Genomic DNA, 109,175 nt, shown 5'->3' with positions numbered 1-109,175 from the left:
CTGAATATCGCGACAAAACAAAAACCTGGAGCGATATGCCAAAAAGTGTGCAGCGGTTTTTGGCTGAATATCGCGACAAAACAAAAACCTGGAGCGATATGCCAAAAAGTGTGCAGCGGTTTTTGGCTGAATATCGCGACAAAACAAAAACCTGGAGCATGATGACGGTTCGACTTAAACGCATCATGCTCTAGGCTGGCGTCAGGCGATCCCAGCCAGGCCATAGGCCGCGAAGGCCGGGCGCTGGCTGAGGCGCGCGTGATAGGCCGCGACCGCCGGCAGGTCCGGCTTGGAAAACGGCGTGGCCAGCCAGCGCGTCACCGACAGGCCGACCGCGATATCGGCCAGCGAAAACGCTTCGCCGGCCATATGGGCGCGCGTGGCCAGGTGCCCGTCCAGCACCTGCATCAGCTGCGTCCAGCGCGCGATCGAACGGTCGATCATCAGCGGAATCCTATGCGCCTCGGAGCCCCGCGCCAGCGCCAGGAAGGCGTAGCTCCAGGCCGGATTGAGGTCCGAGGCCTGCCAGTCGAGCCACTGGTCGACGCGGGCGCGCGCCACGGGGGCATTTGGATAGAACGCTTCGCCGCCATGCGCGTTGGCGAGATAGCGCAGGATAGTGTTCGATTCCCAGAGCACGACATCGCCGTCGATGATCACCGGAATCTGGGCGTTGGGATTGAGCGCCAGAAATGCAGGGTCTTGGACGTCGGCGAAGCCCGTGCCCCAATCCTCTCGGATGTAGGCGAGACCCAGCTCGTCGCACGCCCACAGCACCTTGCGGACATTGATCGAGCTTAGCCGGCCGAGGATTTTCACGGTCATGGCGTGACGCCCGCCACCACTATGACGCCGACAAAGGCGCAGGTGGCGATGATCCACAGATTGATAACCAGAAGCGCCAGGGCGGTCAGGCGGTGCCAGCCGCCGATCAGCACCGTGGCGGCGATCCCTGACAGCGCCATCGCCGCCGTCAGCCCGGCAAAGACCCAGAAGACGATTGCGCCGAGGTCGAACCGGGCCAGCCTGTCATTGTAGCCGAAGGCGGTGGTGATCACCCATATGGCCACCCAGAAGGCAGGCAGGGCGGCGAGGAGCCCTCTGGCGATCCGTGCGCGCGGGGTCCATTCGGCGCGGCGGATGACGGCGACGGGCAGGGCGGCCAGCGTCAATGGCATCAGCAGCGCGAGCCACAACGGCGCGCCACCGGCGCTGAACAGGTGTTTAAAAGCCTGGCCGAAGTTCTGGGATACGCCGCTTACGAGTGTGTCCATCTGCCCCTCCGCGCGCCACCTTAGACGCGTCGCCGGCATCCGGCAATGACCGGACGGCCGGTAAGAGGTTTGCGGTACCCGGATAACGGAGGATGGCGGCGGGCCTGAATCCGTGGTATTGTCGACGCGTCCGAAGTGGGACGACAGCGGTTTGCGTGCCGGGTGGTTGCGGCCGTTACCGATGCCGGCCACACTTATGACGCGGTTATTCTTGATACTGCTGCCCTGTACCGACGCATGAGGAGGACGCGATGTCGGGCCCCCACCATATCCTGCTCGTCGAGGACAATACCGGCGACGCCATCCTGTTCAAGCGCGCGCTCAAGCGGGCCAATGAGGATATCGCCGTCACCGTGGCGCCGTCCGCCGAAGCCGCCTTGCGGATACTGGACGAAGGGCCGGGGCCGGCCGCCTTCAGCCTGGCGGTGTGCGACATCAACCTGCCGGGTATTTCCGGCATCGAGCTGCTGCGGCGGATCCGGTCGGACGACGGCACGCGCAGCCTGCCCGTGCTGATGCTGTCCAGTTCCCGCAACGAGGACGAGATCGCGCGCTGTTACGACGCCTTTGCCAGCGGCTATATCGCCAAGCCGCTGAGCGGCGAGGGGTATGACCGGATGGCCAGCTGTTTCACCAGCTGCTGGCTGGAGATGATGGAATTGCCGGACGCGGACGCCGTGGCGCGCAACCGGTCGGTTGGCGTGCCGTTGTCGTAAGGTGCGAGTGGCCAGGAAGGCCCCGCCCACCAATTGCTCCGCAATTGGTCCCCCCTCCCCATAAATGGGGAGGGCGAAGAATTTATGGCACCACCAATTGGTAAAGATAGAAAAGGGCTGATCTGTCTACCCTCTCGCCCTCCCCATTTATGGGGAGGGGGGACCGCCGAAGGCGGTGGGCGGGGCCAGACGAGATTGGCCACGCGCCGAGGCCGTGGGACGTTTAAAAGCTACCCCGCATAGGTCCCATGGCCGGAGATGACCTTGTCGCCCTGGAAGGTCAGGACCTCGGCGACGTGCCGGCCGGCCTGGTTGACATAGTGGATGACCACCGTGTCGACGCCCGAAAACACTGTCTCTATACGGAAATGCAGGTCCGGGACCATTTTCAGCCCCTCGGTCCAGTAGGCGCGGATCGCCGGCTTGCCGCTGAATACGCCCGGACTGTCCGGCCAGATGCGCCGGGCGAACGGCGAGGTGAAGGTCGCGTCGTCGTGAAAATGCGCCAGGACCGCTTCGATATCGCGGGCATTCCACGCCGCGCACCAGCTTTCGGCAAAGGTTTTGGGATCGATCGTCAGCACGGTTGTTCCACGTTTCGTCACAGGTCATGTGCAGGTTACCAGAGGCCGGGATCGGGCGGAAGGTCGCGAAAACGTCCTTCCCGTCGTCGCAGGCACGTCATGATTGCGTTGTAACTTGACACAAGGCCCCGCTCGTCTGACAGTTGAACAAGGTTGATATCGCGTTAATGGCGTTGCTTAAGTAACGGTGCGCGAATCCGGGCAAGTTTTACCGGCCGCCGCCGCGCGCCTGGCACTGTCTTTGCAAACAAGCGTTTCATTCGATTCATTTACATAACCCGCAGGGGGATTCCTCATGGCTGTCATTACTGGAACCAATTCGCCCGAAAAGCTCACCGGTACGGCTGACGCCGACCAGATCTCCGGCCTGGACGGCAAGGACGAAATCCTGGCTGGCGCCGGTGACGACACGATCACCGGGGGGCTGGGCAACGACGTCATCAATGGCGGCGATGGCACTGACACGGCCGTCTATGCCGGCAATGTCTGGGAATACACCGTCATCCAGGACTGGCTTGGCAACTACTACGTCTCGACGGGTGATCCCGGCCTGATCGTCGGCACCGGCCTCGACCCCAATGTCGGCGAAGGCACCGACCGCCTGACCGGCGTCGAAAAGGTCAGCTTCAACGGCGTCGTCTACAATGTCGACGACCTGGTCCAGGCCTCCAAGCAGGTCGGCAAGGCGACGGATGATTATATCGTCGCGCCGACGCGCTTCTCCGAAAGCGTGCTGATCGGTAATGGCGGCAACGATACCCTTTACGGCCAGGACGGCGTCAAGGACACCCTCTACGGCGGCGAAGGCAACGACCTTCTGGTCGGCGGCGCGGACTCGGACGTCATGGATGGCGGTGCGGGCGCCGACACCATGTGGGGTGGCGAGGGCGTCAACACCTTCTACGTCGACAATGCCGGCGACGTCGTCATCGATACCGGCGCGGCCCCGATCGACAACATCCACAACAAGAAGTCGGACCTGATCTATGCGACCGTCTCGTACGACGCGGTCACCAATATCGAAGTGCTCGACTTCATCGGCAGCGCCAATGTCAACAGCAACGGCAATGCTGAAGCCAATACTATCAAGGGCAATATCGGCAACAATGCCATCAATGGCTGGGACGGTGACGACACCCTGCGCGGCCGCGAAGGCGACGACACCATTACCGGTGGCGACGGCGACGACTATATCGAAGGCAATGAAGGCAATGACAGCCTGGAAGGCGGCGTCGGCAATGACGACCTCTACGCCGGCTCGGGCACCGATACCCTGACCGGCGGTACCGGCGACGACGAATATTTCGGCATATCCGCGGGCGACGTCATTGTCGAACAGGCCTTCGGTGGCGTCGACACCGTCTGGGCCACCGGCAGCTACGACCTGGGCGTCAACATCGAAAACGCCTTCGTCAACGGCTCGAGCCACGGCACCGCGGTCGCCAACAGCATCACCGACCATTCCGGCACCGGCACCTTGTGGGGCATGGACGGCGCCGACTGGCTGACCGGCCACGGAACGCTTTATGGCGGCAACGGCGATGACCGCCTGATCGGCGGCAGCTACATGGAAGGCGGCTCGGGCCGCGATACCTATATCGTCTATACCGGCGCGGAAGTGATCGTTGAAACCTCGGTGGTCGATCGCGATACGGTCAAGTCCTATGTCGACTATACGCTGGGCACCAACCTCGAGGACCTGGCGCTGCTGGATCCGACTGACGGTTCGCCGGCCCTGAACCTGAACGGCACGGGCAACGCACTGCGCAACGAACTGATCGGCAATGCCGGCAACAACGTCCTATCGGGCCTTGATGGTTCGGACATCCTGTACGGCCGCGTCGGCGATGACCTGCTGCTGGGCGGCACGCGATGGGATACGCTGGATGGCGGCGACGGCAACGACACCCTGGACGGCGGCGAGGCCAATGACCAGATGACGGGTGGCCTGGGCGACGACACCTATATCGTCGACGACATCGGCGACCGCGTCTATGAGTTCGCGGGCTTCGGCACCGACACGGTGAAGTCGTCGATCTCGTATGCCCTGACGCCGGATGTCGAAAACCTGCTGCTGACGCACGGCGCCATCTCGGGCACCGGCAACGGCCTCAGCAATTCCATCGAAGGCACCAGCGGCAACAACATCCTGTCCGGCGGTCTCGGCAATGACAGCCTCTATGGCTGGGAAGGCAATGACAGCCTGGATGGCGGCGCGGACCACGACCGTCTGTCGGGCGGCAATGGCTCGGATACGCTGACCGGCGGCTCGGGCAATGACGTGCTGGGCGGCGGCGCGGGTGCCGACGATTTCATCTTCTCGTCCGTTTCCGTCAATGGCCACGACCACGTTGTCGACTTCGTCCACGCCGTTGACCGCCTGGTCTTCTCGGGCAGCGACTACGGCTTCGCTTCAGGCCATGTGCTGACGGCTTCGGAGTTCACCGAAGGCTCGGCCGCGGTGGGTTCAGGCGCGCAGTTCGTCTGGGACGCTGTCGCCGGCAAGCTGTGGTGGGACGCGGACGGCAATGGCGCCGGCGCGGCCTTCGAGCTGGCCCTGATCAGCAATGGCGCGACCGTGACCAAGGACGACCTCTACTTCGCGTAACATCTGCGAAACCTAAAGCCCCGCTACCGCCCAGCAAGACGCGGTAGCGGGGTTTTTGTTTCCGCACCGAAAACACTTATCCGACATTTCATATTACCTGGGGGACCATCATGGCCATCATTACCGGCACCAACGCTCACGAAAAGCTGTACGGCACGAGCGATGCCGACCAGATTAACGGGCTCGACGGCAAGGACGAAATCTTCGCCGGCGCCGGCAACGACTCGATCACGGGCGGACTTTTCAACGACGTCATTGACGGCGGCGACGGGATCGACACGGTCTATTATTCGGGTAATCGCAGCAGCTATTTCGTTACCCAGGATTTTCAGGGCAATTTTTACGTCTCAACCCGCAATACCAACAACACCGGCGTAGATTTTGGCGAAGGTACGGACCGTCTGGTTGGTGTCGAGAAGGTTAGCTTCAACGGTGTTGTCTACGATATTGCTTCGCTTGTGCAGGCTTCACGGCAGTACGGCGAAGCGACCGACGACCTGATCGTCGCATCCGGTGTCTTCGGTGAGAGCACACTGCTGGGGCTCGATGGCAATGACACGCTGATCGGAACGGACAAGGATTGGCTTTATGGCGGCAATGGCAACGACAGCTTGGTGAGTGGCGGTGGCCGCGTGCTGGATGGCGGTGCGGGCGCTGACTATATGCAGGGCGGCGAAGGCGAAAACGTCTACTACGTCGATAATGCCGCTGACGTCGTGGTTGAAACAGGCACTGGTCCGCAGTGGACCCATAACAGCAATCGCTGGGATACGGTTGTCAGCACCGTGTCCTATGTTCTGCCGACAGGCGTCGAGGTCCTCGACCTGATCGGCACGGAGGATCTTCAGGGCTGGGGTTCCGGCCTGCTCAAAGGCAATGACGGCAACAACCGCCTCGAGGGGTTTGGCGGTGACGACACGATGCGCGGCCGCGACGGCAATGATACACTGGTTGGCGGGGACGGTAACGACTTCCTTGACGGCCAGAATGGCAATGATCAGCTTGAAGGCGGTGACGGTGACGACAGTCTTTATGGCGGTTCGGGTGTTGCGCCGCAGCACGGCGGGACGGGCGTCGAAACCCTGCTAGGCGGGGCGGGCAACGACTGGATGGAAGGCGGGGCTGGCAATGACCTGCTTGACGGCGGCACGGGCTCCGACACCATTTACGGCGGGGCGGGCAGCGATACGCTAATCGGCGGCGCGGGGGACGACGAATATTTCGTCGCTAGTGGCGCGACGATCGTCGAAGAGGCTGGCGGCGGTTATGATACCGTGCACGTCAACGGGAGCTATGATCTGGCCGACCATGTTGAACGCGCCTATGTGAACGGGTCGGCTCGGGGAAATGCGACGAACAACTACATTTCCGGCGGTACGCTGAACGGCACCCTGTGGGGGTTCGACGGCAATGATTACCTGAAGGGCGCCGGGACGCTTGACGGTGGTGCAGGCGATGACAAGCTGGAAGGTGGCGCCTACATGGCCGGTGGCGCTGGCAACGATACCTATATCATCACCAGGGCCGGGCAGACGGTTGCCGAGGCGGCGGATGAAGGCAAGGACCGCGTCGAGACCCGCGTCAGTTTTACCCTGGGTGCCAATCTCGAAGACCTGGTCCTGCTGAATAACGGCACTGTGCCGGGGGCGAACAATATCGACGGCACCGGCAGCGCCCGAGACAACACGATGCAGGGCAATGCCGGCCACAACCGGCTGTCGGGCCTCGACGGCAATGATGCCCTTTTCGGCGACGGCGGCAACGATACGCTGGATGGCGGCGCAGGCGTGGACAGCCTGGGCGGCGCTTCCGGCAATGATGTGCTGAACGGCGGCGACGGCACCGATACCCTGTACGGGCATGATGGGGCCGATACGCTGTCCGGCGATGACGGCAACGACAAATTGGAAGGCGATACGGGCAATGACGCGTTAAGCGGCGGCTCAGGCGATGACACCCTGAATGGCGGCGATGGGACGGATGCCCTGGCCGGTGGCGCGGGTGCTGACCGGCTAAATGGCGGCGCGGGTGTGGATACCCTGGCGGGTGGCGACGGCAACGATATCCTTGACGGCAGTTCAGGCGACGACCGTCTCGGTGGGGACGATGGCCACGACCGCATCGAAGGCGGGACGGGAAACGACACCGTTAGCGGCGGCGAGGGCTCCGACACGGTAACGGGTGGAGATGGCAACGATCTGATCAGCGGCGATGGGCGTTGGGATGACCTCTACGGCAATGGCGGTGATGACTCGCTCGACGGCGGCAGCGACAACGACCGGATGTGGGGTGGTGCCGGCAATGACACCTATGTCGTCGATCATGCCGGCGACCGGGTTTATGAAAATCCTGGCGAAGGCACCGACACCGTAAAGTCGTCGATCTCGTATGCCCTGACGCCGGATGTCGAAAACCTGCTGCTGACGCACGGCGCCATCTCGGGCACCGGCAACGGCCTCAGCAATTCCATCGAAGGCACCAGCGGCAACAACATCCTGTCCGGCGGTCTCGGCAATGACAGCCTCTATGGCTGGGAAGGCAATGACAGCCTGGATGGCGGAGCGGACCACGACCGCCTGTCGGGCGGCAACGGGTCGGATACGCTGACCGGTGGTTCGGGCAATGACGTGCTGGGCGGCGGCGCGGGTGCGGACGACTTCATCTTCTCGTCCGTTTCCGTCAATGGCCACGACCACGTTGTCGACTTCGTCCACGCCGTCGACCGCCTGGTCTTCTCGGGCAGCGACTACGGCTTCGCTTCGGGCCATGTGCTGACGGCTTCGGAGTTCACCGAAGGCTCGGCCGCCGTGGGTTCAGGCGCGCAGTTCGTCTGGGACGCTGTCGCCGGCAAGCTGTGGTGGGACGCGGACGGCAATGGCGCCGGCGCGGCCTTCGAGCTGGCCCTGATCAGCAATGGCGCGACCGTGACCAAGGACGACCTGTATTTCGTTTAAGCGACGAACGACACACAGCAGTGACGCCGCCGGATGCCTTCCGGCGGCGCTTTTTGTTTGCGGTAAGCGATACCCACAGTCAGCGCGCACCCACAGGGTGAATTCAGGGTGCATCGCACCCAAAGACCGGCTATGAGTCAGGGTTAACGCAGGCCGCGTCGTTTACGGGGGGCACCATGGCCGATACACACGTCATCATTAAGCCGGACTTCCAGGTCAATACCGTGACGCTGGGCAGCCAGTACAACCCCAGTGTCGCAGGCCTGGCCGATGGCGGATTTGTTGTGGTCTGGGGAAGTCCGGACGCCCAGGACTATTCCGGGAGAGACCGGGACGGTATCAGGGTGCAGCTGTTCAACGCCGCCGGTGCGAAGATCGGCGGCGAATTCGTCGCCAACACCCAGACGACCGGCGTGCAGTTCGCGCCGACGGTCACGGCGCTCGGCAGCGGCTTTGCCGTTGCCTGGCAGGACAATGACGGCGCCAACGCCATCAAGGTGCAGATCTTCGACGCCTCGGGCCATCTGGTCGGCGCCGAGCGCACGGTGAACACCACAACCGCCGGCAAGCAGACGGACGCGACGATCTCCGCCCTCGAGGACGGCGGCTTCTTTGTCACCTGGGTACATCCGCTGGGAACCGGACTGGGGAATGCGGCTATGGGTCAGCGTTTCGACGCCGCCGGCGAGAAGGTTGGCACGGAAGTCACCTTCGGCGCGACCGTGGGCCATGACCGCGCCGATCCTTCGGTGAGCGGGCTGGAAGACGGTGGCTACGTCGTCACCTGGACAGACCTGACCGAGAAGGCCATCCGGGCGCAGGTCTTCGATGTAACGGGCACGGCATTGGGGGCGGAGTTCATTGTCAACACCGCCGTCATGCGCGCGCAGAAGGAACCGGAAGTCAGGGCCCTGAGCACCGGAGGCTTCGTCATTGCCTGGACCGAGGCGAACGAGATCCACGCCCAGCGGTTCGACGCGGCCGGCGCGCGGGTTGGCGCGGAAATCCTGGTCGGTCCGCCGACGGGCTATGGCCAGTCCGATCCGGCGATCGCGGCGACGGACGATGGCGGGTTCATCATTACCTGGACGAAGGTGTACCGCGTACAGAACGAAGACGGCGTGTATTCGTCCTACACCAGCAGCGCGATCCGCCATTATGATGTGTCAGGCACGGTTTTCGACAGCGGCCTTCCTTACGAAGGCACGGGCGGCACCTTCTACCAGTTGAACGACGGTGCGATCGCGCCCCTGGCGGATGGCGGCTACGTCGTCGTGCGGACCAACCTGCCGTTTCTGTACAACGAAGGGTTCGAGGACACCAAGGGCTCCAGCGTCCGGGCCTATGTCGTCGCGGCCCTGGGCACGGACGGTCCGTCCGAGGGCAATGACAGCCTGTCTGGAACAGCTGGCAACGATGCGATCGACGGCCTGGGCGGGATGGATATCATTACCGGCCTGGCGGGCGACGACAGCCTCGACGGCGGCGCGGGCAGCGACAATCTTTCGGGCGGAAGCGGCAACGATACGCTGAATGGCGGGGATGACCCGGACGTCCTGAATGGCGGTGACGGCGCCGATATCCTGGATGGGAATGCGGGCACCGACACACTTTCCGGCGAAGCTGGTAACGATACGCTGTACGGCGATGAGGGATATGACAGCATGGCTGGCGGCGAGGGCGACGACGTCCTGCGGGGCGTCGGGGGCAAGCTGCAGGGTGGCGCGGGTAGTGATGCGCTTTACACCACGCCCGGCCGGGGCGGCTCTTCCTATGGCGGCGACGGCGATGACTACATCCAGGGGGGGGCGTCGTCCATTTGGGGCGGGGAAGGCAACGACACCATAGTGGCCTATGCGGGGGGATTTGATTTTGTCTATGGCGAAGGCGGCGACGACGTCATCTCGACGGATATCGCCCGCCTGACCGTCAATCTGGGCGCTGGCCGCGACGTGCTGTCGGTCCGGCCGGAATTCCCGCTCTCTTCCGGCGGATCGCTGGCCGTCGAGGATTTCAACACGGCGGAGGACATTCTGAACCTCGGCGCCCTCATCGCCGGCATGACCAATTATGACGGCAGCGGGCCGTTTTCGACAGGGCACCTGACCTGGGTGACCCAGGGCTCGGACGCCTTCCTCTATGCCGACATGGACGGGCGTGGCGGAACGTTCGGCTACAAGGCCGTCGTGTGGCTGAAGAACATCGGACTGTCCAACGCGCGGGTCTCGTACAACCTGGCGACGGCCGACGGCGACGCGCGGATCGGCACGGCGGGGAACGACAGCCTGGATGGCCTGGGTGGCGATGACTGGCTGAGGGGCCTGGCCGGAGACGACACGCTTGCGGGCGGTGAAGGCAATGACAGTCTCGACGGCGGTGAGGACAGTGACGGCCTGGATGGCGGAGCGGGCGATGACGCGCTGCTGGGCCGCAGGGGCATGGATACGCTGGTGGGCGGGGACGGCCTGGATACGCTGGACGGCGGCGACGGCGACGATATCGTGAGCGGTGGCGACGGCAATGACAGCATCGCGGGCGGCGAAGGCCACGACAGCCTGCTGGGTGGCGCCGGTGACGACACGCTCGAAGGCGGGACGGGCAGCAATACGGTCCGGGGCGGCGAGGGCAACGACTGGATCGATGGCAATGACGGCGTCAACAGCGTCCTGGACGGCGGCGACGGTAATGACGCGCTGCTGAGCGGCGACAGCAGTGACAGCCTGACCGGCGGCGCGGGCAATGACATCTTGCTGGGCCGGGGAGGGAATGATATACTGCAGGGCGGTACCGGTATCGACCGGCTGGAAGGCGAAGAAGGCAACGACGTCCTGCAGGTCGACGATGCCTTCCAGGCGGGCGAAATCTATGACGGCGGCAACGGCAGCGATACGCTCGGCGGCTATGGTGACCTCAGCGCCGCGACAATAAGTGGCATCGAACAGATCGACATGCGCGCCGGCGGCTACGACCTGAAAGCCACCGTCCAGCAACTGAACGCGGTCACGACGTTTACCTATGGCGGTGTTCCCGGCGCGGGCGGCGATGGCAGCACGATCAGCCTGTCCAATATCGGCGCGGTCGATTTTTCAGGCAGGATCGGCAGCGCCATCACGGTGCGCGCCTCCAACCTCAGTAACGGCAATCAGATCATCGCCACCCAGTGGAACGACACCCTGATCGGCGGTGCGGGCAGTGACCGCCTGACCGGTGGAGCGGGCGACGATCGCTATATCGTAGGCGTCGGCGCGGGCCGCAGCGACACCATCGTCTCCGGCTCGACGGGCGCGGACAATGACGTGCTGGAAATCACCGGCGTGACCATGGCCGAGGTCCGCATGGTGCGCATGGGCGACGACCTGTACATCCGTTACGGCGCGGCGGCGGACAGCGTACGGCTGATCCAACACTTTGCCAATGACGGCACGGCGCAGGTGAAGACGCTGGAGATCGGTGGCGTCAGCTATGACCTGAGCCATGGACTGACCTTTGGCGGCACTTCGGCGGCCGACTCCCTGCGCGGCGGCGAATTCAACGACACCATCACCGGCCATGGCGATGCCGACACCCTGATCGGCCTTGGCGGCGACGATGTGCTGAAGGGCGGCGTCGGCAATGACTGGCTGGAGGGCGGCGCAGGCAATGACCGCTATCAGTTCGCCATCGGCGACGGCCAGGACACCGTTCAGACGCCGGCCGCGGGTGACGCCGATGTCATCGAATTCACGACCCGGACGCTGGTGATCGAAGGCGTGCGGTTCGAACGCAGCGGGGACGATCTGGTCATCGGCGTCGGCCCGGGAACGGATTCTATCCGCCTGGTCAACCACTATGGGGCGGAAGGCAAGGTTGCGGCGATCATCGTCGGCGGCGTTACCTACAGCCTGTCGGCCAGCCTGGCGATCGACGGCACGGCGGGCGCGGATACCCTCACAGGCCTGATCATGGATGACACGCTTTCGGGGCTGGCCGGAGCAGACAGTCTGAGCGGCGGACTGGGCAATGACAGCCTTCTGGGCGGCGAGCGCTGGGATACGCTCAGAGGCGGCGAGGGCGACGATACGCTCGATGGCGGGCTGGACAACGACCAGATGTACGGTGGCAAGGGCAACGACACCTACTACGTCGACAATACCGGCGACCGGACCTATGAGCTGGTCGGCGAAGGCAACGACAGTGTCATTTCGACCATCAACTGGTCGCTGTCGGCCGATCTCGATAACCTGACCCTGACGGGCGCGGCCACGACCGGCGCGGGCAACGGCCTTAGCAACCGGATCGTCGGCAACGCACTGGCCAATACGCTGTCGGGCGGGGCCAGCGCAGACACGCTTGACGGTGCGGCGGGCGCGGACAGCCTCGATGGCGGTATAGGCGATGACTATCTGCTGGGTGGCGCGCGCTGGGACACGCTGATCGGCGGCGACGGCAATGACCGGCTGGACGGAGGGGCGGACAATGACCAGATGTTCGGCGGCCTGGGTGACGATTACTACTATGTCGACTACGCCGGCGATCGCGTAAACGAGAATACTGCCGTCAATGAGGGCTATGACATCGTCGCGGCGACGGTGACATGGAACATGTCGGCCAATGTCGAAATGGTCATGTTTACGGGTTCGGCGAACGCTTCGAGCATCGGCAACAGCCTGCATAACGTCATGTACGGAAACACCGGCGACAATACGCTGTCGGGCGGCAGCGGCCACGACACCATCAATGGCGGCGACGGCAATGACAGCATCGACGGCGGCACCGAAAGCGACCTTGTCGAAGGCGGCGCGGGCAGTGACACCCTCCTCGGCGGCCAGCGCTGGGATACGCTGAACGGTGGTGACGGCGACGACGTGCTGGACGGCGGCACCGAGAATGACCGCATGTCAGGCGGAACAGGCAACGACACCTACTATATCGACCACATAGGCGACCGCGCCATCGAAGTCGCGGGCGAGGGCATCGACATCGCCTACACGTCCATCGACTGGGCCATGGCGACGGAAGTCGAAAATCTCATCCTGACAGGGACGGCGCTTGCCGGCACCGGCAATGGACTGAGCAACCGGATCACGGGCAATGCCGGCGCCAATCTCCTTAGCGGCGGCAACGGCAATGACACCCTGACAGGCGGGCAGGGCGATGACAGCCTGACCGGCGGCACGGGACGTGACGATTTCGTCTTCTCGTTGGGCACCCTCAATGGCGCCGACCGGATCACGGACTTCATCCACGGCATCGACCGCCTGGTGTTTTCGGGCGCGGACTACGGCTTCGCGGCGGGCCACAGGCTCACGGCGGCGCAGTTCACGGCGGGGAGCATGGCCGTGGGACCTGGCGCGCAGTTCGTCTGGGACGCGGCGACGGGGCATCTCTACTGGGACGCGGACGGCAACGGCGCGGGCGCGGCGGTCGACCTGGCCGGCTTCGACGGCGCGCCGGGGCTCACCCGGGACGACCTGTTCTTCATTTAGAGCATGTCCTCACGGGCCTGAAGGTTGAGATCAGTCCAGCGCCTGGTAGATCAGCGTCCTGAGTTTGCCGTGGTCGTCTATGTCGCCCGCCGGCAGCAACTGGGTCATGTAGACGACCGTCAGGCCTTCGGCGGGATCGACCCAATAGGTCGAGTGGTAGGCGCCGCCCCAGGCGAACTCGCCTTTCGAACCGGGCTCGCCGGCCTTGCCGACATCCTCGCGGATGCTGAAGCCAAGGCCGAAGCCCTTGCCCGGCTCATAGGGAATGTTGAGGTGGTTGCTGGTCATCAGTTCCACCGACTTGCGGCTCAGATAGCGCCGGCCATCGAGTTCGCCGCCCCCGCGCAGCATTTCCAGGAACCGGGCGTAGTCGGGGGCGGTCGACAACAGCCCCGCGCCGCCGGAAAAGGCCAGGCGCGGTCCGTCCAGGTAATGACCCTGGCCCGAGGCCGGTGCGGGTTTAACGCCGCCTTCGCCTGCGGCATAGACCGTCGCCAGACGCCCGGCCTTGTCGCGCGGCAGGTAGAAAGAGGTGTCCTTCATGCCGAGCGGCCGGATCAACCGTTCGGAAAGAAAGGCGTCCAGCGTCTTGCCGCTGACCTTTTCGACGATGACGCCCAGGATGTCAGTGCTGTAGCCATAGACGAACTGCTCGCCCGGCTGCGCCGCCATGGGCAGGCTGCCCATGCGCGCGACGACGGCGGAGACGGGTTCGTTTCGGTCGGCGAAGTACCAGCCGGTGATGCCGGCGTCCTTCCACGCCTTTTCGCCCGGTCCCCAGCCATAGGAAATACCGGAGGTGTGGGTCAGCAGGTCGCGGATGGTGATCGGGCGCTTGGCGGGCGCCACGCTGTACCCCCCATCAGCGGTGGTGACGGCAACGGTCGTTTTGGTCCATTCGGGCAGGTACTTGCCGACAGGATCGCTTAAGAGCAGCTTGCCGTCCTCGCTGAGCATCATGATCGCGACGCTGGTCAGCGCCTTGGACTGCGAAGCGATCCGGAAAATGGTGTCGGTCTGCATCGGCGACTTGGCTTCCTTGTCGCGCCAGCCGGCCGCGACTGAAAAAACCTCGCGGCCGTCCTGGCGGATCTGCACGACCGCGCCAGCCAGCCGGCCCTGATCGACATAGTCCTGAATGGCCTGCTTGAGGCGGCCGAGGCGCTCCGGCGAAATGGCGTGGGCTTCGGCCGCCGCCGGGGCGGCCTGCGCCATGACCGTTCCGGCGCCACCGGCCAGCAAGGCGGCCGCCAGTACGGCCTGTACGACAAATCGGTTGATGGCTCTCATGCATTCGCTCCCATTGCCCGCACGTTCGTGGCGGGCGTTGGCCTCTTTATTGCGTCATGGGGCCGTCTTGCAAAGCGGAACTTTCTGAGCCCGCCGGTTTGCAACGCGTATACGGCGATCATTTATTGCCGCCCTGCATTTATGTCAGACATTTAATGTTCGGCAGCCACGAATCGCCACAATTGCGACACCGGTGTCTGGTGGAAACTGGAAAAGCTACAGCCGGGGGATGATATGGCGCGAACACTTTCAAAATATGGGATTATTGCCGTTGTAACGGTCGCTGCCACGGGTACGGTATTGCCGGTCATGGCCCAGGATACGGCGGAAAAGCCGAAGACCGAGGCAAAGGAAACGGCGAAGGACAAGCCCGCCGAGGCGGAGGGACCCGTCACCATCACGGCCAAGAAGACCGACGCCGTGGGCAAGGAGGTCTACGACGTCACGAAGAATGCCGACGCCAATACCGGCACCGCCGAGGATGCACTCAACAAGGTGCCGGGCGTCAACGTCGATGCAGACGGCAATGTCAGCGTGCGCGGCCAGGCGGCGAAGGTCCTGCTCAACGGCCGGCCATCCCTGATGTTTTCCGGCGACAATCGCGGCTATGCCCTGCGCTCCATGCCGTCGGCCTATATCTCGTCGGTCGAGGTCATCTCTAACCCCGGCTCGCAATATTCGTCGGATAGCTCAGGGCCCATCGTCAACATCGTCACCAAGCGCAACATGCCGCCCGGCATGTTCGGCAACCTCACGGCCCAGATCGCGTCGCCGGGTGGCGGCAATGCTTTTGGTTTCGGTTCCTACGTCAACGGCAAGTTCAGCATGACGGCGTCGGGCTCCTATATCGACTCGCGCAACGACATGACCTTCCGGGGCGAGACCCAGGCCTTCGACGCCTTGGGCAACCCGACGCGGGCGTCGCTGTTCGCAGGCGAGAATGCCTCGAAATATCTTGGCACCTCGCTGATGACCAATGCCCAGTACGACCTGGGCGACAACGATATCCTCACCGGGACGCTGAACCTGCGCAAGGGGGAAGGCGACAACCTCTCGGTCAACACCGCGTCGCAGCTGGGGGCAGGGGGCGCGGCCACCGACATCTTCTCTGGCCGGAACACCAGCACCTATGAAAACGGCTTCGCGACGGTGGGCCTGGGCTACGTCCATTATGGCGCAAAGCCGGATCAGTCGCTGAAGCTCGATATCAGCCTGTCCTCGACCGACAGCGAAAACCTGTCGCGCGACGCCTCGACCTACAGCCTGTCGTCCGTGCCCGCCAATGCCGGCACGCGCTTCAGCCGCACCGAAGGCGATACGTCGACGCAGAACCTGCTGCTTCAGGCCGATTACAACACGACCTTCGGGCGCGTCCAGGTGGCGACCGGCGCGCAGCTGACCGTAGAGGACAGCCGCGCCACCAATGTCTCGTTCGGACCGGGCGCGTCGGAAACGGCGCTGACCGAGCAGACCCTGTTCGGCAGTGACTTCCGCTACCGCCAGACGGTCAGCGCGGTCTACGGCACGGTGCAGAAGGAGTTCGGCCCGAAATGGACGGTACTGGCGGGCCTGCGCGCCGAGGCGCTGGCGCTCGAGACGTCGGAGGCGCGCAACGGCAACAGTGGCGAGATCGACTATGTGCGGCTGAACCCCAGCCTGTTCGCCACCTATGCCCTGTCGAAGGACCGGAAGATACGCCTGAGCTATACGCACAAGCAGCAGCGTCCGGCGGCGACCGACCTCAATCCCGGCCTGATCTACCGCTCGTCGGGCTCGGTCAGCGTCGGCAATGAAAACCTGGAGCCGCAGGAAAGCGACAATTTCGAAGTCAGCTACGAGGTCACGGGCAAGACCGGCAATTATGCGGTACGCGGCTTCTACCGCTTCGACGACGACACCATCGTCTCGTCCAGCCGCATCGTTCCCGATCCGCTCAACCTCGGCAACCTGGTGACGGAAAGCTCGCGGCTGAACTTCGGCCACCAGACCAACAGCGGCGTGACGCTGAGCTGGTCCAAGCGCGTCGACAAAAAATTCAGCATCAACGCCGAGGCGACCGTGACCTTCGTAGAGTTGCTGACGCCGTATTACCCGGAAGCGCAGACGGCGACGGTGCCGAGCGGCAGCATCAATGCCAGCTACACCTTCAAGGATACAAGCCAGCTGTCGCTCAATTACCGGCTGAACGGCAAGCGCTTTACCGGCCAGGGCTATTCGGAAGGCTATGCGCAAGGCAGCGTCAACTACCGCCGCAACCTGACCAAGAAGCTGTCCCTGACCGTGACGGTCCAGGATCCGCTGCGGACCACGCGCATGATCACGGTCACCGACACGCCGCTGGTCAAGAGCCGCTTCGTCAATGACCGCGCTTCGCCGACCGTCTATATCGGCCTGAGCCGGCAGATCGGCGGCCCGAAAGCGCCGGTGAAGAAGTAGGGGCCCAAACGACGAAGGGGGAGGCAACCCCTCGTTGCGTGCCGTGTAGGGGTGAGATAGAAGGTCGAAAGACGGAATATCGAATCACTTTGGGGGAAATAATGGCTGCTTCCATTTCGGCAAAAACAGCGTCGTCTCAATATCGTAGAAACAAACTTGCAAAACTTTCAACTATTGGTGCGATTATATGGACATGTTTGCAGGTAAATTCCTTTGCCAATGCATCTGAAGTTGTCATTCCGGATTTATGGACCAAGACCTATTGCGATAATCAAAATCCGGTAATCACGGAATCCGATTGTGCCGTCCATAATTATAGCGTTATTAATCACAGACTTAACTACGCCAGCGGCGATACAAAAGGCTTTCAAATACCCGCAGGCATATACCCCGTTCCAACGCTGCCTATAACCGTCAGTGCTTCCCTAAAAGGCGCCGGGGTCGGCGTTACCACCCTAAAGTACGTAGCGGCATCGAACCCATCAGCAGACACGGCAGTACTTGACGTCTTTACAGGCGGCAGCGACCGGATTTTGGTTTCAATTTCCGACCTGTCAATTGATGGTTACGGTAGCTCTGTAGCGAACAACCGGGGTATCGGCATCAAAATCAAGGACACGGTCAATTCCCATTTCGCCAATATCTCCATGACCAATGTAAAGTGGGGCGTTATCGTGCGGGAGAATAATGCGACGCTCTATATCGACGGAGTATCTATCAAGAACGTACCGGCACTGGCCACGCACAATATGGCCGGTGGCATGACGATAGGTCAGCTTGGAAATCCCACTGACACGCAAAGTAATACGGACCTGCATATTACCAATATTCTGGTGGAAGGCGACTTCAGTGGGAGCAATAACGCGACATGTGACTATGGTGTGGTCATCCGCAGCGGCGTGTCGGGCGTATATGGCAACCGCATCAGTGCCGTGAAGTGTGACGTCGGATTTTCGATCGTGCGTGACGCCAATGCGGCAGCCTGGATCGTGCCGGAGTGGATATTCTGCACAGACTGTCTGGCTGACACCAATCGTCTCGAAGGCTGGTACGTAAAGGATGCACGCGGCGTTACCCTTACCGGTTCTTGGTCGGGAACAAGCGGCGGTATTGGCCTGAAACTTGAGAACGTGTCGGCGGCGACCATTCAGGGCATGAAGATTTTCAACAACGATGGCGACGGGGTGCGTGTCGAAAGCGGCAGCCAGGACGTGCTTCTGCTCGGCAACCTGATCGAGCAGAACGGTCTTACGGCCGCAAATGCAAATGGCATTTATACAGCCGGACAACGGGTTATCACGCGCAACAACATCATTAGGAATACGGCCAATATCGTCGTGCAGAAAACGACTCCGCAACTAACCTGCGGTATTAATCGCGGAAGCGGCGGCACGGTTCTGGGCGCCAGCACCGACGACAATATCATTCAGAACGCCGCGACGCCAATCTGTTAGGATGGGTAGGGGCAGCCGGACAGATTCGGCTGCCACTTATTTTATGGCTGGAAAGACCAGGTTTACCTCATCCAGTCCAAAGGCGACGAGGTAGGGGCCGCACGCTTGGAACGCGCGGATGGCCGTGGCTTCGGACTGGAGCTGGCGATCGTCGGGCAGTGCATTTGGCTCACGAACGCCTTGCAGCGGCCGCGATAAATTGCCGAGCTGCGAAAAGCCGATGTTCAGGGTAACGCTGGCCGTACCCCTGTCGGCCATGCGTTGCCAGCACGGCTCAACCGCCTTCCATAGCTCGCTCGCTATCTGGTTCTGACGATCCTCAATCCGGATATTGCCGTCCTGATCACTGGGCGTTGTCGTCTGAGCCAGGGGTTCCGCGGTCGCGCCGTCGCCAGCGCCGTCTGCAACAGGCGGGGATTGCGGCGGCTGAGGTGCATCGGCCGGGTCTCCGTTTGCGTCGGACGGTGCCCCCGGCAGAGGGAGTGTGGACGGGTTCGCCGCCTCCGGGTTGGCTTCGGGGGAGGCCGTTGCCGGTTCCGTCGCCTCGAGCAGGGAGACTGCGATGCCTTCCACGTCGTGATCACCGGCCATACGGGAGTCGAACCGCGAAATCGCCCCTGACCTCGGCACAATCAGAATGGCAACGACCGTGACGTGCAGCATTAGGGAGCCAGCGACTGCCAGCCCTTTCCGGTAGCGCAGCAAAAAGGGTTTGAGTACTGGCAGGCGGGGAAGCGTAGGGAGCATGTTGCGTGAGTACCGTGACTCTGTGACAATTGGCAAACAGCCTCCGTCGTGTGCGCCGTCTGCATGACCCCGGATGCTGCCGGCGCCGGAGAACTTGTAGGCCTTGGCCTTCGCCCGGCGTTCGTCGCGCGCTCGTGGACTTCCTGACGCTCGATATGGCGATTTGTCCAGGCGCGCTTCGGGGCCTGACAAAGGCCATGCAATCTCATGTAATGGAGACTGTTCCCCAAAGTTGGGATGCATTGAAATGCAGATTAAAAGTGTGCAGGCGAAGGATAATATAATATGATGCCGTAAAACGAAGCATTGCGGAGGGGACAATGTTGTACGTAAGCCGGTTGGCATGGGCCGTGTTTGCAGGAATTCTGTGCGGCTTTCCGTTGCCGGTAATGGCGCAGACCACGGAGGCCGCGCCGAAACCGGATGCCGCGGCGGTCGCCGCCGTGCCGCCGGGGCCCGAGCCCGACACCATGACCATATTCGGACGGCGCAAGCCCGGGACCTATCCCGGCTGGGCGCGGACGGACCCCCGCAGCGGATCGTCGTGTGCCTTCATCGGCGCCGGCGGCATGGACGACGTCTACACGGATTATCTCAATGATCGTGGCCGGCGCCGTAGCAACCGCAGGAGCCTGCTCGAAAAGGCGCCGTTCGGCAGCGCCATGGACGATGACCGGGACCTGATATCGAAACAGCCGGGCTGGCGCGGCGTCATGGGCATCATCGGCGGCGACAGCTGCCAGTCGAGCGACCAAGCCTTCACCGCCGGCCGCAGCGCCATCGCCAGCCGCGACACGGCCTTGCGCGACGCCTTCATGGCCTTCGACAACAAGGACTATGCCGGGGCGCTGAAGCTGTTCCGCACCGCCTATAACAAGATGGGCTATCCGGTCGCGGCGCTGATGATGGGCAAGATGTACCTGACCGGCCTCGGCGCGCCGCAGGACACGCAACAGGCCGTCAAGTGGCTGACCGAGGCGACCGAAGCGCCATTCAATCCGCATTGGGGCGCCCAGCGCTTCGATGAAAACGACCCGAACTACATGTCGACGCCGTCGGACGCGGCCATGCTGCTCGGTCGCATCTACCTGACCGGCTGGGGGACCGCGAAGGACCCGATCAAGGCGCGCCAGTGGCACATGAAGGCCGACAAGTTCGGCTTCATTCCGGGCACCTACCTGGTCGGGCGGATGTTCGACCGCGGCTATGGCGGCGAACAAAGCCTTCCCAAGGCCATGAAATATTACAAGAAGGCCGGCGAGGTCGGTTACGCGCCCGCCCAGTTCGAGCTGGGCGCCATCCTGATCGACGGCGAGGACGGTGTGACGGCCAAGCCGAAGGAGGGGGCGCAGTGGCTGCTGGAAGCCGCGAAACGCGGCCATCCGGACGCGCTGTATGAGGCCGCGCGCCTGTATGACGCCGGCAGGATCGTCGCCGCCGATCCGCAGAAGGCCATCGTCTATTACAAGGAGGCTGCGCTGAAGGGCAATGCCCCGGCCCAGACGGCTTTGGGGACCTATTTCTACACCGGCGAGATCGTCGGCAAGGATCTGGCCATGGCGCGACGTTGGTTTACTTTCGCGGCGCAGGGCGGTGATGCCCAGGCCATGCTCAAGCTGGGCGCCATGTTCCTGAGCGGCGAGGGCGGCGATAAGGACGCGGCCACCGCCTACGCCCTGTTCCGGCTGGCGGGAACGGCAGGACTCGACGAAGGGCGCAAGGCGGCCACGGCGCTTGAGCCGAAGCTGACTGCTGAGGAAAAGGCGCGGGCGGAGGCGATCCTCAATCCCCCGGCGGCATAGGGTGAGATGGCCGGGCGCGATGACCGCGCCCGGCCTCACGACACTAGCGATTGATCGTCAGGACCGCCGAGCCGTAGCCGCCACGGCCATCGGTGGCGGTGAACGGGATGGTCAGCGTCCAGACGCCCGGGTTCATGACAAAAGTATAGGGGTTGCTTGGGCTGATGATCGTTATCGGATCGCCGTCGGGATCCGAGCAGCGGTGCTGGAAGCTGACCGAGCTCGTAGCCGTCGCATAGGATGGCGCATTGAGCTTGATCGTCCAGTCCGTGCAGACCGGCGGATGGTTCACGTCCTGGACGCGGATCAGCGACGCGGGTTTGTCGAGCGTCTCGACGGCGCGGAGGACCGGCGCGGTTTCGGCGCTGGCGGCGCCCGCAAAGGCCGTGCTCAGTGCAAGAGCAATCAGGGCTGACATTATACGCATGTATGGATCTCCCTATATTACGATCGCCTTTCAAATCGAAGGCGCGCGCAACCTATGGCAAAGTATATTGCGCGGTCAACCCAGAATCATTATTTACAAATATTAATTATATTTGCGGTATGTATTTATAGATATTTGAAAATTGCAATAGGATACTGTTTTTTACTTTTGAAATTGGCGTGTATTGTTATTTCATTTCTGACGCATTTGCCGAAGGCGTAGAGCCTAACGGGTTTGCTGTCGTTATCCCTAATCTACCTCAGGATGCGCAGGTCTGCCAAGGTGTGACACGGCAACGGATTGCCGCCGTTGCCGTCGCGATGTGTCCGATGAGATTGATCGCCCTGTCCGGAAGCGGACGGCCGGACATGCCGGGACAAAAGGCGGGACGGGGGGCAGGCCGCTGAGGGCAGCCGGGCGCGCGGATTGTCATAAAACTGTCATAAATGGATCGACTCTTGGTGCCCGACCTGTCAAAGAGGCGCGAATCTGCCGCGATCGCCCCCGCGATCCGAGGGACGCTCCATGTTCGACTCGTCTGTTGAAAGCTCAAGGCCGCAATCCGTCGCGCCCGCCACAGGCGGCAGGCCGCGGCCTTTGGTGACGGCGCTGATCTTCCTGTTGCCGATCATCGCCGGGCTTCTCTACGTCGGCTGGAGCGTGCACGTCGACGCGCTGGCGACCGGCCAGGCGATCACCATAGGTGCGTTTCTGTTCCTGGGCCTGGCACTGCTCATCGCCTTCGGCTTCGAATTCGTCAATGGTTTCCACGATACGGCCAATGCGGTGGCGACCGTCATCTACACCCATTCGATGAAGCCATTGACCGCCGTCATCTGGTCGGGCCTGTTCAACTTCCTGGGTGTGCTGGCGTCGACCGGGGCTGTCGCCTACGGGCTTGTGCTGCTTCTGCCGGTCGAGCTGATCCTGGCGGTCGGCACTTCGGCAGGCTACGCGATGATCTTCGCCCTGCTGATCTCGGCCATCATCTGGAACCTTGGCACCTGGGCGCTGGGCATTCCCAATTCGTCGTCGCACGCCCTGATCGGCTCGATCATGGGCGTTGGCATCGCCAACCAGTTGATGACGTCCGTGGTCAATGCGACCTCGGGCATCGACTGGAGCCAGGCGGCCAAGATCGGCAAGGCGCTGGTCTTTTCGCCGCTGATCGGTTTTGTCGCGGCGGCCGTGCTGCTGCTGGCCATGAAGGCGCTCATACGCAATCCGAAATTGTACGAAGCGCCCGTCGGTGAGGCGCCGCCGCCATTCTGGATCCGCGCTGTTCTGATCGCGGCGTGCACCGGCGTCTCCTTTGCCCATGGCGGCAATGACGGCCAGAAGGGGATGGGCCTGATCATGATCATCCTGATCGGCGTGGCGCCGGCGACCTATGCGCTGAACCGGACGTTGCCCGATGCGGCCCAGCCGGCCTATGTGGCGACGCTTGAGACCGGCGCGGCCGCCTTTGCCGCCCGTGCCGGCGGCACCCGCGTCGCCAATCTCGACATCGCGCGCAGCGCCGTCAATGCCGCCGTCCGCAACCGCCGGATCGATACGCCCGATCTGTTCGCCGCCCTGGCCATGATGACCGGCGAGGTCGGTGACCAACTGCGCCGGAATGGCGCGCTGTCGCGCGTCCCGGCGGCCGACATGCCGCAACTGCGCAACGACATGTATCTGATATCAAGCGCGCTTGGCGTCATAAAGCCCGCCAAGGGCGCCTATTCCGACAGCGAGATCAAGGCGTTCGGCGGACTTCAAAGCACGCTCAACGACATGACGCGCTACATCCCTGCCTGGGTCAAGGTGGCGACCGCCCTGGCCCTGGGGCTGGGGACGATGGTTGGCTGGCGGCGCATCGTCGTCACGGTCGGCGAAAAGATCGGCAATTCGAAAATGACCTATGGCCAGGGCGCTGTCGCGGGCCTGGTCTCGGCGGTCACGATCTTCGCCGCCGAACGCCTGGGCCTGCCGGTCTCGACCACGCACATCCTGTCGAGCGGCGTGGCGGGGACCATGACGGCCAACCGCGCCGGGCTGCAATGGAGCACGATCCGCGGCATCGCGCTGGCCTGGGTGCTGACCCTGCCGGCGACCATTCTCATCTCCGGAACGCTATACTTCGTGTTCCGCCACCTGTTCTGACCGCCGTGGAACCGGGAAGCGCCATAGCCCACGTCCAGGTCGGCGCGCTGCCGTACCGCATCATGGCGGACGGGGCGGTCGAAATCCTGCTCGTTACCTCACGTGGGACGCGGCAATGGATCATCCCCAAGGGCTGGCCGATCGACGGGCTGAGCAATGCCGAATCCGCCGCACGCGAAGCCTATGAGGAAGCGGGAATTGTTGGCGAAACTGATGAGACTGTGGTCGGCCATTTTGTCTATGAGAAGGCGCGCAAGGGCGAGGACAGCGTGTCACCATTTTCGGTCGAGGTCTATCTCATGAAAGTCGACCGCCAACTGGCTTACTGGCCTGAAGCCAGCCAGCGCAGTATCGCCTGGGTGTCGCTCGCGCAGGCCGTGACCATGATCGGCAATGAAAGCCTGGCGGAACTTGTCGCGCGCGTGCGATTCCCGGCTTAATCGTCAGGCAGGGGCGACAGGGGCAACGGGGTTGCCGTAGCCGCGCGAATATGCGCAAACCTCAACCCTCCAGCATGCTCGGCCGCGCGGCGAGTGGAGCCCCCGACACATTGAACCGCAGGACGTGCCCATGACCCGAAAAGACAGCCGCGCGCAGGTGCTGATCCTGGCTGTGGCCCAGGCGCTGTTTCAGACGGCGTCCGTTCTCGTCCTGACCATAGGTTCGCTGGCCGCCGGCCAGATCAGCGGCCGGCCCGAACTGCTGACCGCGCCGATCGCCGCCGCCTTGCTCGGCACGGCGGCGGCCACCTTTCCCGCTTCGGCCCTGATGGCCAGGATCGGACGGCGTTCCGGATTTATACTGGGCGCCATGCTGGGCGTCCTGGGTGGCATGGTGGCCGCCGGCGGGATGTGGCTCCATTCGCTGGCGATGCTGTGTGCCGGCACCTTTCTGGCCGGCGCCTACCAGGGCTTTGCCCAGTTCTACCGCTTCGCCGCCAGCGAAGTCGCCGACGACGCTTTCCGGCCGCGTGCCATTTCGTGGGTGCTGGCCGGCGGCATCGTCGCCGCCTTCCTGGGGCCCATGCTGGCGCGGGCGGGCAGTACGTGGCTGGCGCCGCTCTACACGGGATCCTTCCTCCTTCTGTCGTGCACTTCGCTTGCCGCGGCGGGCATCCTGCTTTTCCTGCGCGTACCGGCCGCCGCGAGCGGTCCCACAGAGGCGGACAAGGCAAGGTCTTGGCTCGAAATGGTCAGCCAGCCGGTCTATCTCGTCGCCCTGTTCGGCGCGGTGACCGGGGCGGGCGTGATGATGCTGGCCATGACCGCGACGCCGATCGCCATGGCGCATCACCATCACTCGCTGGGGGCGGCGGCCAGCGTCATCCAGTTCCACGTCCTGGGCATGTTCGTGCCGTCCTTCTTTACGGGCAGCCTGATCGCGCGGTTCGGCGTGCTGAAGGTCATGACGGCCGGCGTACTGATCCTGGCGGGCCATATCGTCATCAGCCTGTCCGGTGTGGGTTTCGGTTCCTTCGCGCTCGCCCTGGTCTGTCTCGGCGTCGGGTGGAATTTTCTCTATGTCGGCGGGACCACGCTGCTGACCCGCGCCTACACGCCCGCCGAGAAGAGCCGCGCCCAGGCGACGAACGACATGACCATTTTCGCCGTTGGATTCGTGGGCTCGCTGGCCTCCGGAGCGATGCTTCAGGGCCTGGGCTGGCAGATGATGAACCTTGTCCTGCTGCCGTGGCTGGGACTGGCCCTGCTGGTGCTGGTGTGGTTCGGACTGCGAAAGCCGGGAGACTGATGTCGCGCGGGATCTACGAAAGATTTCGTTGATTGTCTACGAAGCTTATCGTATGCAATACGTCTCGATGGCACGGAGACGGCAAGATGGCATTCAGGACGTCCGGCGCGGCGTTGTTTATGGCGGCGATCGCGGTGTTGCATGCCCCCCAGGCGGTAGCGGTTACCTGTCCGGCGCAAGGCGCACTGACCGGCGAATTCGCGCCAAATGGTATCGACACGTCGACGATCAGCCGGACGATCCGGCCGGGCGACGACTTCTTTGGCTATCTGAACCAGGGCTGGATCGACCGGACCCCCATCCCTGAAGGTTACTGGGACTACGGCCAGACCAATGTGCTGATGGCGACGGTCGATGCGCGCATAAGAGGCCTGGTCACGGCAGGCGAGGGCGGTGCGCCCGGCAGCCCGGCCCGGCAGGTCCAGGACGCCTATGCCGCCTTCAGGGACACGGCCGCCATCGACCGGCGCGGGCTTGAACCGTTCCGGGCGGGGCTGGACGCCATCATGCGGGCAGGGACCGCCGAGGACGTGGCGCGCCGCATGGCCGATCCGTCCTCAAGCACGCTGTTCGCCATCAATGTCTTCCCGGCGGAAGGCCGCTGGCTTGTCCATCTCGACCAGCAGAACCAGAGCCAGCCGATGCTGGGCCTGCCCAACCGCGAAGCTTATGAACAGAGCGACGCTGCTTCGGCCGCCAATCGCGCCGCCTACGAAGCCCATATCGCGACCCTGCTGGCTGCGGCGGGCATGGCCGATGCGAAGGCCCGCGCGGCGCGCGTCGTCGCGCTTGAGGCCAGGATCGCCGCCAACCAGTGGGATTTCGCACGCCTGCGCGACCGCAAGGCCAACTACCATCCTATGACCGTCGCGGAACTGACCCGCTATGCGCCGGGCTTTCCATGGCGGGCCTATCTCCAGGCGCGCGGTGTCGGCCATGTCACCGATATCGTGCTGGGCACCGATACGGCGGTTCAGACCCAGGCCCGGCTGTTCGCCGCCACACCGCTGGACGACTGGCGCGCTTACCTGGCCTTTCACTGGTTGCGGAACCAGGCCGATGTCCTGCCCCAGGCGCTCCGCGACAGCAACTGGGCCTTTTACGGCCAGACCCTGTCGAACGCCAAGGCGCCGCCGCCGCGCGCCGAGGTGGCGCTTCGGCTGGTCAATGGCGCGATGGGACATCTCGTCGGGCGGCTCTATGCCGAACGCCATGTGACGCCGGAAACGCGCGCCGCCGCCACGGAGATGGTCGCCTATCTGCGCAAGGCCTTCGACGAGCGGCTGAGCCAGGCCGCATGGATGGACGAGCCGACCCGCGCCGAGGCGCGCGCCAAGCTGGCCGCCATGACCCTGAAGGTCGGCTATCCCAAGGTGTGGCGCGATTATTCCGGCGTCGCGATCCAAAGCGACGATGCGGCCGGCAACCTGCGCCGCCTGCGCCAGTCGGATTGGGACATCCAGCGCCAGCGGCTGAAACCCGGCGCGGCCGGGGAGCTGTGGTACCAGACGCCGCAGACGGTCGACGCCAGCTACAGCGTGCTGATGAACGCCATCGAACTGCCGGCCGGTTACCTTCAACCGCCCTATTTCGACGCCGCCGCCGATCCGGCGGTCAATTTCGGCGCCATTGGCGCGATCATCGGCCACGAAATGGGTCACGGCTTCGACGACCAGGGCATCATCTACGACAGTCGGGGGCGGCTGCGCGGCTGGTGGTCGGACGCGGCGCTGAAGACGTTTCATGACCGCGCCCAGGCCCTTGTCGACCAGTACGACGCCTTCAGCCCCTATGCCGGCGTCCACGTCAACGGCCGCCAGACCATCGGCGAGACCATCGCCGACCTGTCGGGCGTGTCGCTGAGCTATCGCGCCTGGCAGATGTACATGGCCGACCACCCTTGCGCCGACACGTCGCGCGATGGCCTTCGCGGCGACCAGCGCTTCTTCCTGGCCTGGGCGCAGGCGTGGCGCTACGCGGCGCCGGAAAGCGCCATCCGCCACGTGATCAAATACAGCTATCACGCGCCGACGCCCTACCGCGTCAACGGCGTGGTGCGCAATCTCGACGCCTGGTACGCCGCCTTCGGCGTCAAGCCGGGTGACGCCCTCTACCTGCCGCCGGAACAAAGGGTGCGCATCTGGTAAGGCTTATCGATTACAGAGGGGAATGATGGCGCGGTGCTACTTCCTGCTTTTTAGCGGCTTGGCGGCGTGTTTTTCGCGAATGCGGCGGATGACCTCGGGATTGTCGATGCGCGCCAGTTCCTTTTCGCCATCACCCATCATGTCGAGCCCGGCCGCTTCGCACAGGGCGGCGAGGGTGACCACGACGCCGCCCACCTCCTGGTCGGGTTCGCCCGCGGGCCGTCCCCAGGTATAGGCGACCAGGGCATGGGCCGTTTCCTCGGTCATGCCCAGTGCCTGGCAGAGCTCGCCGGCTTCTTCGAGAAAGCGCAGGCAGCGTTCCGGGATATCCGCCGAAATCTCGGGGCCGAAACAGGCCTGCATCCAGTCGGCGACGCGTGTCTGGTAGGCAAGTGTGGCTTCGGTCATCGCTTGGGGCCTGCAAAAGCTTCGTGATAGGCATATTGCGGCCGGAAGGAAAGTGCGCGGCACGCGTGACGCTTTCCCGCGTCCACATTATCTGCTAGCCCTTCGTAATCGATTACAAAGCGCGGCGTGTCATGACCGCGCAACGACAAGGGAGGATGCGATGAAGGGATTAGTCGTTGCCATGGCCGCGGTGTTGCTGCCGGGTCTGGCGCAGGCGGGACCAGTCGTGACGACGGCCGCCGGCAAGGTCGAGGGCGCAGTCTCAGGCGGCGTCGAGGCGTTCAAGGGCATTCCGTTCGCCGCTCCGCCGGTCGGGGATTTGCGCTGGCGCGCGCCGCAACCAGCCACGCGCTGGACGGGCGTGCGGCCCGCCACCGCCTTTGGCGCCGACTGCATGCAGGAGCCGTTTCCGCGCGACGACGCGCCGCTGACGACCACGCCGTCCGAAGACTGCCTCTATGTCAATGTCTGGCGTCCGGCAGGCACAGACGGCAAACCGCTGCCGGTCATGGTGTGGATCTATGGCGGCGGCTATGTCAACGGCGGCGGTTCGCCGAACATTTACGACGGTTCGGCCTTCGCCAAGGGCGGCGTCATCTATGTCAGCTTCAACTACCGCCTCGGACGGTTCGGCTTCTTCGGCCATCCGGCCCTGACGACGGCCGACGCCGACAAGGGCCTGCTCGGCAATTACGGCTACATGGACCAGGTCGCGGCGTTGAAATGGGTGCGCGACAATATCGCGGCCTTCGGCGGTGACCCCAAACAGGTGACCATCTTCGGCGAGTCGGCCGGCGGGTCATCGGTGCACTTCCTGCTGCGGTCGCCGGAGGCGGAAGGTCTGTTTCACCGCGCCATCGTCCAGTCAGGCGGCGGCCGGGGCGCGGCCAAGGGGCCACGGCTTCTTAGCAAGGACCGCCCGGACGTGCCGTCGTCGGAGACCCTGGGCGTGCGCTTTGCCACGCGCATGGGCGTTACCGGTACGGGGCCTGAAGCGCTCGCGGCCCTGCGCGCCTTGCCGGCCGGGAAGGTGACCGACGGGCTGAACCTGGCCAACCGGTCGGACGATGCCGGCGGGCCGATGATCGATGGGCGGCTGATGCTGGAAGAGCCGGGTATAACCTATCTGGGCGGGCGTCAGGCGAAGGTACCGCTGATGGTCGGGGCCAACAGCGCCGACAGCGGCGATGCGGGGGCGGCTTCGAAGGACGAGCTGTTCGCGCAGTTTGGCGACCGCGCGGCCGAGGCGCGCGCCGCCTACGATCCGGACGGCGCAAAGGACCTCAGGCGCCTGAACGCCGAGGTCGGCATGGATCGCGGCCAGATCGAGCCGGCGCGCTTCGTGGCGGCGGTATGGGCCGGGCAGGGCTTGCGCGCCTACCATTATCGCTTTTCGTGGACGGCGACACCGCGCCGCGCGGGATCGCCGTATGGCGCGCCGCACGCCACGGAGATTCCGTTTGTCATGGATACGGTGTCGGCGCGTTACGGCGCGGAAGCGACGGCGGAGGACCAGGCCGTGGCGAAGATTACCCATGCCTACTGGCTGAACTTCGCGAAGTTCGGCGATCCGAACGGGCCGGGCGCCGACGGCAAGCCCTTGCCGGCGTGGCCGGTCTATGGCGCGGCCGATGTGGTGATGGATATCACGGCCGAGGGGAAGGCGGTTGCGAAGCCCGAGCCCTGGAAAGCCAGGCTGGACGTGACGGCGGCTGTCGCGAAGACGCCGTTGAAGTAGCGGTTACGCCATCAGCCCGACGCCCACTACGATGGCGACGTAATGCGTCACCGCGCCGGCCAGCACGTGGCCGTGCCAGATGGCGCGACGGAACCGGCAGCGGTTGAAGACGAAGAGGATGGCGCCGACTGTGTAAACAATCCCACCCGCCGCCAGCAGGAGCAGCGGCACCAGCGGCACCTGTTCGACCAGCGGCTTGATGGCGACGACAACCAGCCAGCCCATGGCGAGGTAAAAGACCGTCGACACCGTCTCGCCCAGGCGCGGCAGGCACAGCTTGATGAGGACACCGATAACGGCCATGGTCCAGACGGCGGTGGTCATGCCCCACGCCCACGCGCCTTCCAGCAGCTGCGTGGTGAAGGGCGTATAGCTGGCGGCGATCATCAGGAAGATGCCGGCGTGGTCGAGGCGGAACAGGAATGGCTGCCAGCGCGGATGGGCGAAGTTGTAGGCCGTCGAAAAGGCCAGCATAGCCACGAGCCCCAGCGCATAGACGGCGATGGCGGCGCTCAACGACATGACGCCGTGATTGACGGCCAGCGCTACGGCGGCGCCGCCGGCGACGACCGCGAACAGCAGGCCTATGATATGAACGATCAGGTCGGCCAGGCGTTCGGCCGGGGTCGGATAGTGCGGGCCATCGATGTCGGCGCAGTCGCAGGGCGCGACGAAAATGTCTTTCAGTTTCGGCAGTGCCTTTGCCGGTGCCGGCATCCAGCCGGATGAGGAGGGCGCTTTGCTGGTCATGATACGCAAGGACGATTATGGTTTTCCATTCTCTCCAAGCTATGCATGCCCGCGTAAGAAAGCGATTGCCCGGACCCTGTCCGCGTATTGCAAAAAGGTATATTTATTAGGACTTTATGCGCGCTCTGCCAGAAAGTGGCCCCGCCCACCATTGGCTCCGCCAATGGTCCCCCCCTCCCCAATGGGGAGGGCGTATTAGAGACTGTTCCTGATTACGCAGCGGTTCAATAGCGCTCCAACTTCGCGCTGCCCATTTATGGGGAGGGGGGACCGCCGAAGGTGGTGAGCGGGGCCTCTTCCTGGAGGCCAGGTCTGACGATATTATTTGTGATGAAGCGATATAGCCTAGTGATGACGGATGTGACATCTGTGCCACGCTTGAGTGGCATGTGGACAGCACTATTGCCTGTCGTTGCAGAATTAACTATAGCGTCCGCCATGCCGCGAATTGCCGGCAATGGAGAGTATGGATTGTTGGGATCGAATAGCTGTTGGGGCCAGATGCCCGCTGCGATCCTGCCGTTCGTCTAGGCGCCCAAGCGCCTGGCGGGGCAGGGATGCCGCCGCCGAATCTGGTTCCTGAAATCAAGAAATGAACCATCGCGGGATGCGCGCCGTCGCGTGCGCACATGTCCCGAAAAGACGAAGAATAAGACAATGGACGAACATCACATCGTCCGGAGCCTGGTGCTCCGGATCGCGCGCGACATCGCGCCGAATTCTCCGCCTGCGCAACGGTTCAGGACCTGGGCCGAGACCCATGTCCTGTGGCTGCTGGGCAAGCCGTGGAGCGAACTGAAAAAGGGCAGGAAGGAACCCGACATGGCGTCCTTCCTGGCCGCGCTCGAAAGCGCGCCGTCGCCGGCCGAGCCGCGTCCGCGCGTGCTCGACCTCAGCGATGAGCTGGGCCGGCTGCTGCACCTCGATCCGTTCGAAGCGCGGTTGCTGACCCTGATGATCGCGTGCGACCGCCTGCCGCGCCTGGCCGACCTTTTGGGCGGCACGGTCGAAGCCGTGCGCGACTTCCCCGCGCTGCTGGGCGAACTGGCCGGGGCCGATCCGCTTGAGGCCGGCGCCCGCGTGCGGCGCAGCGAAGTGCTGAAGCTGAACCTGATCTCCTTCGGGATCCGGGCGCGCCACGACGCGCCGATCGATATCGCCTGGACGCTGTCGCGTATCCTCGACCGCGATCCGGCGCCTGACACCCTGGCCGAAGCCCTGGCGGGCCAGCGCCAGTCGACGGCGCTCAGCCTGGCGGACTTCGAGCACGTCGCGGACGCAGGCTTTCTCGTACGGCTGCTGGCGGGGGCGGCGCGCAACCGCGCCCACGGCGTCAACATCCTGATCTTTGGTCCGCCCGGCAGCGGCAAGACCGAACTGGCGCGCGTCCTGGCTGAAGCGGCGGGCTGCCCGCTGCATGGGATCGGCGAGATTGACGACGACGGCGAAGAGCCGACGCGCGACGACCGCGTCACGGCGCTGCAGCTGGCGCAACGCGTGCTTGGCGACCGGGCGGGCGCGGTCCTTCTGTTCGACGAGATGGAAGACCTGATCGGCGGGGCGCATCGGTCCGGCGGCGACTGGTTCTCGCGGCGCGAAGGCTCCAAGGTCTTCGTCAACCGCCTGCTGGAAACCAACCCGGCGCCGGTCATCTGGGTCACCAACGCCGTCGGCAATATCGACGACGCCATCCTGCGCCGGATGAGCTTCATCCTGAAGCTCGACCTGCCGCCGCGCCGGGCCGCGCATCGCATGCTGGAACGGATCGCGGCGGACGAGGAGGCGCAACCATCGGACGCGATCGGCAAGCTGATCGACACGGCGCCGGAAACCGCGAGCGTGCTGCGCGTCGCCGTGCGCGCGGCGCGGCTGGCCGGGGAAACCGACTGCGGCGCGCAGGCGGCGGCTTCGCTGGTGCGGTCCCTGCGCGGCGGCGACGTCCTGCCGCAAGGCTTCGGCGAGGTCGATTTCGGCCTCTACGAAGCCGACCGGCCGATCGACGCGCTGTTCGACAACATCCGCGACCTGGGGGCTCTCGACGTCTCGCTGCTCCTGACCGGCCCGCCCGGCACCGGCAAGACGGCGCTGGCGCACCATCTGGCGCGCGTGCTCGACCGGCCGCTGCTGGTGCGCCGGGCGTCGGACCTTCTGTCGAAGTGGGTTGGCGAGACCGAGCAGCGCATCGCCCGCACCTTCGAGGAGGCGCGGCGCGAGGAGGGCGTGCTTCTGTTCGATGAAGCGGATTCGCTTCTGTTCGACCGCACGCGCGCCCGCGCCTCGTGGGAAGTCGGCCAGGTCAACGAGATGCTGACCTGGCTCGACCGTCACCCCCTGCCGGTGGTGGCGGCGACCAACCACGCCGACCGGCTCGATCCGGCGACGGTGCGCCGGTTCGTGTTCAAGCTGGACCTGGGGCCGCTGGGGCCTGAGCGCCTGAAGCGCGCCTTTGAGCGCTTCTTCGGCATGGAGGCTCCGGCGGGACTGACGCAGCTGCGCAACCTGACGCCGGGCGACTTCGCGGTCGTGGCGCGCCAGTTGCGCCATGCGCCGGTCGGGGACGCTCAGGCGGCGCTCGAGGCCCTGCGCGCCGAAAGCCGCGTCAAGCCCGACACGGGGATCAGGATCGGATTCTGATCCCCGTGAACGGGGCAGGCTTTCGTGGCGGCGATATCGTCATTGAACGGACTGTCGGCGGGGATCGCGGAGGCGGCGTCGGCATGCCGCCGCGCGCCGCGTTCCGCCATGGCGAATACCGGCCCTGTGCTTTGAGTACCGCGTCATGGAAGGCGAAAAAAGCCACATCATCAATATATTAGAAGATATCACAACTTTGGATGTGTGTGATAGTGCACAAAAATGCAATGAAGGCGACATCTATACTTCACGGCGCGAAAGTGCGTCCGAGGCATTCCGTCACCGCATCCAATAAAGGTTGCATCCGAAATAATTTATTTCGCATACGCGAAATCTGCATTGACATAAGGCGGAGAGCGGCGCAGCATTGCTAACGCGGCGTTAACGATTGTGCGCCGCGGTCCAGAAAAGCACAGAACCGCTCGGACATCCCATCTATTGAATAGGCCGGCATCGATACTGTAATGCGCTTGTCACGCATTGCGGATACTCATCCCTGGTCTTTTACTTCGCCTTTTTGGCGAGTCTTGCCTGATTCATCGATCCTGGCACACGAACGCGTTTCAGGATTTATGCAACTATAGATTGAATATTTGTCTTATAATTTGTCCAGGGTTGCGCCACGGCCCGGGGTGTTTGGTTGCACCGCAATAGCGGTCAAAACGGAGTTATCGCCATGGCGACTACCTATTGGAACGGGGGCAACGGCGACGACCTGCTCGACGGTTCAGGCTCGACCGGTCCCCTGCAGATACAGGGGCGAGCCGGCGACGATACGCTCACCGGTGGCGTCTTCGCCGACCGGCTTTATGGCGACGAGGGCAATGATGTCCTGTCAGGCGGCGCGGGCGCCGATACCTTAAGGGGCGGCGCGGGCGCGGACACCTTTGTCATCGCGCGCGCCGATCTCGGCACCGGCAAGGTCGCCATCCTCGATTTCGACGGCGCCGGAGACGGCGGCGGCAGCGGCGACGTCCTCCGGTTCACCGGTTTCAGCACCGCGGCCACCTTTGCCTTCGTCCGCCAGAGCGGCGACGACTTCGTCTACCGGATCAGTGACGGTGCGCTTTCGCGCGAGATCGCGATCAAGCACGACCCTTCCATCCGGCTGGTCGCGGGCGACTATATGTTCACGGGCGCGACGCCGGCGAACCGCGCACCCGCGCTGACCGGCACGCGCACGCCGCTGGCGGGCGGAACCGAAGACACCGCCTATGCCGTGACGGCTCTGAAACTGCTCGAAGGCTTCACCGATGCCGACGGCGACAGCCTGTCCATAAGCGGGCTCAGCGCCGATCGCGGCGTGGTGGTCAGCCTTGGCGGCGGCGCCTGGACCCTTACGCCGCAAAAGGATTACGCCGGTCCGGTGACGCTGAGCTACAGCGTCGTCGACGGCAAGGGCGGCAGCGTCGTCACCAGCCGCACTCTCGACCTCGCCGCCGTCAATGATGCGCCCGTCGCCGGGGGCGATACCGCCACCGTCTCCGCCGCAGGCCCGCGCACGATCACGCTCAGCGCGGCGGCGCTGCTGGCCAATGACGGCGATGTCGACGGCGGGATTTTGCGCATTACCGGTGTGGGCACGGCGGCGCACGGCACGCTGACCTTCAGCACCAATGGCACGCCGACGAATTTCGCCGACGACACCATCACCTACACGGCCGCGACGGGCTATGCCGGCGCCGACAGCTTTACCTATACCTTGAGCGACGGCACGCTGAGCGCCACGGGCACGGTCGCCGTCACCGTCACGGCGCCTGTCGTCATGACCTACCGTAACGGCGGCAGCGGCAACGACCTGCTCGACGGCTCGGGACCGGCCGGCGCCCAGCAGATCCAGGGGCGGGCCGGGGACGACACGGTGACCGGCGGTGACGGCAACGATAAGCTCAACGGCAACGAAGGCAATGACGTCCTGGCCGGCGGCGGCGGCGTCGACACCTTCACCGGCGGCACGGGCGCCGATATATTCGTCATCGCGAAGACTGACCTGTCCGGCCGCGAAAGCATCACCGATTTCGAAGGCGCGGGCGATGGCGGCCGTCCCGGGGGCGACGTCATTCATCTGTCGGGTTTCGGGGCGGGCGCGACCCTGACCTTCCTCCGCCAGAGCGGCAAGGACCATATCTACGAGGTTCGCGACGGCGCCTTTGTCGCCCAACTGAACGTCGCCTATAGCGGCACGGCGCTGCTCATCGCTGGCGACTACCTGTTCACGACCGCCTCGGCGCCGGCCAACCACGCGCCGATCGCCGGCAGCCTTTCGATCGCCACGGCCACCAACGGCATCGTGTCCGGCGTCCTGCCCGCGTCGGACGCTGACGGGGACGGTGTCCGTTTCAGCCTGGTCAGCGGCCCATCGCACGGTACGCTGTCCTTGGGCGAAGACGGCGCCTACATCTATGCGCCCGCGGTGGGATATAGCGGCGGCGACGCCTTTCGCATGCGGCTGGACGATGGTCACGGCGGCGTCGCCGAAGCCATCGTCTCGGTCGCGGTCTCCCCGTCGGCGGCCGACCCCGCGCCCTGGCGCGACACCCAAGCCGCCGGTGAGCGGATATTCATCCAACGCGACGGCACGTCAGGGTCCTTTTACGTCGCGGCCGAGATGGCGCGGGTCACGAAGGACGGAGCGGTCGTCGCCGGCTGGACCAGCGGCGGCGTCATCATGGGCGTTCCGCAGGGCGACGGCTATGTGCTGGAAACCGTCAGCGGCGGCGTCACCACGACCCGGCCCCTGGCGGTCGGCGAAGTCATCGTCGCCGCCGGCCAGTCCAACATGGAAGGCTGGTTCACCTATCCGGGCCAGTCCCACGCCGCCCAACCCGGCATCTATCAATGGTCGCCGGCCCGGGACGGCAAGCCCGGCAAGTGGATCGACGCCAACGGCGCCGGCGCGCTGGCCTTCGCTGAAACCCTGCGCCTGGCCGACCCCGGCCTGCCCATCGCCTATGTCACGGGCGCGGTCGGCGGCACTAAGCTTCTGCCGGCGACCAATGTCGACTACTGGCTGGCGACCGGCGCGGGCACGCTTTACCAGGACACGATCGACCAGGTGAAGGAGGCCACTCACGGCCAGTCGGCGCTGCTGCTGTGGAACCAGGGCGAGGCCGACAGTGCATCGCGCGTCGATCCGGCGCGTTACGCCGATGGCCTGAGGGAGCTGTTCGCGCGCTTTGACGGCGACATCGCGCTCGAACGGATCGTCATCAGCGGCCTGGCTTTCACGCGCGGCAATGCCGACGCCCTGCGCGCCGCCCAGGCCAGCGTCGCCACACCCGACGGCCACATTCTCTACGTGCCGACCCGTCCGGCCATCGAGACGATGGACGAGACCCATCTCACTGTTCCCGCCCGCGTTTTACAGGGCACCGAGACAGCCCTCGCTGTGTTGGCGGCTGAGGGCGCCGCGCCACCCGGCATCAGCAGGCAGCTGGGTGGCGCGGCCAATGACACCCTGATCGGCGGGGTGCTGACCGACATCCTGCAGGGCGGGGCTGGCAACGACTTCCTGACCGGCCAGGACGGCGGGGACATTCTCCGTGGCGAGGCCGGGAGCGACCGCATCAATGGCGACGGCGGCAATGACGCCCTGTCCGGCGGGCTCGACAACGACACGGTCGACGGCGGCGCGGGCAATGACGATGTCTTCGGCGACGGCGGCAACGACCTGCTGAGCGGGGGCGCGGGCAACGACCTGCTGGATGGCGGCACGGGCGCCGATACACTGGCGGGACAGGCCGGCAATGACCTCTATGTCGTCGATGACGCCGGCGACCTGGTCATCGAGATGGCGGGTGACGGCGTCGATACCGTTTATGCGTGGCGGGCCTATAGCCTGGCCGCCTTTGTCGAAAACCTGATCATCGAGAGTAAGGACGCGATTGGCGGGACAGGCAACGATCTCAACAATGTCCTCACCGGTGGCGATGGCGCCAACCTTCTGTCCGGTCTGGGCGGGGATGACAGCCTCCTGGGCGGGGCGGGCAGCGACACGCTGGACGGCGGCGGCGGCAATGACAGCATGCAGGGCGGCTCAGGGGCGGACATCATGATCGGTGGCGCCGGCAATGACACTTTTTATGTCGAAGCCGGCGATACGGTCATCGAGGCGCTGACCGGCGGCACTGATACCGTCATTACGTCGATCACCTTTACCCTGCCTGACAATGTCGAGGCCGTTATTCTGGGCGGCAAGAGCGCGATCGGGGCCACCGGATCGAACGGTGCCAACAGCCTGACCGGCAATGGCACGGCCAACGTGCTGGACGGTGCGGGCGGCAACGATACGCTGGCTGGGTTGTCCGGCAACGACGCGCTGCGCGGCGGGCAGGGCGATGACCTGCTGCAGGGCGGGGAAGGCGCCGATACCCTCATCGGCGGGGTGGGAGTGGATATCCTGACCGGCGATGCCGGCAAGCGTTCTGGCGACAGTTTCGTGTTCGAAAGCCTGGCCGACCTGGGATTTGGCGCGACCCGCGACGTTGTGACGGATTTCGACGGCCAGGACGTCTTCGATTTCCGGCTGATCGACGCCAATGCGGGCGTCGCGGGCGATCAGGCCTTTACCTTCGTGGGCAGCGGCGCGTTCACGGGGGCGGGCCAGGTCCGCTATACGGTGGTGGGCGGCGACATCATCATCTCGCTCAATGTCAACGGCGACCTGAACGGGGACGCGGAAATCCTGCTCCTGCACCCCCTGGCTGCACCGGACGAGGGTGACTTCGTCCTGTGAGGCGTGTCCGGCAGCCCCTGTTGATCGCAGGGGCGGGAAATATAAAAGAACTCCCGGCCGGGCGGCCGGGAGGTCCTGTCTTAATACATTGGTCCTTAGATCGGTATGATTTTAAGTGGAAACATCATGCCGATCTAAGCTTTTGTTTTGTCGCGATATTTAAGGCGAAAACCCCAAAAAACGCATCTTGGCACTTTTCGCCATATCGCTCTAGTACTGGGCGCGCCAGCCGAGCAGGATGGTCGTTCCCGGACGCTGATAGCTGTAGGGGACGTTCTCGAAGCCGAGATAGCCCTTGAAGCCCTGGTTATCGAGGTTGGTGGCGTCGAGGGTTATGCTTTGATCGAAGCCGAACGCCTTGAACTTGTAGGACGCCGACAGGTCGAGCTGGTGACGCTCGTCGCCGTACCAGTCGTAGGGCACGCTGTTGGGTGAGGGCAGCAGGCCGATGGTCGTCTTGCCGACCTTGGCGTAGCTGAGGCGCACCGAGTAGGCGTCGCGTTCGAAATAGCCGGTGAAGTTATAGGTATAGTCCGGCACGCCGGTCGCCAGGGTCACCTGGTCGAACTCGAACTTGGTGTAGTTGAAGGTGTAGCCCAGGCCATCCAGCAGGTTGTCGAGCGGCTGGACCCAGATGAATTCCTGGCCCTTGAGGATCAGCTTGAGCGCCGAGTTCTGCGGCGTCGACAGGTTGATCGGCGCGGCGTCGGCCAGCGACGGATTGGCCAGCAGCGCGGCGGACGTCGTGCCGAGGTTGACCGCCATCGACGTCTGCTGTGTGGCGTTGAGGTTGGCATAGCCGATACCGAGCGTGCCGAACGGCACGACGACGTTGACGCGCGCCGTGTAGTTCTCGATCTCCTTGCGGAACCAGGTCAGGCCAACATAGCCGGTTCTGCCGGTATAGTACTCGCCGCCGAAGTCGAGATTGTTCGAATAGAAGGGTTTCAGGCCCGGATTGCCCTGGCTGGCGCTTTGGGCCGACGGGTCGCTGAAGCCCAGCTGCGAGGACATGTCGGCCGGGTTGGCGCGTGTCATGGTCTTCGAAGCCGCGAAGCGCAGGTTCAGTTTTTCGGTCGCGCTGACCGCCAGGTTGAAGGCTGGCAGGACGTCCTTGTACTTGCGCTCGGTCGTTATGTAGACGACCTGGTTGTTGATGACCGATGGCGAGGTGATGGTCTGTTCCGTCGTCTGGAAGCGGTAGCCGTAGTTGGCGCGGACCGGGAAGGAGAACAGGTTGCCGTTATAGGCCGCCATGGCGTAGGCCGAGCTGATCTCTTCCTCGATATTGGTCGAGCCCGCGCCGTTGGTGGTGTTGCTGGTCGTCACATTGCCGGGCGCGGTCACCAGCGCCTCGAAATTGATCGCCGCCGCCACCTTGTCGAAATCGGGCGTGACCCACTTGTCGAAGCCCGCGCCGGTCACGCCGCTGCCGTCATAGACGGACTGCGTCATGGGCACCAGGTACTGGCTCAGGTTGGCGTCGGGGATGGCCGCCGCATAGGCCGCCTGCAGCGCCGCGGAATTGTCGCGGATGTCCATTTCGCGCAGGAACTTGTCGATGGCCCAGCCGCCCTTGAAGGTCCAGTCGCCATGGGTCTTGGTGAAGTTCAGGCGCGCCGCCGAGGTATCGACGTGGCGCATGTCGCGCTGGAGGATCATCTGGCCGCCCGTGAACACCCGCCAGCCGAGGGTCGGGCTGTTCAGGTCCAGGTTCGACTTGATGGTCGGGATGTCGTTGCCGGAATCGTTGGTGTAGGTGGTGTTCGTCTCGACCTGGAAGGGCGAACGGTATTTGAGGAACAGGACGCGGCGTTCATAGTCCGAAGACATGGCGCCCAGCTGGCCGTCGATGGTCCAAGAGTCGGCGGGCGACCAGACGAAGCCGAAGTTCGCGCTCGTGTACGAGGTGTTGTCGAGATAGAAGTTGTTTTCCAGGAAGAAGCTGGAATTGGCGAAGGTGCCCGAGGTGACGACGTTGTTGGCGTCGACCTTCATGCCAATGGGGATCATGCCGCCGTTATAATCGTCGCCCGGACCGGTCCCGCGCACGGCCCACATCATGTTGGTCTTGAGCGCTTCGCGTTCGGCGTCGCCGGCCAGGATGTCCAGCGTGAAGCGCAGGTCTTCGGTCGGACGGTATTCCAGCGCGACCAGGCCGACCTTGTTGGTCGTTTCGCCGTCCAGCAGCGAGTTGCGGCCGAGGCGCGGCAGGATGGCGCCCTTGATCTGGTCCTGGGTCAGGCCGGGGTTGAGCGCCGACAGGCCCGCCATGTCGAGATTGCCCGGCGTCAGGCCGTTGCCCGTATAGCTGTAGATGGTGTTGCCGAAACGGAACTGGTTCGAGCCGGCCTTGTTGACGACCACGCCATTGCCCGGAAACTGGGCGCCCGGGTCGCAGCTGGTGCAGAAGTTGCTGAGGTTCGGGTCACCCCAGCCGACGGTTTCGAAACCGGCGGTGTAGATCTTGCGGTTGGTCTGGGTGTAGCCGGCCAGGACGCCGAACTTGTCCCAGGTCTTGGACGCGACGGCCGTGACGCGCGGCGCCCATTCCTTGACGTTGCTGTTGTAATTGCCCTGGGCGGCCAGGACCACGTGGGTGCCCTTGCGGTCGAAGGGCCGGGCGTTCTGGACGTTTACAGTGCCGGCGATGCCGCCTTCAAGCGTTTCGGCCGATGGTGTCTTGGCGACGTCGACGCGGTTGAACAGGCCGGTCGGGAACATGTCGAGGTCGACGCTGCGGTTCGGTGCGGATCCGGTAAAGCCGAAGTCGGACGCCACCATGACGCGGTTGCCGTTCATCGTCACCTGGGTGAAGCTGGGGGGCAGGGCGCGGACCGAGATCTGCGTGCCTTCGCCGGTCAGGCTGTCGCGCTGGACGACCATGCCCGGCACACGCTGCATCGACTCGGCCATGTTGAGGTCGGGGAATTTGCCGAGGTCTTCGGAGAAGATGGTTTCGGTGAAGTTTGTCGCCGTCTTCTTGGCCGTCGTGGCGTTTCTGAGCGACGCACGATAGCCGGTGACGACGACGACATCGGTATCGGCGGCTGGCGCGCCACCGGTGTCCTGGGCGTACGCCGCCGCGAACGGCAGGCTCGTCAGGATGGTTGCGCCCATCAATGCCGCCTTGACGGAACAGGCGCGGGTCTTCGATCTGGACATGTAAATGACTCCCTCTGGCTGAGGTTTGGTTGACCTCATTGTGTTTTGTGAATGCGACATCTCCCGGCTTTGGAGGGGTCACAATTGTCTGCTTATTACAGCGATTACATCAGGTCAATCTGGCCTGACCAATGCACTTTTAGTGTTGCGTATTCTCCACATGACCGGCCTGATGGCTGAGGGAAGGAGGTCCTCACATCACTTGATATGGCATTAAGCGGCCGAAATATAATGATATTAATTGGTTTTGGCGCTTTAGGTATTCGACGTTAGCTTTCGTCTGATGATTGGCCTTGCCAAATGCTCCTTGAGTTGGCCTGACATCACATATTTGTGAGCGCTAACATTTGTTGGTGTTTTCCGCGGTCGACTCTGAGTGACCGCGTGCCGGTCCGAAACATGCGGTTCTGATTTTGGAGCATGCAGCCATGCGGTTGTGCACCGCCACGACCTGTTGGGGCCGTGGCGGTGCGTCTCGTCCTCCGCCGCGCGGCTGGGTTCAGGGCCGGGCGAACGATGGCGAGATGGCTCTGGATTATGGCTTGGCAGGTGCGCCGTCGAACGTCAGGGCGCCGGCAAAGAAGGGCAGGACGTTTTTCTGGAACCGTTCCGCGACGCGGTTGCCATGGTCGCCGGTGTAGATTTCGAAACTGTTGGGCACCCCGGACTCACGCATGCGCGTGTGCAACTCCGCCGCGTCCACGCGGAGGCCGTCCTGATCGCCGACGTCAATGGCGATGGCGGTGTATCTGCGCAGATTGAAGATGTTCTGGTCGACCATCGCCAGCGGCGCGTTCGCGGCCCAGCGCGCCAGAACGGATGCGTCGGGGACTCCGTTCACGGTCGGCAGGTCGACGAAAAGGGGCGGTTTGTTCGGATTGGGTGACCAGGCCGCGGCGACGGCGAACGTGGCGCGAGGCAGGAAGTCCAGCTTCGCGGCCTCTTCGGGTGTCCTGACGGTTTCGACAGCGGCCGCTGCTGGCGCCGGCGGCGCGCCCCGCGCCGACAGACAGCATGGGCTCATGATGTAGAGCGCGCTGAAGACATCCGGATACTTCATGCCCAGGCGGGCAGCGCCGTACCCACCCATCGAATGGCCGGCCCGGCCACGGCTCCCGCGATCCGCGATCGTCCGGTAATGGCCGTCGATATAGGCCACCAAATCGCGCGTGATGAAGCCCTCCCAGTCGCCGATGGTAACCGAGCTGGAGTACATGGAGCCGTTGTGCAGGGTTTGCGTATCCGGCAGGACGACGATCATGCCTGGCATCGGCCCGGCATAGGCCGCATCGATGGTTCGCGGGCTTTGCAGGAGGCCCGCGAAACCGTCGGCGGTCAGGCCGTAGCCGTGCAGGGCATAGACGACGGGATAGCGGCGGTTGCCGCTGGTGGCATAGTCGGCGGGCAGATAGACGATGACATCGCGGTCAGGCTTTTCGCCTTCGAGATTACCCTCCAGCGCGCGGCTGTGCACCTTGAGGCGCTCGACTTGGACGGTGCCCGCCGGGGCCTTGGCGCGCGAAGCGCCCGCGGGCGCCATGCCGGCGGCAAGACCCGATATGAGGATGACTGCACCAAGAATTGTCTGACCGCGCATTCCATGCCCCTTTTTCAATTTCCGTCCCGGAGTCCGACGCCCAGAGCGTATGTCGCGGGCAGGCCCGCGACTGTTCTTTTACTTTTGGCGGCGCCGTACGCCCAAATGCCGGGCCTACTTTTAAGCGACTCAATGGGCAGCGGCAATGGACTGAATTTTATACACTTTTCAAGCTAACGGTCGCCATTGCGGGGTGCAACTGTCCGCACTGTCCATAGTCGGACGATACCGATAAGACACCTGCGGGGCCGGAGTCGCGCCACGCCAGATTGTGTCACAACCGTGACAATTGATTCATCGACATTTACCGATTCCGGCCAATACTGATTACACGCGCACATTGCGGGCGCGGCGTATCCAGTCACCGGCGTTCCGGTGCATCCGTACCGAAAGTTGCATACCCATGAGTAAGCTGGTTGAAAGAGGGCGCGCGCCACGCGTCATGCTGGTCGAGGATAGCGAAGGCGACGCCACGCTGTTTCGCCGCACCTTCGAGCGGACCCGCCCCGACGCCGTCCTGGCGATCGCGCACACGGCCGAAGCGGCGCTCATTCTCCTCCAGCAGGCCAGCCTTAACCAGGACGGCGGCACGGGTACGGAATTCTTGCCCGACCTGATCGTCACCGACCTGAACCTGCCCGGCATCAGCGGCGTCGAGCTCATCCGCGCACTGAAGCGTGATCACCGCTTCCGCCGCATTCCGTGTATTGTTCTGTCAAGCTCGCAGGCCGTGCAGGATATCGTGGCGGCCTATGACGCCCATGCCAGCGGCTACCTGACCAAGCCCGATTCCATGGAGGCCTACGCGGCCATGATCGAAAGCCTGACCGCATACTGGTTTACCCTGATGCAGGTCCCCCATGCAGAGGACGCTCCATGGCGGATCGCCGGCATGGAAACGGGATATCAACACTCCCGGACTATCGATTTATAAGAACCCCTCCACGGGACAGGCACGGGCCATGACCTTGCAAACCGCATCGCAGCGCATCCTGGTCGTCGAGGACGACGCCGACATCCGCGACCTGCTGGAAATCGTGCTCTCGTCCAGCGGCTATGACGTCGAGACCGCCGCCAATGGCCGCCTGGGGCTGGAGCGCCTGAAAACCTTCACGCCCGATCTCATCCTGCTCGACCTGGCCATGCCCGAGCTCGACGGCATCGGCTTTCTCAAGGCCAAGCGCGACCAGTACGATTACCGCGACATCCCGGTCATCGTTCTGTCGGCCCGCGACAAGAATACAGACGTCATCGAAGCCGTCGAGGTCGGCGCCGACAATTTCATCATCAAGCCCTTCAACACGGACGCCGTGCTGAACAGCATCAGGCGGCTGATCCCCAGCCGCATCTATTAGCGCGCGTCCGCGGTCGCCCGGCATGCCGACGCTTAACCCCCAGGCCAAACCCGATATCTCCCGGCAGGGCCCGCCCTATGCCGTCAAGGTCCTGGCGCTGATGATCCTGTATATCATCACGGGCAAGCTGGGTCTGATGCTGTCGGTGCCGCCAGGGTTCGCCACCATTATCTGGCCGCCTTCGGGGCTGGCCCTGGGCATCTGCCTGGTGCACGGCCGCCGCCTGTGGCCGGGCGTCTTTCTGGGCTCGTTCCTGCTCAACGCCCACGTCGCCGGCGTGCTCGAACCGTCGGCCGCCATCGCCTGGCCGAAACTCATGGTCGCCGCGGCCATCGCCGGCGGTTCGACCATTCAGGTCCTGCTGGCCTGTGTCCTGGCGGGCCGGTTCGTCGGCCGGCCGCTGAAGCTCAATTCGGTCATCAGCATCTTCCGGCTGTTCGTCGTCGCCGGTCCCGTGGCGTGCGTCACGGCGGCCAGCGTCGGCGTCCTGTCCCTGCGCGCCGCCGGGATGGTCAGCCCGGCCGACATGCTGAACAACTGGCTGTCGTGGTGGGGTGGCGACGTCTTCGGCGTCATCGTCTTCCTGCCGCTGGCCCTGGTGGCGCCCGGCAATCCGCACCCCATCGGTTTCGGCGGCGACGCGAAGGGTGTCGGGCGGCTGTCGGCCCTGGCCCTGTTCCTGCTGCTCATCCCGCTGGGCTTAAGCTTCTACGCCTGGAAGATCGCGTCGATCAGCGAGTACAAGGCGCGCCAGGACGCCTTCGAGGCGCTGACCCACGAGAGCGAGAAGGCGCTGCGCCGCCGCCTGGAATCCTACAACAACGCTTTGGTCGGCGCCCAGGCCTTCTGGACGGGGCAGGACCACGTCAGCCATGCCGAGTGGAAGACCTATGTCACGGCGCTGGACATCAAGACCAACTATCCGGGCATGAGCGGCCTGGGCTTCATCCAGCCCGCCGGCAAGGACGAATTGGCGGCCCTGACGGCGGCCATGGAGGGCGACGGCATCGCGGACTTTGCCGTGCATCCCGAGGCCGGCGGCGGCGAGGCCTTCGTCATCACCTATGTGGAGCCGGTCGACAGCAATCGCGCTGCCCTGGGGCTCAACATCGCCTTCGAGCCCAACCGGGCATCGGCGGCGCGAACCGCGCGCGATTCCGGCCGGACCACCCTGACGAAGAAAGTCTATCTGGTCCAGGACCGCGAGCGGACGCCGGGTTTCCTGCTGCTGGCGCCGCTCTATGCGTCCGGCCACGCGCCCGCCACCGTCGCGGGCCGCCGCGCCGACCTGAAGGGCTGGATCTACGCCCCCTTCGTCGCGCGCAATCTCCTGAGCGACCTGACGCGCAGCCAGGGCAGCCAGGTTGACATCGAAATCTACGACCAGGCCGTCGAAAGCCAGGACGCGCTGATCTATCGCAGCTTTGATACCGCGCCGGGCGGCAATTTCACGGCGCGGCGGTCTTTTCAAACCGGCCAGACGACGTGGCTGATTGTGTGGAAGAGCACCAAGGCCTTCGACTATTCGGCGCGGTCGGTGACGCCGACCCTGATCCTGGGGGCGGGGCTCTTGTTCACCGCCATGCTGGCCGTGCTCTTCTTCGGCATGGGCATGAAGGACGCCGCGGTCGGGGAGGGACGCGGCGGCCGCGAACAGTTCCTGGTGCCCGTGACCGTCTTCTTCGTCCTGGCGGCCGGCGCCGCCTTCGGTTACCGCACCCTGTCCGTACAGGAGGACCGTTACGCCGAGGGATTGATGGCGCGCGACGCCTCACGCATCGAGGAGCTTCTGGGCTCGCGGTCCGAAAGCGCGGTCACGGCGCTGGAACGCTTCGCCGCGCGCAGGAACGGCACGGCGGGCAGGCCGGATGCCCAGTGGCGTGACGACGCCGCCAACATGGTCCGCGACATCGACGGGCTGCAGTCGCTGACCTGGCTCGACGCACGCCGGACGCCGCTGTGGACCGAGCCGGAGGCCGCCGTGCCGGCCGTGCCGGCGGTTATGACGGCCTCCGCCGCGGACGGACAGCGCACGACCGTCACCTTCGGACACGACGCCACGGGGCGTCCGGTCTTCACCCTGATGGTGCCGGTCTTCGACGGCGGCGAACCGGTCAACTACCTGGCGGCGCGTTTCGACGCGCGGGCGTTCGCCGAGGACGCGCTGAACGACGACCTGCGCGGCAATTACCAACTCAGCCTGGTGACGGACGGCCGCGCCACGACCCTGACCAGCGTCGGCGACACGCCGCTGAGCAGCAAGACGCTCCCCGGCTATGCCGGCATCGCCAACGCGGTGTGGACGCTGCAGATTCGTCCGGCCCAGGCCTTCCTGGCGACGCAGCGGTCGCCGTTCCCGATCATCGCGCTGGTGGCGGGGCTGGTCATCGCCGGCCTGTGCGCCCTGACGGTCCAGGCGCTTCTGACGACCAAGCGCAAGTCGCGCGAACTGAGCCAGTCGAACGGCCGCCTGTTCGATGCCTCGACGCTCAATGCCGCCATCCTGGCCAGCACCAAATATATCGTGGTCACGACCGATGCGGGCGGCCGCGTCACCTCGTTCAATTCCGAGGCCGAGACGGCGCTGGGCTATACGGCCGCGGAAGTCATCGGCTTCGAGAGCGCCATCAAGTGGCACGACCCGTCCGAACTGATCGCGCGCACGCGGCACGTCAATGCTGAACTGGGCCTGGCGCTCAAGCCGGGGTTCGCCACCCTGACGGCGCGCATCGCGCACTTCGGCGAGGACACCAGCGAATGGACCTTCGTGCGCAAGGACGGCACGCGCTTTCCGGTCAGCCTGAACGCCACGGCGCTTGTCGGCGAAAACGGCGAGCTGACCGGGTATCTGGGCGTCGCCGAGGACATCACCGAACGCCGCGCCCAGCAGCAGGCGCTGGTCACCAGCGAGGAGACCTTCCGCCTCGCCATGGAAAACGCGCCGACGGGCCAGGCCTTGGTCAGCCCCGACGGGCGCTGGCTCAAGGTCAATGGCGCCCTGTGCGAGCTTCTGGGCTATACGCCGGAAACCTTGCTCAGGACCGATTTCCAGACCATCACCCATCCTGACGATCTTGACGCCGACATGACGCTGGTCGGCCAGGTGCTGTCCGGCGAAATCGCCAGCTACACGCTGGAAAAGCGCTATATCCATAGCGACGGGCGCATCATCTGGGGCCTGCTCAGCGTGTCGTTGGTGCGCAAGGCCGACGGCACGCCGCACTATTTCATATCGCAGATCCAGGACGTCACCGAACGCCGGGTGATGGAGCAGATGAAGAGCGAGTTCATCTCGACCGTCAGCCACGAGCTGCGCACGCCGCTCACCGCCATTCGCGGTTCGCTCGACTTCGTCGCCAACAGCCTGGGCGGCAACCTGCCCCAGGCCGGCCAGCGCCTGATCGACATGGCGCGGCGGAATTGCGACCGGCTGGTCCTGCTGGTCAACGACATCCTCGATATCGACAAGATCACGTCGGGGACGATGCGCTTCGACCTGCGCGATGAATCGGTCGCGCAACTGGTGGAGCAAAGCGTCGCGCTCAACCAGGGCTTCGCCGACAAGCTGAATGTCGGCCTGGCGGCGGCGACGGCGACCGGCGCGGCGATCCGCGTCGACGGCGAGCGTTTCCAGCAGGTGATGACCAACCTGATTTCGAACGCGGTCAAGTTCTCACCTGAGGGCGGCACGGTGCATATCGCGGCCGCGCCCGCGGGTTCGGATATCCGCATCAGCGTCCGCGACGAGGGACCCGGCATTCCGGCCGACTTCCGCGGGCGCATCTTTGGGCGTTTCGCCCAGGCGGATTCGTCGATCACGCGCGCCAAGGGCGGCTCGGGCCTGGGGCTGCACATCACGAAGGAGATCGTGGCGCAGATGGGCGGGACGATAGGGTATGACTCGGTCGAAGGCGAGGGCGCGACCTTCTGGATTCTGTTCCCGGCGGTGCGTGACGAGATGGACCGGGCAGGGTAGGGAAGCCGCCCTGAGTTCGCTATCCTACCCCCTCCCCACTGTTTAGTCTGGAGACATAGGTGACATGTGTTCGGAGACATGGGTGACACTTTAGGCATGGAATAGCTGAGGAGCTGGCCATGCCTTGGAATGAGGTGTCGATCATGGATCGCCGGCAGGAGTTTTTAAGTTTTGCCAGTCAGGCAGATGCGAACATAGCGTCGCTTTGCCGGTCTTTCGGGATTAGCCGGAAGACGGGTTACAAAGTAAGGCCCACAGGAATGAACACCTACGACATCTGCTTCGGCGCCAAACGCATCGCGACTATTGACCTGACACAAACATAGGTCCACCAAATGTGTAACCTATGTCTCCGAACATGTGTCACCCATGTCTCCGGTCCATACACCCACAAGTGGGGAGGGCGAAAAGTGTAAGCGGTTTTCGCCTTAAATATCGCGACAAAACAAAAACGTAGATCGGTATGATGTTTCCACTTAAAATCATACCGATCTAGCGCGTAGCGGTGGGTGGCACGGCGTGTCCAAAAGTGAGGATAAAGTCCGCGACGGAGGGCGTGTGACGGACAGAATTACCCCTCCGTCATCTTCGCTTACGCTCGATGCCACCTCCCCACCGCCTGCGGCGCTAGGGAGGAGGGAGTCGGACCGGCGTCCTACCCGCCCAGCCCCGGTCTCAGCATCTAGCCACGCCATAGAGCGTCTCTCTCCTCCCTACGAAGTGGGGAGGTGGCAGCGCGCGAAGCGTCGCTGACGGAGGGGTACAACCGACCGTGACTACCCCTCCGTCGCGGACTTTGTCCTCAAGACGTTCGTCCTTCCGGACACGCCGCGCCACCAGCCTCGCCGGCAGGCACGCTACGCGCTAGGGAGGAGGCCGTGTGACGCGTCTCCCGTTCAGGGCGAAATGGCTGGTTTTTCACCTTCCGGAAATGATCTCCCTGGCCCGAAGGACCACACCCAAGGCAGCCTCGTCTGGATCAGCCATGATGTCCACGGCCTGCAACCGCAGAATTTCCAGACCCTGGGCTTCAAGCCAGACGAGGCGGATATCATCGCGCGCCTCGACCGAAGGCAGGCTGTGAATCTGTCCTTCGACCTCGATAACAAGGCGGGCGTCCGCGCAATAGAAGTCAACGATGTAACGCCCTATAGGATGCTGCCTGCGAAAATGAATACCGTCCGGCTTTCCTTTGAGACGAAACCATAGCCTCGCTTCGGGTGGTGTCAGTTCCTGCCGGAACCGGCGTGCCAGTTTGTATTTCAAGCGTGGCTTTGGAGTTTCCATGCGATAAACCTAGGACTTACCGAACACTCTGTCATGTCATTTTGCTCGTTCCGCTATGCGATCGGTCGGATGCGCAAGGCGCTACATTCCCTCCTCCTAGCGCGCAGCGGTGGGTGGCACGGCGTGTCCGAAAGTGAGGATAAAGTCCGCGACGGAGGGCGTGTGACGGACAGAATTACCCCTCCGTCATCTTCGCTTACGCTCGATGCCACCTCCCCACCACCTGCGGCATTAGATCGGTATGATTTTAAGTAGAAACATCATACAGATCTAAGTTTTTGTTTTGTCGCGATATTTAAGGCGAAAACCGCTTACACTTTTCGCCATATCGCTCTAGGGAGGAGGGAGTCGGACCGGCGTCCTAGCCGCCCAGCCCCGGTCTCAGCATATAGCCCACGCCATATACCGTCTGGATCAGCTCCCTGTCGCCGGCGCTGTCCGGATCGGCATAGGCCAGCTTCTGGCGCAGCCGCGACACCAGCGTGTCCAGGCCGCGCGGGGTCGAAAAGCCGTGCACCTCGTCCATCGCCTTCAGGATCTGTTCGCGCCGCAGCGGCCGGTCCGGATGGTCGAGGAAGACTTTCAGCAACGCGAACTCGGCCGGGGTCAGCGCCAGGGTCCTGCCCGTGGGACTGGTCAGCCGGCGCGCCTGCTTTTCCAGCACCCAGCCGAAGAAGCGCCAGTCCTCTGCCCCTCCGGCATTTCTGCGCAGGCGCCGGAACACCGCCTTGATCCGCGCGATCAACTCGTCATTGCTGAATGGCTTGGAGACATAGTCCTCGGCGCCGAGGTCGAGCCCCTTGATCTTGTCGATGTCCTCATTCTTGGCGCTCAGCATGATAATGGGCGGACCGTTGCCGGCCGAAATCCGGCGACAGACGGAAAAGCCGTCTTCGCCGGGCATCATGGTGTCGAGCACGATCAGGTCGACGCGCATTTGCGCCAGCACGCTGTCCATGGCGGCGGCGCCATCGGCGGTGACGACGGCAAATCCGGCCGCGTCGAGCACGACCTCGAGCAGTTCGCGGATATCGGGCGTATCGTCGACGACGAGGACGGTGGGTTTCAAGCGGCGGCAATCCGGGTGAATCGGAAATGCTAGAAAGTCTAGCACCAAACGCCGACGGCACCACCGCGAACGCGCCCGCCACGGAATTGTTATTGACGTGGCCACCGGTAGCATTATCCATAAACGGGGGCGGGAGGACACGCATGATGGACAGACGGGCTTTTTGCGCGGGCGCGGCCGCGCTCATTCCGATCAGCCAGGGCAAGGCGTCCGCGGCCCAGGCCTTTCGTCCGGACGCCAGGACGTTGGAGCAACTGGCCGCCGTGGGACGCGACGTTCCGGCCTTTGTCGCTTCGTACCTGACGCATTTCCAGCCGCAGAAAAGCCTGTGGGGCTATGAGGACGGCGTGGTCTGGGCGGGTATCCTGACGCTCTTTGATGCCACCGGCGACCGGGCCTTCCTCGACTATATCCTCGAGGACATGCAGGCGCACGTGACCGGCGACGGCGCGTTGCCGGCCTTCCAGCCCAAGCCCTACAATATCGACATGATCCGCGCGGGCGCCATCCTTCTGCCGCTCCACCGCGAAACCGGCCAGTCGCGCTTCCGCAAGGCGATGGACACCCAGTTCGCGCCTTTGAAAGATTATCCGCGCACGCGCTCGGGCAATTACTGGCACAAGGCGCGCTATCCGTGGCAGGTGTGGCTGGACGGTCTGTACATGGGCCAGCCGTTCCAACTCCACTACGCCCAGGTGACCGGCAATCCGGCGCTGTTTGACGATACGCTGAACCAGATACGCACCGTCGAAAAGGTGATGCGCCAGACGGGAACCGGTCTCTACTATCACGGCTGGGACGAAAGCCGCCAGCAGCGCTGGGCCGACCGCGACACCGGCCTGTCGCCCCATATCTGGGGCCGGGGCATGGGCTGGTGGCTGTGCGCCCTGGTCGATACCTACGAAGCCTCCGAAGGGTTCGATGCTGAGGGGAGGGCCGAGATCGCGCGTATCCTCAAGGCGGCGCTTGAGGCGATGCTGGCGGTCCGGTCGCGCGACGGCCTGTGGTACCAGGTGGTCGACCAGGGTACGCGCGCCGGCAATTACGAGGAAGCGTCGGCGTCGCTGATGACTACCTATGCCCTGCTGAAGGCCGCGCGCCTGGGGGTGGCGGGTGACGATATGCGCCGCGCCGGGATCGAGAGCCTCAAGGCGGCTATCGGCCGCTTCCTGACGCCGGCGGAGCTGAACGGCATTTGCCGCGTGGCGGGCCTGGGCGGCGATCCGTACCGCGACGGCAGCTATGAATACTACCTGTCGGAAAAGATCGTCGCCAATGACCCGAAGGGCGTGGGCCCCTTCTTCATGGCCGTGGCCGAGGCGATGCGCGTGGCGGCGTAGGGTTTACCCTTTGCTCAATCAAGGCGCTGGATCTCGAGCTTGCGGAACTCGATCTGCTGGCCTTCGGCCTGGAGCGCGATATAGCCCTGGCTCAGCGTGAGCGCGCCGCCGGCCGCCTTGATAAGCGCCGCCGCGTCCTTGTCCGCCGGGTCGAGTTCCGGCGCCGAATAGCGCAGCACCGGCTTGCCGTCGATGAAATGGGTGATCTCGCCGCTCGGCAGGACCTCGATTTCGCCCTTCGTCCAGACGCCCACCGGCAGGAGCGGCGATGACGACAGGATGCAGTGGCGCAAATCGCGCTTGCCGTCGATCACTATCGTCGTGCCGGGCGTGCACAGGTTGCCGGAGGGCTCTTCGGTCGGGCGCGGAACGCCGAGGATCTGGAATTCGAGACTGACCGGAAAGGCCTGGTCGAGGCGCTCGGATTCCGGCGACTGGGAATGGAACATGACGCCGGAATTGCTGACCTCCCAGACCTTGATGTCCGGAAGGGGCGCGTCGAACAAACGGTATTCGAAGCGCAGGCGGTAGGCCTTGAGCGGCTCCTTCCAGAAGAGGTGGCCGTATTCGCCGCCGAATTTATCGTTATATCCGGCATAGGAGACGCGGATGGCGCCGTCCTTGACGACAAAGGTATTCTTGGGGTCTTCGCCCGCCGCATAGCCGGAAATCTTGGGCGTCCAGCCGTTCAGTGTCTTGCCGTCAAAGATCGGCTCCCACCTGGGCTCGGCGGCGTGGACAGGAACGGCGGCCAGAAGCGCCAGGCTCAGCAGAATCAGGGGTTTCATATCGCCTCCGGGATGGCTGTTTGCCGCACCATGGCCCAGCTTGCCGGTAAGCGCAACATCACGCCGGCGCGTAGGCCAGATGCAGCGTATTGGGATCGATCTGGTGGCTCGACAGGAGACGCAAGGGCGGCCGGGCGCCATGGAAGAACGGCTTACCTTCGCCAAGCACGAACGGCCGGACATGCAGGTGGTATTCGTCGATCAGGCCCAACTCCGTCATCAGGCCGGCCAACTGCGGCCCCGACACGCTGAGCGTGCCGTCGATACGGTTCTTGAGGTCGCGGACCTGGGCTTCGATATCGCCGGAAATCAGCGTGGCATTGGGCCCGACCTCTTTCAATGTGCTCGACACCACCCATTTGGGCAGCCCGCGCCATAACACGGCGAACTCGCGCAGCGCGTCGTCCCAGCTGTCCTGGTCCGTATCCCAGTAGCGCATGACCTCGTACATGCGCCGGCCATAGATCGCGCCGCCGTGGCCGCGCAGTGTCTCGATCCAGTAGCGGAAGTGTTCAGGGCTGGGCGCCTGCATGACCAGGTTGCCGCCGTGATCGTCGACATAGCCGTCGACGGAGACATTCATGCCGAGAATGAGTTTACCCATGGCAGGTCCTTTCAGGTCCGGTTGGCGAGGAAGGTCGCGAAATTGTTCAGGCTTGCCGAAAACCCCTGGCGGTGGCCGTCGATCGCCTCAGCCCCGGCGAACGACGTCACCTGGTCGGTCAGGACCAGGTGCGACCCGCCATCCGTCGCGCGAAATTCGAAGGTGATCTGCGCCGCGGTCAAGACGGTGTCGCCCTCCAGCAGGGTTTCGGAAAAGCTGATCAGCCTGTCCGGAACGACCAGATTGTAATGGACCTCAGTGCGGTAGCGCAGGTCATCCTTGCCGCCACAGCGGGTGGTTTCCTTACCGCCTGTGCGGACGTCGGCGTGCTCTATGCGAACGGCGGCCGTGTCGCTGGGCGCGGACCATATCTCGCGCTCAGCCGTATCGAGATAGGCCGCAAAGGCGCGATGGGGTGACGCACAAAGGCTTTGTTCGAGCCGGAGGGTTTCATGATGGACGGTCACAGGCAGCCTTAAACTCTATGCAATATGCAAGTAGTTGAGCCTTAACCCAACCGTGTGCATACTGCAAGTGGTTTGCGTAACGGAGTTCGAGGTCATGCCAACGGCGGAACGGTCCGGCTGTCCCATTAACCTCACGCTGGAGCACCTGGGCGACCGGTGGAGCCTGATCGTCATTCGCGACATCATGTTCGGCAACCGGCGCAGCTATGGCGATCTGCTGGCGCGGAGCGAGGAGGGGATTGCCTCCAACATCCTGGCCGACCGGCTGAGGCGGCTGACGGCCTCGGGGCTGCTGAGCCGGCATCCCGATCCGGCGCACCGGCAGAAGGTCATCTTCAGCCTGACGGAGGCGGCCATTCAGCTTGTGCCGCTGCTGGCGCACATGGGGGCGTGGGGCAGCCGGCACCTGCGGCCGAGCCGCGAATTGTCGGTGCGCGCCGAGCTGCTGGAGCAGGGCGGGCCGCCGCTGTGGGATGCGTTCATGGATGAGCTGCGCCACATTCACCTGGGTGCGCCTAAGCCGGATCAGTCGGTGTTCGCGGCGCTTCAGGCGGCCTATGAGGCGGCTTGCCTTGCGGATTGAAGCGGTAACATCGGATAGCGGTGTGCCAACGAAAGTTAGGGGCATCCATTGGGCGAGGCGCAAGGAAACGCGAATTACCGCGTTAGCTGCCGGGCTGAGCGTGTTGGACAATCTGCAAGACTTGTCCACAGATTGCACAGATTGGCACAGATTATCCGCGTGCGGTGACGTCGCGCGGTGACATGACTTCATGACATGACAGCGCTTTGCGCTGTCGGTATCGCTATAGATCATGCAGCAGCGTTTTCCATCTGCTCGGATAATCTGTGCCAATCTGTGTAATCTGTGGACCCATAAACTCGTGGCACCGCCTAGCCCAAAGTCTTATGAGCCCAATTAGCGCGTGCGGACTTCATCTGAAGCCAATCGGCCGGTATCTGCCAATCTGAACCATAGTGACAGACTGGAAGTAGTGGCTCATCCTTCCGACGTCCTGAAAGTTCCCTGCGCCCGGTCCTTGATCACGCCGCCCGCCGGGAAGACGGTGCCGTTCATGACGATATAGACCCCCACAGGCGCGGTCTGCACGGTCGCGAACGCCATGCCGAGATTAAAGGCGGCGTCGCTGTCCGCATACCTGGCTGGCAAGAACGCGCCCGTGAGCGCAACGGTCTTGTCCAGGCCAAGGGCCGCTAGCCGGTCGGCGGTCACGGCCATGCTGTCCGTGCCATGGGTGATGATGATGCGCGTGGCGTCTGTGTTGCTCACGGCCTCCGCGATCCGCTCCCGATCTTCGTCGGTCAGTTCCAGGCTGTCCTTGGCCATCAGCTCGGTGATCTCGAACGGCAGGGACACCGACGCGTGCCTGATCAATTCGCCAATCTTGGACCGGTCGAACTGGTATTGGCTGAGCCCATCGAAATAGCTCTTGTCGATGGTGCCGCCTGTCGTGAAGATCTGGATTTTCGAGGTGTCCATGTTCGGCTCCTGAGGTTCGCTGCGGATATAGGGCCAAGGCGTTTCGATTGAAACCGGAAAGCCGGACTTTGACACATGCGGCGCACGCCCTATGCTCACACCGTCATGACCGCCCCCACACTCGCACTGACCGCCGCCATTGAAGCGCTCTACGCCGAGTTCAAAAGACCGCAGCCGCGCCGTATCGATGGCTGTCCATGCTGCTGGGACGAAAGCGACTATGTGCCTTTGACGACTACGCCGTTGCGCGCGCTGACGGACCAGCAATTGTCCAATTATTCGGCCTCGGTCTTCCTGACAGCGGGAGGTCTCGGTGACTACAAATATTTCCTGCCACGTGTCTTTGAATTGGCGGTCACCGAGAAAGACTGGTGGCCTGACACGGAAGTCGTGCTCGGCAAGCTTAAGCTGGCGGAGTGGCAGTATTGGCCAGAGGATGAGCACCGCGTCGTCCAGACCTTTGTCGACGCTTGGTTCGACGCGTTAGCGACCCAGGCCGCGCCGCCGGAGGATGGCATATATTATTGTCCGCCGATCGATGGGCTTTTGTGTGGCATGGCGTGGGCCGGTATAGGGCTCGAACCCTATCTTAAACGGCTTCTGGACCATCCGGCGGCGCTGGCCGACCTCTATTATTCGAACGCCCAAACGATGTCTGACAAAGATCGCTTGTTCAGCGGCTTCTGGGACGACGTCGATCCGGCCGTTATTACAGGCGTCAAAGCCTACCTGCGCTCGGATGCCGTTCTCGACGCCCTGACACGGTAACCGCCGACATTACAGATTTGTCACATTCGGCAAATCCCGTTGCTCCGCGCCGACCTTATGCTTAGTCTCCGCTGCAACTGTTTCAAGCCAAGGGAAAATTCATGGTCGATCGTCGTCAGGTACTCATGGGCGCAGGCGCACTCATGGCGTCAACCGCGCTGCCCGCTGTTGCCGCAACTCCTGCGTCGGACGCTGGCGAAGCCAAGAAGCTCAATGCCGCCTTCGACGCCACCTTCCAGGAATTCCTGAAACTCTCGCCCACCTACTGCACCTATCTGGGCCTCGACAAGGGCGAGCTTGCCGGCCAGAAGTCCAAGCTCGACCACGTCACCCGCGCCGACCGCGAGAAGGCGATCGCCTATCTCAAGCGCGGCATCGCCGCCATCGAGGCCGTTGACCGGTCGAAGCTCCAGGGCATGGACCGCGTCAATTACGACACCGTCCTGTGGGACCTGAAGAATTCGCTGCAGGGCCAGAATACCTATAAGACCATGGGCGCGCCCTATACGGTCACGCAGCTGTCAGGCAACTATCAGCAGACGCCCGACTTCCTCGACACCATGCACTCTATTGCGAACAGGGCCGATGCCGACGCCTACCTGTCGCGCCTGGCGGAATATGCCGTGGTGCTGAATGAGGAGACCGCCAACTTCAAGGCCGACGCCGGCATGCAGGTCGTGCCGCCGGACTTCGCCCTGCAAAAGGCGATCGCGCAGTTGAAGGGCCAGCGCGACCTGAAGGCGTCCGAGTCGGTGCTCGTCGCGTCGCTTGCCCGGCGCGCCAAGGAAGCCAAGGTCGAAGGCGACTGGGAAGCGCAAGCGACCAAGCTGTTCGAAGGGCCGGTGAGGGCGGCGCTCGATGCCCAGATCCAGGCGCTTGAGGCGCAGTTGCCGACCGCCACCCACGAAGCCGGCGTATGGCGTCTGCCCGACGGCGAGGCCATCTATGCCTATGCGGTGAAGAACGGCACCTCGACCGATATGACGGCCGATGAGATCCACAATATCGGCCTGGAAAAGGTCAAGGAACTGAATGCCGAACTGGACCGCGTCATGAAGACGATGGGCCTGACGCAAGGCACGCCCGGCGAGCGCATGAAGGCGATGGCCAAGGACCCCAAGTATGTCTATCCGAACACCGACGCCGGCAAGGACAAGCTGCTGGCCGACCTGAACGCCCAGATCGGCGTCGTCTATGCGCAGCTGAACGACTATTTCGGCGTGCTGCCGAAGTCGAAGGTCGATGTTCGCCGCGTGCCGGTGGCGACCGAGCTGGGCGCGCCGGGTGGCTATTATTACCCGCCGTCGCTGGATGGTTCGCGTCCAGGCGCCTATTATATCAACCTGCGCGACACGGCCGAGGTGCCGTCGTGGACCCTGCCGACCCTGACCTATCACGAGGCCATCCCGGGCCACCACATGCAGATCTCGATCCAGCAGGAGGCCAAGGACCTGCCGATGCTGCGCCAGGTCGCGGGCTTCAACGCCTATGTCGAAGGCTGGGCGCTGTACGCCGAGGAGGTCGCGGCCAAGGACATGAAGATGTATGCCAAGGACCCGGCCGGCTATATCGGCTACCTGCACGACGCCATGTTCCGCGCCTGCCGCCTGGTGGTCGATACGGGCATGCACGCGAAACGTTGGTCGCGTGAAAAGGCGCTGACCTTCATGGCGACGCAGATGGGCGACGAGGAATCCTCGACCGCGACCGAGATCGAACGCTATTGCGTGTGGCCGGGCCAGGCGCTGGGCTACATGGTCGGCAAGATCAAGTGGCTGGACCTGCGCCAGAAGGCCCAGGCCAAGGGCGGCGCGAAGTTCGACATCAAGGCCTTCCACGATACAGGTTTGACGGCCGGCGCAATGCCGCTGGCGGTGCTGGAGCAGCTCTATCGCGACAAGGGGATGATTTGAAACAAACTGGTGTGGGGCCTGAGCCCCCCACAAAGCCTTCAATTCAAAGAAAAACCCTCGTCTCAAAGGCAAGGGTTTTTCTTTGAATTGAAGACGTGGGGTCACGGACCCCACACCCCAATCGTTTAGAGCAACCATTGAGATTAAAACGCTCCCCGGAGCATCTCCGCTGTTGGCGCCGGATGGCCTGGCTTGACGAAGGCGAGGGTCACTCGCCCGAGCGAGACGCCGAACTTCGACACATCCGCCCGATTGATAGCGACGCCGTCGGCGACCAAATGCGACCAGTCATCGAAGCGGACGTCGACGCTGCCGCCCTTGTTCGGCAGCTTGAGCAGGTAACGAAGGCGCATGGCATCGCCGCGCGTCTCGAGCATCGCTATGCCTTGGACGTCTCCGGCCGTGCCTCGGTACGATCCGTCCGGCGCCTTCGTGAAGGTCCAGGTCCGTGACTGCCGCTCGCCGTCGCTCCATAGAAACCGTTCATCCAACGTGAATCCGTCGGCGCGTGCAGTGCCCCTGGTGACGACCGTGAAGGTGCGCGTGACCTTGCCCGAACGGTCTTCGAAAACGCCATAGGCGCGGGTCTCGCCGGCAAAATAGTCTTCGAGCACAAAGGCCGGGCCAGGGCGGGCATTTTGTGCAATGTCCACGGTCGCGCAGGCGCTGAGGCACAATGCCAATCCCGTGACGAGTATCAAGCCAGCGCGTTTCATGCGTGTACTCCTTGTTGCAGGTCCCCTGATACGGCGGCTGGGCGACATTGGTTCTGCAATACGACTGGCTTACTTCCAGCAGGACCGCTCCAATAGTTTGGCATAATTTTTACGAACTATGTCAATTACGCCAAAGCCCTCCTGGTGTAGTGTCGGGAAACCAAAACGATAACAGGAGCTTCCATGAAAACCGCTGTCAGCGCCATTCCGGCCGCGCCGAGCGATCTCGCCCGCCAGCACTTCGCCGCCGAGTTCACCTATGAGACCGACTGCTGGGACGTCCATGACGCGCTGTCCAAGGGCGCCGATTTCGTCCTGCTCGATGTCCGCGGCCCGGCGCTCTATGCCAAGGGCCACGTGAAGGGCGCGATCAACCTGCCGCATGGCAAGATCATCGCGTCGAAGATGGCCGAATGGCCGGAGGATACTTTGTTCGTCACCTATTGCGCCGGACCGCACTGCAACGGCGCGGCAAGGGGCGCGCTCAAACTGGCCGAGCTCAACCGGCCGGTCAAGATCATGGCCGGCGGCGTCACCGGCTGGATCGACGAAGGCTTCGAACTGGAAACGGGCGAGGGCTAGTTTGCCGGCCGATAGCCGCGTTCGATCAGGAATGCGTCGATCGCCGCGTAGGCCTTTTCCTGCACGGCCGGGTCCGGCTTGGGAAAACCGTTGTCGGCCAGGGTGGCGGGCGTGAACAGGTGGCCGACGCCGTCATAGACGTGTAGGACCGAGACATTGCCCGCCGCCAACATGCGCTCATGGAATTTCGTCACACCGGCCAAGGGCGTGACCGTGTCGGTGCGGCCCGTTACCATGACGGTCGGCGGCAGGTCGGCGCGGACGTGTTCGGCGGGCGAAAAGTCCTCGATCTTCGTTCCGGGCGGGAAGAGGGCGCGGAAGTGGTTATCCTCGACGACCGAAACGGCGGGCGACACCAGCGCCAGCAGGTTTGGGCTTTGCGTCTTGTCGGTTGCGAAGATGGCGGCCGATGCGGCCAGATGTGCGCCGGCCGACCATCCCAGCGCCGCAATACGATCTGGATCAATGTTGAACTGCGCCGCGTGCTTCCGGGTCCAGGCAATGGCTGCCATCGCGTCGTCGCTGGCTTCGGCCGGCGAGGCGGTCTTCTGGTCCGAAAGGCGGTATTGCGCGACAATCGCTACCATGCCTTTGCATGCATAGCGATCGACCAGCCAGAATGACCAGGACGGATCGCCCATCACCCAGCCGCCACCGTGGAAGAGGACAATGGCTGGACGCGGCTTGCCCTCTGTGCCGGCCGGGGCAAAGACGTGGGCCTTTAATGGGCCGTTTGGTGTCTGGCTGAAGACCTGCTCGCTCTTGTCGAGCTTGCAGGCGTCCTGAGCCTGAGCGGTGATGGGTGAAAACAAAGCAGACGCCGTCAGAACGGCAGCCGCTACCAAGTTACGCACGACGTCCTCCCTCTATGTTTTTTTCAATCGGTAGCAGACTTGGAGACAGGCGACAACCAGGGCGGTCAGGCGCGTTTGCGCTGGTGCTGGAACAGGACGAGGCCGCCGCCGACGATGAAGGCCGCGCCGATCCAGGTGCTGAGCGTCGGCGGATTGTCGAAGAAAATCCAGCCTATGGCGCCGGCCGTGAGCAACTGGACATAGGTCAGCGGGGCGACGACGCTGGCCGACAACCGCGTCGTGCCGATGAAGACCAGCATGTGGCCCGTCGTGGCGATCACCGCCACCAGGGCGACGATCAGCAGTACGTGCGGCGTCGGCACGGGCACATGCAGGGCGGGCAGGCCGCTGAAATGGCCGATGACCGCCGCCGGAATGAGAAAGGGCAGGGCCGTCAGCGTGACGTAGAACTGCATGACAAGTGGCGGCGCCAGGCCCGCCGCCTTGCGGTTTAGGATGACGAGGATGGCCAGGGAAAAGGCGGCGGCCAGAGGAAACAGCCGGGCGGCGTCGAACGACAGGCCTGGCCTGAGCACGATCAATACGCCGCAGAAGGCGAGCGCGATCGACACCCAGACCGTCCAGTGCGCCGGTTCTTTCAGGATCAGAGTCGAGATCAGCGCTGTGATGACCGGGCTGATGAAGGCGATCGACACAGCGTCGGCCAGCGGGATCAATTGCACGCCGAAGAAGCTGCCGAGCGTGGCGGCGGCGATGGCCGCGCCCCGGGCCATCTGCAGGCCGGGGCGGGGGATTCTGAAAATGGACGGGCCGTGGCGGATGCCTAAGAAGGCGCCGAGCCCGATGGCGGCAACGAGGTAGCGCAGGGCCGCCACGGCCGACGCCGGCCATTCCCCGGCCAGCGACTTGACCAGGCTGTCGCCCACCGACAGGACCATGAAACCCGACATGGCGACAAACAGGGTAAGCGCTGCCGAGTTGTCGGCGGGATGGGCGGGAGGCTGGGTAGGCAAGACGGACTCTCAGGAAAACCCGCGAACCTTGCTCCGGGCCGCGCGCGGGGACTTCGCATAGGCGCAAAGCGACGTGTCAGCAAGGTCGGACGCGTTTTTTGTTTCAGGCGGCGCGTCCGGCCGATGCTGTCTATGCGTGCGCCAGCAGCTTTTCCGGCCGGATCGGCAGGTCGCGGACGCGGATGCCGGTGGCGTGATAGACCGCGTTGGCGACCGCTGCATTCATGCCGGTGATGCCGATCTCGCCGATGCCCTTGATGCCCAGCGGGTTGGTGGTGTTGTCAGGCTCGTCGACCATGATGACGTCGATCGACGGCGTGTCGGCATTGACCGGGATGACATAGCCGGCCAGGTCGTTGTTAACGTAGCGAGCCTGCGCCTGGTGCAGGTCCGTTGCTTCGAACAGGGCGGCGGACAGGCCCCAGATGACGCCGCCCATATACTGGCTGTAGGCGGTCAGCGGATTGATGATGGTTCCGCCGGCAAAGGCCGAGACGACGCGTGGCACGCGGATTTCGCGGGTCAGCCGGTGGACGCGGACCTCGACGAAATGGGCGCCGAACGAAAAGGCCGAATGGTCCTTGCGTCCGCCGCCGCGCAGCATCGCGGTCTGGCCCTTGTAGGTATTGGCCATCGCCTCGGGCGGCAGGCCTTCGGGATTGTTTTCGGCATAGACCTCGACCAGCGAACCGACGCGCGACACCGCCGTCTTCAGGTCCTCGGTCTGTCCGCTGGGGCCGAGAAGCTTGCCGTCCTTGAGCGTAAGCGTCGCAGGGTCCAGGCCCTTGAAAGGACCATTCGCGGCAACCGCGGCTTCAGCGAGGCGCTTGCGGATTTCGCCAGCGGCCTTGGCGACGACGTGGGCCTTGGACGCGGCATTGTTGGAGCCGCCGCCGATCGTCAGGGGCGGCAGGTCGCTATCACCCATCAGCACCTTGACCTTGTCGACGGGGATGCCCAGCGCGCCGGCGGCCGTGATGGCGACGACCGTATAGGCGCCGGTGCCCATCTCATGGCCGGCGATGGCGGCGACCGCCTTGCCGTCGGGCGTCAGGGTCAATCGCGCGGCCGCCGGCGCAACATTGGCCGGGTAGGTGGCGGTGGCGCAGCCATAGCCGATCAGCCAGTCCGCGTCCGTCATCGATCCCGGCTTGGCGGAGCGCTGGCTCCAGCCGAACTTCGCGGCGGCGGCGTCGTAACATTGCATCAGCGACCGCGTCGAGAACGGCAGGCCGGTGACCGGATCGTCGCGTGTGTCATTGATCCGCCGTAACTCGACCGGATCCATGTTGAGCTTCCACGCCAGTTCGTCCATGGCGCTCTCAAGCCCGAAGAAATAGGGCGTCTCGGCCGGGGCGCGCATGAAGCCCGGCGTTGGCCGGTCGGCGTGGACGACCTCGACCTTCGTGTCGATGTTCGGACAGGCATACATGCGCGGCGTGACCTCGACCCCGGCCACGGCATATTGCGACGGACGCGACGTGACCTCCTGGCCGGAATGGAAGAAGGAGGTCAGCCTTCCATCCTTGCCAGCCGAAATCCGCACCTGCTGACGTGTCTCCGCCCGCCAGCTGCGGACGGTGAAACCCTGTTCGCGCGTGACGACCAGCTTGACCGGACGGTTCAGCCTCTTGGCCGCAATGGCGACCCAGGCCGTATAGGCATTGGCGCCCTTGCCGCCGAAGGCTCCGCCGATATAGCGGCCGACGACGCGGACGTTTTCCGGCTCCAGGCCCAGCTGCGCGGCGATGGCGGCCTTGGACCCCCACATTGCCTGGGTGGGCTCATAGACGGTCAGGTGGTCGCCGTCCCATTCGCAGGTCGAGGTGAACAGCTCGATCGCATTGTGGTGCTGGGGCGGCGTCGAATAGCGGGCATCGACCTTGACCGGCGCGGCGCGATAGGCCCTGGCGGCATCGCCCTTTTTCGGGAACGGCTTGCCGCTGCGCGACTTGTGCGACGCGACCTTGACGCCCTTCGAGCCGAAGGTCGCGGACGGCGTCTCGGCGGCGTAGGTCACTGCGACCTTGCCGGCGGCTTCGCGGGCGGCCTCGTAGGTGTCCGCGATGACGACGGCGACGATCTGGCCGTCATGCATGACCTGGTCGCTGTCGAGCGTCGGCGTATTGGGGCCGCCGTCAGCTGCCTTTGCGGGCTTGGCCTGGCCGCCGACATTGCCATGCGTCAGGATGTCGAGCACGCCCGGCACGGCCTTTGCGGCATCCAGCTTAATGGCCGTCACGCGGCCTTTGGCGATGCGGCTGGTGACGAGATAGGCATAGGCCGGATTGCCCACGGGCTCATCCGACGCGAACCGGGCGGAGCCGGTGACCTTGGCCTTGCCGTCGATGCGCGGCGTCGGCTTGCCGAACAACTGTTTGGGATCGCCGAAGGTATCCGCCATGTCAGGCCTCCATGCGTGCGGCTTCGAGCAGCGCGCGGACCAGGGTCCGGCGGCCAAGCTCGGGCTTGTAGGCATTGTCTTCGTGGGTGACGGCGCCCTTGAGCGCGGCGCGGGCGGCGGCCTCGGCCGCGTCTTCGCTCAGCGGCTCGCCCTTCAGCAGCGCCTCGGCCTCGCGCGCCCGCCAAGGCCGGTAGGCCATGCCGCCCAGCCCAATGCGGACGTCGCGCACCACGTCGCCGTCGAGATCGAGCGCGACGGCGGCCGAGGCAATGGCGAATTCATAGGACGCGCGGTCGCGGATCTTGAGATAGAGCGAACTCCGCGTCCAGGCGCCCGGCGGAACGAAGAAGCCGGTGATCAGCTCGCCCGGCTTGAGACTGTGTTCGATATGCGGCTGGTCCGGGCCGCGATGCACGGCCTCGAACGGCAGGGTGCGGCGGCCGTCGGGACCATCGACCTCGACCTGGGCTTCCAGCGCGACCAGGGCGACGGCGAAGTCGCCGGGATACTGCGCGATGCAGGCTTTGGATACGCCAAGGACGGCATGGTTGCGGTTGGGGCCGGTCAGCGCTTCGCAGCCGGAGCCCGGCACGCGCTTGTTGCAGCGGCTCCATGACGGATCGCGATAATAGCCGCAGCGCGTCCGTTGCAGCACATTGCCGCCAAGCGTCGCCATGTTGCGGATCTGGGCGCTGGCGGCCAGCTTCAGGCTGTCGGCGATGACGGGATACTGCGTCCGGACGCCGTCGTGCCCGGCGGCTTCGGCCATGGTCACGCCCGCGCCGAGGCGCAGGCCCGCTGGACCGGTCTCGATCGTCCGCAAGGATGGCTTCAGCGGTGTGATGTCGATGACGGTTTGCGGCGTCATGACATCAAGCTTCATCAGGTCGAGCACGGTCGTGCCGCCGGCCAGGAACTGGACCGGGGCGTCGGCCTGGCCCGATGCCGTATGGGCGCCAAGCTGCACGGCACGGTCGATGGTCGCGGCGCGGTCATAGACGAAGGGGCGCATCAGGCCGCTCCCATCTGGCCACGCGCCTGCCTGATCGCCGCGACGATGCGCGGGTAGGCGGCGCAGCGGCACAGGTTTCCGCTCATATATTCACGAATGTCGTCGTCGGTGGCCGCGTGGCCTTCCTGGACACAGGCAACGGCGGACATGATCTGGCCGGGTGTGCAGTACCCGCACTGGAAGCCGTCGTGATCGATAAACGCCTGCTGCATGGGGTGCAGTTCCCCGTCCTTCGCCAGCCCCTCGATCGTCACGACCTTGCGGCCTTCGGCCGATATGGCCAGGGTCAGGCAGGACAGGACGCGGCTGCCGTCGACATGGACGGTGCAGGCTCCGCACTGGCCATGATCGCAGCCCTTCTTGGCGCCGGTCAGGTCCATGTGTTCGCGCAGGGCGTCGAGCAGGGTGGTCCGGACATCCAGCGTCAGGCGATGTTCGCGGCCATTGACCGACAGGGTGACCGGCGCATGGCCTTCCGATCCCGTGGGCGCGGCGGCAACGGGTGGCGCCGCCAGGGCGCCGGCGGCGAGGCCGAAGGCGCCGAACAGGCCGCGGCGACTGGGACCGTCTCTGAGGGGAGGTTTGGTTTGATCGTCCATAACGGCCTCATGATGGCCCGGACCGTGTCCGGAAATGACATTGGAAACGCGTGGGCACGACCGGCGGCGCCTGGACAAAAGCGCGCCTTACAGGACGATAAGAGGTAACGGGCTAAAAATAAGAAAGATATGCGGAGCGAGGTTAACCCGTGCGGCCCTTTTCGGATACGCGCAAAGACGGGCGCCCTCAGTTGCTGTGGTCGAGCTTGCGGTTGAGCACGCTTCGGATCTTGCGGGCCAGTTCGTCGGGCATGTAGGGCTTGTAGATCGTCTCGAAGGCCGCCGAATTGGTGTGGCCGTGCACGTCGTCCGCAAAGCCCGTGGTGATCAGGACGGCGATGTCGGGTACCTTCTGCCGGATTTCCTTCGCCAGCGCCACGCCGTTCATGTGGCCCGGCATGATTATGTCGGTGAACAGCATGTCGAAGCGGTCGGGATGGCCGTCCAGCACCTGCAGGGCCTCGGTGGCGTTGGACGCCTCCACGACCGTATAGCCTTCCTGTTCCAGGATCGCGGATGCCAGTTCGCGGACCTCGCGGTTGTCCTCGACGACCAGCACGCGCTCGCCCTTGCCCTGGCCGCGCGCCAGCTCGTCTTGCGGGCGCTCGACGGGGCCGTCGGCGGCGCCGTCCGAAGCCGGGAAGGTCATGCGGATGGTCGTGCCCTTGCCGACCTCGCTGTCGACGCCGAAACCGCCTTCGGACTGCTTGACGAAGCCGTAGACCTGGGCCAGGCCCAGGCCCGTGCCCTTGCCGACCTCCTTGGTGGTGAAGAAGGGTTCGGTGATGTGGGCCAATACGTCCTGCGTCATGCCTTCGCCGGTGTCTCGCACCGACAGCTCGACATAGCGGCCGCTGCGGGCATTGACGCCGCCCTGGACGACGGTGACATTGCCTGTCGAGATCGTCACCTTGCCGCCGTTCGGCATGGCGTCGCGCGCATTGGCCAGGATGTTGATCAGCGCCATCTCGAGCTGGACGATGTCGATTTGGGCGTTGTTAAGATCGGGCGCCAGGTCCAGTTCGATCTCGATATGCGCCCCAAGGGTCTTGGACAAAAGGTCGCGCAGTTCGGTTATGATGCGGTTGAGATTGACGACGCGCGCTTCCAGCGGCTGCTGGCGCGAAAAGGCCAGCAACTGCTGGGTCAGGGTCCGGGCCTTCTGCGCCGCCGACATGACCGCGTCGTGGTAGCGGCCGATGCGGTGCGGCTTGTCGACGACGGTGCGCGCCATCTGAAGGTTGCCGATGATGACCTGGAGCAGGTTGTTGAAGTCGTGAGCGATGCCGCCTGTCAGCTGGCCGATCGCCTCCATCTTCTGCGCGCGCCTGAGCGCCGTCTCGGCTTCGCGCCGGCGGGTGATGTCGAGCTGCGAGCCGAAATAGTAGAGTAGCTTGCCGTCGCGGTCGAAGATCGGGCTGATGAACAAGGCGTTCCAGAACATGGTGCCGTCCTTGCGGTAGTTCTGGATCTCGACGGCTATGTCGGTCCGGTCGGCAATGGCGCGGCGGACATTGGCCACGGCTTCGCGGTCAGTGCCTGGTCCCTGCAGGAAGCGGCAGTTGCGCCCCACCACCTCGTCCATCTCGTAGCCGGTGGTGTTGAGAAAGGCCTGGTTGGCGAAGATAACCGGATTGTCGGGCTGGTTCGGATCGGTCACGATCATCGGCATGCGCGTCATCTCGATCGCGGCGAAGAACAGGTCGTGACGGTCGGCGCTATCGGTGATTACGGCGTGACCGCGTCCGTCGCGGCGGCTGCCTGCAGGCTGGGCGGGCGCGCCGCGCCGGGTGCGATAAGCGGTCGCCAGGTAGTCGCGGATATTGTTGACGCTAATGAGCGCGCCGGAGACAATCTCCTGGGCCTTCAGGTCGTCGCGGTAGCGAATGCCAAGCAGTTGCAGGCCGCCGATAACCGACGCGAACATGTTGTTGAGATCGTGAAGCGTCTTGGAGCCCGCCTCATCTTCCGTACCGTCCTGCTTGGCCGTATCCGTGCTAGTCTGAAGATCGCCGTCTTTTTTATTCACACCATGCCCTCTCTCACGACGGCAGAATAAAAAATTGCGGATAAAAAAGTGATGGGTTCTAGTGTGTTCGAGTGCAACCTTGACGTTGGCGGTGGACCTCCGGCTAATCCTCGTCCCTGAATTTGTCGAGATACGGCGACACGCGGCCGGGAATGTGCCTGAGACCCCATTCAGCCAGCCGGATGCCGACCTCCTTCAGCTCCATCGCCTTGTCGGTCAGGACATAAGCCGGGTGCGTCCTGCCGGCCTGGACCTTTTGAATCATGCCCTGGCTTTCGAGAAACGACAGGCGTTGCGACAGCACGCGCGGGCTCAGGCCTTCGGGTGAGTCGAGAAACTCCGAAAAACGCGTCTTGCCGGCCAGCATGTCGCGCATGATGACCAGAGTCCATTTGTCGCCGATGATGTCGAGCACCGAGGCGAGCGGGCAGGTGGAGCGGAATGCGACTGAGGCAGGATCGGTCATCCAGGCATTTTAGCGCGTCCGGTGACTTTTTACTATACAAAGAATATTAAATACGGCAATCCTCAGGCGCGCCTGCCATTATGCCTTTTGGGGAGAGACCATGAAAGCTTTTGCACTGACCGCCGCCGTCCTTTTGACCGGCCTTATAACCGTGGACGCCGGCGCGGCAGAGGCCGGCCAAGGCACGACGACCAGCCAGGCGCACATCAATCTGTCGGCGGCGGAAAAACTGAGCGCCGCCGCGCAGGCCCATGCCCGCGCCAAGGGCTTTAACCTCGTCTTCGTCGTGATCGACGCCAGCGGCAACACGGTGCTGGTGTCCAGGATGGACGGCGCCAGTCCGCTGCTGACCGATGTGGCGCGGCGCAAGGCCGTCACGGCGCTGATGATGCAGCAGCCGTCGGGCGATATCGCCAACCCGCCGACGCTTGGGACGGTCAAGTTGCTGGGCATCCAGGACGTGCTGCCGGTCAGGGGCGGCATCCCCTTGCGCGACAATGGCCGGATCGTCGGCGCCATGGGGGCCAGCGGCGCTCCGGCCGAAGAGGACGAAGCGGCCGTCATCGCCGCGGTCACCGCGGTCCTGTCCAAATAGGCGGACGGTTCGGGTTGCCGGCCAGTGCGGCGTGGCGGGCGAGGGGGCTTTCTTTTGTAATGAGGCCCCCACCACCGCATCTCACTCACTATGTTCGTGCGTGCGGTCCCCCTCCCCACGCGTTTCATCGCGTGGAAAGACCTGTGGCGCTTGTGGGGAGGAATAGAAAGACAGGTTCCGCTTTCGTCTATTTTTCCTCCCTTGCCGTGTGGATAGTGTCAGGTCGCTCTGCTTACCGCTATGGCTGGAGTGGAATAGCAGGACAGGTCCCTCTGTCCTTATTCCTCCCCATGAGCGACGCGGCCCTTTCAACGCAACGAAGCGAGTGGGGAGGGGGACCGCACAACTGAGCGTCAGCGAAGGCGATGCGGTGGTGGGGGCCTAATCAGCTCGGGCGCCTGTGCGCCGAGATGCACGATATGACACCGCAGCAGATCAGCACGAAGGCAAGCGCCTCGGACACGGTTGGCCAGCGCTGCTCCCAGACGAAGCCGTAGATCAGCGCGAACAGGGTCTCGAACAGGATCATCTGGCCGACCAGGGTCAGCGGCAGGAGGCGGCTCATGCGGTTCCACAAGGCGTTGCCGACGATCGAGGCCAGCACCGCCACGGCAATGGAAACGGCGGCAAATCGCAGCCACTCCGTCCCGGAATGTACTTCCGGAGCGAAAAACAAGGCGAAAGGAACGAGCATCAGCGATTGCGCGCCCGTGACCACGCCGGTGAGAAGGTTCCAGTCCTGGACCGACACGGCGGTAAGCTTCGCCAGCCAGTGACGGTTGCCGACGGCATATAGCGTCCACGAAACCAGGGCGCCGATCGCGCAGACAAGCCCGATCAGTCCGGTCATGCCGCGTTGCGGGCCGGACAGCGCCTGCCAGCCGATGCAGACAGCGCCCGCGACGCAGAAGAGCAGGGACGGGGCCAGTTTCACCAGCGGCACGGCGCCGTGCGCCCGGCTACCGATCAGGGTGACGAGGACGGGCAGGAAACCGATGACCAGCGACGTCATGGCGATGCCGCCCATCTGCACGGCCGCCGAGAGGAGAATGTAATAAAGCGTGTTGCCGGCCAGCGCCAGCCAGAGCAAGGCCAGCCATTCCTTGCGCGACAGGTGCGCGCGTAAGGCGCCCCAGCGCGGCGCGATCAGGGCGGCCGAGATGGCGCCATAGGCCAGGTAGCGGCCGATCGTCAGCCACAACGGGTGGAAGGCACGCACCAGTTCCGGCGCCAGGAAGACCAGGCCCCACAGAGCGCCGGCGCCCATGCCGCATAAGATCCCCAGGGTCGTCGCACTCGTACCGCTACGCATGGTCATGTCCGTCACATCGTGTCGCGGCGAGACATAGCATCATCCGCGTGCGGCGTTTGCATTTGATTGCATTTGAAATGCAACAAGTACGCGGTGCGCAAGACGGGCGTGTTCCGCTGGACAAGCTGCGCATTTCATTTTTACGCCAGTCGCGCGACAAGGGGCGCGATATACCGCCACATGCCTCCCCAGAAGTAACCGGAGAGCGAGAATGCGAACCGTGGATGGCGCTCGAAACTTTCCCTTCAGCGACGGCGAAATGGTGGACAGGGTAAGGGCGCACGACTGGAGCAAAACACCCCTTGGGCCGATTGACGCCTGGCCGTCGGCGCTAAGGCTGCACGTCGACGCCGCACTTGCCAACCGCTTTCCGACCGCTGTCTTTTGGGGACCACGGCATGTCATCATTTATAATGATGCCTATGTCCCTATCCTGGGTGAGAAGTCCGATGCGCTGGGAAGCAGCCTTTACGACCTGTGGCCCGAAATCTGGGAAGAGATCGCTCCGATTCTTGAAAAGGCGTATCAGGGCGAGGCGCAATTCGTCGAGGACATGCGGCTGGTCCTCATGCGTAATCACCACCCGGAAACGGCATATTTTACTTTCTGCTACAGTCCCCTGCGCGACGAATGCGGCGCCATTGGCGGCGTGCTGGCGACGATCGTCGAGACGACGCAAAAGGTAAGGGGCGACGCCGAATTGCGCGAATCGCGTGAGCGTCTGTTGGGCCTGTTCGACCAGGCGTCGACCTTCATGGCCTTTATGCGCGGGCCGGAACATGTCTTTGAATACGCCAATCCCGCCTTCTATCAGTTAGTCGGCGGCCGCGAGGTGTTGGGACGGCCGGCCAGGGACGCCTTTCCCGATGCGGCCGGCCAGGGATTCTTCGAGCTGATGGACGAGGTCTACCGCTCGGGCAAGGCGTACAAGGCCGATGGTTCGAAAATCGTCTTGCAGCGGACGCCGGACGCCGGCGTCGAAACGCGTTACATGGACCTGCTCTACCAACCGGTATTCGACTGCAAAGACCAGGTTAGCGGGATATTCGCCGAAGGGGTGGATGTTACCGACCGCACCTTGGCCGAGGAGGCGCTTAAGGCCAGCCAGAAGGAGTTGCAAGCCCTGGCCGACGCTATCCCCCAGCAGATCTGGATGGCGACGCCGAACGGTAGGATCGCCTATGCGAATGCCTATACCATGGAATACACGGGTGGCGCGCACGTCGTCGATGGCGTCGTGACCTGGGCGCGGCTTATTCACCCTGACGACTTGCAACGCACGCGCGAAGGGTGGCTGCACGCCGTTGCGACGGGCGAACCGTACAGCGTCGAGCACCGCGTCCGCAACGCCCAGGGCCAGTACTGCTGGAATCTGACGCGTGCCCGTCCGTTACGCGATGAGACAGGCCAGATCATACGCTGGTATGGCACGACAACCGAGATCGAGGCACTCAAGGCATCCCAGCGCGAAGCACAGACCGCCCGCGAATATCTCGATCTGATGGTGTCGAGCGCCGCGGAATTCGCCATCGTGTCCTTTTCGCCGAGCGGCGAGATCGTTAGCTGGAGTTCCGGCGCGGAGCACATCTTTGGCTATTCCGCCGACGAAGCCCTGGGGCAGAACATGGAGATCATGTTCACACCCGAAGACCGGGAAAACGGCGCGCCCATTTTCGAAATGACACGGGCGGGGCTCGACGGCCGTGCCCTGGATGAACGGTGGCACAGCCGAAAGAGCGGCGAACGCTTTTACGGCAGCGGCGTTACAACGGCCATGCGCGGCGAGAACGGGGAACTGCATGGCTTCGTGAAGATCGTCCGCGACGTCAGCCAGCAGAAACAGGCTGAACAGGAACTGATCGACGCCCGCAATGCCGCCGAGGCCGCCAACATCGCCAAGTCGGAGTTCCTGGCGAATATGAGCCACGAAATCCGCACGCCCATGAACGCCATTGTCGGCCTGTCCAATCTTTTGGCGCGCGGCGGCGACTTGACACCCAAGCAGGAGAAGTTCGTCAGTACCCTCCAGACCAGCGCCAACACGCTTCTGGCCTTGATCAACGACCTTCTGGACGTCGCAAAGATCGAAGCCAGCAAGACGGAACTGGAGCATCTGCCTTTCAACCTGGCGCAGATCATGCACGAGGTTTCGGACATCATGTCCGAACGCGTTCGTGAGAAGGGGCTAAGCTTCACCATGAACGGCGAATGCGTCCGCGACCGTCAGTTCATGGGCGATCCCAATCGGCTGCGCCAGGTCATCATGAACCTGTGCAGCAACGCCGTGAAGTTCACGGACACCGGCGGCGTTCACGTCGATATCGGATGCCGGCCGGGAGACATTCCGAATACACAGCTCGTCTCGATCACGGTCAGTGACACGGGCATCGGCATAGCTCCCGAAAAGCTTGAGAAAATATTCGACAAGTTCGTCCAGGCCGACAGCAGCATTACCCGCCGGTACGGCGGTACCGGTCTGGGTCTGGCGATTACCCGGACGCTGGTCGACATCATGGACGGAACAATTTCAGTAGACAGCGTGGAGGGCCGGGGATCACGCTTTACGATCTGCCTGCCTCTGCGCAACGCGTCAAACGAAGAGGTGGCGACCGCAAACCATTCCTTGCCGGCCGCCAGGGACGAAATGACGGTCAAGCACGCGGGAAAGGTTCTGCTGGTCGAAGACCATCCGGCGAATGTCATGGTCGCCATGGCTTATCTCGATCAATTCGGCTATGCAGCCGACATTGCGGAGACGGGGGTCGAAGCCGTGGAAAAGGTGAAGTCCGGGCACTATACGGCCATACTGATGGACGTGCAGATGCCCGGCATGAACGGCTATGACGCCACCGAGCGTATTCGCGAGCATGAGAAACGATACGGCGCGCCCCATACGCCGATCATCGGAATGACGGCTCATGCCATGCCGGGTGACAGGGAACGCTGCCTTGCGGCAGGTATGGACGATTATATTTCCAAGCCGTTCGAGCCGGAAGACTTGTGCGAGGTCCTCAGGAGTGCGCGCAGCGTTGTGCCCGGGACGTCGTAAAATGAATTGGCGGGTTTCTGCTAATTGAGCCCGCACGCCCGGCGCGCGTCCGTCTTGCCGCATATGCTGAAAAAGGCTCCGGCGAGATCACGGGTCATTGTCTCGACCTTGACCGGATAGGCGTTCGACAGGACAACGACGGTGAGCGGCACATTCACGAAGCGCTCATAGTCGGTCAGGTAGCCGGGCAGGGTGCCGGGGTGGCCGACATAGGGCTCGCCCGCCAGCTTGTCGACATAGACGCCGTAGCCGTAACCGAAGCCATTGTCGCGAAACAGCAGGGCGCGGCTGCTTTCCGACAGCCCCAGGCCCTTGCCGGTGTGCAGCGCCTTGTCCCAGATCAGCAGGTCGTCGGCGGTCGAATAGAGGTTGCCGGATGCGTAGAGCATACTTGGCGCCATGTAGAAGGTGTTGGCCACGCGGTCGCCTTGAATAAGATAGCCTTGGGCCATACCGGGCACGATCTCCGACGGATCGAAATAGCCGGTGTGCGTCATGCCGAGCGGGGTCAGGATATGGTCGTGCACATAGGTGGCGTAATCGGTGCCGCTGGCCTTTTCGATAATGAGCCCCAGCGCGACATAGTTGGTATTCGAATAGCTGAAGCGCTCGCCTGGCGTGAAGCCGAGCGGCAGGTCGCGCACCAGGGCCACGACCTCTTCGGGCGTGCGGTCCATGCGGACCAGCCTTGTGAACGAATTGGTGGTCGACAGGAATTCCGGCAGGCCCGCACTGTGGCTGAGCAGGTGCCTCACCGTGATCGGCCGGTAGGATACAGGCAGGTCCGGAATATAGGTTGTGACGGATGCATCGAGGGACAGCTTGCCGGCCTCGGCCAGTTGCAGGATCGCTACCGCCGTGAAGGTCTTGGTCGTGGAGCCGATGCGGTAGGTCAGGCCGGTTCGCGATGGAAGGTTCCATGTTCGGTCTGCCAGTCCATAGGCCTTGCGGAAGACCGGCTTGCCGTCAAACGCGACCAGGACTTCGCCGGAGAAGTTGCCGGACGTGGCGGCGGTTTGGGCCACCGCATCGGCGGCGGCTTCAAACGCCTGGCGTGTCTGCACAGGCATGGCGGCGTGAGCGAGGGCCGGCGCGGACACCACGGTCAGCGCGGCCAGGATGGACAGGATATGACGCGGCATGGAACCCCCGGACGATCCGGCACGCATAGGCTACCGCAAACAGGCGGTCACGTTACAAATGGATAATATAATCAGGGGCGTTGCGGCGCCCCTTGAAATCGCATCCGGCGCGCCTACATCCCTACTAACGTTCAACAAGCGAAAGGAGGTGGTCCGATGTCTCATTGTCAAATGCCGCTCGCGGCAAGTCTTAAGAGCACGGCCTTCATCGCCGGAGGCCGGCTCGCCTGAGCTGTCCGAGTGCATTGCAAGACAATGGAAGGGTCGCCCCGTCACGGGCGGCCCTTTGTTGTTTTGCGGCCGCCGCGTTGCCTGAGTGGAGTTGGGCCTGAGTGGAGTTGCGCCTAAGTGGAACTGGGGCTGAGTGGAGCGGGCGGTGGTGGTTTTGCCTGATGGGCAGGGCCGCGGACCGGGTTGGAACGGCCACGGATACTCCAAAACGCGCGGCCACCACCGCCAGCACCGGTGAAATTGCCTGGATAAAATCGTCACGGGCCAATAGGGCGCCCGCCGTGCATTCTGGCCTTTGTTGCACCGCATTCAATGAATAGGGCGCAATGGCATTGCGCCCTATGCAAGACCCTTTGTTATGCTAAGCTGAAAATATACGCCACCGGGAGGCGATATGCTGCAAACCATCGAAGTCATTACCGACGACCTGGCGGAGCTGAGCGTGGCCCAGAAGGTGCGCCGCGTGCACGAACGGCTGGAAGGCGTGGTCGGAAGCCTGTGCGATATGTACGCCAAAGGCGATGTGCGCGACGCCGGGCGGCTGCGCCTGTCGGCCAGTCCCGACATCGTCGTCGGCGTCATGTCGGGGATGAGCATTACCTGCGAGCGGACGGCGGCGCACATCGCCCGCCACGACGACGACGCGCTGTTTGTACAGATGAACTTAGGCGCGGCGCCGATCGTGGGCCGCCAGATGGGCCGTGACTATGTGCTGGCGCCCGGAGCGGCGGCGGTCAGCGTCCATAATGCGTCCTTGCGCTTCGAGGTCGAACAGGGGGCGACGCTGCTGGGCATTACCCTGCCGCGCCGCTGGACGGACGGCTGGGGCGTGCTGCCGGAAGACCTGGCGGGCAGGGCGGTCGATACCCAGGCCTCGGCCCTTCGGTTTCTGGCGTCCTACGCGAAACTGCTGTGCGACCAGCCCTTGCCCGATCCCGGGTTCGCCGCGGCTTCGGCGGCGCACCTGGCCTATCTGATCGGGGTGGGGTTCGGAGCGGCCAGCAGCCAGGACGAAAGTCATGCCGGCGTGGCGGGCGAGACGCGGTTGAACCTCGTGCGGCGGATCATGCGCCGCGACTGCCGGTCGGAGGACTTGACGGCGGCGCGGGTCGGCGCCGAACTTGGGGTGTCGGAGCGGATGGTGCAGCACGTGCTGCAGGGCGCAGGCACGACCTTTTCGCAGGTCCTGGGCGAGTACCGCTGCGAGCGGGCGAAGGCGCTGTTGCTGGACCCGGCGTTCGACGGCGTGTCGGTGGCCAATATCGGCTTTGCCTGCGGCTTTTCCGACGTGTCGGCCTTTTACCGGGCCTTCCGGCGGCGGTTTGATGCCGCTCCGGGAGATATCCGGGCGGTGCGGGGGTAGAGCATCAATAGTTTTGCTCTAGGATGTTTCAAGCCGAGAGCCGAGACCGCCAGTCTGGAAGCTGTCAGCACCAAGACACAGACGCGGTGGCTATAGGCTGTAGTTCGTAACTCTCCGTTGCACCTACTCTCGTAATGCGCTTATCTTCAAAGTGTGTTTCCTCGCTTTTGCCGAGGCGACTGCCAGGGGATAAATATGACATCTAAAACGCACAATATTTTCGTCAGTTATGCGCACAACGACAACAAGTGGGACGATGAAAACGTTCATAAATTGATTGATTCTCTGAGAAATGCGCTCAAAGTCATTAGCCGCAACAAATTTCTTTTCTTTATTGATGTAGAGCAGACAGAATGGGGTGAAATCTGGAGAAAGGTAATTGAAAAAAACCTGAATGAGGCCACTTTTATGGTCGCATTTATGTCTCCTAGCTATTTTGGGAGTTCTGAGTGCTATAAAGAGTGGATGCAATTTAGAAGTCTCGAAAAATCATACAACGTTAGCAATCTTATACTGCCGATTTATTACAGGAAAGATGTTGAATTTGACCAGTATATATCCAGCGAACACGATGTGGTCGACTCAAATCCTATGCTTGGCGACCTTGCGCAACGTCAATTTTATGACATGAGGGGCATGCATCCGTTTTCAGTAGAAAATCCGAAAAGCAAATCGACCATAGAGGAGTTGGCCGGAAGGATAGAGCGGAGATCGTCGCAAGTGTCATTGGTTTTTGAGGATTCATTTACCAGTGTAGCTAGGTCGAAGCCTATATCGCCCGAAGACCTAAAAGGGAAGCTTGACCCAAAGGTTGAGGTGTCAATTGTTTCCAAGTTTCATTCTTTAACTAATACCCAAAAGATAATATTAAAGACGGCATATGAGCGTCCCCTGGGGGGGGAAATTACAATTGATTCACTGAAAGGTATGGTACTAATTGAAGATTTTTCAGATATGTCTGATGACGAATTTTTTTACCGAGTAAAAGATTTAGCGCATCAGGAACTTCTAGAGTTGACGTCTACCGGGGTAAAGCGAACATCTGTATGTATAATTAAAGATGTTCAAATCGCAATGCATAGAAATAAGCTGATAAAATCATAAAATGGTAAAATGCTCTGATATTCATGCCTATCTTTTGAATAATTTTCCAGATTATAATAAGATGTGGTCGGATCTGTATATCGCGAGGAGTGAGGGAATATTCCAAAAATGGGATGATATTGATACGGCTTGTCTTCTTTTCGATAAGGGAGTTGAGCTTGAGGCGCTGCATGCTCAAAAAAGATTGCAGAGGGTACTTGTAAGGGTTGCAGAAAAAGAGCCAAAATCGACTAAAATTCGCTCTGATTTGAGCATGTTGGCAAGTGACCGCCCTTTTCTGCAGGGTCGTTTCCATGATTTCGAGTATCGCCTCGGTAACTTCACTGCTTCACTTCATGAGACGGTCCGGCCAATTTTCTACGGTAATGTCAAAGAAATTCCTTCTCTGCAGAAGTCGATAATTGATAACCGCAAGCCGATGCCAACCGCCGCCCATCGGATAAATACTGATTATAGGGATTTGGTTCGTTTTAGGTTTGTTGCCTCCGATATCAGTTCTTTAATCAGATTGTGTTGGGAGTTGTGGGACAATTTCTTTGACGAGATTGTGCTTTGCAAGAACTACTATCTGAATCCCATTTCTATTCCAAGTGTCAGACCTTATAATGGAATTCACTTTATAATTGTGGATGCTGATGGCTTTCCCGCCGAGGTGCAAATTATAACGGCAGTTCGAGAAGCTATAGGCATCCTAGATCACAGAATCGTTTATAAAGCTGACCCACGGCAAGTGCCTCATGATTTTGTAAACTATATAAGTCTAGGGTCTATGGCGGCAATTATTGTTGATCAAGTCGTCAGTAGAAAAAGTTGAGCGTATTTTTTTATAAATTTCATAGTTTATTGATTTTAAATATTCAGCTTTTTCAATAGCTATTTCGGTAATTGAATTTTCCTGATGAAAGCAATTTCTAATGCTCAATATTTTTTTGGATATTACATTGCTATGTTTATATAAGAGCGCTGTATCTTCCAAAAACAACATCCCTCTGCTCGACATGGATAATTTCAATAGTTTCAAAAAGACAATCTGATGAGGTGCGCCTCTGCCAAATTTAAAGTAATTTAAGCGGCTTTTTATATTATATTTCTGCTTATTGTTCAATTCGTCATTCTCATATAAGTCAAAAAACAACGATGGGCGAAAGGATTTAATATAATTCTTCGATTTTATTTTGTATATAACATACTTTTCTAAGTCTCCGCATATGAATGCGAGTGAGTAAATTTCAAACAGATGAAATAATGTATTGTATGGAATCAGGTCAGAGTCCGTTGACCAATAGTGAATCTTTATCGGTAAATTGTTCGCTAGGGAAGCGATGAGGCATCGGATATCTTCGAAGTCGCTCGCCGACAGTGCGCCAACGATCGCCAAGTCGATGTCAGACGTGGGTGTTCCTTCGCCGCGTCCATGGGAGCCGGAGACGCCAAAAAATTCGATGCCCTTGTGGCTTTTACAAAGATTGAGGAAGAGCGGGACCAATGGTTGCAACTCGTGTCGAGCTAAGGCCGCTGTTTGGAAAACAAGCGGGGACATCATCTTTGCAGGACGTGGGGCATTAAACTTTGCACCAAATATTAGGTTGAGACCGGTAATGACTACTACAGAGAAACAAATATGGTCATGGCAGTCGTCAGGTGTCTACAATTACAGGTAGCCGAAGGCGACAAAAGGGGTCCGCTCACCCCATCTCGACCAGAAGCTTGCGCAGGTCGCGGGGGTCGAAGGGCTTGGGAAGGTAGGCGTCCATGCCCGCCGCGAAGCATTTTTCGCGATCAGAGGCCTGGGCGTGCGCCGTCATGCCGATGATTGGCATGTGCCGCTTGCCGTGGTCCGCCTCGTCTTGGCGGATGCGGCGCGTGCATTCAAGCCCGTCCATCACCGGCATCTGGACGTCCATCAGGATCGCGAAATAGGCCGTGCCTGTCTGAAGCTTGCTCAGGGCCGCCGCACCGTGTTCGGCGACGTCGACGCCATAGCCGTAGTCCTCAAGCAGGTGCGACGCCACCACGACATTCGCTGGCGAATCCTCGACCAGCAGGATCTTCTGGCCGCGCGCGTCGATCGCGTCCGGCACCTCGGCGGGGGCGGCGTCCGGCGCCGGCGCGGCGGGCCGCAGCGGCAGGCGCACGCTGAAGCGCGAACCCTGGCCCTCCACGCTTTCGACATTGATCGTTCCGCCCATGATGTCGATCAGCGTCTTGGAGATGGCCAGGCCCAGGCCCGTCCCGCCGTACTTGCGCGTGACGCTGGTGTCGGCCTGGACGAACTTCTCGAAGATGGTGGCGAGTTTCTGCGGTGCGATGCCGACGCCAGTGTCGCTGACCGTGATTTCCAGCATTTCCGGCCCGTCCATCCGTGACGCCTTGCCGCACGTAATGGTGATCCCGCCCGACGACGTGAATTTCAACGCGTTGGTGCACAGGTTCAAAAGCACCTGGCGCAGACGGGTCGGGTCGCCCACGACCTGGGCATCGCCGACGCTGCTACAGTCGCAGTCGAGCCACAAGCCTTTTTCGCGCGCCTGGACCTCGATCATGCTGGCGACCTCGCTGACAATGGCACGGGGCGAAAATTCGATCGCTTCGAGCTCGATGGCGCGCGCCTCGATCTTCGAAATGTCCAGCAGGTCGTTGATCAGCGCCAGCAATTGCTCGGCGCTCATGTGCAGGGTCTTGATGAACTGCGCCTGCCTGTCAGTCAGCGGGTTGGAATTGGCCAGGATGTGCGACAGGCCGATGACCGCGTTCATTGGCGTGCGGATCTCGTGGCTCATATTGGCCAGGAATTCGGTCTTGGCGACATTGGCAGCCTCGGCGGCGGCTACCGCCCGGCGCAAGGCTTCTTCGTTATCGCGCTGGCGGTACTGGCGATGGCGGTCGCGCAAGGCCGAGCGCACCGACGATAGCAGTGTGGCAATGTAGATCGGCCGCGTCACCAGGGTCATGTTGCCGACGCTTTGCAGCGCGGCGAGGGTGTCGCCCGATTGGAGCGTTGACGGTGTCAGCACGATCAGCGGAAAGTCCGACCATGAAGGTTGAACGGCCAGGGCGCGGCCAAGCGCTTCGCGATTCGCCAATACGGCTTCCTGGGTGATGACCGCTGCGTCGGCCCCGGCGATGATGCCTTGACATAGGTCACCAATGCTGGGGCAAACCTCGGCGTCAATGCCATTGTCGGCCAGGATCTGCCGCGTCGTCTCGCCATCGCGTGTTGTCGGCGCCAGGATGAGGACAAGAGATCGCCGGTCGGCAGTAAGGGGTGGAGCCTGCGTCATTTGGCGATCAGGTCCGATGTCCCGCCACGATAGATCGGCGTACCGGTCAGGACGCCCTGGAAATCCTTCAGTGGCGCGCCGACCCGGATGCCGTTTTTGTCCATCTTGAACTCGCGGATCGAGCGTTCGTGATGGCCTGTCCGCTTCTTGACGACGGCGATCGTCTGCCGGACTTCGCCGTGCGCTTCGAAATAGCGGAACAGGATGACGCCATCGGCCAGGTAGCTGGTGTCGAGGGGGGCCTGCATGGCATTGCCGAGAAGCCCATGTTGGGCGACGACGAGGATGGTGACAACGTTGAGGTGACCGAGATAGGTAAGCAGTTCGTGCAACTGCGCCGTCAGGAACTTTTCTTCCGGCATGGCGTTGAGATAGCCGTTCAGGCTGTCGATCATGACGACGCGCGCCGGACTCTGGCCGTCGCGGCCTTCGGCGGCGGCGCGGACGATATGGGCGAACTGGCCCGGCGACAGCTCGGCGGGATCGACGGTCTGTATGCTGACCAGCCCCTTATCGATCTGTACGTCCAGTTGCTGGCCGATGCCGCTGGCACGCTGGCGGATGGTCTCGAGCCTCTCGTCAAAGGTAAAAATGGCGGCGCGTTCCCCCCCGAGCGCGGCGTTAAGCGCCAGTTGCAGGCCCAGGCTCGACTTGCCTGCGCCCGCCGGTCCCAGAAGCAGGAGGCTGGTTCCCAGTTCGATGCCGCCGCCCAGGAGCTTGTCGAGTTCCGGCAGGCCGGACGACAGCTGACGCACGTCCTGGCCGCGGACGTGCTCGCCCGCCACCAGCCGCGGAAAAATCGACAGGCCGCCACGCGAGATGGCGAAGTCGTGATAGCCGCCGCGATATTTGCGGCCGCGGAACTTTGTGACCCTGAGACGTCTGCGTTCGGCGCCGTATTCGGGCGCCAACTGTTCCAGGTTGAAGACGCCATGCGCGATCGACTGAAGCTGGCGGTCCTCCTCGTCGCTGGCGGTCTTGTCGTCGAGGAACAGGGTGGTACAGTTGCGTCCCTGGAAGAAGGTCTTGAGCGCCAGCACCTCGCGGCGGTAGCGCAGGGTGTTTTGTGACAAAAGCTTGATTTCCGCCATGGAGTCGATGACGACGCGCGAGGGGTTCAGCTTTTCGATATGGGCAATGACCGTCTTGGTGGTCTCGTCCAACTCGACCTCGGCCGGGTGGAACATGGTGTATTTCTGGTCTGAGCCCTGGTCCAGTTCGTTGGCGATCAGTTCGCAGAAATGGACGTGGTCGAGGCTCCAGCCGTGCGAGGCGGCATTGGCCTTCAGTTCGTCCTGCGATTCGGCCAGGGTGACGTAGAGGACGGTCTCACCGTTGCGAACGCCTTCGAGCAGGAATTGCAGGGCAAGCGTGGTCTTGCCGCAGCCAGGCGCGCCCTGGATCAAATATACACGTTTGCCGATCAGGCCACCGCCCAGCACATCGTCAAGCTCGGCTATGCCCGTCCCGACGTTCGTATCGCTCCGCATCAATCCCTCGACGCCATTTTTTACTGTAATCCCTAACCGGTCGCAGGGTTCATTGAAAAAAGCAATTCGGAATGTGGGGCAGGGTGCGCCTTCCGCCATTTGCATAGCAAAGCCGACGACAGGGACCTTCAACAAGTTGACGCTTGGTAAATCGGTGGTCTCGTGCAGTCTTCCCTCAAAAACGACTTCGGGCAGTGGAGCGCGGGACAGAGGAGGGAAAGCATGCCCTTGATCCGGAGGAATATGGTGCTGGACCAGGACAAGCCGGACGACTATCTGGACCGGCCCCGCTAGACCGGCGACTTCCAAGGCCAGGCGCCGCTCCTGTGGTTCGCGACGGCGCTTGTGACCTGACGCATCGCCACGGTCACTTGGTCGGAATGACGAACGCCTTCAACTCGGCCATCCTGCCGTCGCGAAAGCGCCAGACGTCGCAATAGAGGTTGGGCACCGGCCGACCATTGTCGTCCCGGCTGGTGATTTCACCGAGCGCGGTTACATAGTCGTCTTCGCCGATAAGCCGGGTGACGCTGAATTTGGGCGGCGTCGCGTAGGCGTCGGCCATCCATTCGCGGACGGCGTCCTTGCCGTTCAGAGTCATCTCCCCGACCGCCGTCCACACGATGTCTTCGGTGCAGTGCGCCAGAAATCCTTCGGTGTCGCCGGCGGTGATGGCGGCATTGGCGCTTTCCAGTACGGCCTTGTTTTCTGAGGACATTTGGAGATCCTTTAAAGAAAACGGGGAGCCTTGCGGCTCCCCGTCCTGTAGTCTGGCGGTGCGTGATAGCTTAGAACACGAAGTCCGAAGCGCTGACCGAAGCCACGCCCTTCAGGAAGATGGTGTCCGAACCGTAGGTGACGGTCGTGCCGCTGGCGCCGCTTGTGACGACCAGGTCGCCGAAGGACAGGCCGGTGGCCGACAGGTCGATATGGTCGGTGCCCGAGACGAAGTCGACGATCTTGTCGTCGCCGTCGCCGAAGTCGAACAGGAAGGTGTCCATGTCGGCGCCGCCGGCCAGCAGGTCGTTGCCCGTGCCGCCCCAGATCCAGTCATTGCCGGCATCGCCCATGATACGGTCGTCGCCAGCGCCGCCCAGTACGATATCGTCGCCCGCGCGGGCGTAGATGATGTCGTCGCCGTCGTTGCCGGCCACGCGGTCATTGCCTTTGCCGGCGGTGATGTTGTCATTGCCGGCGTCGCCGGTGATGAAGTCCTCGCCCGTGCCGCCGTTAATGATGTCGGCGCCGGCCTTGGCGCGGATCGAATCGGCGCCGGTGGTGCCCGTGATGTCGTCGTCGGTCTTCTGACCCTCGATTTGAGGGAAGAAATAAGAGCTCATTTGTATCTCCAGGTGGCAGCGGTTGAATCGCTCTGCAGGCAACGCAACGCAGTACTATGTGCGGATTATAGGAACGCGCTTATGGGGCGCCGTTCCCCGTTGTTGTGTTTAATGGTGTACGCATTAAAATTCGTGACGGCGGCCCGCTTACGAAAGTGAAGAAATCGTAAGTGTGACGTTAACACTAACGGTTGGCCGGGTTTTGCGCCTGGCACGGTGGCTATCCCTTGTGGGTAAAATAGGCCTCCATCGGCTTCATGTCCGCGACCTTCTCCTTGATGAAGGTGAGTCGCTGTTGAAGCTGCCGGGCCACCTCGGTGTCCGGCGTCTGGTCGACCACCGGGTCGTAGGCGCCCGGAATGAGGCCATGCCCGAGGAACAGGGCGTGCCAGTCGTGTTCGACGAAGGTTTCGTCGTCGTATTCGACCAGGTGGCCGCGCGCCGCGAACAGCTTGATCTTGTAAGCCAGGGCGTCGGGTACGGCCATGTCGCGGCATTGGTCCCACATGGGCTCACCCACCCGCTTGTTCAGCTTGTAGTGACAGATCTGGTAGTCGCGCAGGCGTTCCAGCCCCGAGGTGACGTTGAGATTGAACTCCTTGCGTTCCGCCGCCATGTTCCGGTCGAGCGGCAGGAGCGACGTCAGGTGCGACAGCCCCAGCATGAGGCTTTGCAGCCCGACATTGTCGATCGGGTCGAAGCGGGTGGAGGCCTCGCCGATGCCGATGCAGTTGCCGACCCAGGGCTGACGGAAGCCTGGCGCACTGGCCGCGACATGGGTAACGGGCGCCAGTGGCAACCCCATCAGCCTGGGGGCCATGTTGGTGGCGTCCGTGTCGCTCAGTTCGGCGCCGCGATAGACAAGCTGGATGCCGGTGCGGTTGCGCAGGGGCGTCAGCATGGTCCAGCCGGAACGGAACGCGGAGACCTGGCTGAAGGCGGGCAGGGGGCTAAGCGGCGGCCCCATGGCTGTCAGGACGCGGTCGCAGGGGAACCATTGCGTCCACGACACCAACGGCGCCTGCATCGCTTCGCCCAGCAGCAGGCTGTCGGCGCCGGACGCGTCGATGAACAGGTCGCCGGTGACGGCATGGCCGTTCGCCAGTTGCACCGAGGCGATATCGCCGTTTGCCGGGTCGCGCGTGACGGCGCCAATGCCGGTGGTTTCGATATGGGTGACGCCGCCGCGGGCCAGCAATAACTGCTTCAGGACCTGGCAATAGGCAACGGCGTCGAGATGATAGCCGTAGTCACATTCGGCGAAGGCGTCGATGTCGTTGTCGGGCAGGAAGAAGCGGCCCTTGCCGGCGGCGGCGGCGTTCAGCGAGAAGGTGTCGTAGGCCTGCGCCTGTCCCTTCTTGTGCGCCTTCACCCAGAACTGGTGAAAGCGTACGCGGTTGATCGCCGGGCCATAGGTGCCGTAAGGATGCGTAAACGGGGGCTCGCCTCCGGAAAATCCGACGAAGCGCTGGCCCAGGGTGAATGTCGCCTGCGCCGTACCCATCAACGGCCCTTCGGGAATGTGCAGCAGGCCGTGGAAGGCCTGCTGGTTGCGCAGGGTAGGGATGACGTCGATGGCGTGGCGTCGTGACGGCAGCTCGACGGCGGTGATTTCGATCGCGGTGCGATGGAATGACCCGCGCAGGATGCTGGCGGCCAGCCAGAGCGCTTCGTCGCGTCCGACGATGACGAGTTTACGGATCCGGGAAGCTTCAGACATGCGCTGCGCCTTTGGAGTGGGTGTAATCGCGCACGAAGTCGTAGTGCCCCGGCATGGTCGCGACATTGGACGCAATGTGGTCGCGCAGGTCGGTCATGGTCTTCAGCATGGTATCGAGGCTGATATTGTCGGCCTGGGGATCATAGCCGCCCGGCGAAATGCGCTGGCCGGTATAGACCGCGATCCAGCTGGCCGGCGAGAACAGCCCGTCCTTGTAGCGGTGGATGTGGCCGCGCCGCCTGAAGATCTCCATCTTGTCGGAGAGGCTGTCCGGCAGCGTCATGGTCTGGACGTGCTTCCACAGGTCGCCGGTGCGTTCGCCCGAAGCGTGGTAGTGCAACACCAGGAAGTCGCGGACGCGGGTATATTCGATATCGACCAGGCGGTTATATTCCTCGGCCAGGGCGGGATCGATCTCCTGTTCCGGAAACAGCCGCATCAGGAAATTCACGGCGATCTGGGACATGTAGATGCTGGTCGATTCCAGGGGCTCGAGGAAGCCGCTGGCCAGGCCGAGCGAAATGCAGTTTTTGTACCAGGACGTCTTGCGGCGGCCGGAGCGGAAGCGGATCAGGCGTGGATCGCCGATGGCGGGACCGTCGAGATTCTCCATCAGCACTTCGCGCGCCCGCTCTTCGGTCGTGAAGCGGCTGGAGAAGACGTAGCCGGTGCCGATGCGGTTCTGAAGGGGAATGCGCCACTGCCAGCCGGCCTCGCGCGCCGTGCAGCGCGTCGTGGCGAAGTATTCATCGTCGAGGCCGCACGAGATGGCCCACGCCCGGTCGCACGGCAGCCAGTCCGCCCAGTCCTCCCAGCCGACCTTGAGCGCTTCGCCGATCAGCAGGGCGCGGAAGCCCGAACAGTCGATGAAGATGTCGCCCTTGACGACCTCGCCCGACGCCAGGGTCAGGGACTTGATGTAGCCGTTTTCCGGGTGGAGCGTGACATCGACCACCGTGCCTTCGGTGCGCTTGAGGCCGCGCTTTTCCGACCAGCGCCGCAGGTATTTGGCATAGAGATAGGCATCGAAATGATAGGCGTAGGAGTAGGTCGAACGGATCGACGTCAGGTCTTCGGACGGGAATTCGAACTTCTGCTCACGGCTGGCGACGCTGGGGTATGAGAAGTCGTCGATATTGAAGTGGTGGCCGTGCGCCTTGGCCCTCAGCCAGCACTGGAAGAAGGGCACGCCTTCGATGGGGTGTCCGTGGGTGCCGAACGGATGGAAATAGACATCGCCCTTGCGCGCCCAGTCGCGGAACTCGATCGCCAGCTTGAAGGTTGCGTTGGTTTCGCGCATGAACTCGACTTCGTCCAGCCCCAGGAACTGGTTGAAGTCGCGCACCTGCGGCAGGGTCGATTCCCCGACGCCGACAATGCCGATCTCACCGGACTCGATCAGGCGCACCGAGGTCTGGCGCGTGTTGAAAACCTTGGTCAGGGAGGCGGCCAGCATCCATCCGGCCGTGCCTCCGCCCAGTATGACGATTTTTCGTGGCGTCCGGCTGTCCATCCCGCTCCCTTTGCTGATTTGTTTTTTTCAATGTGTCGCAGGCGGGAGCATCCGGCGTCAAGCGGGATATTGCCATGCCTGGGGCCGCGACGAATTTGCCGGCGAGATGCCGGCCTGGCGTAAAATTGGATGATGTTTTAGCGGTAACATCGGCTATAGCTGGGACATCCTCCCCCACGCGCCGAGCCATGCGCGCGGCGGGCTGTCCAACCATAAAAAATTTCGGGGAGACATCATGGCTGAACAGGTTATCCGCAAGGTCGTCATCGCGGGCGGCGGCACGGCCGGCTGGTGCGTCGCGACGGCGCTCGGCAAGCTTCTGGGGCCGTTGCTCGACATCACTTTAGTCGAATCGGCCGAGATTGGCATTGTCGGCGTCGGCGAGGCGACCATCCCGACCATCCGCTCGTTCCACCGCAATCTCGGCATCGATGAGCGCGACTTCATGCGCAACTGCCAGGCCGGGATCAAGCTGGGCATTTCCTTCGACAACTGGTCGCGGATCGGCGATCACTATTTCCACTCGTTCGGCTTTGTCGGCAAGTCGCCGTGGCTGGCGCCGTTCCACCACATGTGGCTGCACGCCAGGTCGCTGGGGTTCGGCGGCGACCTTCAGGAGTATTGCCTGGAACTGCTGGCGGGCGAAGCGGCCAGGTTCTATGCCGGGCCGGACGGGCCGCTGAGCTACGCCTATCATTTCGACACCGCGCTCTACGGGCCTTACCTGCGCCGCCATGCCGAGGCCGCGGGCGTTAGACGCATCGAAGGCCGGATCAACCACGTCGACCAGGACGCGGAGACGGGTTTTGTTACCGCCATCTCGCTCGAGTCCGGCCAGCGCATCGAGGGCGACCTGTTCATCGACTGCACGGGCTTCAGGGGCATACTGATCGAACAGACCCTGAAGACGGGCTATGAGGACTGGGACCACTGGCTGGCCAACAACAGCGCCTGGGCGTGCCAGACTGAGCTTTATGGCCGTCTCAACCCCTATACCAGCGCGATTGCCCATTCCGCCGGCTGGCGGTGGGAAATCCCGCTCCAGCACCGCATCGGCAACGGCTTCGTATACTCGAACAACCACATGTCGGACGACGAGGCCCACGCCACCTTCATGACGCAGCTCCAGGCGAAGGTGATCAGCGAGCCGATCCACATCCGCTTCCGCACCGGGCGGCGCAAGAAGATCTGGAACAAGAACGTCATCGCGTTCGGGCTGGCGTCAGGCTTTATCGAGCCGCTGGAATCGACCAATATCCACCTGATGCAGATCTGCGCCGTCCGCCTGGCGCAGATGTTCCCGTTCGAGGGCATCCGAGAGCCGTTGGTCCAGCGTTTCAATACCGCGACCGCGCGCGAGGTGGAGAAGATCCGCAACTTCGTCATCATGCACTACAAGGCGACCGAGCGCGACGACAACGACTACTGGCGCGCCCGCCGCGACAATCCGGTGCCGGACGACCTGGCGCTCCGCATGCAGTTGTTTCGCGAGACCGGCCATCTCTACCAGGAGGAGGACGAGATCTTCCGCATCGATTCGTGGCTGCAGGTGCTGCCGGGCCAGCGTGTTCATGCCGAGGGCTATCACCACGCCGCCCGGCTGACCTCGCCGGATAAGCTGCGGGCGTCGCTGGACGCCATGCGGGCGAACGTCGCCGAGACCCTGGCCAAGCTGCCGGATTACGAGACCTTCCTGCGGCAGTATTGCGCGGCGGAACCGGCGGCGTAGAGGGGAAGGCGGCGCCTTCGTAGATGGACGCCGGGAGATGGCGCGTCGCCCCGCTTGCCCGCCGGCGGGAGCGTGATAAGAATGGGCAAACTCATCCAGGGGGTATTGCCATGCGTCTCTGTCTCGCCGCGCTGTTGAGCCTGTTGGCGCTGCCCGCCGCCGCGCAGGCCATCCACCAGGACGTCTATGAAGGCACGATCGGCAAGAGCCCCGTCGTTCTGGAAGTCCTCAGCTACCGCGACGGCAACACCACCTTGCGGTCAGGCCAGTACTTCTACAGCAAATACCGCACCCCGATCGCGCTTCAGGCAGGGACAGCGCCACTGACCTTCACTGAAAGCGATCCGGCCTGCTACGAAGAGACCTGTCCGGCGACGGCGACCCTGAAGCTGATCGCGGCGGGCGAGGGGCTGAAAGGCACCTGGCAGGCCGCGCGCAAGCCAGCGCGCATAGCGGTCGCGCTCAGGCGCGTCTCCGCGCGCGACTACCCGACGACGCTGAATGTGAAGACGGCCTCCGCCCTGGCCATGGTCGTTTCGGACGAAGAGGTGCTGGTGGCCGCCGGCGGCAATCCCTTCCTGCAGAAGCTTTATGACGGCGACTTGGTCGACGGCCCGGAAACGCGCGTGAACGGTGTCGGCTACCGCATGGTCACGCACAAAAGCACGGGCGTAAGCTTTATCCGCATGACCCAAATGGCGGACCCGGCCATGCTGAAGACGATCAATGCGCGACTCGACATCCGGCGGCACGCCAACCAGTCGGGTGCGCTGGAATGCGCCGAACTGCGCAAGGAGAACGACCAGATCGAAGGCTTCGGAGGCTATGAGGATATCGACGTGAAGGTCGGCTATGTGACACCGGCCCTGATGTTCGTCGAGCAGTCGGGCAGCACCTATTGCGGCGGGGCGCATCCCAACAATTTCTGGTCGCTGGCGGGCTATGACCTCAGGACGGGGGGCAATCTCGACATGAACCGCCTGCTGAAGCTGTACGATACGCCGGCAGGCTGGAAGGAAGGCGACGAACTGCCAGAGACGGCGCAGTACAAGGCGCTGGAGGCGAAGCTGACCCCGAAATCGCCGTGGTTCGTCGGCGCCGCCGACATGCCGGACTGCGTGGTCGAGGACCTGGGCTATGGTTATACCCTGTCGTTCAACGCCAAGGGGCTGGTCTTCAGCCTGACCGACGTGCCGCATGTAATGAGTGCCTGCCTGGGCGAATATTATGTCGTGCCCTATGCCGAGTTGAAGACGTTGTGGCGGCCGGAGGCGAAGGCCTACTTCCCCGCACTGTTCTGAGGCACGGGCGGCCTGCGTCGCCGCCACGGCGGGGCGATGGCACGGCTTACCAAACTGTAATTGGCCACCGTCAGTGCGGTGTTGTACCTCTCATGTAAGCATTGAATCACGAGGGGTATCATGTTCAAATTTCATCCTTTTTTCGCGGGCTGCATCACGTCGGCGGCTGTCGTCGGCGGGGTGGCGCTGCTGTGCGGCGCCAAAGCGTCGAACCACGCGCACTTCGATGAAATCACCGTCGGCCGGATCAATATCGTCGAGCCCGACGGCACCAAGCGCCTGATCATCTCCAACCGCGCCCAGTTCCCGGGCAGCTTCGAACAGGGCGTCGAAATCGCGCGCCCGGATCGCGCCAACATGGCCGGCATGTTGTTCGTCAACGACGAAGGCACCGAAAACGGTGGCCTCATCCAGAACGGTCGCATGACCGCCGACGGCAAGGTCCGCGCCGGCCTGGCCCTGTCGTTCGACCGCTTTCGCCAGGACCAGGCCTTGCAGCTCAAGCATTCCGATACCGAGACGACGTCAAGCTCGTCGTTGATCATCAATGATGTTCCAGCCTTTACAACGACATCGAACGCCGAGAAGAGTGGCTTTATGGCCGAGGCGGACAGGCTGGCACCGGCTGAGCGGCGCGCCTACTGGCAGCGCCTCGGTGACGAGGGGCGGCTGGGACAGCCGCGCATCTATCTTGGCACGACGCGGGACAGGGCATCGGCCCTGGTGCTCAACGACGCCAGGGGAAGGCCGCGCCTGCAACTGCTGGTCGGCGCCAATGGAGATCCGCAGATCCAGATGCTGGATGACAGCGGCAAGGTGGTCAGGACGGTCAGCGCCGCCGATTGAGCGCCTATGGCCGCCGGGGTCACGCCGGCGGAGCTTGGGAACGCACCGGGCTCAATCTATCACGTCTTGTCAATTATTTATCAAATCAAGTCGCGATCCTATGTGATTTCTTGCAAATCAGACGCGAGTGTTCGGTTTTCGTCGTAATATTATGGCATGACCGGATAGATTAGATGGCAAACAGCGTGGAGTGTAAGGTTGATAAGGTCTCATCTGACCGCATCACCGCCTTGCGTTTTCCGCTGATTGTCCTGGTCGTTTTTATCCATGCTTTCAGCAGTGCTATCTATACGGGCGATCAGGCACTCCTGCACACAACTGGCCATGGCGTCGACTATTACATCCGTTATGCCGGTTCGACGATTATTGCCAGGATCGCCGTGCCGCTCTATTTCGTTTTGGCCGGCTATCTGCTCCAGCTTGGCGTGCAGCTTTCGTGGCGTGCCTATCGTGAGAAGATCAAAAACCGTGTCGGCACCCTGCTTGTTCCGCATCTGTTTTGGACGACGTTGACGGTCGTCCTCTATCTGGCCCTGGAGTTTCTTCCAGGCAGCGCAGGCCTGTTTTCAGGCAGCAACCGGCGCGTCAGCGACTACTCCTTGTTTGACTTTTTCAATGCCGTACTGGGCATTACTCAGGCGCCCAACGCCTATCAGTTCTGGTTCACGCGCAATCTTATGGTTCTGGTCCTGCTGTGGCCTGTACTGTGGTGGGCTTTAAAGCTCAGTCGCTTGTTTCTGATATTACCGATTGCGATCATTTGGTTTTCAGGACTTTTCCCGGCGCAGGAATATATGCTCTCGTCCACATTGTTCTTTCTGTGCGGCGTGGCTCTGGCGATGAGGGGCATGAGCCTGTTCGCGACCGACCGGTTCGGTCCGTGGATTGTCGCCGCCTATGCCGTCGCCATTGCCGCGGACCTGCTGTCGCTCGATACACCATGGTATCGTCCGCTTCATAATGCCACAATCCTGCTGGGGTGCCTGAGCGCGCTCTTCCTGACGCGGTTCAGCCTGATGTCGCCAGGTGTGAGTAGGGTTCTGACAACACTCGCGCCGGCGAGCTTTTTCGTCTTCGCCGCGCATGAGCCTTTGCTGACCCTGGTGCGCAGGGTGGTTTACCGCGTCGTCCGGCCCGATGACAGCCTGACACTGATCGCGATATATCTCGCAGTACCGACGCTTTTGATTGCCATGCTTCTGGCCTGCTATTTTGCAATGATGAGGTTTGCGCCGACCCTGCTTTCGTTTGCGACGGGCGCCCGGACAAAGCGGTCGCCAAGGTCACTTCTGCCGGCGGAGTAACCGGGAGTCGGTTAACTCGCCGGATGACCAGGCCCCGCCTGATGACGCGGCGCCGCATATCAGGACATGAAGTTGGGGCGGAATATCCGTCGGCCGGACGCCGGCGCTTAGATCGGTATGATTTTAAGTGGAAACATCATACCGATCTAAGTTTTGTTTTGTCGCGATATTTAAGGCGAAAACCGCTTACACTTTTCGCCATATCGCTCTAGCTCGATGCGGTCTCCGCCGGCCAGGTTTCCACGGTCAGGTGGGCCAGCTCGTGGACGGGTTTCAGGCGCGCGCGGATCGCGGCGTTGTCGGCGGTTCCGGCCACGCTGACAATGGCGGCATGGGCTTCGGGACCGATGCGCCAGACATGCAGGTCGATGATTTTCGTGTCGCCCGAAGCTTCGACCAGCGCCTGAATCTCTTCGGCGACGTGATCGTCGGTTTTGTCGAGCAGCACGGCGGCGGTCGCCTTCATCAGCGACCACGACCAGCGGCCGATGACCACGCCGCCGACCACGCCCATGACCGGGTCGAGCCACACCCAGCCGATATAGCGCCCGGCCAGGAGCGCCGCGATCGCCAGCACCGAGGTGAAGGCGTCGGCCAGGACGTGCATGTAGGCCGACTTCATATTGTTGTCGTTGCCGTGCCCGTGCCCGTGCCCGTGGTCATGATGATCATGACCGTGATGATCGTGGCCATGATGATGGCCGCCGCCCGACAGCAGGAAGACGCTGGCGACATTGACGATCAAACCCAGCACCGCCACCCAGATGGCTTCAGTAAAGGCGACGTTCGCGGGCTCAAACAGCCGCCATAGCGATTCCCAGGCGATGCCGAGCGCGATCATGCCCAGTACCAGGGCCGAGGCGAAGCCCGCCAGGTCGCCGACCTTGCCCGTGCCAAAGCTAAAGGCGCGGTCGTGGGCATGTTTGCGGGCAAAAGCATAGGCGGCGGCGGTCACCCCAAGCGCGCCCGCGTGCGTCGCCATATGGAAACCGTCGGCCAGAAGCGCCATCGAGCCGGTCAGGTAGCCGGCGATGATCTCGCCGACCATCATGACGGCGGTCAGGGCGACGACCCACAGCGTCTTGCGGCGGTTGGCGTCGTGAGCGCGGCCGAGGAAGACGTGGTCATGAACAGGATTGAGCGGCATGGCGGGGCTACTTGGCGTAACGGCGAATGACGGCGATCAGCTCTTCGGCGCCGTCGCTGCGGGCTTCGGAAGAGAGGCCCGGGGCGGCGACGTGTTCGCGCAGGTGGTCGACGATCAGTTCATCCATCAGCCCGTTGATGGCGCCGCGCACGGCCGCGACCTGTTGCAGGACGTCGCTGCACGAGGCGTCCGCCTCGAGCGCCTTTTCGACGGCCGCAAGCTGGCCCGCAATGCGGCGGACGCGCGCGGTGAGGGCGGGACGGTTGGCGTGGGCGTGTGACATACTATACCCCCCTATAGTATAAAGACGCGATTGGCAATGATGGAGGGGGCGGTGGGCGGGGTTTCGACAGCGACGGCCCCACCACCATTTGCTCCGCAAATGGTCCCCCTCCCCATGCTTCGCACAGGGAGGAGGGAGCGTGTCGGCCCGACTCAGGCGACATGGCGACACTATGCGCCGCTTGATGCGACAACGTACATTCCCTCCTCCCTGTGCGAAGCATGGGGAGGTGGCAGCGAGCGAAGCGAAGCTGACGGTGGGGCGTGGCGCAGGTGTCAACCCCAGGGCGCTGCTGAGGGCCATGCTGAAAGCACATGCCCATGTCCGTTTTTCGCATCCTGTTCGTCTTACAGGCATAAGCCTGTAAATCGGCGCGCGGAGGGGACTGGGATGACGAAGCGGAACTGGCTGTGGGGTGTGGTGGCGCTTGGCGTGCTGTGCGGGGCGCCGGTTGTGGCCGAAGCGCAGGACGCGCCGCTGGTCGTCAAGAGCTACAAGAAGCGCAAGGCCGGGACGTGGTTTCGCGCCGACAGCGCGCATTTCACCGTCTACAGTGACGCGCCCCAGGCCGAGGTGGCGCGGCTCCTGACCCGGCTCGAGAAATTCCGCTACCTGTTGCGCAGCTATGTCCGGCTTGCGGAAGGTGAGGGCGACGCCGAGCCGAGGCTGGAACTGACCTATTTCGCCGGCCAGGGCGGCCTCGACACGGTCGCGCCGGAAAGCCCCGAATACACGATCGGCGTCTACAAGAGCTGCGAGGAGGGCGTCCAGGGCTTCGGCGTGCACATGTTCTATGACGCGGCCGATCACCTGGCGCTGGAAAAGCGCCCGGAAAACGAAGGCCTGAGCTACATTTTCGAAGCCTATGCGCGACACTTCTTCTACCGCCATTCCTATGAGCGGACGCCGACCTGGTTCATCGATGGCTTTGCCCACTATTTCTCGACCGCGCGCTTCGAAGGCGACCTGGCGATCGTCGGCCAGGCGCCCGAGGCCATCGCCACGCATCTCCACCGGTTGCGCGGGCACATGCGCTACAGCGTCGATTACAAGGATCTGCTCAACCAGAATGAAACCGGCAGCGACAAATATATCGGTGCGGCCGGCGTCAAGCTGGAATACCAGTCGCGGGCCTGGATATTCACGCACTACATTTTATCTTCGCAGGAAAATCGAAAGAAATTCAGTCTTTATCTGGCAAATCTTCAGAAAGGAGATGCGCCGGAAAAGGCCTTCGAACAGGCCTTCGGCTTTAAGGTGTCGAAACTGAGCTGGGAGCTGAAGATGTACATGTCTTCGAAGCTCCAGGCGGCCAGGCTGACCTTCAAGGCCCTGCCAGTGGCCGACGCCGTCTTTGAGACCCTGCCCGAAGGCGCCGAAAATCTCGTCGTCCCGCAGGCGATGATGAAGGGCTGCGCCGGCGCCAGGAAAGGACCAGGGTTGCTGGACGATGTCCGCAGGGCGGTCGCCGCCTATCCGAACGATGCGCGGGCGAAGCTGACGCTGGCGCGCGCCGAGGTGCTGTGGGGCGATCCGCACGCCGCGCTGGGCGCCGTCGACGGTCTGACGAAGGATACCGCGAACGCTGCCGAAGCCCACTATCTCATCGGCCGGGCGCGGCTAAGGCTCGGGCAGTTGCCGGCGGCGGCCGATGCCTTCTTCGCTTCGGCGGACATCGCGCCTGACGCGCCCGAAACCTCCTATTATCTTGGCAAGGCTTTGCTGGCCAAGGATGGCGCACCCGATCCGGACGGGCTTGGGGCCCTGGTCCGGGCGTGGCAACTGGCGCCCGAGGTCGATGCCTACGCGCTCGATGCCGGCCTGGCCTACGCCTATCTGGGCGACGGCGAGACGGCGGTGAAGGTCCTGCGCACCGTGGCGGACAATCCGCGCGGCCGTTCGCTGGCGGGCGTGGCCGAGGGGGCGATGAAGGACGTGCGCTCTGGAGCGGGACGTGACGCGGCCCTGGCCCTGCTGCGGTCGCATCCTTTGCCGGACGACGGCGGCCTGCCCGAATGGACGATCGCCAGCGCGGCCGTCTGGCAGGCGCTGTGGGTCGCGGTCAAACGCGACGAGGTGGCGGTGGAGATGCAGGAGATGGCGCCGGACACGGACCAGCCGCCGCCCCTGACCTACAAATAGGCCTATCCGGCTTCGGCAATGCACGCAATCGCGCGGTCGAGGTCGGCCGTCATCGTCGGGATGCCGATCGACAGCCGCAGGGCGCCGATGGCCGTGCCCGAGCCCAGGCAGTTGCGAAAGGCCTGGGGCGTGAAGGTCCCGCGCAGCCGGTCGAGGCAGCGGATCATGCCGCCATGGGCATGGCCGAAGGCCGCTTCGGCCGCGCCCGGATTGCAGAAGCAGCCGCCGCGCAGTGCTATGCCCTGCCGGGCGGCGCGCGCTTCGACGCCTTCGTAGGGGATGACGGCGCCGCCTCTTGTCAGCAGGTTGAAGGCGATCGTTCCGCCGCGCCCGTTCAGGTCGGCCGGGCCGTAGAGTTCGACCCAGGGCGATCCGTCGGCGTGGACCAGTTCTGTCAGGCGCGACAGGGCATATCGGGTCAGCATGCTCATGCGGGCGGACAGGGCGTGGCGGTCGATGCGGCCGAGAAATTCAAAGCCGTCGACGGCCGCGCCGGCGCTGAGAAAGTCGGGCGTGCCGTCTTCGAAGCCGTGGTGGCCAGGCGACAACTGGTGCCGGTCGTGGGCGACCGAGACGTATTCGACCGTGCCGCCGGAGAACCACGGCCGCCTGAGCCGCTCAAGCGCCGTGTGTTTGACGATGAGCGCGCCCATGCCGGTCGGCAGGCCGAAGAGCTTGTAGAAGGAAAAAGCGAGGAAGTCGGCGGGGTGGCGCGCCAGCGAGATATCGCCGGACGGGCCAAAGCCCGCGGCGTCGAGCAGGACGTCGAAGCCGAGGCCTTGCGCCGCCCTGATCAGGTCCAGATCGTGGCGGACGCCGGAAAAGTTCGATTGGCCGGGGAAGGCAAGGAGGCCGCCGCCCATGCGCCGGGCGCTGGCGTCCAGGCGTTCGGCGGGGCTGTCGAGGCGCAGGCCGGGCGCCAGGGGCAGGACATGGACGGGCGCATCCTTCGTCTTCGCATATTCTCGCAAGCCATTCATAGAGTTGTGATTATCGGCGCTGAGTACAAGTCCTTTCGAAGGCCCGAATGGATAGCTTTCGGCGACGAGCCTGATGGCGGCGCTGGCATTGTGGGTGAGGACAATGTCGTAGATGTCCGGGTCGGCGTCGAAGAAGGCCAGCGCCATGGCGCGTGCGGCGGCGATGTCGGCCATGCTGGCGCGCGATGGAGTGTGGCTGGAGTGGGGATTGCCGTAGACGCCGTCGGTGATCCGCGCGGCGTGGGCGGCGGCCTGGGATGCGCTGTGGAGGGCCGCGCCCGTATAGTCGAGATAGGTGACGCCGTGGGCGTCCAGGCGGGCGAACTCATTGGCCCGCAGCGCATCGAAGTCGGTCATGGCGCGCGTGGATGTATCGTCTGGAGCACTGCCCGCTTCAGATGAAGCGGCGCAATGCTCCAGGTTTTTGTTTTCCCGCATTTCCTGGCGGCGAACCGGTACCCACTTCGCCGGTAAATGCTCTAGCATCCGCGCCTCCGGGACCGGGTACGAACAGGCGCGTTGCTGTCACCGATCAACGGCTGGCCGCCGAAATAGCGGCTGAGTTCGGAGGTGGCGCGGAAGGCCGCCTTTTGCGCGTCGTCGGCGTCGGGGGAAAGCATCGGCGACAGGACCTCTTCGTCCCAGTCGGCCAGTCCGCCGGGGATGAAGACGGCATTGTGGACGCCCAGCGCTTGCAGCAGTATCCAGGCCTGTGCTGCGTGGGCGCCGCCGTCGGAATAGAGGACAAGGGTTTCGTGCGGCGCGAAGGTGGTTTCGACCAGGCGTTCGAGCGGGATGTTTTCCGCCGTCGGTATGGCGTAGGCGGCGAAGTCCTTGGCCAAGCGGACATCGATGACCCGCAGGCCGGGTTTGCGGTCCCTGATCCAGGCGGCGAGCCGCGGGGCCGGGACGTGGTCCGATCCATCATTGATGGCGCCAATCGTGCGGGCGATGTCGAGGCGGCCCTTCGTATGGCGGTAGGGCAAGCCCGCGAAGGCGGTCAGGCCGGCAAGGGCGGCGGCGGCAAAGCCAAGGCGGCGGGTGATGGTCATCTTTCCCTCGCGAAACGGTCAATGATGGCGAAGGCGGCGAGCGCCATGAGGGTGATGGCCGCGACGGCGGCGCCGTAGGGCAGGCCGGTCAGGCGGGGCAGGGTGAGGACGCCCAGCGGCGTGGCGTTGTAAAACTCGGCATAGAGCGGAAAGGCCACGCCCGCCGCGACTATCCCCGCGAAGAGGCCAATGACGACCGCCAGGCCATCGATCCGCCCGGAGGCGGCGGCGACGCACGACGTGCCAGGGCACAGGCCGCACAGGACAAAGCCCGCCCCGAAGATGAGCCCGCCCACGGCCTGGGGCAGCAGGAAGGTCTCGGGCACATAAAGCGCGCCGAGCGGAACGACGCCGAGCCGCCCCAGCCAGAACAGGCCCAGCATGGCGGTGACGATGGCGGTCATCATCACTTTGAAAACCGTGAAGTCGCGCAGGTAGAACTGGCCCGACAGCTTGTTCGGGTCGCCAAGACCGGCGCGTTCGAGTGCGAAGCCGAAGGCCGCGCCGATGGCAAGGGCTGTGAGAAGTTCGCTCATGACCACAGCCTCCGCACCAGGGGCGCGGCTGCGAAACCGCCCGCAAAGGCCGCCAGCATGAAGACCCAGCTGCTGGTGCTTAACAGCGCGCCGCCGCTCAAGGCCTGGCCGCTGGTGCAGCCGCGCGCCAGCACGGCGCCCAGGCCCATGACCGCCCCACCGATGAGCGCCGCGAACAGGCGCGGTGTAACGGCTAAAGACGGCCCGCGCGCGACCTGAAAACGGAAACGCCCGGCGAGCCACGCCGATATGGCGCCGCCGAGGACGATGCCCGCCACCTCCCAAACGATCCAGGCCGTCTGCGGCGGGCCGTCGTTGCGGTAGGCTTCGAACCAGGGGTTGGCCACGGGCGCGACGGCGCTGGCGGCTTCGGCGAAGGCGCCGGACGCGCCCAGGCCCTGGCCCGTCAGGACGAAACAGGCGATGAGGACGCAGCCAAGCCCGATGCCGGCCAGATAAGGCGCAGCGTAGGGGCGCATCGTCACTTCTCAACCGGTGCGTTGCGGATGGCCCAATCCTCGAACGAGCCGTCGTAAAGCACCGCGTCGATGCCGGCTTCGCGCGCGGCGAACAGAACCTCCGTCGCCTGCTGGCCGATATGGCAATAGGCGATGACACGGTCGCCCGGCCTGACGCCCGCGGCGGCGAACAGCGCCTTGAGTTCGGCGGGGGTCTTGAGCGTCAGGTCGTCATTGTGGATCGACGTGAAGGGCAGGCTCTTGGCGCCGGGGATGTGGCCGCGCTTCATGTGGGCCATCGGTCCTCCCGGGTGCAGGCCGTCGTAGAAGACGGCGGCGCGGGCATCGATGATGTCGTAGCCGGGGGCGGTCAGGTGCGCCTTGACGAAGGCATGGTCGGCGATGACCGGCAGCAGCTTCAGGTCGGGCAGGCGGCCGGTTTTCGCAGGCGGCACGTCGCGCGTCACCGGACCTTTCCAGTGGGCCAGGCCGCCGTCGAGCAGGAAGGTTTGTGCCCCGAGGCCCGCCGCATGGAGCGTAAAGACGACACGGGTGGCGGGCGATATCCAGTCCTGGTCATAATAGACGACAATGCGCGACGCCGCCGAGATGCCCAGACGTTCCAGGCGCGTCTTCAGGTCGGCGGCAGGGGGCAGTTGCAGGCTCAGGCCATCCGAAGACACGGCGATATCGTCGAGATCGACGTGGCGCGCGCCGGGGATGTGCCTGTTCTTATAGCGGCCCTTGTCGCCGACGTGCAACAGGACGAGGTTGGCGTCGCTGGCGTGGGCATTGAGCCACTGCGGGGTGACGCGCATCTCGGCGGATGCGGGGAGTGCGGCGCCGGCCATTAGCGCGGCGGCGATAGCGAAACGGATCATGACAGCCTCCTTGGGATGAGGGAGGCTAAGGCCGATTTGGCGTGCGAAAGATGCCGTGCGACGAAACCGGGCTTTGGGTGGATGAACGGCCGGAACCGGGCGACGGAGCAAGGTGCGTGCGCGCCGTTATGCGGCTATGATGGGATATGACTCACGTGACCCATCTATCGACCCCCCTGCCGCCCAGTGCGCACGACGATGAATCGGCGTGGTGGCGCCGCCAGGACATGTATCCGGCGTTTTCCTGGCCGTGGTGGGTGCGGCGCGGCTGGCTGTTCTGGCCGATCGCGCTGGTCTATGGCGTGGGCTACGCGTCGTGGCACGCCTTCGGCATGAATGCCATGCAGGACTGGCCGTCCCTGGCCCTGGTGGCGTGCACCGGCGGGCTGATCATGGTCAATGCCGGGCCGCTTCTGGCGACCGGGGTGCGCTATCTCGGCCTGCCGCTGCAAATCGAACGCGGGCTGGTCGTCGTGGCGCTGCTGGTGGGACTGGCCATCGCCACCATGGCCGACACCTGGGTCGATCGTCATCACGACCACCTGATGTCCTCTTTGAACGGTCCTGACATGCAGGCGCCGATACCGGCGCTGTTCCATGCTATTTCCGCGGTCCTCAGCTTTACGCTCAACAACGGCACAATGGTGCTGGTGGCGGTCGGCGGCGGCATCGCCTTCTTTCATTATATGAGCGAGCGCCGCAGAATGGCCGCCTACGAAGCCGAGGTCCAGGTCAACGCCATGCGCAGCGAACGCGACGCCGCCGACCTCAGGCTGGCCGTGCTGCAGGCCCAGGTCGAGCCGCACTTCCTGTTCAATACCCTGGCTTCGGTACGCTCGCTGGTGGCGACCGATCCGAAACGGGCGGCGGCGACGATCGACGCCCTGGCCGACTATCTGCGCTCGACCCTGCCGAGTTTCCGGGACAGCGCCTTGCAGGACGCGACCCTGGGCAAGCAGATCGATATCTGCCACCGTTACCTCGAGCTGATGAATGTCCGCATGGACGGCCGCATCCGGATCGTGATCGAAGCCGATGATGAGGTGCGCGCCATGGCCTTCCCGCCGCTGATCCTGATTTCCCTGGTCGAAAACGCCGTCAAGCACGGCATCGAGCCCAAGCCGGGGCCGGGCGAGATCGCCATCCGCGCGGCCTTGCGCGACGGGCGCTTACGCGTCGCGGTCGAGGACGACGGCGCAGGGTTAACGCCGGGGCCCAGCCACGGCCTGGGCCTGGCCAATGTCCGGGCGCAGCTGCGCAACCGCTTCGGCGCCGAGGCGTCGCTTGAGATCGCCGGGCGCGAAGGCGGCGGCACGCGCGCCGTCATCGACGTGAGGCCAGAATGACGTCTAAAAGCATGACCGTCACCGCCCTGATCGCCGAGGACGAACCCGCCCAGCGCCACGAACTGAAGATCCTGCTGGCCGAGCTATGGCCCGAGCTTGAGATCGCGGCCGAATGCGCCGACGGCCTGGCTGCGGTCGAGGCCATGGCTGAGTTGCGGCCCCACGTCGCCTTTCTCGACATCCGCATGCCGGGCGTCAGCGGGCTTGAGGTCGCGCGGACGGCGGGCGAAGCGCACGTTGTCTTCACCACGGCCTACGACGAGTTCGCGCTCGCGGCCTTCGAAGACGGGGCGGCGGACTACCTGCTGAAGCCCGTCCGGCGTGACCGGCTGATGACCACCATCGCCCGTGTGCGCGGGCGCATCGCGGCGCACGAACGCGCGGACACGACGGCGCTTTTGAGCGCGCTGAAGGCGGGACTGGCGCCGCCGGCGCGGCGGATGAGCTGGATTTCGGCGGGCGTCGGCGACACCATCCGCATGATCGCGGTCGATGACGTCCTGGCCTTCCGGTCGGAGGACAAATATACCTGTGTGCTGACGGCGCAGGGCTCGGCGCATATCCGCACGCCCCTGAAGGACCTGATTGGGCAACTTGACGCGGAAGTGTTCTGGCAGGTGCACCGAAGCGCCATCGTGCGCGTCTCGGCTATCCGCGCCATCCGCCGCGACGAGGACGGCCGTTTGCGCGTACAGTTGCACGGCAGCGCCGAGACCGTGCCGGTCAGCGCCGCCTTCCAGGATCGCTTCCGGCCGATGTGAGAGCGGAAATGCTTCGGCCTGGCAGATAAGCTGTGCTAGAGCATGATGCGTTTAAGTCGAACCGCCATCATGCTCTAGGTTTTTGTTTTGTCGCGATATTTGGCCAAAAACCGCTGCACACTTTTTGGCATATCGCTCTAGGTTTTTGTTTTGTCGCGATATTCAGCCAAAAACCGCTGCACACTTTTTGGCATATCGCTCTAGGTTTTTGTTTTGTCGCGATATTCAGCCAAAAGCCGCTGCACACTTTTTGGCATATCGCTCTAGGAGGCGGACATGATGTCCGGGGCTTCGTCCTTTCCATGGCTTGTCATAAGGCGCTGCGCGGCCGTGACCGGAATGGTCGGGGTCTGTACGCTGCTGGGGGTGCCGCTGCGGCAGATGGACATGGCCGCGACGGTGCCGCTGATCTACCTGGTCGGCGTGGTCGTCACCGCGGCCGGGCAGGGGCTGGTCCCGGCGGTGTCGGCGTCGCTTCTGGGGGTTCTGGCCTATAATCTGGTTTTCGTCCCGCCCTATTTTTCCTTCACGGCCTATGACAGCCGGTCCTACTTCACCCTTGTCCTGATGCTGGCGGCGTCCCTGGTGGTGGGATCCCTGACGGCGCGGGTGGCGCGGCATGCCCGCGAGGCGCGCGAGAACGCGGACGAGGCGCACGCGCTTTATGAACTGACGCGTGGCCTGTGGGCGCTGAGCCGTCCCGCCGACGTCGCCGCGGAGGCGCAAAGCCGGCTGGCCGCCGTCTATGGGCCGTCGCTCAAGGTGTGGCGGGCGGACGAACCGGGCGAGATGGACGGCATGATCACCGAGGCGCGGCTGGCCGACGGCGACCTGCCGCCAAGAACCGTCAATGATCGATTGATCATCATCATGGCGGCCGGAAAGGAGGTCATGGGCGTTCTGACGATCGCGGCGGGTATTTCGGCGGCGCGGCAGGCGCGGCTCACGGCCTGCGCCGAACTGGTCGCCTCGGCGCTGCGCCGGGCGGCCGAGGGCGAGCACGCCCGGCAGGCCGGTATCGACGCCGAGAACGAAAGGCTGCGCAGCACGCTGCTGGCTTCGGTCAGCCACGATCTGCGCACGCCCTTGGCCGTGCTCAAGGGCGGCCTGGGGCAGATGCTGCGCAACCGCAAGAAGCTGCCGCGCGATACGGTTGAGGACATCACCGGTCTGTTGCGTCACCTCGACGGCCTCCAGCACTTTGTCGAGAACCTGCTGCGGCTGGCGGCGCTGACCTCGGGCCGGATGCGGTTGAAGCGGGAGCCCTACCTGATCCAGGAGATCATCGGCGCGGCCTTGCAGAAGGCGCTTGTGGCAGGGCGCAATGTCAGAACGGTGGTGAGCGGGACCTTGCCGCTGGTCAATATTGATGGCGCCCTGATCGAGCAGGTCCTGGTCAACCTGATCGACAATGCCGTGCGCCATACGCCGGAAGATGGGGTGATCACGGTCGCCGCCGAGCGCCACGACGGCGGGGTGCGGGTGCGGGTCACCGACAGCGGCCCTGGGTTTCCGGACGGGATGGATGTGTTCGGTGCGTTCGAGGCGGGGCAGCGGTCGGACCGCGCCGGCAAGACGAGCGGGTTGGGGCTGGCGATCTGCAAGGGCGTTGTCGAGGCGCACGGCGGAACGATTGCGGCCGAGACATTCAAAGACCCATCCGGCGCGGCTATACAGTTCACACTACCGGTGGGAGGCGAATGACATCCGTGCAAAATCCGCGCGTTCTTATTGTTGAGGATCAGGCCGATCTCAGGCGCTATGTGCGATCAACATTGAGCGCTCATGACATGACGCCGGTCGAGGCCGCGACAGCGCGTGAGGCGATGCAGGCGGCGACCGCGCACCGGCCGGACGTCATCCTGCTTGACCTGGGGCTGCCCGACCGCGACGGCATGGAAATCATCGCCGAGGTCCGGGAATGGAGCCAGGTGCCGATCATCGTCCTGTCGGCGCGCGAGCAGGAGAGCGACAAGATCGCGGCATTGGACCTGGGCGCGGACGATTACCTGACCAAGCCGTTTTCAGGCGGCGAGCTGATCGCGCGCATCCGGGTGGCTTTACGGCACGCGGCGCGCCATGCGGCGGGCGCGGCGGCGGTTTATGAGCGCGACGGCCTGCGGGTCGATTTCGAGGCGCGGACGGTGAGTTTGGATGGCGAGGCAGTGCGGTTGACGCCGATCGAATATCGGCTGCTGGTGGCCTTGGCGAAGAATGCGGGCAGGGTGGTGACGCACGCCCAGTTGATCCGCGAGGTCTGGGGACGGCACGGGGCGGAGGACAATACGTACCTGCGGATACATACGCAGCATCTGCGCGAAAAACTGAGCGATGATCCGTTGCGGCCGAGGTTTATCCTGACCGAACCGGGGGTGGGGTATCGGTTGAAGGGCTAGGGGCTTTCAGTCGCACTTGTGGCTTCGTGAGGATGGCCCCGCCCACCATCTGCTCCGCAGATGGTCCCCCCTCCCCATAAATGGGGAGGGCGAAGAATTGACATCACTTCTGATGCTGACTGTCCCATAAATTGAGTTGCTTACCTTTCGCCCTCCCCATTTATGGTGAGTGGTGGGCGGGGCCCTGCTGCAGGCGGTCCGAACGCTGACTGTGTCCCTATACGGAAACTATACGGCCTCTGGCGGCCTTCATACACCGGCCATACGGACGCAGGGGTAGAGGTCAGGCTCCAACCCGGAGTCCGTGATGAAGAGCCTGTCCGATAAGAGTGATACCCCGTTCATTCCCAAACCTGATACCGCCGACCCGGCGCGGAAAGCCGGCTTTCTGGGCCTGACCATCGGCGCGGTCGGTGTCGTCTTCGGCGATATCGGCACGTCGCCGCTTTACGCCATGCGCGAAGCCCTGCATCACAGCCGCGCCGGCACCGCGCCGGAGCTGGCGGCCTTCGGCGTCATCTCGCTCGTTTTCTGGGCGCTGCTTTTGCTGGTGACGATCAAGTACGTCATCTTCCTGATGCGCGCCGACAATCACGGCGAAGGCGGCACGCTGGTCCTGATGGGGCTGGCGCAAAAGGCGCTGGGCAAGCCGTCACAGGCGATCTTCCTGCTGGGCCTGTGCGGGGCGGCGCTGTTCTATGGCGACAGCCTGATCACGCCCGCCGTTTCGGTGCTGGGGGCGCTTGAGGGGCTCAAGGACGCGCCCGGCATCGGCGGCGGCCTCGACCAGTATATCCTGCCCCTGTCGCTGGTCATCCTGCTGGGCTTGTTTCTGGTCCAGTCCAAGGGCACCGAGAAGGTGGCGCGGTTTTTCGGCCCTGTCATGCTGGTCTGGTTCACGGCTTTGGGGGCGCTTGGGCTCTACTGGATCGCGCAGCGCCCCGAGATACTGCAGGCCCTGAGCCCGCACTATGGGGTCAGTTTCCTGCTGGCCAACGGCTTGACCGGCTTTGTCGTCCTGGGCAGCGTCTTCCTGGTCGTCACCGGCGCCGAGGCGCTCTATGCCGATATGGGGCATTTCGGCCGGGGGCCGATCGGGGCGGCATGGCTGTGGGTGGCCTTTCCGGCGCTGATCATCAACTATCTGGGGCAGGGCGCGTTGACCATCATCGAGCCGTCGGCGGTCGAAAATCCGTTCTGGCGCATGGTGCCCGAGCTGGCTTACTGGCCTATGCTGCTTTTGGCGTGCGCGGCGACCGTCATTGCTTCGCAGGCCGTCATTTCCGGCGCCTTTTCGATAACCCAGCACGCCGTCCAGATGGGCATCCTGCCGCGCATGGTCATCAAACGCACGTCGGAGACCCAGGAAGGCCAGATCTATGTGCCGCAGATGAACTGGCTGCTGATGATCGGCGTCGTCGTGCTGGTCGTGACCTTTCAGACCTCCGGCAACCTGACCTCGGCCTATGGCATCGCGGTCACCGGCACCATGCTGATCAGCAGTGTCATGGCCTATGTCGTCATGCGCCGCCTGTGGAACTGGTCGCGGCTGCGTACCCTGGCCCTGCTGGTGCCGCTGGGACTGCTCGAGCTGGTCTTCCTGACCTCGAACCTCACCAAGCTGTTTTCCGGCGCGTGGATGCCGCTGCTGCTGGGTGTAGCCCTGATCCTTGTCATGGTGACCTGGACCAAGGGCACGCGTATTATCGCCGCCAAGACGCATCGCGAAAGCCTGCCCATCGGCGACGTCGCCGCCATGCTGGAAACGCGGCCGCCGCTGCGCGTGCCGGGCACGGCGGTCTTCCTGACGGCCGACGCCACGATGGCGCCGACATCGTTGATGCACAATCTCAAGCATAACCGCGTACTGCATGAAAACAATGTGGTTTTGAGCGTGCAAATCGCTAACGTCCCGCATGTCGGCGACGACGGCCGCATCGGCATCGAACGCATCAACGAAGACTTTACGCGCGTCACCCTGACCTTCGGTTTCATGGACATGCCGAACGTTCCGCGCGCCCTGGGGCTGTGCCGTAAGCGCGGCCTGAAGTTCGACGCGATGACGACGACCTTCTTCGTCGGGCGGCGGACCCTGGTCGCGACGCCTCACGGCGGCATGCCGCTTTGGCAGGATCTTCTGTTCATCGTCCTGATGAAGAATGCCGCCGACCCCAGCGAGTTTTTCCGCCTTCCGCCGGGCCGTGTCGTTGAGATGGGCACGCAGATGCGGGTGTGATTTCCTGACTTGGAGCGCGGCGACTGCGGATCGCATCCCTGGCAATCTGCGAAATCCCCCCTTCCGTCAGCTCGCGTAGGCTCGCTGCCACCTTCCCCGTGAACGGGGAAGGAAAAGGGTAGGTTGCTTTTCTTCTTCCTTCCCCGTTCACGGGGAAGGTGGCATTTGCGGAGCAAATGACGGAAGGGGGTAACTTGGTGTCATCATGCTCTAATATGGCGAGGCAGAATTATTCGCCATCCCTTTGCGGCGCGGCGTGCTAGGTAAGGTGCGCCGCGCCGACCGGACATCCGCATGCCCGTGGCTGATGTCTCCGGGAGATATAGATGGGTGAGCGCGACAAAATTGATGGAGTTCCGGTGAAATCCGTCAGCTTTTCAGAGGCTTTTCGCTTCTGGCTAAAGCTTGGCTTTATCTCGTTCGGTGGGCCGGCGGGGCAGATCGCCATCATGCACCAGGAGCTGGTCGAACGCAGGCGCTGGATATCGGACAGGCGGTTTCTGCACGCGCTCAACTATTGCATGATGCTGCCAGGGCCCGAGGCGCAGCAACTGGCGACCTATATCGGCTGGCTGATGCATCGGACGTGGGGCGGGATCGTCGCGGGCGGGCTGTTCGTCCTGCCGTCGCTCATCCTCCTGCTTGGGCTGTCGTGGCTCTATATGGCTTTCGGGCACATGCCGCTGATCGAAGGCCTGTTCTACGGCATTAAGCCCGCCGTCATCGCCATCATAGTGCAGGCCGTGTACCGCATCGCCGGGCGGACGCTGAAAAACCCGCTGACGTGGGCGATCGCCGCCGCGGCCTTCCTGGCCATGTTCGTTCTGCAGACGCCGTTCCCGCTGATCGTGCTGGGGGCGGCGGTCATTGGCGCCGTCGCGGGCCGGTTCCGGCCGGCGCTGTTCGCCGTGACGGCGTCGCACACAGGCGCCGCGTCCGAAGGCCCGGCAATGATTGACGACGCGACGCCGCCGCCCGATCACGCGCGGTTTCGCGGGCTCCGGCTGGCGGTCATCCTGGCCATCGGGCTTGTCCTGTGGGCCGGGCCGATTGTGGCGGCGGGCCTGGCCTTGGGCTGGGAGCATCCGATCAGCCGGATGGGCGTGTTCTTTTCCAAGGCGGCGCTTCTGACCTTCGGCGGCGCCTATGCAGTCCTGCCCTACGTCTATCAGGGTGCGGTGACGCAGTATGGCTGGCTGAGCGCGCCGCAGATGATCGACGGACTGGCGCTGGGAGAAACCACGCCGGGCCCCTTGATCATGGTCGTGACGTTCGTGGCGTTTGTTGGCGGCTGGAATACGGCCTGGCTGGGTGCCGACATGCGGGTGGCGGCGGCGATGATCGCGGCGGTGTGGGTGACGTGGTTCACCTTCCTGCCGTCGTTCCTGTTCATTTTCGCCGGCGGGCCGTTGATCGAAAGCACGCACAACCGGCTGAGCTTCACCGCGCCGCTGACGGCCATTACCGCGGCGGTCGTCGGCGTCATCCTGAACCTGGCGCTGTTTTTCGGCTATCACGTGCTCTGGCCTAAAGGCTTCGGCGGCCCTTTCGATGTTGTGAGCGCCGGGTTGGCGATTGCCGCCGCCTTCGCCCTGATTGTGTTCCGCGCCCATGTCATCGCCGTCATCGCGGCCTGTGCCTTGGCCGGGCTGGTCCTGAGTGTTGCGCCGGGCCTGACCTAAGGTGCCGCTTCGTCACGGCGCGTTTGTAAAGCGCAGGCGGTACCTGTTGTTTGCGGCGAAACGGGTCACGCCGCCGGTAAAGCTGCGGCCTGACACGGCCTGTCCGGGTGGCGCGACGATTGCCAGCTCCGTGTCCTGTGTGGCGGTGATTACGGCGGCGGTCGCCTTGCCCGCCTTCCAGTCGATGTCGACGCTGAGGCCGCCGCGCGCCTTCAGGCCGCGCACCGACCCGTCGGGCCAGGCTGAGGGCAGGGCGGGCAGCAGGCGCAGCCGGCCGTTGTGGCTTTGCAGCAGCATCTCCGCGAGCGCCGCCGCCGCGCCGAAATTGCCGTCGATCTGGAATATCCCGCCGTCGCCGCCGGGATGCATGTCGAAATAGTTGGGCGCCGTCTGTTCGCGGAACAGCTTGGTCATCATGTCGTGGGCGATGTCGCCTTCGCCCAGGCGCGCGCGGAACATCATCAGCCAAGCCGCGCTCCAGCCCGTGTGCCCGCCGCCGTGCGCCAGCCGCGCCGACAAGGTCTTGCGCGCGGCTTCGGCCAGGTCCGGCGTGCCGGTGACGTCGATCTCGTTGCCCGGGAAGAGGCCGAACAGGTGCGAGATGTGGCGGTGGCCGGGTTCGGCCTCTTCGAACGGCTCCGGCCATTCCATGATGCGGCCGTCCTGTCCGATTTTCAGCCGGCGCAGGCGCTGTATCGCCGCGCGGGCCCGCGCCGCCGTGTCCGGGTCTAGGTTCAGCCGTTTGGCGGCCTCGGCGAACTGGCTGAGCGTCTCAAAGGCGATCGACTGCGACATGGCAGGGCCCATGGTGATGAAGCCCGTCGTTCCGTCGGGCAGGCGGTAGGTGTTTTCCGGTGAGGTGGCGGGACCGGCCACCAGCTCGGACGTCTTGGGGTGCGCCACAAGGTAGTCGAGGGTGAACTCCGCGCACGCCTTCAGGACCGGCCAGGCGCGGTCGCGCAGGAAGACCGCGTCGCCGGTATAGAGATAGTGCTCCCACAGGTGCAGGCTCAGCCAGGCCAGGCCGTCGGGCCACAGGCCGTACTGGATGTTGCCGTCGAGCGCGGTGTGGCCCCACGGATTGGACGTATAGTGCGCGGCCGCCCCCCGGCAGCCATAGGCCACCGTCGCTGTCCGGCGGGCGTGCGGCAGCAGGCGGTCGGTATAGTCGAACAGCGGGCCGGTCAGTTCGCTGAGCCCGCAGGTTTCCGCCGGCCAGTAGTTCATCTGCAGATTGATGTTGATGTGGTAGTCGGAACTCCACGGCGGCGTAAAGCCGTCGGCCCACAGTCCCTGCAGGTTCGCCGGCAGCGAGCCCGGGCGCGACGAGGCGATCAGCAGGTAACGTCCGAAGTTGAAGAAGGTCTCCGCCATGCGCGCGCTGTCGCGGCCGGCGCGGACTTCGGCCAGCCTTTGCGCGGCGTCGCTGTCGCCGCCGTCCTTACCCAGTTCCAGCCGGACCGCGTCGAACAGGCGGCGATAGTCGCGGACGTGGGCGGCGCGCACATCCTGCCACGTCTTGCCGTTGAGTGATACCACCACCGTCCGGCACTGACCTTCCGGATCGGGCGCGATCAGGTCGGTCGCCGCCGTGAGGAAGAGGGTCACGGTCTTCGCGCCGGAAAAGCGGAAGCCATCGCCAAGGACCTCGCGCGCGCCGCCCTCGTGCCCGGCGGTCAGCATCGCGGCGAACGCGACCCCATGGGGTTTCGGCTGGCCGCGCATGACGATGACCCCGGCCTCGGCCAAGACGGTGGCGTCCTTCGCCCGCGTCAGGCGGGCGGTGAAAGCCAGTCCGGCGGGATTGTCGGTTTCAAGCCGCACGGCGATGACCTTGTCGGGAAAGGCGGCCAGGTGGGTGCGGCGGTAGGTGAAGCCATCGGCCTTGTAGGCGACGGTGACAGCGGCGGAATCGAGGTCCAGTTCGCGCCGATAGTCGCTGACGGCGTCGGAATGGTCGAACTCCAGGCTGAGGTCGCCCAGCATCTGATAGCTGCCGAAATTGGCGTCGTTCATCGGCGTCATCATCTGGGCCTGGGCCAGGGCATTGGCTTCGGCATATTGGCCCCGGAACAGGAGGGCGCGCACTTCGGGCAGGGCCTTGCGGGTTTCCGGGTGGTCGGCGGGGACGGAGCGGCCGGACCACAGTTCGATATGATTGAGCGCCAGGCGCTCATGCCGCGTCCCGCCGTGGATCATTGCGCCGATACGCCCATTACCGATGGGCAGGGCTTCCAGCCAGTTCTTGGCGGGCTGGCCAAAGGTCAGGCGGCGCGTCGAACGGGTCAAAGGCTTGCCGTTTGCCATGTGTGGCGCCAGCGCGCCGGCCAGAAGGGCTGCGGCGTTCACGCCTACGAGAAATTGCCGGCGGTCCATGTTCGTTTCACCCATGAATGCATTTTTATTTGCGGCAAGGTGTCAAACCG

Annotated in this window: 80 protein-coding genes; 39 read left to right on the top strand and 41 right to left on the bottom strand. The window is 63.5% G+C overall.

Features of this window, described 5'->3' with window-relative positions; all coding sequences use genetic code 11:
• Positions 1-194, top strand: a 194-nt coding sequence (locus J2X24_RS14875; protein WP_209723297.1) for a hypothetical protein, incomplete at its 5' end; no start/stop codon positions are given.
• 7 nt (positions 195-201) lie between these two features.
• Here J2X24_RS14875 and J2X24_RS14870 read toward each other — a convergent pair.
• Together J2X24_RS14870 and J2X24_RS14865 are read right to left on the bottom strand one after the other, a co-directional pair.
• On the bottom strand, positions 202-825 hold the full coding sequence (locus J2X24_RS14870; RefSeq protein ID WP_209723294.1) for a glutathione S-transferase family protein: 624 nt from the start codon (positions 823-825) through the stop codon (positions 202-204).
• Complete coding sequence (locus J2X24_RS14865; RefSeq protein ID WP_209723291.1) at positions 822-1,274, bottom strand: hypothetical protein; 453 nt, start codon at positions 1,272-1,274, stop codon at positions 822-824. Before J2X24_RS14865 ends, J2X24_RS14870 begins: the two co-directional genes overlap by 4 nt.
• A 251-nt stretch (positions 1,275-1,525) precedes the next feature.
• Here J2X24_RS14865 and J2X24_RS14860 point away from each other — a divergent pair, with 251 nt between their 5' ends.
• Positions 1,526-1,990 (top strand): response regulator, encoded by a 465-nt coding sequence (locus J2X24_RS14860; RefSeq protein ID WP_209723288.1) that lies wholly within the window; start codon positions 1,526-1,528, stop codon positions 1,988-1,990.
• A 230-nt stretch (positions 1,991-2,220) separates the two neighbouring features.
• On the opposite strand, the gene J2X24_RS14855 is transcribed toward J2X24_RS14860, so the two are convergent.
• Complete coding sequence (locus tag J2X24_RS14855; RefSeq protein ID WP_209723285.1) at positions 2,221-2,574, bottom strand: nuclear transport factor 2 family protein; 354 nt, start codon at positions 2,572-2,574, stop codon at positions 2,221-2,223.
• A 295-nt stretch (positions 2,575-2,869) separates the two neighbouring features.
• On the opposite strand from J2X24_RS14855, the gene J2X24_RS14850 reads away from it, so the two are divergent.
• The 3 genes from J2X24_RS14850 (at position 2,870) to J2X24_RS14840 (ending at position 13,601) form a co-directional block, all read left to right on the top strand.
• Positions 2,870-5,182 carry a calcium-binding protein gene (locus J2X24_RS14850; protein WP_209723283.1) on the top strand — a complete coding sequence of 771 codons (2,313 nt, stop codon included), beginning with the start codon at positions 2,870-2,872 and terminating at the stop codon, positions 5,180-5,182.
• A gap of 110 nt (positions 5,183-5,292) precedes the next feature.
• Entirely contained in the window at positions 5,293-8,136 is a 2,844-nt protein-coding gene (locus J2X24_RS14845) for a calcium-binding protein (protein WP_209723281.1), read from the top strand.
• A gap of 176 nt (positions 8,137-8,312) precedes the next feature.
• Complete coding sequence (locus tag J2X24_RS14840) at positions 8,313-13,601, top strand: beta strand repeat-containing protein (RefSeq protein ID WP_209723279.1); 5,289 nt, start codon at positions 8,313-8,315, stop codon at positions 13,599-13,601.
• Positions 13,602-13,631: 30 nt separating this feature from the next.
• Here J2X24_RS14840 and J2X24_RS14835 read toward each other — a convergent pair whose 3' ends face one another.
• A complete protein-coding gene (locus tag J2X24_RS14835; protein WP_209723277.1) occupies positions 13,632-14,891 on the bottom strand; it encodes a serine hydrolase domain-containing protein in 1,260 nt (419 codons plus the stop codon).
• 234 nt (positions 14,892-15,125) lie between these two features.
• Between J2X24_RS14835 and J2X24_RS14830 the strand changes: the two genes are divergently transcribed.
• Together J2X24_RS14830 and J2X24_RS14825 are read left to right on the top strand one after the other, a co-directional pair.
• Positions 15,126-17,327, top strand: coding sequence for a TonB-dependent receptor (locus tag J2X24_RS14830; protein WP_209723275.1), 2,202 nt, complete (start codon positions 15,126-15,128; stop codon positions 17,325-17,327).
• A gap of 101 nt (positions 17,328-17,428) precedes the next feature.
• Positions 17,429-18,781, top strand: coding sequence for a NosD domain-containing protein (locus J2X24_RS14825; RefSeq protein ID WP_209723273.1), 1,353 nt, complete (start codon positions 17,429-17,431; stop codon positions 18,779-18,781).
• 36 nt (positions 18,782-18,817) lie between these two features.
• On the opposite strand, the gene J2X24_RS14820 is transcribed toward J2X24_RS14825, so the two are convergent.
• The gene (locus tag J2X24_RS14820) at positions 18,818-19,444 is read right to left on the bottom strand and encodes a hypothetical protein (RefSeq protein WP_209723271.1); all 627 of its coding nucleotides are present in this window, start codon (positions 19,442-19,444) and stop codon (positions 18,818-18,820) included.
• A 404-nt stretch (positions 19,445-19,848) separates the two neighbouring features.
• Here J2X24_RS14820 and J2X24_RS14815 point away from each other — a divergent pair, with 404 nt between their 5' ends.
• Positions 19,849-21,330 carry an SEL1-like repeat protein gene (locus J2X24_RS14815; RefSeq protein WP_209723270.1) on the top strand — a complete coding sequence of 494 codons (1,482 nt, stop codon included), beginning with the start codon at positions 19,849-19,851 and terminating at the stop codon, positions 21,328-21,330.
• Between the two features lie 43 nt (positions 21,331-21,373).
• Here J2X24_RS14815 and J2X24_RS14810 read toward each other — a convergent pair whose 3' ends face one another.
• Positions 21,374-21,757 carry a hypothetical protein gene (locus J2X24_RS14810; protein ID WP_209723267.1) on the bottom strand — a complete coding sequence of 128 codons (384 nt, stop codon included), beginning with the start codon at positions 21,755-21,757 and terminating at the stop codon, positions 21,374-21,376.
• Positions 21,758-22,282: 525 nt separating this feature from the next.
• Here J2X24_RS14810 and J2X24_RS14805 point away from each other — a divergent pair.
• The 4 genes from J2X24_RS14805 to J2X24_RS14790 all read left to right on the top strand — a co-directional run bounded on the left by J2X24_RS14805 (position 22,283) and on the right by J2X24_RS14790 (position 27,798).
• On the top strand, positions 22,283-23,902 hold the full coding sequence (locus tag J2X24_RS14805; protein WP_209723264.1) for an inorganic phosphate transporter: 1,620 nt from the start codon (positions 22,283-22,285) through the stop codon (positions 23,900-23,902).
• Positions 23,903-23,907: 5 nt separating this feature from the next.
• A complete protein-coding gene (locus tag J2X24_RS14800) occupies positions 23,908-24,342 on the top strand; it encodes an NUDIX hydrolase (RefSeq protein ID WP_209723261.1) in 435 nt (144 codons plus the stop codon).
• Between the two features lie 130 nt (positions 24,343-24,472).
• On the top strand, positions 24,473-25,651 hold the full coding sequence (locus tag J2X24_RS14795) for an MFS transporter (protein WP_209723258.1): 1,179 nt from the start codon (positions 24,473-24,475) through the stop codon (positions 25,649-25,651).
• An 86-nt stretch (positions 25,652-25,737) separates the two neighbouring features.
• The gene (locus tag J2X24_RS14790) at positions 25,738-27,798 is read left to right on the top strand and encodes a M13 family metallopeptidase (RefSeq protein ID WP_209723255.1); all 2,061 of its coding nucleotides are present in this window, start codon (positions 25,738-25,740) and stop codon (positions 27,796-27,798) included.
• Between the two features lie 36 nt (positions 27,799-27,834).
• On the opposite strand, the gene J2X24_RS14785 is transcribed toward J2X24_RS14790, so the two are convergent.
• Positions 27,835-28,206, bottom strand: coding sequence for a hypothetical protein (locus J2X24_RS14785; protein WP_209723252.1), 372 nt, complete (start codon positions 28,204-28,206; stop codon positions 27,835-27,837).
• A gap of 160 nt (positions 28,207-28,366) precedes the next feature.
• Between J2X24_RS14785 and J2X24_RS14780 the strand changes: the two genes are divergently transcribed.
• Positions 28,367-29,944 carry a carboxylesterase/lipase family protein gene (locus J2X24_RS14780; protein WP_209723249.1) on the top strand — a complete coding sequence of 526 codons (1,578 nt, stop codon included), beginning with the start codon at positions 28,367-28,369 and terminating at the stop codon, positions 29,942-29,944.
• Positions 29,945-29,947: 3 nt separating this feature from the next.
• Here J2X24_RS14780 and trhA read toward each other — a convergent pair whose 3' ends face one another.
• Positions 29,948-30,694, bottom strand: coding sequence for a PAQR family membrane homeostasis protein TrhA (gene trhA / locus J2X24_RS14775; RefSeq protein WP_245344708.1), 747 nt, complete (start codon positions 30,692-30,694; stop codon positions 29,948-29,950).
• Positions 30,695-31,351: 657 nt separating this feature from the next.
• On the opposite strand from trhA, the gene J2X24_RS14770 reads away from it, so the two are divergent.
• On the top strand, positions 31,352-33,328 hold the full coding sequence (locus tag J2X24_RS14770; protein WP_209723246.1) for an AAA family ATPase: 1,977 nt from the start codon (positions 31,352-31,354) through the stop codon (positions 33,326-33,328).
• A gap of 676 nt (positions 33,329-34,004) precedes the next feature.
• A complete protein-coding gene (locus J2X24_RS14765) occupies positions 34,005-38,063 on the top strand; it encodes a cadherin-like domain-containing protein (protein WP_209723244.1) in 4,059 nt (1,352 codons plus the stop codon).
• Between the two features lie 210 nt (positions 38,064-38,273).
• On the opposite strand, the gene J2X24_RS14760 is transcribed toward J2X24_RS14765, so the two are convergent.
• Positions 38,274-41,228 (bottom strand): TonB-dependent receptor, encoded by a 2,955-nt coding sequence (locus tag J2X24_RS14760; RefSeq protein ID WP_209723241.1) that lies wholly within the window; start codon positions 41,226-41,228, stop codon positions 38,274-38,276.
• Between the two features lie 535 nt (positions 41,229-41,763).
• Positions 41,764-42,825 (bottom strand): alpha/beta hydrolase, encoded by a 1,062-nt coding sequence (locus tag J2X24_RS14755; RefSeq protein WP_209723238.1) that lies wholly within the window; start codon positions 42,823-42,825, stop codon positions 41,764-41,766.
• Between the two features lie 403 nt (positions 42,826-43,228).
• Between J2X24_RS14755 and J2X24_RS14750 the strand changes: the two genes are divergently transcribed.
• The 3 genes from J2X24_RS14750 to J2X24_RS14740 are packed head-to-tail and all read left to right on the top strand — an operon-like array spanning position 43,229 to position 48,156.
• Positions 43,229-43,759 carry a response regulator gene (locus tag J2X24_RS14750; protein WP_209723235.1) on the top strand — a complete coding sequence of 177 codons (531 nt, stop codon included), beginning with the start codon at positions 43,229-43,231 and terminating at the stop codon, positions 43,757-43,759.
• A gap of 28 nt (positions 43,760-43,787) precedes the next feature.
• Positions 43,788-44,180 (top strand): response regulator, encoded by a 393-nt coding sequence (locus J2X24_RS14745; protein WP_209723233.1) that lies wholly within the window; start codon positions 43,788-43,790, stop codon positions 44,178-44,180.
• A 22-nt stretch (positions 44,181-44,202) separates the two neighbouring features.
• Positions 44,203-48,156, top strand: coding sequence for a CHASE domain-containing protein (locus J2X24_RS14740; protein ID WP_209723230.1), 3,954 nt, complete (start codon positions 44,203-44,205; stop codon positions 48,154-48,156).
• A gap of 918 nt (positions 48,157-49,074) precedes the next feature.
• On the opposite strand, the gene J2X24_RS14730 is transcribed toward J2X24_RS14740, so the two are convergent.
• Together J2X24_RS14730 and J2X24_RS14725 are read right to left on the bottom strand one after the other, a co-directional pair.
• The gene (locus tag J2X24_RS14730; RefSeq protein ID WP_209723227.1) at positions 49,075-49,443 is read right to left on the bottom strand and encodes an endonuclease domain-containing protein; all 369 of its coding nucleotides are present in this window, start codon (positions 49,441-49,443) and stop codon (positions 49,075-49,077) included.
• A 361-nt stretch (positions 49,444-49,804) separates the two neighbouring features.
• On the bottom strand, positions 49,805-50,512 hold the full coding sequence (locus J2X24_RS14725; RefSeq protein WP_245344707.1) for a response regulator: 708 nt from the start codon (positions 50,510-50,512) through the stop codon (positions 49,805-49,807).
• Positions 50,513-50,655: 143 nt separating this feature from the next.
• On the opposite strand from J2X24_RS14725, the gene J2X24_RS14720 reads away from it, so the two are divergent.
• Positions 50,656-51,852 carry a glycoside hydrolase family 88/105 protein gene (locus tag J2X24_RS14720; protein WP_209723199.1) on the top strand — a complete coding sequence of 399 codons (1,197 nt, stop codon included), beginning with the start codon at positions 50,656-50,658 and terminating at the stop codon, positions 51,850-51,852.
• Between the two features lie 14 nt (positions 51,853-51,866).
• On the opposite strand, the gene J2X24_RS14715 is transcribed toward J2X24_RS14720, so the two are convergent.
• From J2X24_RS14715 to J2X24_RS14705, 3 genes are read right to left on the bottom strand one after another with little or no spacing between them, the layout of a single operon-like run.
• Complete coding sequence (locus J2X24_RS14715; RefSeq protein ID WP_209723197.1) at positions 51,867-52,640, bottom strand: 3-keto-disaccharide hydrolase; 774 nt, start codon at positions 52,638-52,640, stop codon at positions 51,867-51,869.
• A gap of 58 nt (positions 52,641-52,698) precedes the next feature.
• Positions 52,699-53,244, bottom strand: coding sequence for a dihydrofolate reductase family protein (locus tag J2X24_RS14710; protein ID WP_209723194.1), 546 nt, complete (start codon positions 53,242-53,244; stop codon positions 52,699-52,701).
• 11 nt (positions 53,245-53,255) lie between these two features.
• Entirely contained in the window at positions 53,256-53,711 is a 456-nt protein-coding gene (locus J2X24_RS14705) for an SRPBCC domain-containing protein (RefSeq protein ID WP_209723191.1), read from the bottom strand.
• 52 nt (positions 53,712-53,763) lie between these two features.
• Here J2X24_RS14705 and J2X24_RS14700 point away from each other — a divergent pair, with 52 nt between their 5' ends.
• Positions 53,764-54,294 carry a winged helix-turn-helix transcriptional regulator gene (locus tag J2X24_RS14700; protein ID WP_310003894.1) on the top strand — a complete coding sequence of 177 codons (531 nt, stop codon included), beginning with the start codon at positions 53,764-53,766 and terminating at the stop codon, positions 54,292-54,294.
• A 417-nt stretch (positions 54,295-54,711) separates the two neighbouring features.
• On the opposite strand, the gene J2X24_RS14695 is transcribed toward J2X24_RS14700, so the two are convergent.
• A complete protein-coding gene (locus J2X24_RS14695; protein WP_209723188.1) occupies positions 54,712-55,212 on the bottom strand; it encodes an asparaginase domain-containing protein in 501 nt (166 codons plus the stop codon).
• A gap of 75 nt (positions 55,213-55,287) precedes the next feature.
• Between J2X24_RS14695 and J2X24_RS14690 the strand changes: the two genes are divergently transcribed.
• Both J2X24_RS14690 and J2X24_RS14685 read left to right on the top strand, forming a co-directional pair.
• On the top strand, positions 55,288-55,980 hold the full coding sequence (locus J2X24_RS14690; protein WP_209723186.1) for a hypothetical protein: 693 nt from the start codon (positions 55,288-55,290) through the stop codon (positions 55,978-55,980).
• 101 nt (positions 55,981-56,081) lie between these two features.
• Positions 56,082-57,893 (top strand): DUF885 domain-containing protein, encoded by a 1,812-nt coding sequence (locus tag J2X24_RS14685; RefSeq protein ID WP_209723183.1) that lies wholly within the window; start codon positions 56,082-56,084, stop codon positions 57,891-57,893.
• Positions 57,894-58,036: 143 nt separating this feature from the next.
• On the opposite strand, the gene J2X24_RS14680 is transcribed toward J2X24_RS14685, so the two are convergent.
• Positions 58,037-58,609, bottom strand: coding sequence for a DUF3833 domain-containing protein (locus tag J2X24_RS14680; RefSeq protein ID WP_209723180.1), 573 nt, complete (start codon positions 58,607-58,609; stop codon positions 58,037-58,039).
• A 183-nt stretch (positions 58,610-58,792) separates the two neighbouring features.
• On the opposite strand from J2X24_RS14680, the gene J2X24_RS14675 reads away from it, so the two are divergent.
• The gene (locus J2X24_RS14675; protein WP_209723178.1) at positions 58,793-59,191 is read left to right on the top strand and encodes a rhodanese-like domain-containing protein; all 399 of its coding nucleotides are present in this window, start codon (positions 58,793-58,795) and stop codon (positions 59,189-59,191) included.
• Here J2X24_RS14675 and J2X24_RS14670 read toward each other — a convergent pair.
• From J2X24_RS14670 to J2X24_RS14640, 7 genes are all read right to left on the bottom strand, one after another.
• On the bottom strand, positions 59,188-60,045 hold the full coding sequence (locus J2X24_RS14670) for an alpha/beta hydrolase (RefSeq protein WP_209723175.1): 858 nt from the start codon (positions 60,043-60,045) through the stop codon (positions 59,188-59,190). The genes J2X24_RS14675 and J2X24_RS14670 overlap by 4 nt on opposite strands.
• A 65-nt stretch (positions 60,046-60,110) precedes the next feature.
• The gene (locus J2X24_RS14665; RefSeq protein ID WP_209723172.1) at positions 60,111-61,019 is read right to left on the bottom strand and encodes a DMT family transporter; all 909 of its coding nucleotides are present in this window, start codon (positions 61,017-61,019) and stop codon (positions 60,111-60,113) included.
• 130 nt (positions 61,020-61,149) lie between these two features.
• A complete protein-coding gene (locus J2X24_RS14660; protein WP_209723169.1) occupies positions 61,150-63,423 on the bottom strand; it encodes a xanthine dehydrogenase family protein molybdopterin-binding subunit in 2,274 nt (757 codons plus the stop codon).
• Between the two features lies 1 nt (position 63,424).
• Positions 63,425-64,435, bottom strand: a complete 1,011-nt coding sequence (locus J2X24_RS14655; RefSeq protein WP_209723166.1) for an FAD binding domain-containing protein — start codon at positions 64,433-64,435, stop codon at positions 63,425-63,427.
• Positions 64,435-65,034 carry a (2Fe-2S)-binding protein gene (locus tag J2X24_RS14650; RefSeq protein WP_209723163.1) on the bottom strand — a complete coding sequence of 200 codons (600 nt, stop codon included), beginning with the start codon at positions 65,032-65,034 and terminating at the stop codon, positions 64,435-64,437. The genes J2X24_RS14655 and J2X24_RS14650 overlap by 1 nt, the downstream gene beginning before the upstream one ends.
• A gap of 187 nt (positions 65,035-65,221) precedes the next feature.
• Positions 65,222-67,063, bottom strand: a complete 1,842-nt coding sequence (locus tag J2X24_RS14645) for a histidine kinase famiy protein (protein ID WP_342591098.1) — start codon at positions 67,061-67,063, stop codon at positions 65,222-65,224.
• Positions 67,064-67,166: 103 nt separating this feature from the next.
• On the bottom strand, positions 67,167-67,529 hold the full coding sequence (locus J2X24_RS14640) for a winged helix-turn-helix transcriptional regulator (RefSeq protein ID WP_209723159.1): 363 nt from the start codon (positions 67,527-67,529) through the stop codon (positions 67,167-67,169).
• A 100-nt stretch (positions 67,530-67,629) separates the two neighbouring features.
• Here J2X24_RS14640 and J2X24_RS14635 point away from each other — a divergent pair, with 100 nt between their 5' ends.
• A complete protein-coding gene (locus tag J2X24_RS14635; RefSeq protein ID WP_209723157.1) occupies positions 67,630-68,124 on the top strand; it encodes a GlcG/HbpS family heme-binding protein in 495 nt (164 codons plus the stop codon).
• A gap of 385 nt (positions 68,125-68,509) precedes the next feature.
• Here J2X24_RS14635 and J2X24_RS14630 read toward each other — a convergent pair whose 3' ends face one another.
• Complete coding sequence (locus J2X24_RS14630; RefSeq protein WP_209723154.1) at positions 68,510-69,436, bottom strand: DMT family transporter; 927 nt, start codon at positions 69,434-69,436, stop codon at positions 68,510-68,512.
• A 211-nt stretch (positions 69,437-69,647) separates the two neighbouring features.
• Here J2X24_RS14630 and J2X24_RS14625 point away from each other — a divergent pair, with 211 nt between their 5' ends.
• Entirely contained in the window at positions 69,648-72,485 is a 2,838-nt protein-coding gene (locus tag J2X24_RS14625; RefSeq protein WP_209723150.1) for a PAS domain-containing hybrid sensor histidine kinase/response regulator, read from the top strand.
• 20 nt (positions 72,486-72,505) lie between these two features.
• On the opposite strand, the gene J2X24_RS14620 is transcribed toward J2X24_RS14625, so the two are convergent.
• Complete coding sequence (locus J2X24_RS14620) at positions 72,506-73,627, bottom strand: serine hydrolase domain-containing protein (protein WP_209723147.1); 1,122 nt, start codon at positions 73,625-73,627, stop codon at positions 72,506-72,508.
• A gap of 625 nt (positions 73,628-74,252) precedes the next feature.
• Here J2X24_RS14620 and J2X24_RS14615 point away from each other — a divergent pair.
• The 3 genes from J2X24_RS14615 to J2X24_RS14605 all read left to right on the top strand — a co-directional run bounded on the left by J2X24_RS14615 (position 74,253) and on the right by J2X24_RS14605 (position 77,139).
• On the top strand, positions 74,253-75,221 hold the full coding sequence (locus J2X24_RS14615; RefSeq protein ID WP_209723143.1) for a helix-turn-helix domain-containing protein: 969 nt from the start codon (positions 74,253-74,255) through the stop codon (positions 75,219-75,221).
• 195 nt (positions 75,222-75,416) lie between these two features.
• Complete coding sequence (locus tag J2X24_RS14610; RefSeq protein WP_209723140.1) at positions 75,417-76,325, top strand: toll/interleukin-1 receptor domain-containing protein; 909 nt, start codon at positions 75,417-75,419, stop codon at positions 76,323-76,325.
• Between the two features lie 61 nt (positions 76,326-76,386).
• Positions 76,387-77,139 (top strand): nucleotidyltransferase family protein, encoded by a 753-nt coding sequence (locus tag J2X24_RS14605; protein WP_209723137.1) that lies wholly within the window; start codon positions 76,387-76,389, stop codon positions 77,137-77,139.
• Here J2X24_RS14605 and J2X24_RS22950 read toward each other — a convergent pair.
• The 7 genes from J2X24_RS22950 to J2X24_RS14570 form a co-directional block, all read right to left on the bottom strand.
• Complete coding sequence (locus J2X24_RS22950; RefSeq protein WP_209723134.1) at positions 77,086-77,865, bottom strand: nucleotidyltransferase family protein; 780 nt, start codon at positions 77,863-77,865, stop codon at positions 77,086-77,088. The genes J2X24_RS14605 and J2X24_RS22950 overlap by 54 nt on opposite strands.
• A 145-nt stretch (positions 77,866-78,010) precedes the next feature.
• On the bottom strand, positions 78,011-79,606 hold the full coding sequence (locus tag J2X24_RS14595) for an ATP-binding protein (protein ID WP_209723131.1): 1,596 nt from the start codon (positions 79,604-79,606) through the stop codon (positions 78,011-78,013).
• A complete protein-coding gene (locus J2X24_RS14590; RefSeq protein WP_209723128.1) occupies positions 79,603-81,096 on the bottom strand; it encodes a DUF7125 family protein in 1,494 nt (497 codons plus the stop codon). The genes J2X24_RS14595 and J2X24_RS14590 overlap by 4 nt, the downstream gene beginning before the upstream one ends.
• Positions 81,097-81,463: 367 nt before the next feature.
• Positions 81,464-81,814, bottom strand: coding sequence for a nuclear transport factor 2 family protein (locus J2X24_RS14585; RefSeq protein ID WP_209723125.1), 351 nt, complete (start codon positions 81,812-81,814; stop codon positions 81,464-81,466).
• Positions 81,815-81,884: 70 nt separating this feature from the next.
• Entirely contained in the window at positions 81,885-82,436 is a 552-nt protein-coding gene (locus tag J2X24_RS14580) for a calcium-binding protein (protein ID WP_209723121.1), read from the bottom strand.
• A gap of 220 nt (positions 82,437-82,656) precedes the next feature.
• Positions 82,657-84,156 carry a tryptophan halogenase family protein gene (locus J2X24_RS14575; protein WP_209723118.1) on the bottom strand — a complete coding sequence of 500 codons (1,500 nt, stop codon included), beginning with the start codon at positions 84,154-84,156 and terminating at the stop codon, positions 82,657-82,659.
• Complete coding sequence (locus J2X24_RS14570) at positions 84,149-85,669, bottom strand: tryptophan halogenase family protein (RefSeq protein ID WP_209723116.1); 1,521 nt, start codon at positions 85,667-85,669, stop codon at positions 84,149-84,151. Before J2X24_RS14570 ends, J2X24_RS14575 begins: the two co-directional genes overlap by 8 nt.
• Positions 85,670-85,904: 235 nt before the next feature.
• Between J2X24_RS14570 and J2X24_RS14565 the strand changes: the two genes are divergently transcribed.
• From J2X24_RS14565 to J2X24_RS14550, 4 genes are all read left to right on the top strand, one after another.
• Positions 85,905-87,398: a tryptophan halogenase family protein gene (locus J2X24_RS14565; RefSeq protein WP_209723113.1), complete on the top strand. Its 1,494-nt coding sequence runs from the start codon at positions 85,905-85,907 to the stop codon at positions 87,396-87,398.
• Positions 87,399-87,508: 110 nt separating this feature from the next.
• On the top strand, positions 87,509-88,699 hold the full coding sequence (locus J2X24_RS14560) for a hypothetical protein (RefSeq protein WP_209723110.1): 1,191 nt from the start codon (positions 87,509-87,511) through the stop codon (positions 88,697-88,699).
• Positions 88,700-88,819: 120 nt separating this feature from the next.
• Positions 88,820-89,545 carry a hypothetical protein gene (locus J2X24_RS14555; protein WP_209723107.1) on the top strand — a complete coding sequence of 242 codons (726 nt, stop codon included), beginning with the start codon at positions 88,820-88,822 and terminating at the stop codon, positions 89,543-89,545.
• Positions 89,546-89,718: 173 nt separating this feature from the next.
• On the top strand, positions 89,719-90,849 hold the full coding sequence (locus tag J2X24_RS14550) for an acyltransferase family protein (protein ID WP_209723104.1): 1,131 nt from the start codon (positions 89,719-89,721) through the stop codon (positions 90,847-90,849).
• A gap of 208 nt (positions 90,850-91,057) precedes the next feature.
• Here the strand turns inward: J2X24_RS14550 and dmeF are convergent, their stop codons facing one another.
• Both dmeF and J2X24_RS14540 read right to left on the bottom strand, forming a co-directional pair.
• Complete coding sequence (dmeF, locus tag J2X24_RS14545; RefSeq protein WP_209723102.1) at positions 91,058-91,996, bottom strand: CDF family Co(II)/Ni(II) efflux transporter DmeF; 939 nt, start codon at positions 91,994-91,996, stop codon at positions 91,058-91,060.
• A gap of 7 nt (positions 91,997-92,003) precedes the next feature.
• Positions 92,004-92,279, bottom strand: a complete 276-nt coding sequence (locus J2X24_RS14540; RefSeq protein WP_209723089.1) for a metal/formaldehyde-sensitive transcriptional repressor — start codon at positions 92,277-92,279, stop codon at positions 92,004-92,006.
• Positions 92,280-92,669: 390 nt separating this feature from the next.
• On the opposite strand from J2X24_RS14540, the gene J2X24_RS14535 reads away from it, so the two are divergent.
• Positions 92,670-94,421, top strand: a complete 1,752-nt coding sequence (locus tag J2X24_RS14535; RefSeq protein ID WP_209723086.1) for a tetratricopeptide repeat protein — start codon at positions 92,670-92,672, stop codon at positions 94,419-94,421.
• 2 nt (positions 94,422-94,423) lie between these two features.
• Here J2X24_RS14535 and J2X24_RS14530 read toward each other — a convergent pair whose 3' ends face one another.
• Genes J2X24_RS14530 through J2X24_RS14510 form a run of 5 tightly spaced genes read right to left on the bottom strand, consistent with a single transcriptional unit; the run spans position 94,424 to position 98,328 of the window.
• Complete coding sequence (locus tag J2X24_RS14530) at positions 94,424-95,887, bottom strand: aminotransferase class V-fold PLP-dependent enzyme (protein ID WP_209723082.1); 1,464 nt, start codon at positions 95,885-95,887, stop codon at positions 94,424-94,426.
• The gene (locus J2X24_RS14525; RefSeq protein WP_209723079.1) at positions 95,881-96,453 is read right to left on the bottom strand and encodes a rhodanese-like domain-containing protein; all 573 of its coding nucleotides are present in this window, start codon (positions 96,451-96,453) and stop codon (positions 95,881-95,883) included. Before J2X24_RS14525 ends, J2X24_RS14530 begins: the two co-directional genes overlap by 7 nt.
• Positions 96,450-96,989, bottom strand: a complete 540-nt coding sequence (locus J2X24_RS14520) for a YeeE/YedE thiosulfate transporter family protein (protein ID WP_209723076.1) — start codon at positions 96,987-96,989, stop codon at positions 96,450-96,452. Before J2X24_RS14520 ends, J2X24_RS14525 begins: the two co-directional genes overlap by 4 nt.
• On the bottom strand, positions 96,986-97,468 hold the full coding sequence (locus tag J2X24_RS14515; RefSeq protein WP_209723073.1) for a YeeE/YedE thiosulfate transporter family protein: 483 nt from the start codon (positions 97,466-97,468) through the stop codon (positions 96,986-96,988). Before J2X24_RS14515 ends, J2X24_RS14520 begins: the two co-directional genes overlap by 4 nt.
• 2 nt (positions 97,469-97,470) lie before the next feature.
• Positions 97,471-98,328: a sulfurtransferase gene (locus J2X24_RS14510; RefSeq protein WP_209723070.1), complete on the bottom strand. Its 858-nt coding sequence runs from the start codon at positions 98,326-98,328 to the stop codon at positions 97,471-97,473.
• Positions 98,329-98,474: 146 nt separating this feature from the next.
• Here J2X24_RS14510 and J2X24_RS14505 point away from each other — a divergent pair, with 146 nt between their 5' ends.
• From J2X24_RS14505 to chrA, 6 genes are all read left to right on the top strand, one after another.
• Positions 98,475-99,674: a sensor histidine kinase gene (locus J2X24_RS14505; protein WP_209723067.1), complete on the top strand. Its 1,200-nt coding sequence runs from the start codon at positions 98,475-98,477 to the stop codon at positions 99,672-99,674.
• Positions 99,671-100,435 (top strand): LytR/AlgR family response regulator transcription factor, encoded by a 765-nt coding sequence (locus J2X24_RS14500; protein WP_209723064.1) that lies wholly within the window; start codon positions 99,671-99,673, stop codon positions 100,433-100,435. The genes J2X24_RS14505 and J2X24_RS14500 overlap by 4 nt, the downstream gene beginning before the upstream one ends.
• A gap of 276 nt (positions 100,436-100,711) precedes the next feature.
• Positions 100,712-102,139: a DUF4118 domain-containing protein gene (locus J2X24_RS14495; protein ID WP_209723061.1), complete on the top strand. Its 1,428-nt coding sequence runs from the start codon at positions 100,712-100,714 to the stop codon at positions 102,137-102,139.
• Entirely contained in the window at positions 102,136-102,831 is a 696-nt protein-coding gene (locus J2X24_RS14490) for a response regulator (RefSeq protein ID WP_209723058.1), read from the top strand. The genes J2X24_RS14495 and J2X24_RS14490 overlap by 4 nt, the downstream gene beginning before the upstream one ends.
• Before the next feature lie 307 nt (positions 102,832-103,138).
• Positions 103,139-105,067, top strand: coding sequence for a potassium transporter Kup (locus J2X24_RS14485; RefSeq protein WP_209723055.1), 1,929 nt, complete (start codon positions 103,139-103,141; stop codon positions 105,065-105,067).
• Positions 105,068-105,426: 359 nt separating this feature from the next.
• Positions 105,427-106,749 carry a chromate efflux transporter gene (gene chrA / locus J2X24_RS14480; protein ID WP_310003938.1) on the top strand — a complete coding sequence of 441 codons (1,323 nt, stop codon included), beginning with the start codon at positions 105,427-105,429 and terminating at the stop codon, positions 106,747-106,749.
• A gap of 12 nt (positions 106,750-106,761) precedes the next feature.
• Here the strand turns inward: chrA and J2X24_RS14475 are convergent, their stop codons facing one another.
• Positions 106,762-109,140, bottom strand: a complete 2,379-nt coding sequence (locus J2X24_RS14475) for a glycoside hydrolase family 95 protein (RefSeq protein ID WP_209723049.1) — start codon at positions 109,138-109,140, stop codon at positions 106,762-106,764.
• Positions 109,141-109,175: the final 35 nt, after the last annotated feature.

The sequence above is a fragment of the Asticcacaulis solisilvae genome, from assembly GCF_017875235.1.
Lineage (GTDB): Bacteria > Pseudomonadota > Alphaproteobacteria > Caulobacterales > Caulobacteraceae > Asticcacaulis > Asticcacaulis solisilvae_A.
Note: the sequence above shows the minus strand (reverse complement) of the source record. Positions and strands in the feature narration are given on the sequence as shown.

What these genes read in the sequence shown, in the direction of transcription:
- J2X24_RS14625 (WP_209723150.1), top strand. Translation starts at nt 69,648, where the DNA reads ATGCGAACCGTGGATGGCGCTCGAAACTTTCCCTTCAGCGACGGCGAA.
- J2X24_RS14525 (WP_209723079.1), bottom strand. Translation starts at nt 96,453, where the DNA reads ATGACCATCACCCGCCGCCTTGGCTTTGCCGCCGCCGCCCTTGCCGGC.
- J2X24_RS22950 (WP_209723134.1), bottom strand. Translation starts at nt 77,865, where the DNA reads ATGTCCCCGCTTGTTTTCCAAACAGCGGCCTTAGCTCGACACGAGTTG.
- J2X24_RS14820 (WP_209723271.1), bottom strand. Translation starts at nt 19,444, where the DNA reads ATGCTGCACGTCACGGTCGTTGCCATTCTGATTGTGCCGAGGTCAGGG.
- J2X24_RS14755 (WP_209723238.1), bottom strand. Translation starts at nt 42,825, where the DNA reads ATGCGCGGTCAGACAATTCTTGGTGCAGTCATCCTCATATCGGGTCTT.
- J2X24_RS14500 (WP_209723064.1), top strand. Translation starts at nt 99,671, where the DNA reads ATGACGTCTAAAAGCATGACCGTCACCGCCCTGATCGCCGAGGACGAA.
- J2X24_RS14850 (WP_209723283.1), top strand. Translation starts at nt 2,870, where the DNA reads ATGGCTGTCATTACTGGAACCAATTCGCCCGAAAAGCTCACCGGTACG.
- J2X24_RS14590 (WP_209723128.1), bottom strand. Translation starts at nt 81,096, where the DNA reads ATGCGGAGCGATACGAACGTCGGGACGGGCATAGCCGAGCTTGACGAT.
- J2X24_RS14660 (WP_209723169.1), bottom strand. Translation starts at nt 63,423, where the DNA reads ATGGCGGATACCTTCGGCGATCCCAAACAGTTGTTCGGCAAGCCGACG.
- J2X24_RS14765 (WP_209723244.1), top strand. Translation starts at nt 34,005, where the DNA reads ATGGCGACTACCTATTGGAACGGGGGCAACGGCGACGACCTGCTCGAC.
- J2X24_RS14570 (WP_209723116.1), bottom strand. Translation starts at nt 85,669, where the DNA reads ATGGACAGCCGGACGCCACGAAAAATCGTCATACTGGGCGGAGGCACG.
- J2X24_RS14835 (WP_209723277.1), bottom strand. Translation starts at nt 14,891, where the DNA reads ATGAGAGCCATCAACCGATTTGTCGTACAGGCCGTACTGGCGGCCGCC.
- J2X24_RS14825 (WP_209723273.1), top strand. Translation starts at nt 17,429, where the DNA reads ATGGCTGCTTCCATTTCGGCAAAAACAGCGTCGTCTCAATATCGTAGA.
- J2X24_RS14485 (WP_209723055.1), top strand. Translation starts at nt 103,139, where the DNA reads ATGAAGAGCCTGTCCGATAAGAGTGATACCCCGTTCATTCCCAAACCT.
- J2X24_RS14795 (WP_209723258.1), top strand. Translation starts at nt 24,473, where the DNA reads ATGACCCGAAAAGACAGCCGCGCGCAGGTGCTGATCCTGGCTGTGGCC.
- J2X24_RS14710 (WP_209723194.1), bottom strand. Translation starts at nt 53,244, where the DNA reads ATGGGTAAACTCATTCTCGGCATGAATGTCTCCGTCGACGGCTATGTC.
- J2X24_RS14695 (WP_209723188.1), bottom strand. Translation starts at nt 55,212, where the DNA reads ATGGACACCTCGAAAATCCAGATCTTCACGACAGGCGGCACCATCGAC.
- J2X24_RS14615 (WP_209723143.1), top strand. Translation starts at nt 74,253, where the DNA reads ATGCTGCAAACCATCGAAGTCATTACCGACGACCTGGCGGAGCTGAGC.
- J2X24_RS14540 (WP_209723089.1), bottom strand. Translation starts at nt 92,279, where the DNA reads ATGTCACACGCCCACGCCAACCGTCCCGCCCTCACCGCGCGCGTCCGC.
- J2X24_RS14495 (WP_209723061.1), top strand. Translation starts at nt 100,712, where the DNA reads ATGATGTCCGGGGCTTCGTCCTTTCCATGGCTTGTCATAAGGCGCTGC.
- J2X24_RS14560 (WP_209723110.1), top strand. Translation starts at nt 87,509, where the DNA reads ATGCGTCTCTGTCTCGCCGCGCTGTTGAGCCTGTTGGCGCTGCCCGCC.
- J2X24_RS14505 (WP_209723067.1), top strand. Translation starts at nt 98,475, where the DNA reads ATGACTCACGTGACCCATCTATCGACCCCCCTGCCGCCCAGTGCGCAC.
- J2X24_RS14770 (WP_209723246.1), top strand. Translation starts at nt 31,352, where the DNA reads ATGGACGAACATCACATCGTCCGGAGCCTGGTGCTCCGGATCGCGCGC.
- J2X24_RS14555 (WP_209723107.1), top strand. Translation starts at nt 88,820, where the DNA reads ATGTTCAAATTTCATCCTTTTTTCGCGGGCTGCATCACGTCGGCGGCT.
- J2X24_RS14565 (WP_209723113.1), top strand. Translation starts at nt 85,905, where the DNA reads ATGGCTGAACAGGTTATCCGCAAGGTCGTCATCGCGGGCGGCGGCACG.
- J2X24_RS14675 (WP_209723178.1), top strand. Translation starts at nt 58,793, where the DNA reads ATGAAAACCGCTGTCAGCGCCATTCCGGCCGCGCCGAGCGATCTCGCC.
- J2X24_RS14655 (WP_209723166.1), bottom strand. Translation starts at nt 64,435, where the DNA reads ATGCGCCCCTTCGTCTATGACCGCGCCGCGACCATCGACCGTGCCGTG.
- J2X24_RS14520 (WP_209723076.1), bottom strand. Translation starts at nt 96,989, where the DNA reads ATGAGCGAACTTCTCACAGCCCTTGCCATCGGCGCGGCCTTCGGCTTC.
- J2X24_RS14620 (WP_209723147.1), bottom strand. Translation starts at nt 73,627, where the DNA reads ATGCCGCGTCATATCCTGTCCATCCTGGCCGCGCTGACCGTGGTGTCC.
- J2X24_RS14635 (WP_209723157.1), top strand. Translation starts at nt 67,630, where the DNA reads ATGAAAGCTTTTGCACTGACCGCCGCCGTCCTTTTGACCGGCCTTATA.
- J2X24_RS14575 (WP_209723118.1), bottom strand. Translation starts at nt 84,156, where the DNA reads ATGTCTGAAGCTTCCCGGATCCGTAAACTCGTCATCGTCGGACGCGAC.
- J2X24_RS14760 (WP_209723241.1), bottom strand. Translation starts at nt 41,228, where the DNA reads ATGTCCAGATCGAAGACCCGCGCCTGTTCCGTCAAGGCGGCATTGATG.
- J2X24_RS14580 (WP_209723121.1), bottom strand. Translation starts at nt 82,436, where the DNA reads ATGAGCTCTTATTTCTTCCCTCAAATCGAGGGTCAGAAGACCGACGAC.
- J2X24_RS14515 (WP_209723073.1), bottom strand. Translation starts at nt 97,468, where the DNA reads ATGCGCCCCTACGCTGCGCCTTATCTGGCCGGCATCGGGCTTGGCTGC.
- J2X24_RS14475 (WP_209723049.1), bottom strand. Translation starts at nt 109,140, where the DNA reads ATGGGTGAAACGAACATGGACCGCCGGCAATTTCTCGTAGGCGTGAAC.
- J2X24_RS14715 (WP_209723197.1), bottom strand. Translation starts at nt 52,640, where the DNA reads ATGAAACCCCTGATTCTGCTGAGCCTGGCGCTTCTGGCCGCCGTTCCT.
- J2X24_RS14860 (WP_209723288.1), top strand. Translation starts at nt 1,526, where the DNA reads ATGTCGGGCCCCCACCATATCCTGCTCGTCGAGGACAATACCGGCGAC.
- J2X24_RS14845 (WP_209723281.1), top strand. Translation starts at nt 5,293, where the DNA reads ATGGCCATCATTACCGGCACCAACGCTCACGAAAAGCTGTACGGCACG.
- J2X24_RS14685 (WP_209723183.1), top strand. Translation starts at nt 56,082, where the DNA reads ATGGTCGATCGTCGTCAGGTACTCATGGGCGCAGGCGCACTCATGGCG.
- J2X24_RS14740 (WP_209723230.1), top strand. Translation starts at nt 44,203, where the DNA reads ATGCCGACGCTTAACCCCCAGGCCAAACCCGATATCTCCCGGCAGGGC.
- J2X24_RS14815 (WP_209723270.1), top strand. Translation starts at nt 19,849, where the DNA reads ATGTTGTACGTAAGCCGGTTGGCATGGGCCGTGTTTGCAGGAATTCTG.
- J2X24_RS14785 (WP_209723252.1), bottom strand. Translation starts at nt 28,206, where the DNA reads ATGACCGAAGCCACACTTGCCTACCAGACACGCGTCGCCGACTGGATG.
- J2X24_RS14535 (WP_209723086.1), top strand. Translation starts at nt 92,670, where the DNA reads ATGACGAAGCGGAACTGGCTGTGGGGTGTGGTGGCGCTTGGCGTGCTG.
- J2X24_RS14650 (WP_209723163.1), bottom strand. Translation starts at nt 65,034, where the DNA reads ATGGACGATCAAACCAAACCTCCCCTCAGAGACGGTCCCAGTCGCCGC.
- J2X24_RS14595 (WP_209723131.1), bottom strand. Translation starts at nt 79,606, where the DNA reads ATGACGCAGGCTCCACCCCTTACTGCCGACCGGCGATCTCTTGTCCTC.
- J2X24_RS14490 (WP_209723058.1), top strand. Translation starts at nt 102,136, where the DNA reads ATGACATCCGTGCAAAATCCGCGCGTTCTTATTGTTGAGGATCAGGCC.
- J2X24_RS14550 (WP_209723104.1), top strand. Translation starts at nt 89,719, where the DNA reads ATGGCAAACAGCGTGGAGTGTAAGGTTGATAAGGTCTCATCTGACCGC.
- J2X24_RS14750 (WP_209723235.1), top strand. Translation starts at nt 43,229, where the DNA reads ATGAGTAAGCTGGTTGAAAGAGGGCGCGCGCCACGCGTCATGCTGGTC.
- J2X24_RS14870 (WP_209723294.1), bottom strand. Translation starts at nt 825, where the DNA reads ATGACCGTGAAAATCCTCGGCCGGCTAAGCTCGATCAATGTCCGCAAG.
- J2X24_RS14610 (WP_209723140.1), top strand. Translation starts at nt 75,417, where the DNA reads ATGACATCTAAAACGCACAATATTTTCGTCAGTTATGCGCACAACGAC.
- J2X24_RS14605 (WP_209723137.1), top strand. Translation starts at nt 76,387, where the DNA reads ATGTGGTCGGATCTGTATATCGCGAGGAGTGAGGGAATATTCCAAAAA.
- J2X24_RS14640 (WP_209723159.1), bottom strand. Translation starts at nt 67,529, where the DNA reads ATGACCGATCCTGCCTCAGTCGCATTCCGCTCCACCTGCCCGCTCGCC.
- trhA (WP_245344708.1), bottom strand. Translation starts at nt 30,694, where the DNA reads ATGACCAGCAAAGCGCCCTCCTCATCCGGCTGGATGCCGGCACCGGCA.
- J2X24_RS14720 (WP_209723199.1), top strand. Translation starts at nt 50,656, where the DNA reads ATGATGGACAGACGGGCTTTTTGCGCGGGCGCGGCCGCGCTCATTCCG.
- J2X24_RS14810 (WP_209723267.1), bottom strand. Translation starts at nt 21,757, where the DNA reads ATGCGTATAATGTCAGCCCTGATTGCTCTTGCACTGAGCACGGCCTTT.
- J2X24_RS14690 (WP_209723186.1), top strand. Translation starts at nt 55,288, where the DNA reads ATGCGGCGCACGCCCTATGCTCACACCGTCATGACCGCCCCCACACTC.
- J2X24_RS14840 (WP_209723279.1), top strand. Translation starts at nt 8,313, where the DNA reads ATGGCCGATACACACGTCATCATTAAGCCGGACTTCCAGGTCAATACC.
- J2X24_RS14780 (WP_209723249.1), top strand. Translation starts at nt 28,367, where the DNA reads ATGAAGGGATTAGTCGTTGCCATGGCCGCGGTGTTGCTGCCGGGTCTG.
- J2X24_RS14510 (WP_209723070.1), bottom strand. Translation starts at nt 98,328, where the DNA reads ATGATCCGTTTCGCTATCGCCGCCGCGCTAATGGCCGGCGCCGCACTC.
- J2X24_RS14680 (WP_209723180.1), bottom strand. Translation starts at nt 58,609, where the DNA reads ATGAAACGCGCTGGCTTGATACTCGTCACGGGATTGGCATTGTGCCTC.
- J2X24_RS14830 (WP_209723275.1), top strand. Translation starts at nt 15,126, where the DNA reads ATGGCGCGAACACTTTCAAAATATGGGATTATTGCCGTTGTAACGGTC.
- J2X24_RS14730 (WP_209723227.1), bottom strand. Translation starts at nt 49,443, where the DNA reads ATGGAAACTCCAAAGCCACGCTTGAAATACAAACTGGCACGCCGGTTC.
- dmeF (WP_209723102.1), bottom strand. Translation starts at nt 91,996, where the DNA reads ATGCCGCTCAATCCTGTTCATGACCACGTCTTCCTCGGCCGCGCTCAC.
- J2X24_RS14865 (WP_209723291.1), bottom strand. Translation starts at nt 1,274, where the DNA reads ATGGACACACTCGTAAGCGGCGTATCCCAGAACTTCGGCCAGGCTTTT.
- J2X24_RS14630 (WP_209723154.1), bottom strand. Translation starts at nt 69,436, where the DNA reads ATGCGTAGCGGTACGAGTGCGACGACCCTGGGGATCTTATGCGGCATG.
- J2X24_RS14745 (WP_209723233.1), top strand. Translation starts at nt 43,788, where the DNA reads ATGACCTTGCAAACCGCATCGCAGCGCATCCTGGTCGTCGAGGACGAC.
- J2X24_RS14530 (WP_209723082.1), bottom strand. Translation starts at nt 95,887, where the DNA reads ATGCTAGAGCATTTACCGGCGAAGTGGGTACCGGTTCGCCGCCAGGAA.
- J2X24_RS14790 (WP_209723255.1), top strand. Translation starts at nt 25,738, where the DNA reads ATGGCATTCAGGACGTCCGGCGCGGCGTTGTTTATGGCGGCGATCGCG.
- J2X24_RS14585 (WP_209723125.1), bottom strand. Translation starts at nt 81,814, where the DNA reads ATGTCCTCAGAAAACAAGGCCGTACTGGAAAGCGCCAATGCCGCCATC.
- J2X24_RS14805 (WP_209723264.1), top strand. Translation starts at nt 22,283, where the DNA reads ATGTTCGACTCGTCTGTTGAAAGCTCAAGGCCGCAATCCGTCGCGCCC.